The organism is Algoriphagus sp. SE2 (assembly GCF_039563885.1).
Lineage (GTDB): Bacteria > Bacteroidota > Bacteroidia > Cytophagales > Cyclobacteriaceae > Algoriphagus.
Genome location: NZ_JBCLWJ010000012.1, coordinates 1 through 115,343, shown reverse-complemented (window position 1 = coordinate 115,343; position 115,343 = coordinate 1). Strand labels below are relative to the sequence as shown.

97 protein-coding genes and 1 tRNA gene (1 of these 98 running past the window's edge) are annotated in these 115,343 nt (G+C 38.7%); 41 read left to right on the top strand and 57 right to left on the bottom strand.

Features of this window, described 5'->3' with window-relative positions; translation table 11 throughout:
* Positions 1–1,008 carry the 3' portion of an amidohydrolase gene (locus tag AAGF08_RS14595; protein WP_343511990.1) on the top strand. It extends 276 nt beyond the left edge of the window, so only the last 1,008 of its 1,284 coding nucleotides appear in the window; the start codon falls outside the window, past its left edge; its stop codon occupies positions 1,006–1,008.
* Between the two features lie 52 nt (positions 1,009–1,060).
* Here AAGF08_RS14595 and AAGF08_RS14590 read toward each other — a convergent pair whose 3' ends face one another.
* The 4 genes from AAGF08_RS14590 to AAGF08_RS14575 all read right to left on the bottom strand — a co-directional run bounded on the left by AAGF08_RS14590 (position 1,061) and on the right by AAGF08_RS14575 (position 3,628).
* On the bottom strand, positions 1,061–1,795 hold the full coding sequence (locus AAGF08_RS14590) for a DUF4249 family protein (protein WP_343512024.1): 735 nt from the start codon (positions 1,793–1,795) through the stop codon (positions 1,061–1,063).
* Positions 1,796–1,807: 12 nt separating this feature from the next.
* Complete coding sequence (locus AAGF08_RS14585; RefSeq protein ID WP_343511989.1) at positions 1,808–2,371, bottom strand: Plug domain-containing protein; 564 nt, start codon at positions 2,369–2,371, stop codon at positions 1,808–1,810.
* A gap of 8 nt (positions 2,372–2,379) precedes the next feature.
* The gene (locus tag AAGF08_RS14580) at positions 2,380–2,712 is read right to left on the bottom strand and encodes a hypothetical protein (protein ID WP_343511988.1); all 333 of its coding nucleotides are present in this window, start codon (positions 2,710–2,712) and stop codon (positions 2,380–2,382) included.
* Positions 2,713–2,809: 97 nt separating this feature from the next.
* A complete protein-coding gene (locus AAGF08_RS14575; protein ID WP_343511986.1) occupies positions 2,810–3,628 on the bottom strand; it encodes a purine-nucleoside phosphorylase in 819 nt (272 codons plus the stop codon).
* Between the two features lie 95 nt (positions 3,629–3,723).
* Here AAGF08_RS14575 and AAGF08_RS14570 point away from each other — a divergent pair, with 95 nt between their 5' ends.
* Positions 3,724–4,248 carry an NAD(P)H-dependent oxidoreductase gene (locus AAGF08_RS14570; protein WP_343511985.1) on the top strand — a complete coding sequence of 175 codons (525 nt, stop codon included), beginning with the start codon at positions 3,724–3,726 and terminating at the stop codon, positions 4,246–4,248.
* A gap of 3 nt (positions 4,249–4,251) precedes the next feature.
* On the opposite strand, the gene ftsZ is transcribed toward AAGF08_RS14570, so the two are convergent.
* The 16 genes from ftsZ to AAGF08_RS14490 form a co-directional block, all read right to left on the bottom strand.
* Complete coding sequence (gene ftsZ / locus AAGF08_RS14565; protein ID WP_343511984.1) at positions 4,252–5,916, bottom strand: cell division protein FtsZ; 1,665 nt, start codon at positions 5,914–5,916, stop codon at positions 4,252–4,254.
* Positions 5,917–6,011: 95 nt separating this feature from the next.
* Complete coding sequence (ftsA, locus tag AAGF08_RS14560) at positions 6,012–7,322, bottom strand: cell division protein FtsA (protein WP_343512023.1); 1,311 nt, start codon at positions 7,320–7,322, stop codon at positions 6,012–6,014.
* A gap of 10 nt (positions 7,323–7,332) precedes the next feature.
* Entirely contained in the window at positions 7,333–8,091 is a 759-nt protein-coding gene (locus AAGF08_RS14555) for a cell division protein (protein WP_343511983.1), read from the bottom strand.
* The gene (gene murC, locus AAGF08_RS14550) at positions 8,088–9,500 is read right to left on the bottom strand and encodes a UDP-N-acetylmuramate--L-alanine ligase (protein ID WP_343511982.1); all 1,413 of its coding nucleotides are present in this window, start codon (positions 9,498–9,500) and stop codon (positions 8,088–8,090) included. The genes AAGF08_RS14555 and murC overlap by 4 nt, the downstream gene beginning before the upstream one ends.
* The gene (gene murG / locus AAGF08_RS14545; protein WP_343512022.1) at positions 9,497–10,606 is read right to left on the bottom strand and encodes an undecaprenyldiphospho-muramoylpentapeptide beta-N-acetylglucosaminyltransferase; all 1,110 of its coding nucleotides are present in this window, start codon (positions 10,604–10,606) and stop codon (positions 9,497–9,499) included. Before murG ends, murC begins: the two co-directional genes overlap by 4 nt.
* Before the next feature lie 2 nt (positions 10,607–10,608).
* A complete protein-coding gene (locus AAGF08_RS14540) occupies positions 10,609–11,775 on the bottom strand; it encodes an FtsW/RodA/SpoVE family cell cycle protein (RefSeq protein WP_343511980.1) in 1,167 nt (388 codons plus the stop codon).
* Positions 11,772–13,124 carry a UDP-N-acetylmuramoyl-L-alanine--D-glutamate ligase gene (gene murD / locus AAGF08_RS14535; RefSeq protein WP_343511979.1) on the bottom strand — a complete coding sequence of 451 codons (1,353 nt, stop codon included), beginning with the start codon at positions 13,122–13,124 and terminating at the stop codon, positions 11,772–11,774. The genes AAGF08_RS14540 and murD overlap by 4 nt, the downstream gene beginning before the upstream one ends.
* A 7-nt stretch (positions 13,125–13,131) precedes the next feature.
* A complete protein-coding gene (gene mraY / locus AAGF08_RS14530; RefSeq protein WP_343511978.1) occupies positions 13,132–14,343 on the bottom strand; it encodes a phospho-N-acetylmuramoyl-pentapeptide-transferase in 1,212 nt (403 codons plus the stop codon).
* A gap of 2 nt (positions 14,344–14,345) precedes the next feature.
* Positions 14,346–15,809 (bottom strand): UDP-N-acetylmuramoyl-L-alanyl-D-glutamate--2,6-diaminopimelate ligase, encoded by a 1,464-nt coding sequence (locus tag AAGF08_RS14525; RefSeq protein WP_343511977.1) that lies wholly within the window; start codon positions 15,807–15,809, stop codon positions 14,346–14,348.
* Complete coding sequence (locus tag AAGF08_RS14520) at positions 15,810–17,918, bottom strand: penicillin-binding protein (protein ID WP_343511975.1); 2,109 nt, start codon at positions 17,916–17,918, stop codon at positions 15,810–15,812.
* Positions 17,915–18,304: an FtsL-like putative cell division protein gene (locus AAGF08_RS14515; RefSeq protein ID WP_343511973.1), complete on the bottom strand. Its 390-nt coding sequence runs from the start codon at positions 18,302–18,304 to the stop codon at positions 17,915–17,917. The genes AAGF08_RS14520 and AAGF08_RS14515 overlap by 4 nt, the downstream gene beginning before the upstream one ends.
* The gene (gene rsmH, locus AAGF08_RS14510) at positions 18,301–19,212 is read right to left on the bottom strand and encodes a 16S rRNA (cytosine(1402)-N(4))-methyltransferase RsmH (RefSeq protein ID WP_343511972.1); all 912 of its coding nucleotides are present in this window, start codon (positions 19,210–19,212) and stop codon (positions 18,301–18,303) included. The genes AAGF08_RS14515 and rsmH overlap by 4 nt, the downstream gene beginning before the upstream one ends.
* Positions 19,213–19,215: 3 nt before the next feature.
* A complete protein-coding gene (gene mraZ, locus AAGF08_RS14505) occupies positions 19,216–19,650 on the bottom strand; it encodes a division/cell wall cluster transcriptional repressor MraZ (protein WP_343511971.1) in 435 nt (144 codons plus the stop codon).
* A gap of 371 nt (positions 19,651–20,021) precedes the next feature.
* A complete protein-coding gene (locus AAGF08_RS14500; protein ID WP_343511970.1) occupies positions 20,022–21,248 on the bottom strand; it encodes a TCR/Tet family MFS transporter in 1,227 nt (408 codons plus the stop codon).
* A 154-nt stretch (positions 21,249–21,402) separates the two neighbouring features.
* Positions 21,403–23,496 (bottom strand): M56 family metallopeptidase, encoded by a 2,094-nt coding sequence (locus AAGF08_RS14495; protein WP_343511969.1) that lies wholly within the window; start codon positions 23,494–23,496, stop codon positions 21,403–21,405.
* Positions 23,496–23,867, bottom strand: a complete 372-nt coding sequence (locus AAGF08_RS14490; RefSeq protein WP_343511968.1) for a BlaI/MecI/CopY family transcriptional regulator — start codon at positions 23,865–23,867, stop codon at positions 23,496–23,498. The genes AAGF08_RS14495 and AAGF08_RS14490 overlap by 1 nt, the downstream gene beginning before the upstream one ends.
* 231 nt (positions 23,868–24,098) lie before the next feature.
* Between AAGF08_RS14490 and AAGF08_RS14485 the strand changes: the two genes are divergently transcribed.
* The 5 genes from AAGF08_RS14485 (at position 24,099) to AAGF08_RS14465 (ending at position 28,367) form a co-directional block, all read left to right on the top strand.
* On the top strand, positions 24,099–25,208 hold the full coding sequence (locus AAGF08_RS14485) for an alkene reductase (protein WP_343511967.1): 1,110 nt from the start codon (positions 24,099–24,101) through the stop codon (positions 25,206–25,208).
* A gap of 45 nt (positions 25,209–25,253) precedes the next feature.
* Positions 25,254–26,042, top strand: a complete 789-nt coding sequence (locus AAGF08_RS14480; RefSeq protein WP_343511966.1) for an NRDE family protein — start codon at positions 25,254–25,256, stop codon at positions 26,040–26,042.
* Positions 26,023–26,997, top strand: a complete 975-nt coding sequence (locus AAGF08_RS14475; protein WP_343511965.1) for a YpdA family putative bacillithiol disulfide reductase — start codon at positions 26,023–26,025, stop codon at positions 26,995–26,997. Before AAGF08_RS14480 ends, AAGF08_RS14475 begins: the two co-directional genes overlap by 20 nt.
* A 32-nt stretch (positions 26,998–27,029) precedes the next feature.
* On the top strand, positions 27,030–27,764 hold the full coding sequence (locus AAGF08_RS14470) for an RluA family pseudouridine synthase (protein WP_343511964.1): 735 nt from the start codon (positions 27,030–27,032) through the stop codon (positions 27,762–27,764).
* Positions 27,765–27,869: 105 nt separating this feature from the next.
* Positions 27,870–28,367 (top strand): phosphoglycerate mutase family protein, encoded by a 498-nt coding sequence (locus AAGF08_RS14465; protein ID WP_343511963.1) that lies wholly within the window; start codon positions 27,870–27,872, stop codon positions 28,365–28,367.
* On the opposite strand, the gene AAGF08_RS14460 is transcribed toward AAGF08_RS14465, so the two are convergent.
* Complete coding sequence (locus tag AAGF08_RS14460) at positions 28,364–29,125, bottom strand: DeoR/GlpR family DNA-binding transcription regulator (RefSeq protein WP_343511962.1); 762 nt, start codon at positions 29,123–29,125, stop codon at positions 28,364–28,366. The two genes, AAGF08_RS14465 and AAGF08_RS14460, sit on opposite strands and share 4 nt — an antisense overlap.
* A gap of 126 nt (positions 29,126–29,251) precedes the next feature.
* Here AAGF08_RS14460 and AAGF08_RS14455 point away from each other — a divergent pair, with 126 nt between their 5' ends.
* From AAGF08_RS14455 to AAGF08_RS14445, 3 genes are read left to right on the top strand one after another with little or no spacing between them, the layout of a single operon-like run.
* The gene (locus tag AAGF08_RS14455) at positions 29,252–30,817 is read left to right on the top strand and encodes a glycerol-3-phosphate dehydrogenase/oxidase (protein ID WP_343511960.1); all 1,566 of its coding nucleotides are present in this window, start codon (positions 29,252–29,254) and stop codon (positions 30,815–30,817) included.
* A gap of 6 nt (positions 30,818–30,823) precedes the next feature.
* Positions 30,824–32,323, top strand: a complete 1,500-nt coding sequence (gene glpK, locus AAGF08_RS14450) for a glycerol kinase GlpK (RefSeq protein ID WP_343511959.1) — start codon at positions 30,824–30,826, stop codon at positions 32,321–32,323.
* Positions 32,323–33,057 (top strand): MIP/aquaporin family protein, encoded by a 735-nt coding sequence (locus AAGF08_RS14445; RefSeq protein ID WP_343511958.1) that lies wholly within the window; start codon positions 32,323–32,325, stop codon positions 33,055–33,057. Before glpK ends, AAGF08_RS14445 begins: the two co-directional genes overlap by 1 nt.
* Positions 33,058–33,143: 86 nt before the next feature.
* Here the strand turns inward: AAGF08_RS14445 and AAGF08_RS14440 are convergent, their stop codons facing one another.
* The gene (locus tag AAGF08_RS14440; RefSeq protein WP_343511957.1) at positions 33,144–34,283 is read right to left on the bottom strand and encodes an acyl-CoA dehydrogenase family protein; all 1,140 of its coding nucleotides are present in this window, start codon (positions 34,281–34,283) and stop codon (positions 33,144–33,146) included.
* A 378-nt stretch (positions 34,284–34,661) separates the two neighbouring features.
* On the opposite strand from AAGF08_RS14440, the gene AAGF08_RS14435 reads away from it, so the two are divergent.
* The gene (locus AAGF08_RS14435) at positions 34,662–36,053 is read left to right on the top strand and encodes an alpha/beta fold hydrolase (protein ID WP_343511956.1); all 1,392 of its coding nucleotides are present in this window, start codon (positions 34,662–34,664) and stop codon (positions 36,051–36,053) included.
* An 11-nt stretch (positions 36,054–36,064) separates the two neighbouring features.
* Here AAGF08_RS14435 and AAGF08_RS14430 read toward each other — a convergent pair whose 3' ends face one another.
* Both AAGF08_RS14430 and AAGF08_RS14425 read right to left on the bottom strand, forming a co-directional pair.
* Complete coding sequence (locus tag AAGF08_RS14430) at positions 36,065–39,097, bottom strand: glycosyl hydrolase (RefSeq protein ID WP_343511955.1); 3,033 nt, start codon at positions 39,095–39,097, stop codon at positions 36,065–36,067.
* 102 nt (positions 39,098–39,199) lie between these two features.
* Positions 39,200–41,353 carry a beta-L-arabinofuranosidase domain-containing protein gene (locus AAGF08_RS14425; protein ID WP_343511954.1) on the bottom strand — a complete coding sequence of 718 codons (2,154 nt, stop codon included), beginning with the start codon at positions 41,351–41,353 and terminating at the stop codon, positions 39,200–39,202.
* Positions 41,354–41,493: 140 nt separating this feature from the next.
* Between AAGF08_RS14425 and AAGF08_RS14420 the strand changes: the two genes are divergently transcribed.
* The 6 genes from AAGF08_RS14420 (at position 41,494) to AAGF08_RS14395 (ending at position 50,358) form a co-directional block, all read left to right on the top strand.
* Positions 41,494–43,287 carry a heparinase II/III family protein gene (locus tag AAGF08_RS14420; RefSeq protein WP_343511953.1) on the top strand — a complete coding sequence of 598 codons (1,794 nt, stop codon included), beginning with the start codon at positions 41,494–41,496 and terminating at the stop codon, positions 43,285–43,287.
* A gap of 124 nt (positions 43,288–43,411) precedes the next feature.
* Positions 43,412–43,993, top strand: a complete 582-nt coding sequence (locus AAGF08_RS14415) for an RNA polymerase sigma-70 factor (protein ID WP_343511952.1) — start codon at positions 43,412–43,414, stop codon at positions 43,991–43,993.
* Positions 43,990–44,964 carry a FecR domain-containing protein gene (locus AAGF08_RS14410; protein WP_343511951.1) on the top strand — a complete coding sequence of 325 codons (975 nt, stop codon included), beginning with the start codon at positions 43,990–43,992 and terminating at the stop codon, positions 44,962–44,964. The genes AAGF08_RS14415 and AAGF08_RS14410 overlap by 4 nt, the downstream gene beginning before the upstream one ends.
* A gap of 96 nt (positions 44,965–45,060) precedes the next feature.
* Positions 45,061–46,653: a hypothetical protein gene (locus AAGF08_RS14405; RefSeq protein WP_343511950.1), complete on the top strand. Its 1,593-nt coding sequence runs from the start codon at positions 45,061–45,063 to the stop codon at positions 46,651–46,653.
* An 80-nt stretch (positions 46,654–46,733) separates the two neighbouring features.
* A complete protein-coding gene (locus tag AAGF08_RS14400; protein WP_343511949.1) occupies positions 46,734–47,930 on the top strand; it encodes a hypothetical protein in 1,197 nt (398 codons plus the stop codon).
* Positions 47,931–48,009: 79 nt separating this feature from the next.
* Entirely contained in the window at positions 48,010–50,358 is a 2,349-nt protein-coding gene (locus AAGF08_RS14395; protein WP_343511948.1) for a TonB-dependent receptor, read from the top strand.
* A gap of 58 nt (positions 50,359–50,416) precedes the next feature.
* Here the strand turns inward: AAGF08_RS14395 and AAGF08_RS14390 are convergent, their stop codons facing one another.
* From AAGF08_RS14390 to bshA, 5 genes are all read right to left on the bottom strand, one after another.
* Complete coding sequence (locus AAGF08_RS14390; RefSeq protein ID WP_343511947.1) at positions 50,417–51,958, bottom strand: long-chain fatty acid--CoA ligase; 1,542 nt, start codon at positions 51,956–51,958, stop codon at positions 50,417–50,419.
* A 99-nt stretch (positions 51,959–52,057) separates the two neighbouring features.
* The gene (locus AAGF08_RS14385; protein WP_343511946.1) at positions 52,058–54,175 is read right to left on the bottom strand and encodes a PQQ-binding-like beta-propeller repeat protein; all 2,118 of its coding nucleotides are present in this window, start codon (positions 54,173–54,175) and stop codon (positions 52,058–52,060) included.
* Between the two features lie 102 nt (positions 54,176–54,277).
* The gene (locus AAGF08_RS14380) at positions 54,278–55,102 is read right to left on the bottom strand and encodes an epimerase (protein WP_343511945.1); all 825 of its coding nucleotides are present in this window, start codon (positions 55,100–55,102) and stop codon (positions 54,278–54,280) included.
* Between the two features lie 40 nt (positions 55,103–55,142).
* Positions 55,143–55,769, bottom strand: coding sequence for a sterol desaturase family protein (locus AAGF08_RS14375; protein ID WP_343511944.1), 627 nt, complete (start codon positions 55,767–55,769; stop codon positions 55,143–55,145).
* A gap of 116 nt (positions 55,770–55,885) precedes the next feature.
* On the bottom strand, positions 55,886–57,022 hold the full coding sequence (gene bshA, locus AAGF08_RS14370; protein ID WP_343511943.1) for an N-acetyl-alpha-D-glucosaminyl L-malate synthase BshA: 1,137 nt from the start codon (positions 57,020–57,022) through the stop codon (positions 55,886–55,888).
* Between the two features lie 302 nt (positions 57,023–57,324).
* Here bshA and AAGF08_RS14365 point away from each other — a divergent pair, with 302 nt between their 5' ends.
* On the top strand, positions 57,325–58,647 hold the full coding sequence (locus tag AAGF08_RS14365; RefSeq protein WP_343511942.1) for an APC family permease: 1,323 nt from the start codon (positions 57,325–57,327) through the stop codon (positions 58,645–58,647).
* Here the strand turns inward: AAGF08_RS14365 and AAGF08_RS14360 are convergent.
* Entirely contained in the window at positions 58,641–61,601 is a 2,961-nt protein-coding gene (locus AAGF08_RS14360; RefSeq protein WP_343511941.1) for a glycoside hydrolase family 3 N-terminal domain-containing protein, read from the bottom strand. The genes AAGF08_RS14365 and AAGF08_RS14360 overlap by 7 nt on opposite strands.
* A gap of 278 nt (positions 61,602–61,879) precedes the next feature.
* On the opposite strand from AAGF08_RS14360, the gene AAGF08_RS14355 reads away from it, so the two are divergent.
* Genes AAGF08_RS14355 through AAGF08_RS14340 form a run of 4 tightly spaced genes read left to right on the top strand, consistent with a single transcriptional unit; the run spans position 61,880 to position 65,847 of the window.
* Positions 61,880–62,284 carry a hypothetical protein gene (locus AAGF08_RS14355; RefSeq protein ID WP_343511940.1) on the top strand — a complete coding sequence of 135 codons (405 nt, stop codon included), beginning with the start codon at positions 61,880–61,882 and terminating at the stop codon, positions 62,282–62,284.
* The gene (mutL, locus tag AAGF08_RS14350; RefSeq protein WP_343511939.1) at positions 62,277–64,121 is read left to right on the top strand and encodes a DNA mismatch repair endonuclease MutL; all 1,845 of its coding nucleotides are present in this window, start codon (positions 62,277–62,279) and stop codon (positions 64,119–64,121) included. The genes AAGF08_RS14355 and mutL overlap by 8 nt, the downstream gene beginning before the upstream one ends.
* A 1-nt stretch (position 64,122) precedes the next feature.
* On the top strand, positions 64,123–64,914 hold the full coding sequence (locus AAGF08_RS14345; RefSeq protein WP_343511938.1) for a rhomboid family intramembrane serine protease: 792 nt from the start codon (positions 64,123–64,125) through the stop codon (positions 64,912–64,914).
* Positions 64,915–64,917: 3 nt separating this feature from the next.
* Complete coding sequence (locus tag AAGF08_RS14340; RefSeq protein WP_343511937.1) at positions 64,918–65,847, top strand: rhomboid family intramembrane serine protease; 930 nt, start codon at positions 64,918–64,920, stop codon at positions 65,845–65,847.
* A 3-nt stretch (positions 65,848–65,850) separates the two neighbouring features.
* On the opposite strand, the gene AAGF08_RS14335 is transcribed toward AAGF08_RS14340, so the two are convergent.
* Both AAGF08_RS14335 and rlmN read right to left on the bottom strand, forming a co-directional pair.
* Entirely contained in the window at positions 65,851–66,321 is a 471-nt protein-coding gene (locus tag AAGF08_RS14335; protein WP_343511936.1) for an outer membrane beta-barrel protein, read from the bottom strand.
* A 57-nt stretch (positions 66,322–66,378) separates the two neighbouring features.
* Entirely contained in the window at positions 66,379–67,437 is a 1,059-nt protein-coding gene (gene rlmN / locus AAGF08_RS14330; protein ID WP_343511935.1) for a 23S rRNA (adenine(2503)-C(2))-methyltransferase RlmN, read from the bottom strand.
* A gap of 128 nt (positions 67,438–67,565) precedes the next feature.
* Here rlmN and AAGF08_RS14325 point away from each other — a divergent pair, with 128 nt between their 5' ends.
* Positions 67,566–68,489 (top strand): carbon-nitrogen hydrolase family protein, encoded by a 924-nt coding sequence (locus AAGF08_RS14325; protein ID WP_343511934.1) that lies wholly within the window; start codon positions 67,566–67,568, stop codon positions 68,487–68,489.
* Between the two features lie 93 nt (positions 68,490–68,582).
* Here AAGF08_RS14325 and AAGF08_RS14320 read toward each other — a convergent pair whose 3' ends face one another.
* The 6 genes from AAGF08_RS14320 to AAGF08_RS14295 form a co-directional block, all read right to left on the bottom strand.
* The gene (locus AAGF08_RS14320) at positions 68,583–70,160 is read right to left on the bottom strand and encodes a M1 family metallopeptidase (RefSeq protein WP_343511933.1); all 1,578 of its coding nucleotides are present in this window, start codon (positions 70,158–70,160) and stop codon (positions 68,583–68,585) included.
* A gap of 97 nt (positions 70,161–70,257) precedes the next feature.
* Positions 70,258–70,854: a DUF308 domain-containing protein gene (locus tag AAGF08_RS14315; RefSeq protein WP_343511932.1), complete on the bottom strand. Its 597-nt coding sequence runs from the start codon at positions 70,852–70,854 to the stop codon at positions 70,258–70,260.
* Between the two features lie 73 nt (positions 70,855–70,927).
* Positions 70,928–71,422, bottom strand: coding sequence for a GNAT family N-acetyltransferase (locus tag AAGF08_RS14310; protein WP_343511931.1), 495 nt, complete (start codon positions 71,420–71,422; stop codon positions 70,928–70,930).
* 39 nt (positions 71,423–71,461) lie between these two features.
* Positions 71,462–71,899, bottom strand: a complete 438-nt coding sequence (locus tag AAGF08_RS14305; RefSeq protein WP_343511930.1) for a UPF0158 family protein — start codon at positions 71,897–71,899, stop codon at positions 71,462–71,464.
* Positions 71,900–71,998: 99 nt separating this feature from the next.
* Positions 71,999–72,637: an alpha/beta hydrolase gene (locus AAGF08_RS14300; protein WP_343511929.1), complete on the bottom strand. Its 639-nt coding sequence runs from the start codon at positions 72,635–72,637 to the stop codon at positions 71,999–72,001.
* 3 nt (positions 72,638–72,640) lie between these two features.
* Positions 72,641–73,123 carry a cytidine deaminase gene (locus AAGF08_RS14295; protein WP_343511928.1) on the bottom strand — a complete coding sequence of 161 codons (483 nt, stop codon included), beginning with the start codon at positions 73,121–73,123 and terminating at the stop codon, positions 72,641–72,643.
* 116 nt (positions 73,124–73,239) lie between these two features.
* Between AAGF08_RS14295 and AAGF08_RS14290 the strand changes: the two genes are divergently transcribed.
* Complete coding sequence (locus AAGF08_RS14290; RefSeq protein WP_343511927.1) at positions 73,240–74,571, top strand: saccharopine dehydrogenase C-terminal domain-containing protein; 1,332 nt, start codon at positions 73,240–73,242, stop codon at positions 74,569–74,571.
* 6 nt (positions 74,572–74,577) lie between these two features.
* Here AAGF08_RS14290 and AAGF08_RS14285 read toward each other — a convergent pair whose 3' ends face one another.
* The 10 genes from AAGF08_RS14285 to AAGF08_RS14240 form a co-directional block, all read right to left on the bottom strand.
* The gene (locus AAGF08_RS14285; protein WP_343511926.1) at positions 74,578–75,639 is read right to left on the bottom strand and encodes a DUF4249 domain-containing protein; all 1,062 of its coding nucleotides are present in this window, start codon (positions 75,637–75,639) and stop codon (positions 74,578–74,580) included.
* A 4-nt stretch (positions 75,640–75,643) separates the two neighbouring features.
* Positions 75,644–76,708, bottom strand: coding sequence for a DUF4249 domain-containing protein (locus AAGF08_RS14280; RefSeq protein ID WP_343511925.1), 1,065 nt, complete (start codon positions 76,706–76,708; stop codon positions 75,644–75,646).
* 4 nt (positions 76,709–76,712) lie between these two features.
* The gene (locus tag AAGF08_RS14275; protein WP_343511924.1) at positions 76,713–79,115 is read right to left on the bottom strand and encodes a TonB-dependent receptor; all 2,403 of its coding nucleotides are present in this window, start codon (positions 79,113–79,115) and stop codon (positions 76,713–76,715) included.
* A gap of 9 nt (positions 79,116–79,124) precedes the next feature.
* Positions 79,125–80,582 (bottom strand): IPT/TIG domain-containing protein, encoded by a 1,458-nt coding sequence (locus tag AAGF08_RS14270; RefSeq protein ID WP_343511923.1) that lies wholly within the window; start codon positions 80,580–80,582, stop codon positions 79,125–79,127.
* A 243-nt stretch (positions 80,583–80,825) separates the two neighbouring features.
* Positions 80,826–81,536, bottom strand: a complete 711-nt coding sequence (locus AAGF08_RS14265) for a methyltransferase (RefSeq protein ID WP_343511921.1) — start codon at positions 81,534–81,536, stop codon at positions 80,826–80,828.
* On the bottom strand, positions 81,536–82,138 hold the full coding sequence (locus AAGF08_RS14260) for a DUF2179 domain-containing protein (RefSeq protein ID WP_343511920.1): 603 nt from the start codon (positions 82,136–82,138) through the stop codon (positions 81,536–81,538). The genes AAGF08_RS14265 and AAGF08_RS14260 overlap by 1 nt, the downstream gene beginning before the upstream one ends.
* Positions 82,139–82,196: 58 nt before the next feature.
* Complete coding sequence (locus AAGF08_RS14255; RefSeq protein WP_343511919.1) at positions 82,197–83,363, bottom strand: MFS transporter; 1,167 nt, start codon at positions 83,361–83,363, stop codon at positions 82,197–82,199.
* Positions 83,364–83,460: 97 nt separating this feature from the next.
* Positions 83,461–84,489 (bottom strand): ferrochelatase, encoded by a 1,029-nt coding sequence (gene hemH, locus AAGF08_RS14250; RefSeq protein ID WP_343511918.1) that lies wholly within the window; start codon positions 84,487–84,489, stop codon positions 83,461–83,463.
* Positions 84,490–84,588: 99 nt separating this feature from the next.
* On the bottom strand, positions 84,589–85,824 hold the full coding sequence (locus tag AAGF08_RS14245; protein WP_343511917.1) for a cation:proton antiporter: 1,236 nt from the start codon (positions 85,822–85,824) through the stop codon (positions 84,589–84,591).
* A 6-nt stretch (positions 85,825–85,830) separates the two neighbouring features.
* Positions 85,831–86,661, bottom strand: a complete 831-nt coding sequence (locus AAGF08_RS14240) for a universal stress protein (protein WP_343511916.1) — start codon at positions 86,659–86,661, stop codon at positions 85,831–85,833.
* 213 nt (positions 86,662–86,874) lie between these two features.
* On the opposite strand from AAGF08_RS14240, the gene AAGF08_RS14235 reads away from it, so the two are divergent.
* Both AAGF08_RS14235 and AAGF08_RS14230 read left to right on the top strand, forming a co-directional pair.
* Positions 86,875–88,467: a M14 family metallopeptidase gene (locus AAGF08_RS14235; protein ID WP_343511915.1), complete on the top strand. Its 1,593-nt coding sequence runs from the start codon at positions 86,875–86,877 to the stop codon at positions 88,465–88,467.
* Between the two features lie 12 nt (positions 88,468–88,479).
* The gene (locus tag AAGF08_RS14230; protein WP_343511914.1) at positions 88,480–90,216 is read left to right on the top strand and encodes a M14 family metallopeptidase; all 1,737 of its coding nucleotides are present in this window, start codon (positions 88,480–88,482) and stop codon (positions 90,214–90,216) included.
* Positions 90,217–90,366: 150 nt separating this feature from the next.
* On the opposite strand, the gene AAGF08_RS14225 is transcribed toward AAGF08_RS14230, so the two are convergent.
* The 6 genes from AAGF08_RS14225 to AAGF08_RS14200 all read right to left on the bottom strand — a co-directional run bounded on the left by AAGF08_RS14225 (position 90,367) and on the right by AAGF08_RS14200 (position 93,768).
* Positions 90,367–90,933 carry a hypothetical protein gene (locus AAGF08_RS14225; RefSeq protein WP_343511913.1) on the bottom strand — a complete coding sequence of 189 codons (567 nt, stop codon included), beginning with the start codon at positions 90,931–90,933 and terminating at the stop codon, positions 90,367–90,369.
* A 506-nt stretch (positions 90,934–91,439) separates the two neighbouring features.
* Entirely contained in the window at positions 91,440–91,922 is a 483-nt protein-coding gene (locus AAGF08_RS14220) for a DUF4252 domain-containing protein (protein ID WP_343511912.1), read from the bottom strand.
* Between the two features lie 25 nt (positions 91,923–91,947).
* The gene (locus tag AAGF08_RS14215) at positions 91,948–92,496 is read right to left on the bottom strand and encodes a DUF4252 domain-containing protein (protein WP_343511911.1); all 549 of its coding nucleotides are present in this window, start codon (positions 92,494–92,496) and stop codon (positions 91,948–91,950) included.
* A gap of 4 nt (positions 92,497–92,500) precedes the next feature.
* Positions 92,501–92,929, bottom strand: a complete 429-nt coding sequence (locus AAGF08_RS14210) for a hypothetical protein (RefSeq protein ID WP_343511910.1) — start codon at positions 92,927–92,929, stop codon at positions 92,501–92,503.
* A complete protein-coding gene (locus AAGF08_RS14205; RefSeq protein ID WP_343511908.1) occupies positions 92,926–93,417 on the bottom strand; it encodes an RNA polymerase sigma factor in 492 nt (163 codons plus the stop codon). The genes AAGF08_RS14210 and AAGF08_RS14205 overlap by 4 nt, the downstream gene beginning before the upstream one ends.
* A gap of 278 nt (positions 93,418–93,695) precedes the next feature.
* Positions 93,696–93,768, bottom strand: a tRNA-Phe gene (locus AAGF08_RS14200).
* Between the two features lie 103 nt (positions 93,769–93,871).
* Between AAGF08_RS14200 and AAGF08_RS14195 the strand changes: the two genes are divergently transcribed.
* From AAGF08_RS14195 to AAGF08_RS14170, 6 genes are all read left to right on the top strand, one after another.
* Complete coding sequence (locus AAGF08_RS14195; protein ID WP_343511906.1) at positions 93,872–95,206, top strand: 4Fe-4S dicluster domain-containing protein; 1,335 nt, start codon at positions 93,872–93,874, stop codon at positions 95,204–95,206.
* A gap of 93 nt (positions 95,207–95,299) precedes the next feature.
* Positions 95,300–96,091: a (Fe-S)-binding protein gene (locus tag AAGF08_RS14190; RefSeq protein ID WP_343511905.1), complete on the top strand. Its 792-nt coding sequence runs from the start codon at positions 95,300–95,302 to the stop codon at positions 96,089–96,091.
* 77 nt (positions 96,092–96,168) lie between these two features.
* A complete protein-coding gene (locus AAGF08_RS14185) occupies positions 96,169–96,654 on the top strand; it encodes a hypothetical protein (RefSeq protein ID WP_343511904.1) in 486 nt (161 codons plus the stop codon).
* 43 nt (positions 96,655–96,697) lie between these two features.
* The gene (locus AAGF08_RS14180) at positions 96,698–98,629 is read left to right on the top strand and encodes an OmpA family protein (protein ID WP_343511903.1); all 1,932 of its coding nucleotides are present in this window, start codon (positions 96,698–96,700) and stop codon (positions 98,627–98,629) included.
* Between the two features lie 122 nt (positions 98,630–98,751).
* The gene (locus AAGF08_RS14175; protein WP_343511902.1) at positions 98,752–99,915 is read left to right on the top strand and encodes an AIR synthase related protein; all 1,164 of its coding nucleotides are present in this window, start codon (positions 98,752–98,754) and stop codon (positions 99,913–99,915) included.
* A gap of 6 nt (positions 99,916–99,921) precedes the next feature.
* Positions 99,922–101,277, top strand: a complete 1,356-nt coding sequence (locus AAGF08_RS14170) for a neutral/alkaline non-lysosomal ceramidase N-terminal domain-containing protein (protein WP_343511901.1) — start codon at positions 99,922–99,924, stop codon at positions 101,275–101,277.
* Here AAGF08_RS14170 and AAGF08_RS14165 read toward each other — a convergent pair.
* Positions 101,274–101,876, bottom strand: a complete 603-nt coding sequence (locus AAGF08_RS14165) for a methyltransferase domain-containing protein (RefSeq protein WP_343511900.1) — start codon at positions 101,874–101,876, stop codon at positions 101,274–101,276. The two genes, AAGF08_RS14170 and AAGF08_RS14165, sit on opposite strands and share 4 nt — an antisense overlap.
* 130 nt (positions 101,877–102,006) lie before the next feature.
* Here AAGF08_RS14165 and AAGF08_RS14160 point away from each other — a divergent pair, with 130 nt between their 5' ends.
* Positions 102,007–103,365: an acyl-CoA dehydrogenase family protein gene (locus AAGF08_RS14160; RefSeq protein ID WP_343511899.1), complete on the top strand. Its 1,359-nt coding sequence runs from the start codon at positions 102,007–102,009 to the stop codon at positions 103,363–103,365.
* Here the strand turns inward: AAGF08_RS14160 and AAGF08_RS14155 are convergent.
* Positions 103,362–104,201 carry a hypothetical protein gene (locus AAGF08_RS14155; RefSeq protein ID WP_343511898.1) on the bottom strand — a complete coding sequence of 280 codons (840 nt, stop codon included), beginning with the start codon at positions 104,199–104,201 and terminating at the stop codon, positions 103,362–103,364. The genes AAGF08_RS14160 and AAGF08_RS14155 overlap by 4 nt on opposite strands.
* Positions 104,202–104,417: 216 nt before the next feature.
* On the opposite strand from AAGF08_RS14155, the gene AAGF08_RS14150 reads away from it, so the two are divergent.
* From AAGF08_RS14150 to AAGF08_RS14140, 3 genes are all read left to right on the top strand, one after another.
* Positions 104,418–105,056: a GDSL-type esterase/lipase family protein gene (locus AAGF08_RS14150; protein WP_343511897.1), complete on the top strand. Its 639-nt coding sequence runs from the start codon at positions 104,418–104,420 to the stop codon at positions 105,054–105,056.
* Between the two features lie 219 nt (positions 105,057–105,275).
* Positions 105,276–106,427, top strand: a complete 1,152-nt coding sequence (locus AAGF08_RS14145) for a hypothetical protein (RefSeq protein WP_343511896.1) — start codon at positions 105,276–105,278, stop codon at positions 106,425–106,427.
* Between the two features lie 166 nt (positions 106,428–106,593).
* A complete protein-coding gene (locus AAGF08_RS14140; RefSeq protein ID WP_343511895.1) occupies positions 106,594–107,274 on the top strand; it encodes a DUF2971 domain-containing protein in 681 nt (226 codons plus the stop codon).
* A 503-nt stretch (positions 107,275–107,777) separates the two neighbouring features.
* Here the strand turns inward: AAGF08_RS14140 and AAGF08_RS14135 are convergent.
* Positions 107,778–108,257: a hypothetical protein gene (locus AAGF08_RS14135; RefSeq protein ID WP_343511893.1), complete on the bottom strand. Its 480-nt coding sequence runs from the start codon at positions 108,255–108,257 to the stop codon at positions 107,778–107,780.
* A 387-nt stretch (positions 108,258–108,644) separates the two neighbouring features.
* Between AAGF08_RS14135 and AAGF08_RS14130 the strand changes: the two genes are divergently transcribed.
* The 5 genes from AAGF08_RS14130 (at position 108,645) to AAGF08_RS14110 (ending at position 115,248) form a co-directional block, all read left to right on the top strand.
* Positions 108,645–109,289: a hypothetical protein gene (locus AAGF08_RS14130; RefSeq protein ID WP_343511892.1), complete on the top strand. Its 645-nt coding sequence runs from the start codon at positions 108,645–108,647 to the stop codon at positions 109,287–109,289.
* 242 nt (positions 109,290–109,531) lie between these two features.
* The gene (locus tag AAGF08_RS14125; RefSeq protein ID WP_343511891.1) at positions 109,532–110,590 is read left to right on the top strand and encodes a hypothetical protein; all 1,059 of its coding nucleotides are present in this window, start codon (positions 109,532–109,534) and stop codon (positions 110,588–110,590) included.
* Between the two features lie 508 nt (positions 110,591–111,098).
* On the top strand, positions 111,099–112,382 hold the full coding sequence (locus tag AAGF08_RS14120; protein ID WP_343511890.1) for a pectate lyase: 1,284 nt from the start codon (positions 111,099–111,101) through the stop codon (positions 112,380–112,382).
* 586 nt (positions 112,383–112,968) lie between these two features.
* Positions 112,969–113,733, top strand: coding sequence for a DUF6090 family protein (locus AAGF08_RS14115; RefSeq protein ID WP_343511889.1), 765 nt, complete (start codon positions 112,969–112,971; stop codon positions 113,731–113,733).
* A 93-nt stretch (positions 113,734–113,826) separates the two neighbouring features.
* On the top strand, positions 113,827–115,248 hold the full coding sequence (locus tag AAGF08_RS14110; protein ID WP_343511888.1) for a serine hydrolase domain-containing protein: 1,422 nt from the start codon (positions 113,827–113,829) through the stop codon (positions 115,246–115,248).
* Positions 115,249–115,343: the final 95 nt, after the last annotated feature.

The following is a 115,343-nucleotide window of genomic DNA, read 5'->3' as shown; positions in this document are numbered from 1 at the left end:
GTGGGCCTTCGAGCCGATATGGACGCTTTGCCAGTAACAGAAAGAAACGATCTTCCATTTAAATCTGTCAATACCGCTACCTATAACGGTCAGGAGACTGGAGTAATGCATGCCTGCGGTCATGATTCTCATGTAGCAATTTTGATGGGGGTGGCAGAAGTACTGGCAGGGATGAAAGACGATTTAGAAGGTTCGGTTAAATTCATCTTCCAACCTGCAGAAGAAGGAGTCTACGATGTGGATATTGCTGGTGCGGAGCTTATGGTGAAAGAAGGAGTCATGGATGATGTAGATGCCATTTTCGGACTTCATATTTGGGCACAAATCGAGGCAGGAAAAATTGGCTACCGTTCAGGGCCTTTTTTGGCCGCAGTCGACAATTTAGAAATTTCAGTTAAAGGAACTCAAGCTCACGGTGCTGCCCCTTGGTCAAGTGTCGACCCAATTGTCACCTCAGCACAAATTATCACTGGTCTTCAGACTATTCTATCAAGAAATGTAAATATCACGGAAAACCCGGCTGTAGTTACGATTGGCGCAATTCATGGAGGAATTCGCCATAATATTATCCCTGAAAGTGTCGAAATGATCGGTACTGTCCGAACATTTGGTGATGAACAGCAGGCACTAGTTCACAAAAGAATAACTGAGATTGCCACCAATATTGCAGAAAGTGCGGGCGCTGTTGCTGATGTCAGAATTGGAAAACTATATCCATCCACAGTCAATCCTCCTGAACTCACTAGACAAATGACTCCTTCAATGATTGCTTCAGCCGGTGAAGGGAATGTTATCGCAATGCCTCCTGTAACAGGTGCTGAGGACTTTAGCTTTTTTCAGAGAGAAAAGCCTGGATTCTTTATTTTCCTTGGTGGAATGAAAAAAGGAGGGGATCCATTGACAACTCCCTCTCACCACACGCCTGACTTCTATATTGAAGAAAGCGGATTTAAGCTTGGCGTTCGTACTTTGAGCTACTTTGTAGTAGATTATATGGGAATGAAATAATAATTAAACCCATCAAAAAAAGGCCTCGATCCGAAACTGAATCGAGGCCTTTTTATTGGTCAAACCACCATAGCGGAGTATCATTGCTACAGTTTTTAAACTCACTACATCCCAGACAGGTTTTTGGGTAATCATCCAAAGATCTCTCCGGAGAATAAGTACAAACCTCTTGATTGAAAAAAGGCACATCCGCTCTGGTGGTATAGATTCTCGTAAGGTTTACTTTGGCAACTTCAAAATACCCCAATACTACGTCCTCACTATCATTTACATTGTAAACATTTCCATAAACAGGAGCTGGAGGTGTATCAAAAACGGAACCCGTATTATTTACTAATTCCTTTATCCTTCGCCAATATTCAAAAGCATCTTTATCATTACTCACCTGCCTCACATTAAAATAATGACGACTTAAGAACGATTCATCAATTTTTCTTTGGGCCACAATTTGTGTACTTTTTCCTCCGGGATTATTGAATAAATCCCCATCTACCAAAGTAATTCGAGCTGGATCAGGATAACCAAAAACATAACAGTCTGGTGGTGCTCTATTAAATGGATTTGGAAAAAATGTCAAATTCCAATAATAAGCCTCATCAACATCCCATCGCAAATAATAACCTCCAGTTTCCTCTGGCAAAGTTGCGACCGTCTCAATTGTAATAAAAGAAATCTCTGGTTGATCCTCGATAATCCCTCTTGTGAATAAATATGATAATTCATCAGAACCTACGGTTGTAGGCATCTTTTGCGGTATGGTCTGATAACTCCTTCCTTCCACCTCAATTTGAAGATAAATTTAGGTTGCTCTTTCCAAATCCAAGCCAGTGCTCATCTCATATTGTCCAGCTTTTGTTTCTGTATAAAGCACATTGGAACTCGATTCTGGATAATTGATAATTAGTTTAACAATCGCTCCCGAAACCGGCCTCGGCAAATCATTTATTGTATAATATTTCCCTACTCTCATTTGAATATTTAAGGCAGAACCTGCTCTACCTCCAAAATTTGCATGAAGATTGCCTTTATATAAAGTAAAAGTCTCTGTGACATCTGTGTTGAAAGCTGATAAAAACCCAAGGGCATGGTTAGAAATCAATACCATAGCCTCATCCATCAACAATAAATTTTGATCTGTCTTCGCTCCTCTCACGTTTATACCAGAAGTCCCTTCCCCAACAGAACTTACCCCCAGAAGCATTTGAAGTCCCTTAAAAATATCTGCTTCCCCAAGAAAGGCGGGGATAGACTTTAATTCCCGAGAGGTTAGTTTTGTGACGCCGGTTATTGGGTCTCTTACATTTCTGTCCGGTGAATCAGAAAGAACAACTACTCCATAAAGTTCAAAGCTTTTTTCCTCCATTTGGAGATTTAAAACCGCATTTTCATAAATGGTAATTTGTGTAAAAAGCGGGATCTTCGATAAGCTTCTAAATGTGACCCTGTGAACTCTTGTTCTAGATTTACCAGATAGGTGCCAAAACGATCAGAACTTATCCCGGAATAAGTACCATCTATGTGAAACCCAACTCCCTCAATGGGTTCTCTACTTGAATCATCGATAATTTTGCCCGTGAGAATATAGCTAGATGCATTATTCCCGGTGTTTTTTCCAAAAAAATAGCTAAGAGAATCACTTTGACCATAGAAAGGAATTACTCCCAAGAAAAGGAGTAATAAACAAAGCTTAAAAGCACACTTCATAATGGTTAGTTAATTTCAAAAAAACGAAATCTGTAATTTTAAAGTTAAACTAAAAAAATTCTTAGTGCTTCCCAATGAACTAAAACAGGCAAATTCTTCACATTCTCTTAACAAGCTCCGACATTACTTTTGCCATGATGGGTTCCGCCAAAGCTGCCGCCGCTAGAACATCAGCAATAGTGATTTTTTTTATTTTCCCCTCAACTCCCAAATCAGTAATTGCAGAAATGCCAAAAACTTCAATACCCATCTGTCTAGCTACAATGACTTCTGGAATGGTACTCATACCCACAGCATCTGCTCCGATAATTCTCAGATATTTATATTCTGAAGGGGTTTCCAAATTGGGACCTTGAACACCGGCATAAACTCCTGTGTGAAACATAAATTTATTTTCAATGGCAATTTCCTCTGCTAAAAGAATCAGTCTTTCAGAATAAGCATTACTCATATCAGGAAATCTAACTCCAAACTCATCTAGATTTTTCCCACGCAGCGGACTTTCAGGAAACAGATCTATGTGATCTTTGATAATCATTACTTCACCAATATGTTGGGAAGGATTTAAACCCCCACATGCATTCGAAACCAAAAGGTGTTTTACACCCATTAATTTCATCACTCGTACCGGAAAGGTGACTTCTTTCATGGAATACCCTTCATAATAGTGAAATCGCCCTTTCATCGCCACCACTTTTTTACCTCCTATGCTTCCAAAAATCAATTTACCTGAATGGCTTTCTACTGTAGATAATGGGAAATGAGGGATTTCGCTGTAGTCAATTTCAATATCAACTTGGATTTTATCAATCAGCTTGCCGAGTCCAGTTCCAAGAATAATTCCGATATTGACTTCTCCCGAATACAGGTTGCTTATAAATTGAGAAGCTTCTTTGATTTGATCTGTGTAGTTCATAGAAATAAAAATCAGGTGAAGTAAAGATATTAAAATTGACCTTTTTTCGAACTATTACCTTCAACACCTTGTATTAGTTGACAAAATAATCTCGAATGATCAAAATTATTGTTGGAACAAACCGAAAAAATTCAGTTTCTAAAGTCATCGCTGAACTTTACCAATCTATTCTTAAAGAAAAGGGTGCTGAATCTGAAATTTTAGAATTGGAAAACTTACCAATTGATTTTATCGGAACAGCTCTCTATGAAAACAATGGTAAAAATGAAGACTATAACCTATTTCATGATAAGGTGAAGTCTGGGGAAAAGTTTGTCTTTATAGTACCTGAATACAATGGGTCTTTTCCTGGTATTCTGAAAGCTTTTATAGATGGGATGACTTATCCAAATACTTTTCGGAACAAAAAAAGTGCTATCGTAGGTATTTCTTCTGGAATCGGGGGAGGTGGCATCGCTTTGAGCCACCTCACCGATATATTCCATTATTTGGGTATGCATGTCCTCGCTCTCAAGCCTAAGCTTGCTAAAATAGAGCAAAATATGTCAGATAACCTGCTCACCAACAGGCTTTACTTGGACTTATTGCAAACCCAGGCAGAAATGTTGTTAGAGTTTTAAGATCTAATCAACATTATCATGTAAGAATCTATTATTGCCTAGAATCTCATTTTCGTCATTCAAATTGAATTTACTGATATTCTCCTCTGAACTATGTTGAGGTTCATTCAATTTTACATTCTTACGTTGATATGCAGGTACTTCCATTTTCTCTTTCAATTCTTCCGGAGTAGGATTGAGAGTACGATTTCCTCTAAGCTTCTCAAACCGTTCGTGGGCTCTCTGAATAGCTTTCTGCTTCATTTGCTCATAATAGTCATTTGCATATAAAGGAGCAGCAGGTTCAGACTCTTCCTTCTTTGGTTGAGAATCTGATTTTTCTTCTTCTTCGTAAAGATCATGGACAATCTTTTCTTCCTCAGGCTTTACAAATTCAAATTCTGATTTCTCCTCCTGCTTCTGCTTGACCTCAAAATTAAATTCTGGCTCAACCTCCTTAGTCTCTTCTTTAGATTCAGTTTTTTCCTCTTTGCTCTTATCTGCGGAAGGAGCTGCTTTTGGGAAAGAAAAAACAAAAGTAGAATTGTTACCTACAGCATCTTCTTTAACTTTTTCACTCTTTCCAGAATCTAAATTTATCACCGTTTTAACTGCTTCAGGCTCCGGAGCTTTTTCGGTTACACTTGGAGCAATAACGGGAGTTGGGAGGGGAGTTTTCATTGCTGCTCTCTTTACACCTTCCAATCTATCCATTTCAAATCCGGTCGCAATTACTGTCACCCGAATAGCCTTACCCAATTCTGGATCTATACCTTGACCGAAAATAACTTCAGCATTATCACCAGCTTTCTCTTGGATATATTCAGTGATTTCACTCAACTCATCCATTGAAAGTTCCTCGTCTTCTCCCGACATGATAGAAAGTAAAATTTTCTCTGCTCCCTTGATATCCACATTGTTGAGCAATGGGGAGGAAATAGCAGAACCAGCAGCACGGATGGCTCTTCCTTCTCCTTCTTCGGTAGAAGATCCCATTACCGCCGCACCTGCATCTTTCATAACAGTTTTCACATCTTCGAAATCGACGTTTACATCCTGATGAATTGTGATGATTTCAGCGATGGATTTTGCAGCAGTAGTCAAAATATCATCTGCTTTACCAAAAGCAGTTCTGATCGCAAGATTACCATAAATCTCTCTTAGCTTATCGTTCAAAATCACCAACACGGTATCACAATTCTCACGAAGAGCTTCAATACCTTGCTGTGCAACATTCATTTTCTTTCGACCCTCAAACATGAACGGCGCGGTTACGATTCCTACCGTTAAGATGTTTAGTTCTTTTGCGATTTTAGCAATCACTGGTGCAGCACCTGTACCGGTTCCGCCACCCATTCCGGCAGTTATAAATACCATTTTGGTATTATCTGCCAAGAGTTCACGAATCTCGTCCTGAGATTCTATCGCAGCATTTTTCCCTTGCTCAGGATTTGCTCCTGCACCTAAACCTTCTGTGAGGTTTGCTCCCAATTGAAGTCTCAAAGGAACTGGACTAGATTTCAAAGCTTGCGCATCGGTATTGACTACCACAAACTCCACATCTTTAATTCCTTGGCTGAACATATGGTTTACGGCATTAGAACCGCCCCCACCTACGCCAATTACTTTGATAATCGACTTCTGATTTTTTGGAAGATCAAATCTGTAATCTTTCATGTTATCTGACATATTTATTGTTTTGGTGAATTAGTTTCTTTGTTTTTCTAAAAGGTAATCCAGGGAAATAAATGGCAAAGCCATTTATCTCCGCTCAATCATAAGCCCTAGTAGGTAATATCGTCACCGATATCATCGGTAATTATTCCTTTCAGTTTTGCTCCTATGCTTCTGAAAATATCTTTGGTCAAAAATTCTTTATTGCCCGGTTTAACTATTGGGGCTGAATTAGCCAACCTTTTCTTGTATCCTTCTTCCCTTTCATCAAGTGATTTAAAGCCAGCTAAAACCAAACCGACTGAAGTAGCATACATCGGAGATTTTACCTCTTCGACCACTGACTTACCCAAATGTTCGTTTGGATAGCCAATCCGAGTATCGAGGCCAGTCATATATTCAAAGAGTTGGCTGATACACTGCAATTGAGACCCTCCACCTGTCAGGACAATACCGCCGGCAAGCTTCTTATAGTGACCCGATTGCATTATCTCATTTTGGACTATCTCAATGATCTCCTCCATTCTGGCTTCGATGATGGAGGCAAGGTTTCGAATTGAAATCTCTTTTGGAGGTCTATTTCTCAATCCAGGAATCGAGACAATCTCATTTGGATTCGCTTCGTTGGCAATTGCTTTTCCAAATCTGGTTTTTAACAATTCGGCTTGATTTTGCATCACCATGCAACCTTCCTTAATATCCGTTGTGATGATGTTACCTCCCAAAGGAATTACCGCTGTATGTCTAATAATATTCTCATAGAATATGGCGATGTCAGTGGTTCCTCCTCCTATATCTACAAGACAAACACCGGCCTCTTTTTCTTCATCGCTAAGTACAGAAAGTGAACTTGCCAATGGTTCGAGAATTAACTGCTTGGAAGTGAGGTTAGCTCTTCGAACGCATCGGTTGATATTATTGATTGCTGCGGTTTGTGCTGTAATAATGTGAAAGTCGGCCTCAAGACGAGTACCAGACATTCCTACAGGATCTTTGATCCCACCTTCATAGTCTACAGTGTAATCCTGAGGCATCACATGGATAATACTATTCCCTGGAGGCACAACGATATTCTCCATATCACTGGAAAGTCGTCTTACATCTTCTACTGTGATTTCATCTTCAGTTGGGGTTCGCATGATACTCCCATGCACAATTTTACTTTGGATGTGTTGACCGGCAATACCTACAATTACCTCAACAATATCCACGTCAGCCATTTCGGAAGCATCTTCCACAGCCTTTTGGATAGCATGTACGGTCTTGTCAATATTCGTCACCACGCCACGGTTTACGCCGTCTGATACGGCTTTTCCCATTCCGAGCACCTCGAGTTTGCCAAACTCATTTTTTCGGCCGATGATCGCACAGATTTTGGTTGTACCAATATCCAGTCCGACGATTAGTCTGTCATTTTCCATTCCCAAGCTATTATTCACAAACAATTTGATCTTTAAACTTTACACTTACCCGCTCATAAGCATTCCAGCCCTTTCGCGGTAAAATCTCCTTATAGAAGACCTCAATTTTTTTAAACTTCTCAGCAATATCCTGAGCCCCTCCAAAGTCAATTACCTGCTTACCTACCTGCTGCATCATCTGGATATCTGTTTTCGAGTTAATCTCCAATTCAGGTATCTGGGCAGACCAGAAGTCATCATTGACAATGAAATTGATTAAATCCATCAACTCTGGCATCTGCTCATTTACATCTCCCTTTTCCATGATGAGTTCAGCTTCTTTACCTTGCAAAATCAGAACTCGGCTTGTATAGGAAGGAGAGGTAGGAATTACTTTTCCTTCCACTGTGATATATCCATCAGCAGCATAAGAGCGAGCTATTCTGGCAATGGGCTGATGTTGTTCAATCTTTATATGCAAGATTCCCTTTTGGCCCAAAGAGGCTTCAACCGACTTGATAAAAGGATGCCCATTTAACCGCTGCTCTACTTCTTTCAACCTCACTTCTTCAAGCATTAATCCTGCTTTCAACTCAGGGAATGCTGCTTTCAAAATCTCTTGAACCTCCTTTTCTTCCACAAAATAAACTCCGCTAACACCATTGATATCAATTTCAGCACCTTGATAGGTTTTGTAGAGCGTTTGCTTTTCGACAAACCCGATAAAGCCGATCAGTACGATACATAGTACCAGAAAAACAAGCGTCTTTTTGATTCTTATCTTTTTCATACGGCATTCAATTTTTGTCTGGAATTCATCCAGGCAGCGATCCCTGGAACCAAACGATCTATATCTCCAGCTCCCAAAGTCACAAGTACTTCAGGGTTTGATTTTTCCAAGTGGTCCATCAAATCTTCCTTCCTAACCAAAGACTTTTTCTTTGATTGAATCTTCTCTAAAAGCATTTTCGAACTCACTCCTTCTATAGGTAATTCCCTTGCCGGATAGATATCCAGTAAAATCACTTCGTCAGCTAAAGACAGACTTTCTGAAAATCCTTCTGCAAAATCTCGGGTTCTTGAATAGAGATGAGGCTGAAATACCACCGTCAATTTGCTCATAGGGTACATCGCAATGACCGAACTCAAGAAAGCTCGGATTTCCTCAGGATGGTGAGCGTAATCATCAATGTAAACTAGCTTCTCATGATTTACATGAATTTCAAACCTTCTTTTTACCCCCCGGAATGACGCTAATCCCTTTCTGATTTGCTCATCAGAAACGCCATGTTCTATCGCAATAGCAATGGCGGCCAATGCATTTTCCACATTATGAAACCCTGGTATGAATAATTCTAAATGAGGTATTATTTTTTGGTTATCCAGATAGTCAAAAACAAAGGAACCCGGTCTTGCCTGAATATTATTGGCTCGAATTCCCTCCGATCTCAATCCATATAATCTAGTGGTTACTTTAGGCATTCTCTCTTTGCCTAATCGGTCTGCCGCATTGTATTGAATAAATAGCTTTCCCTTTTTGTCGATAAGTTTGACAAATTCTCCAAAGCCATCTAGAATGGTGTTCTCATCTCCGTAGATATCCAAGTGATCAGCATCCGTGCTTGTTACTACTGCTTCATTTGGATGCAGTCTTAAGAAAGATCTATCAAATTCATCTGCTTCAACGACTACCAAAGTCTGTTCCTTGGCCTTCTTATCTCCAAGAATCAAATTGCTCTGGTAATTCTGAGTGATCCCTCCAAGAAATGCAGCTACTGGTTTGCATGCAACTTTCAATAGATGAGCAATCAAAGAAGAGGTAGTTGTCTTTCCATGAGTTCCAGCCACTGCGATAGTATGGAAATTGGCAGTCACGATTCCCAATACTTCAGACCTTTTCTTTAATTCAAAACCATGTTCACGGAAATACGCCAATTGAACACTGTCTTTTGGCATGGCGGGAGTCCACACGATTAAAGTAGAACCCGATGACTTTTTCACTTTCTTAGGTATCGTTTCTAAAGAATCTTCAAAAGTCACCGGCATTCCTTCGGCGATTAATTCCTCTGTCAATGGTGAAGGTGTACGATCATATCCGGATACAGCATATCCCTCATGATGAAACCACCGGGCCAAGGCACTCATGCCTATGCCGCCGATTCCAAGGAAATAAACGTTATGTATACCTTCGAAGCTCATGCTACCAATTGTTCAATTTCTTTTCTAATGGCTACTGCCGCATTCGGTTTTGCCAAACTTTTCATATTTGATCCCAAGGACAATGCTTTGGAGGGATCGGCTATCAGTTCATCCAACTTCAATTTCAATTTTCCTACAGCATCACTATCTTTTAAAATCCATGCGGCATTGTGACTCACATATGCCATGGCATTTTTGGTTTGATGATCCTCAGCTACGTTTGGTGAAGGGATGAAAATCACGGGCTTCCCAACTATTGAAAGTTCAGAAACCGATAAAGCTCCTGCTCTGGAAACGATGACATCAGCTGCAGCATAAGCCAAATCCATTTCTCGAATAAATTCCCGTAAATGAATATTCTCTAAACCAGCAGCATCAGTTTTCTCAAGCATTTCTTTGAAATAGTATTTACCTGACTGCCATAGTACTTGATATCCTGATTTATCGAGTTTTTTCATATCCTTCAAAACAGCCTGATTCAATGTTCTTGCTCCCAAAGAGCCCCCTAGAACCAACACTGTTTTCTTCCCCTCTTTAAGACCAAAATGATGGAACGCTTTTTCTCTCTTACCTTCTAACTCAAGAATATCTTTTCGAACAGGATTACCCGTATAGGCAATCTTATCTACTGGAAAAAACCGCTCCATATTTGGGTAGGCAACACATATCTTGTTTGCTTTTTTTGCCAATATTTTATTGGTTAATCCAGCATATGAATTCTGCTCCTGAACCAGCGTTGGAATCCCTTTGCTCTGAGCAGCATATAGAATTGGACCGCTGGCATATCCTCCCACTCCCACAACTACATCTGGTCGAAACTCCTTCACCATTTTTTTTGCTATCATTAGGCTCTTCAATAGCTTGAAAGGGAATTTCAAGTTTTCTGCTGTCAAACTTCTTTGCAGCCCTGCAACTGGCAACCCTTCAATTCTATATCCTGCCTCAGGAACTTTTTGCATTTCCATTTTCCCTAGAGCTCCTACAAAAAGAATCTCGCTGTCTGGAAATTCATCTTTCCAGGCATTAGCAATGGCAATGGCCGGATAGATATGCCCTCCGGTTCCCCCTCCACTAATCATGATGCGATATGTTCTATTCTTTTCGATAGTTAAGCTGTTCTAAGTCTTGATTTATTTACAGAATTCATACTGCCCATCTCTTCATCTTGATGATCTCCTCTACTTACAGATAGAATAATTCCTAATGAAATTCCAGTAAATACTAAAGAGGTCCCTCCCATACTTAAAAGCGGAAGTGGCAAGCCGGTAATTGGTCCAAGACCAACAGCAACTGCCATATTTACTAAGGCTTGAATTACGAGAGCAAAACTGAGTCCTGCGGACAACAGTCCTCCAAAGGCTTTATTGGAATTTGCGACGATTCTCATGCCTCTATAGAGCAATGCCAGATAGAGAAAGAGTACTGAAACACCACCTACTAAGCCATATTCTTCAATAATAATGGCATAAATGAAATCTGAATAAGGGTGAGGCAAGGAATTTCTCTGCTCGCTATTTCCAGGGCCCTTCCCTGTGACGCCACCCGTTGCTATTGCGATGTAAGATTGTTCTGCCTGAAAAGGCACTTCTTCCTCATCCATAAATGCTTCGATTCTGGAAAAGAAAGTATCTCCTCTTTGGCCCAAGAAAACTGCCGCAGTTAATCCCAGAACCCCAACCATGACAACCATAGCTAGATACTTTACCGGAACCCGTCCTATAAACATGATCAGCAAGCAAGTCAGAAGGAGTAATATTGCCGTTGACATATTTGCCATTGCAATCAATAAGCAAATCACTCCAATGGAGATAATGATAGGGACAAAAGTGTTTTTAAAGTCTTTGATATTATTTTGTTTCCTGGCTAACATGGCAGCCAATGCTGCTATTAAGGCTAGTTTCGCCAAATCTGAAGGTTGAAATGCCTGATTAATCACTGGAATGGTTAGCCATCTGTTTGCCTCATTAATATTTGAGCCAAACATATAGGTTAACATTAATAATGGAATCGATAAGAACATGGCTAACCTGGCGTAAAGAGCATAATTCTTATAAGGAATTTTATGTGCAAACCACATTACTACCAGTGATACTAATACCAAAAAAGAATGCCTAAACAAATACACCTCCGTATTGCCTCCTGCATATTTATAAGCCAAGGATCCTGTCGCAGAATAAACTACCAGAATACTGAAAAGAGACAACAAGATCACAATCCCCCAAATAAGAGGATCTCCTTTAAAGTGCTCATCTATCCATGCCTTAAACTGATTCATGCGATGGTTTCTGGTTTGAGTTCATTAACAGCAGCACGAAATTGTTCGCCGCGATCTTCATAATTCTTAAACAAGTCAAAACTTGCACATGCAGGAGATAGTAAAACAACATCTCCTGGTACTGATATAAGTTGCCCCCATCTTACCGCTTCTTTGATATCCTGTGTTTCCCGGATATCATTCACCGAAGGGTTAAATGCTTTTTTCAACTTTTCATTATCTTTTCCTAGGCAGATTAGACATTTTACTTTCTCTTCTACCAATTCTAAAACTGAGCTATAATCATTGCCCTTGTCTACTCCACCCGCTATCCACACCAAAGGATTTTTATAAGCTCCCAAGGCGTAAGCCGTTGCTTCTATATTCGTTCCTTTACTGTCATTTACGAACTTCACTCCATCAATTTCTCGAACAAGCTCCATTCTATTAGGGGCATTTTTGAAAGTGCTAAAAGCCTTGATCATGGATTCTTCGCTTACTCCTGCAAGCATCGCGGCCATTCCAGCACAAAGTGCATTCATCACATTATGCTCTCCTTGAATAGAAAGTACTTCCAAAGGAATCGAAACTAACTTCTCATCGGCTCTGAATCCTAATGAACCATTGGAAACGAAAGCTCCTTGTTCCACTGGCTTCTCATTTGAAAACCAATAAGTTTCAGGCATGAATTTCACTTTAGTTAAACCCTGTCTAGTCAATGGGTCAACTTCATTCAAAATCGCCTGATTTCTAGGTCCCATATTTTTAAACAATCCAAACTTGGACTGTATGTAGTTCTGAATTTTATATTCGTATCGATCTAAATGGTCTGGAGTAATATTTGTCAGAATTGCTATGGTTGGCTTGAAGGAATAAAAACCATCAATCTGGAAACTGCTACATTCTATTACCCACCAATCATGATCGCCTTCCAATAATTGAGCAGCCCAACTTTTCCCTACATTACCTGCCAAACCAACATCTATTCCTGCTGATTTTAGCAAATGATAAGTCAAAAGCGTTGTGGTCGTCTTTCCATTGGTTCCGGTTATAGCTATTACTTTTCCTTTACTATATCGGAAGGCAAATTCTAATTCATCAATTACCGCAATCCCTTCTTTCAAAGCTTTTTCAACAATGTCAGCGGTGCTTGGAATACCAGGAGATTTTATGATCAAATCAGATCCTAGAATTCTTGATTCTGTATGTATACCTTCTTCAAAAGGAATCTTTTCCTCTTTCAACTTATCTTTCCTGGCTTCACTAATCTTTCCAGAATCTGAAACCCAAACAGCAAAGCCATTCCGTTTTGCGAGCAATGCTGCTCCCAATCCGCTTTCTCCCGCTCCTAGAATGGCTATTCGCTTCATTTTCTTATTATCTCAACTTTAATATTGCCAATGTGATGACCGCCAAAAGAATCCCAATAATCCAGAATCGAGTCACGATTTTGGATTCCGGTATATTTTTCTTTTGGTAGTGATGATGTAATGGTGACATGAGAAATATTCTCCTGCCCTCCCCGTATTTTTTCCTAGTGTATTTGAAATAACTGACCTGAATTATTACGCTGGCATTTTCTATGACAAATACTCCGCACATGATTGGGATCAGTAATTCCTTGCGTAGTGTCAAAGCCAAAACAGCAATGACTCCCCCAAGCATCAAACTTCCGGTATCTCCCATAAAGACTTGGGCCGGATAGGCATTGTACCATAGGAATCCGATACAAGCCCCAATAAATGCCGAAGTGAAAATCACCAATTCCCCTGAATTTGGGATATACATGATATTGAGGTATTGGGAGAAAATGGCATTACCACTGATGTATGCAAAAATCGCAATAGTCAAACCTATGATGGCAGATGTACCTGCTGCCAACCCATCAATTCCATCAGTAATATTCGCTCCATTTGATACCGCTGTAATGATGAAAATCACGACCAAAATATATAGTACAGGAGTCATGGCCTCACCCATAAAATCAAGTAAGGTTTCGTAATTCAACTCATTATTTTTGACAAATGGGATAGTCGTTTTTGCCACATTTACATCTTTAAATGCTGGAGTCTCAACAACACCTTCTTCAATAGATACAGGATTTTGAAATTCCCTAATGACCACTTCCTCATTGAAATAAAGCGTGGCACCAACGATAATTCCAATACCTATCTGTCCAACGATCTTGAATTTCCCTGCGAGACCTTCTTTGTTTTTTCTGAATACCTTGATGTAATCATCTAAAAAGCCAATCCCGCCCAACCAAACTGTAGTAATCAATAAAAGAATGATGTAAACATTATTAAGATCAGCAAAAAGAAGCGTTGGAATTAAAATCGCAGCAATCATCATCAACCCACCCATGGTTGGTGTGCCTTTTTTCTGAGACTGCCCTTCTAGTCCAAGATCACGGACTGTTTCTCCGATTTGCTTTCTCCGAATCCAATTGATGATATTCTTACCAAAAGTGATAGTAATGATCAAAGAAAAAAGCGCAGCCATCCCTGCCCGAAAAGAAATATATCGAAATACTCCTGTTCCAGGAATGTCTAAGACTCGATCTAAATATTCAAAAATCGGATATAACATTCTTAGCTCTGGGTAAATTGCGTTAATAATTCCATTACCACTTCTGCATCATCAAAATGATGTTTCACTCCTTTTATTTCTTGGTAATCCTCATGGCCTTTTCCAGCGATCAGGATAATATCCCCTTTATTAGAAAGCATGCATGCCGTTTTAATTGCCTCTTTTCTGTCTTCAATTGTTAAAACTTTTCTAATTTCTGATGGCCCAATTCCTTCTTGCATGTCTTTCAAAATTTCCAAGGGGTCTTCAAAACGAGGATTATCTGAAGTTAAAATCGCTTTATTACTTTCCTGAACAGCGATTTTTGCCATAATTGGCCTTTTGGTTTTATCTCTATTTCCTCCACATCCAATGACGGTGATCAGTTGTTCTACTCCAGTTCGGACACCATTGATAGTTTTTAGGACATTATCCAATGCATCTGGAGTATGTGCATAGTCTACTATCGCTGTGATTCCTCCGATAGAAATCCGATCAAACCTTCCTTTCGCCCCTTTGATAGCAGACAGCTCACGAAGAACTTCTTCTTCTTCCTCTCCCAACAATACAGCTGTTGCCATCACCGCCAAAAGATTATAAGCATTAAATGATCCAATCATTAAAAACCATATCAACTTACCATTGATGTCCAGCTCCAATCCTTCTAGCGTGTTGGAAATAACTTTAGCTTTGAAATCGGACGGGGATTTAAGCCCGTATGTCTGGTGTGTTGCCTTGCAATTCTGAAGCATAACCATGCCTCGCTTATCATCCTCATTGACTAAAGCAAAAGCATCTTTAGGAAGATCATCAAACAATTTTTTCTTGGCTTTGATATACTCATCAAAGGTTTTGTGATAATCTAAATGGTCGTGAGAAATATTTGTAAAAACAGCTCCTGTCAATTTCAAACCGGCGATTCGCTCCTGCACTATCGCATGTGAACTTGCTTCCATAAAGCAATGCGTGCAACCAGCATCTAGCATTTTGCGAAGCAAAGCCTGAACACTTACCGAATCAGGAGTTGTATGCGTAGCCGGGATAACCTCTTCATTTATCTTATTCTCTACGGTAGAGAGCAATCCGGTACTATATCCCAAAGCCATGTATAGCTGATGAAGCAATGTAACGGTTGTGGTTTTACCATTGGTACCTGTTACTGCTACTACTTTGATTTTTTCGGAAGGATTATCAAAGAAGTTTGCAGCCATGATTCCCATGGCTTTTGCCGAATTCACTACCTGTACGTAAGTGATTCCATCTGTTAGTTCAGAAGGTAACTTCTCGCATATAATTACTTTAGCACCTTTTTCTATAGCAGTTTCTATAAATTCGTGCCCATCCACCTGTGTTCCTGGAATAGCTACAAAAACTGATCGATCAACCACTTTTCGGCTATCAAAGACAATATTCTTAATCCGCAATTCCATATCACCGGTAGTGCTGATCAGAGATACTTTATACAATATGTCTTTTAGTACTTTCATTTAGCCTAAAACAAGGTTAATGGTGGCGTTATTGATTAATTCTGAACCTGGAGAAAGCGATTGATTTTTAACAACTCCCTTTCCTGAATAATTGACTTTTAGCCCTTTGTTTTCTAGAATATATAAGGCGTCTTTCAGTGGTAATCCTGACACGTCGGGAACCAAAGGTTTATCCATTTCATTGTTTTGCCATTGGATATCATCTCCTGTCGAGATGGTTCTTACCCATTCCTCTGCATTTGCTGGACTGGTTTTTACACCTAACTCATCAAAAATCTCATTTAGCTCGCCGCCTCTTCCTGCCTTGATTAATGGTGTCTTTGGATTGGAATTTTCTGCTTGGAAAATCTGACTCTGATTGGATGGATTCAACTCTATATCCAAAGCATAAATTCTGTCTGCTATTTCTTTGAAAACCGGCGCTGAGACATCACCACCATAGGCTGCAAAACCTTTTGGACTATCTATCACCACAATCATGGAATATTTGGGGTTGTCAGCTGGGAAATATCCTGCGAAACTCGTGTAATACTTTTGGGTATATTTCCCGTCAATTAGCTTTTGGGCAGTGCCTGTTTTTCCAGCGATTTTGTAATCAGCATTTGCAATATTTCTTGCTGTTCCTCTTACGACAACGCCTTCTAAAAGCTCTTGCAGTGACTTAATGGTTTTATCAGATGCTATTTGCTTTCGGATAATTTCAGTTTCATACCGCTCTTGAATGGTACTACCCTTCGCGATTGCTTTTACAATAATTGGCTTGACCATGGTTCCCCCATTCGCCACAGCATTATATAAAGCAAGTGTGTGTAGCGGGTTTAATTTGATTTCATAGCCAATAGAAATCCATGGCAAGGATGTTCCATACCAATTTTTGTCTCCTGGTTTTTTAAAATATGGTTTTCCTTCTCCCACCAACTGGAAGCCAACTGGTTCTTTTAAACCGGCCTGATCCACATATGCCATAAATTTGGAAGGACTAGAGCCAAAGTGCTCATCTACCAATTTTGAAATACCGACATTCGATGATTTCTCAAAAGCTTCACGAACTGTTAATGTCCCATAGCCTCCATACTTGGCATCTCTCATAGTGCGGTCATAGAATTTATGGGTACCGTTTCCAGTCTCCACTTTGTCATTCAAACTTATTTTATTCTCCTCGAGAAGAGCCAGCATGGAAAGAAGTTTGAAAGTAGACCCGGGCTCGGTATTCCCTTGATCCCCTATGGCAAAATTGTAATTCTCCCCATAGCCATTACCACTCTTATTTTTTTGAAGATTTGCTATGGCTTTGATTTGCCCTGTTTTAACTTCCATGACGATTACAGATCCAAACTCAGCATCCCGATCTTTTAATTGTTTCAATAATGCCGTTTCAGCAACATCCTGAATATTAACATCCAGTGTAGTAATCACATCAAAACCATTTTCTGGTTTTACATCCTCAGCATCAAACACAGGTTTCCAGCTTCCCCCCGCCAATCTTTGAAACAAGGCTTTTCCGTCTTTTCCTTTTAAATATTCATTGAATGAATACTCTATTCCAGCACCGTAATTATCTTCATTCAAAAAGCCAACTGTTCTACTTGCCAGAGAATTAAAAGGTCTATATCGTTTCTCTACTTTCTCGAATAATACGCCTCCACCTAATCTGCCTCCTCTGAAAATCGGCCACTTTGACATTTGCTGCATATCTTGGTATCCAATCTGCCTTCTGTTTAGCACCAAGTATCGCTTATTGTCCTTTCGGGCATCTGTGATCATCCTTTTATATGCCTTGGCAGATTTATCTTTATAAAAAGCAGAAAGCTTCCCGGAGAGGGAATCAATTTTTCCCTTGAAACGATCATCCTTAACTATAGTGGGATCGATAGCGACTCTATAAAATGGAAGACTAGTAGCCAAGAGACTTCCATCACCCGCATAAACATTCCCCCTTGTGGCTGCAACTTCTCTATATTGAAAATTGATAGTCTCAGCTTTTTCCCTCCATTTATCTCCTTCATCCAATTGCAACTGAGCAATACGATAGGGTATTGCTGCCGCAACCAGCGCAACGAGGATGAAAACCACCCTTACTCGGAGCAATATGGATCGCTTTATATTCACTTATCAATTTCTATTTTTATCGGTGGCTGATTTAATTCTTCTATATCTTGTGAGGCAACTCGCTTAGCAACTTCTGATTGCATACTACTTAGCATGTATTCAGCCTCTAGGGTTGTTACATCCGCTCTTAGATCTTCTACTTCCTGCTGAGCTTTCTCAATTTTCCTCACCATATTTTCGGCACGGTGATTACTCCATATATAGATGAGTGCTAAAAAAACCATGAAGCCTACCGGCGGAACGAGTTGAACTGGGACTCCTTCTCCCAGCAAACCAGTCACATTTAGTTTTTCTTCTATCCAGGTGAAAATGGTTTTCCTTTTCCCATTCCCACTTTTGGGAGTATTCCCTTTTTTTAACCGCTTCTTAAATGTGTTTTCACTCATTTTCCTGTCTTTTTAGCAATTCTCAGCTTGGCACTTCTTGCTCTCGGATTTCTCGCTATTTCCTCTTCATCGGCTACCACTATCCCACGGCTTACCGGTTCAAGAGGCCTTATCAGATTCCCATAAAAATCCTTTTCTACTTCACCCTGAAATTTCCCTTTTTGGATCAGGTTCTTGACCAATCGGTCCTCAAGACTATGATAGCTCATTACTACCAGCCTACCTTCGGGTTTCAGAAGATCTATGGAATCAAGTAACATTTCTTCCAAAGCACCCATTTCATCATTTACTTCGATTCTCAAGGCCTGAAAGACCTGTGCATAATATTTAAAGTCTTTGCCCCTAGGAGCATATTTCTTCAGAAAAGCAGTAAAGCCTTCCGTCGTTTCAAAAGGTTTGGAAGCCCGCTCTGCTACAATGGCTTGCGCCAAAGTTTTGGCATTTTTAACTTCCCCATAAATGCCGAAAATCTTATGAAGTCTCGTCTCTTCATAAGTATTCAAAACTTCTTTGGCAGATAGGTCTGAAGATTGATTCATCCTCATATCCAGCTCGCCGCTAAATCGGGTGGAAAACCCCCTACCTGGTTCATCAATCTGGTGAGAAGAAATTCCTAGATCTGCCAATATTCCATCTACCTTTCTCACCCCATGAAGCCGGAGATATCTCTTCAAATCCCTAAAATTTGCCTGGACGAAAGTAAAGTTTTCACTCGCAGGGACATTCGCGACAGCATCCACATCCTGATCAAATCCATATAGATGCCCTTTGTCCAGATGCTTCAATATTTCCCTGGAATGTCCGCCTCCTCCAAATGTGACATCGACATAAATTCCATTAGGATCAATAGCCAAGCCTTCAGTGCATTGAGCTAGCATCACTGGAATATGGTAAACAGACTCTGTCATGATTTAGGAGAGGTATTTTTCCATCAATGCCGATAAGTCAGCCGGATCAGGGATGACATTCTTGGCATGATTTTCTGGATTCCATATTTCTATTCTTGTCCCGTTTCCGGCGACAACCACTTCTTTTTCAAGTCCTGAATAAGCTTGAAATGTCTTTGGTATCAATAGCCTTCCAGCGCTGTCCAACTCCACATCGACTACTGTATTGAAAAAGGCACGTTGCAATGCACGTTGTTCAGGATTATTGATGTTCAGAGATTTTATCTGATTCTCCAACTTCCTGTACTCAACCATGGGATATAAAGCAAGGCAATGATCCTCGGCCATTCGAAGCATCAAAGTAGTCCCATTAGCCTCTGGAATCGCTGCCTTAATTTTTGCCGGCAGCGCCAGACGACCTTTCGGATCTAGCTTACAATCGTAATGGCTGTTAAACATCGCTTTGTTATATCTAATAAATGTGGTAAAGACAAAAGTAATAAAATGATATACACATTCTACCACTTTGCCCCACTTTTTCCCACTTTATCTTAAAAGTAGCCAAAACTTTGGTCCAACCCAATATTTATCTAAATATTTCGAGGATTTTTTTAAGGGTATTCAAATGATTAACAGGTCTTTATAAATTTCAAAAAGTCTTGATTTTAGCCAGTTTAGAGGGTTTTTTTTTCAGAATAATCCAATTTATCATTTACTTGCGAATTCAACCTCCGAAAAAGTGGTGCATTTTCCCATTTTTTTTGACAGCCTAAAATTCATAAATCAACTCTTAGATTTTTTCTAAATATATAGTTGAAAGAAATTCTCCACTAAACAGCTTTCAAAAACCGAGTTGAAAGTACCCGATATGCGAAAAAGAGGCTGATCACCATAAGCAAAGCCGCTAGATAAAAAGATGCTCCTGGCAAATAAAAAGGAGCTTGATCTGTACTAAAATAAGCAAATATTGAATTCATCATTAACGGTCCGATGATGGAAGTCAAACTAACTAAACTAGTCAATGCCCCTTGTAATTCACCCTGCTGATTAGAAGGGACTTGGCTTGAAATAATACCCTGTAAGGCCGGTCCAGAAATTCCTCCCAGACAATAGGGTATTAAAAAAACAAACATCATCCAACTTACAGAAGCAGCTCCAAAACAAAAAAGTCCTATTGCATTCAATCCTATCCCTACATATACCGAATTGGCTTGTCCCAGTTTTGGGATTGCTATCCGAATCAATCCTCCTTGGACCAGAGCCACTAATAAACCTACCACACCCAGAGAATAGCCCACCATTGCTTCATCCCAATTGAATTTAAACATGGTATAATATGCCCAATTGCTTTGAACGGCATGACCAGCAATATAAATCAAAACCAAAGAGACCACGAGGCCAGATATTACCGGGTATTTTCTTAAGTGCATCAAGGATCCAATAGGATTTGCTCTTCTCCATTCAAAAGTCCTTCTTTCTGATCTTTCAAGGGATTCAGGAAGGACGAAATATCCATACATCACATTCAACAAAGAAAGTGCGGCAGCTACCAAAAATGGAGCCCTTGGGCCAAATTCTGCTCCGGCAATTCCTCCAATAACGGGTCCTATAATAAATCCAAGACCAAATGCTGCTCCGATTAAACCAAAATTTTGAGATCGCTTTTCCGGTGTGCTAATATCAGCGATATAAGCAGTAGCAGTAGTAAAACTAGCTCCAAAAATACCTGCTACTAATCTCCCGACAAACAGCCAAAAAAGTGTAGGGGCTAATGCATGAAACACATAATCTATCCCTAATCCAAGAAGTGAAAGTAGCAGAACAGGGCGCCTTCCATAACGGTCAGAAAGCCCTCCCATAATTGGAGAAAATATGAATTGCATCGCAGCAAATGAAAACAAAAGCCAACCTCCATATTGAGAAGCTTTACTCAAACCTTCCCCAGTTAATTCTTCAATTAGGCTAGGCACGACAGGAATAATCACGCCAAGTCCAATTACATCTACCAAGATTGTAATGAATATAAAGAGAAGGGATCGTTTTGAATTTTGCATCATAAACATATAAAAGATCAAACATAGAATTCTTGTTTGAATTTTTTAAACGCCAGGACCAATCTAAAACAAAAAAACCTGTTCATTAAACAGGCTTTTTTTGAAGCATCAACACACAATTACCTTTTCAGGCATTTATCTTACTTAGAACGGTTAACTAGTTGTTATCGTTTTTATTCTTAATTTCTTCTTGAATTCTATTTTGAAATTCCTGGATTTTGGCTGCGTTCTCTTTTTGCCATATTTCCATCTTTCGTTGATATTCTTCCATTTTTGGCTGCATCTCCTTCTCCCATGCCTTCATCTTTGCTTCAAATTCCTTTAATCTGGGCTCATTTGATTTTTGCCATTCCTGCATCTGCTTTTCAAATTCTTTCATCTTTGGCTCGTAGGCTTTTTGCCACTCTTCCATCTTCTTCTCAAACTCCTTCATCTTAGGCTCATTGGCTTTCTCCCACTCTTTCAATTTCAGCTCATACTCCTTCATTCTAGGCTCATTTTCTTTTTCCCAAGCCTTCATTTTCTCTTCGAATTCTTTCATTTTCGGCTTCATGGTTTTCTCCCATTCAGCTGCTTTTCTCTCCATTTCTTCAGCTCTTAACTCCATATCTTTCTTCCACTTTTCCTTCTCGGCCTTGGTCATTCCCACTGTGTCTTGATGCATCTCCTTCCAATCAGCCCCAAAGTCCCAGAATCCTTCCATTCCTTCAAATTCCATGGGAGGCATTGGTGCCATCTCAAACTCCATTGGTGGCATTGGCGCCATTTCAAATTCAAAGTCAGGCATTGGAGCCATTTCAAAATCCATCTCCGGAGCCATTCCCAATTCAAAATCCATTAACGGAGCCATCGCTTCTCCAGGGAATTCGGGCATCGGAGCCAACTCCAATTCAGGCATATCTTCAAGGTAAATGGTCTTTCCATTATGTTTATAAACGAAAGTTCCTTTCTTGTTTCCTTTCATAATCACCGTATCTCCTTCCCGGATGATTGTATCCCCTTTGATCTGGATACGGTATTCTTTCCGGTCATTCAACTCGATTACTTCATTATTATCATTCACCCAGACTGGATTGCCATCTGTGATAATGATTTTTTCACCCTTTTCAGGCATGGTATCCAAAGATTCATTGAGAATTTTAATTGCCTTTGGAGCAATCACAGAAGCAACTTCTGTCTGATTGATCGGCTGAATTTTTTCGGTTTTTGCAGGAGCATCCTGCTGTGCACTTGCCATCAAGCCAGCGCTAAGTATTAAAGTGATTAACATTGGGATAGAAATTATAGGGTTCTGAGGATATGTCTGAGCTGGGTAGCCCATGATTCTTTTGATTCTTTGTAGGGTTGGATTTCTTTTTTTACCAGCTGCAAGCGCCAACTCAGGTGGATTTTGCTTCGCAAAGTTTAAAACCTCAGCAAGTCCATAAGCCAATTCTTTGGCAGAAACTCCGGCAGTTACTGCAAGATCATCTGATGCATTTTCACGCAATTCTTTAACAGTCTGACTCATCCACCAAAAACAAGGATGATAGAAGAAAACCACTTCCAAGCTAGACTGGACGAGGTTAGCTAGGTAATCATTTCTCTTTACATGTGCTAATTCGTGCGCTATAATGGCTTCCAATTGAGCAGGTGAAAGCTGAAATATTAATCCTGCAGGTATAAGAACGATTGGTTTAAGAAATCCAAAAGTGATGGGTGATTGCCCAAATTCAGTGATCCTTAATTGCACGCTTTTATTGATGCACAGCCTTTTCCCTACTCTAGACATCATTTCATTTAGGTGGGAGTCCAAGTTCAATTTTGAAGACTTTCTTAACAATCGGATTTCAGAAAGACTATTGAAAAGGCGGAACATAAATAATATAGCTCCTACAAACCAAAAATTCACCAAAATCGGGAGCTGAACCTCTATCCAATGAATTAAAAAAGGAACAAAAGATTCAATAGATGTAGTAGATGTTTGATCTGCCTGATCTAAGAGCATGGCGTCAAAAACCACCTTATCAAAAAGGGAGGATGGAGCCTGCCCAATAAGCTGGTAGATGAACGTCCCGGCAGCTATTATAAATGAAAGTCCAAGTGCACCAAGTGCAATTCCATATTTAAAAGAAGGACTTCTTTTAGCAAATAACTTCAGCATTATCCAGAGTGCTACCCCGATAACTACAAGCTGCCAAATAGAATGAACCAATGTCCATCCCAGGGCATACAAAAGATCATCTGGTATCAAATCGTTAATAATTGTCATCAGGATTTTTGTTCTAGTTGGTCTAAAAATTCTCTTATTTCATTCAATTCTTCCTTGGAAGGATTCTCTTGGCCAAGTGCCTGCATCACCAGCTTTTTCGCAGAACCGCCAAAAGCAGTTGTCATCAGATTTTTAATCAAAGACTTCTGAGTTTCTCCTTGATTTGTGGCAGGTTTATAGATATGCGTTCTACTTTTTTCGTCTCTGGTCACCATCCTTTTCGAATGCATAATCTGCATGATTTTCAGCGTGGTGGTATATCCGGTTTCTTTGGTTTTGGAAATCTCCTCGTGAATCTGTCTCACACTGGCTTCTTTCTTTTCCCAAAGCAGGGATAAAATCTCTAATTCAGCTTCTGTAGGTTTGCTCATGACTTTGTTATACGACATCTTTCGTACAAAGTTATACGAAGACAATCGTAATATCAAAATATCTACGAAAATAATCGTATTAAAAAGTGTTAAATCACTAGATATCAATGGAAAAACCCTTCATAAATAATTCTAGAAGAGGATTTCAAGTATCTAACACAACAATGAACTTTCCTGCTCAGACATTAGTTGTATACACATATAATTTTTAATAAAAACCAACTAAATACAATGAGTAAGAATCAAGCACTATTAAAACCAATCACGGTCGGAAATCTTAATTTATCCAATCGAGTCTGGATGGCTCCAATGACTAGGTCTAGAGCAGCAAATCCAGAAAATAAACCATTCGAAATTCACGCAGAATACTATAAACAAAGAGCCTCTTCTGGTCTGATTATTACCGAAGGATCCCAGATTTCTAAAAGAGGTGTAGGATACATTAATACACCTGGAATCTATTCGCAAGAACAAATAGAGGGCTGGAAAGAAGTAACTAAAGCTGTTCATGAAGAAAATGGACATATTTTCATTCAGCTCTGGCATGTAGGTAGAATTTCACATCCTGACTTCCATAATGGTGATTTGCCTTTAGCACCTTCGGCAATCAATCCAAATGTAAAATCTTATACTCCAGAAGGCTTTAAGGAAACTGTCACTCCTAAAGCGATGAGCCTTGAAGAGATCAAGCAGACTATCGAAGATTTCAAAAACGGAGCAAAAAATGCAATGGAAGCAGGTTTTGACGGAATTGAGATCCACTCTTCCAATGGATATTTACTACACCAGTTTTTCAACGGAACAAGTAATGTCCGAACTGACGAATATGGCGGAAGCATTGAAAACAGAGCTAAAATCCTTTTTGAAGTGATCAATGCAATCAAGGAAGTAATGCCTGAAAATAAAATCGGTGTGCGATTGAATCCATCGCTGAATGGTGTTTTTGGAATGAAAGCTGATGAAGAAACTATCCCAACTTTTGATTACATCATTAACAAGTTAAATGAGTACGACTTAGCATATCTACACTTATCAGAGCCATTTACTGATGTTTCAGATAATCCATATTTAGAGTCACATATTGCCAAAAGATATCGACCTATCTATAAAGGCACATTGGTCATCAACAATCAATTTGATCAGGAAAAAGGAAATAAAATCATCGAAGAAGGGCTGGCAGATGCTGTAGCTTTTGGAAAGCTGTATATCTCAAACCCTGATTTACCTGTTCGTTTTGAAAACAATGCGCAATTAGCAGAATGGGATCAGAATACTTTTTATACCCCTGGTGAAAAAGGGTATACAGACTACCCGTTACTCGAAGAATCAATAGTTGGATAATCACCGAATGGGCCGGAAATTCCGGCCTTTTTTTTACATTTAAAAATGTGTCTAGTAGCTATTTCCTGGAAAAACCATCCGCAATATCCACTGATTATTCGAGCTAATCGAGATGAGTTTTTCGATCGGCCCTCCGCAAAAATTCATTTATGGGAATCTGGATTTTTTGGCGGAAAAGATCTGAAAAGTGGTGGAACCTGGATGGGTTTTCACCCAAATGGAAGATGGGCTTTGCTGACAAACTACCGGGATTTTAATAATCCTCGGAAAGCTCAAATCAGCAGGGGAAAATTGGTGCAGGATTTTTTGGAAACTACAGTAGCTCCCAAAGAATATCTGGCTTCTGTAGAAGCTTATCAAGATCAATACGATGGATTTAACCTGCTTGTCTCCGACGGAGAAAAACTATTCTATTCCAGTAATTTTGGAAAAGGCATCATGGAAGTAGCACCGGGAATTCATGGGCTTAGTAACGGACTATTAAATGACCCTTGGCCAAAAGTTGAATTGGCAAAATCCGAATTGAACCAACAGACCTCGGAACATTTTACTGTTGACTCGTTGTTAGATACACTCATTTCCAAGAAAACCTATTCTATCGACCAACTTCCAGACACGGGAGTTCCGGAAGAAATGGAAATTGGACTTTCTGCTCAATTTATCCGATTGGGAGATAATTACGGAACAGTATCTTCTACTGCTTTGACTTTGGATAAAAGTGGAAAAGTATGGATGAAAGAGCGAAGTTTTCAACCTGATTACAGTAAATTCACCGATGAAACTTATTCGTTTTATTGCTCAAACCTAGAAATTGATGACCCAGAAAATATATGATGTCTTGATCGTAGGCGGCGGGCCAATTGGTCTTGCTTGCGGTGTTGAAGCTCAAAAAGCGGATCTTGATTATGTGATTCTTGAAAAAGGAGCTTTGACTAATTCCATTTTCAACTATCCCATCAACATGACATTTTTTTCCACTTCCGATAGGTTGGAGATGGCAAATATTCCTTTTATGTCTATTGGTAATAAGCCTACCCGCACAGAAGCTTTGGAATATTACAGAAGGGTATTCCTCCATTTTAGGCTGAACGTAAAGCTTTACGAAGGTGTAGAAACCTTGACTAAAAAAGGTGAGATTTTCGAAGTCAAAACCTCAAAAGGTATTTACCAAACCAAAAAAATTATCCTGGCAACCGGCTTTTACGATTTACCAAATCTAATGAACGTACCCGGTGAAGACTTGCCAAAAGTTCAACACTATTATAAAGAACCCTGGCCTTATATCGGCCAAAAAGTATTGGTAGTAGGTGGAGCGAATTCTGCTGTTGACGCAGCTTTGGAAACCTGGAGAAAGGGAGCAGATGTCAGCATGGTGCTTTTGGAAGATGAGGTCGACCAAAATGTGAAATATTGGGTTCGCCCGGACATCATGAACCGCATCAAAGAAGGATCAATCAAAGCTTTCACAAAATCCAGAATCAAAGAAATCAGAGAGCATGAAGTTGTGATCAACACTCCAGATGGTGAGGTGACCATTGAAAATGATTTTGTATTGGCGATGACTGGATACAAACCGAATTTTGCCTTGCTCGATCAATTGGGTGTGGAAATGAGCCAAGACGAAAAAAAACAACCCTGCTACGACGAGTTAAATCAGGAATCAAACGTTCCGGGAGTTTATTTGGCAGGAGTTGTTTGTGGGGGTCTGAATACGCGGGAATTCTTTATTGAAAACAGCATCGTTCATGCTGAGACCATCGTAAAGGATATTTTGGAAAAGCTCAGCTAAGAACTGGGAAACCTTTATCTTTGTCACTGATTATGAAAAAGAAACCATTCACCGTTGTCTATGAGGACAACCACCTTTTGATTGTCAATAAAGCTGCTGGAGTACTTGTGCAGGGAGATAAGACAGGCGATAAGACTTTGACGGATTACCTTAAAGATTACATTGCCAAAAAATATGATAAACCGGGAGCTGTTTTTCTTCATCCTATCCACAGACTGGACCGACCAGTAAGCGGTTTGGTGGCATTTGCGAGAACTTCCAAAGGACTTGAGCGCATGATGGAGCTATTCCGCAAGCGAGATATCCATAAAGTATATTGGGCCATTGTCAAAAGAAAGCCTCGTGAAGAACAAGGTAAGTTGACACATTGGCTCACAAAAGACGAGCAGAAAAACTTCGTTACAGCACATGACCGAGAAGTGCCAGGATCCCAAAAAGCAGAACTTAACTACAAGACTTTGGGCTTCATGAATGACCATTGGCTTCTTGAAGTTCGCCCAGTTTCCGGCAGACCTCACCAAATCCGTGTCCAACTCGCATCAATGGGCTGTCCGATCAGGGGAGATATCAAATATGGCTTCGCAAAACCAAATCCTGATGCAAGCATCAACCTACATGCTTTCAATCTGGTTTTCGTTCATCCTGTGAAAAAAGAAAAGCTTTATTTAAGAGCGGCTGTACCGGAAGAAGAATTTTGGGAGCAATTTTTAGAGTTTGAAACTATCAAAACCAAAGACCAGCATTTGGATAATTCCTTCTCGGGATAACAGATTAAATCCACTCGATTTTATAACCTTTAGCTTAAATCATAGATTGCTAAAGGTTATTTTTTTATTGCTTTTCCTTAATATTGATAGACATTTCTAAAAATCATGAAAAATCTACTTCTACTTTTCGCTGTATTAGCATTCTTGGCATCCTGCTCTTCTGAGCCAAAATCCAAGACCATCTATATCGTCCGTCATGCAGAAAAACAGTTGGAAGGAAATGACCCAGAACTGGCACAAGTAGGTGTGATTCGTGCAACGAAACTTTCCCAAATCCTCTCAGATAAAGACATAAAGCATATTTATAGTACTGATTACCGAAGAACCAAACAAACAGCAAAACCAACCGCTGATCAATCTGGCGTCGAAATAGAAGTTTATGACCCTAGAAATAATGACGAATTGGTCGAAAAATTGAAATCCGTAGATGGGAATGTCCTAGTAGTAGGTCATAGCAACACGGTCGGCCAAATAGCTAATTATTTTGTGGGAGATGGAGAGAAATACCAAGACTTGGATGATTCTCAATACAATTTTATCTACGTCGTGACCATTGATAAAAACGGGACTTCTGTGGAAACCAAAACATATAAGGATTTCTAAACCAATACCACTTCGATCCCTTTTTCTTCTAATTTTTGGAAAAATAAATCTGGAATTTTGGTGTCCGTGATGATCACATCCACATCCTCCAGTTCGCAGATTTTTCCAAATCCTTTTTTACCAAATTTCTTAGAATCAGCCAGCACAATTGTTTTTTGGACGTTTCGGATCATCTGCGCATTCAAATGTGCTTCCATCATATTAGAAGTAGTCAATCCATGCTCCAAGCTAATTCCATCTACACTCAAAAAAAGTTTACTGCAGGCAAAATTCTTTAACATTTCCTCAGCATAATGACCAACTGCCGAACTGCTACTTTTTCTGACCACTCCACCTAACTGTACCAATTCAATTTCAGAGGAATCAATTAAAGCCAAGGTCACATTCATTGCTGCAGTCAATACTGTCAGTGGCTTATTTCTCGGAATCGCCTGAGCAAAAGCAACCACTGTTGTTCCTGAGCCAATTAATATCGCCTCATTATCTTCCAAATACTCAAGTGCTTTCTCAGCGATTTTGTTCTTTTCTTCTACTTGTTCTAATTTTTTGATACTAACAGATCTATCAGACACATAAGGTGAAACCTGAGTAGCACTGCCATGAGATCTATATAATAAACCCTTATCTTCCAGTACCTTAAGATCTTTTCGGATCGTAACCATAGTCACCTCCATATTCTTTGCAAGATCTGAAACCGACACAAATCCTGCTCGATTCAGTTCATCTAAGATATACTTATGTCTTTCTGCTATTGTCATAGACTTTCTTTTCTGATCTAAAATTAATCAAAACTATAGGAAAGAATAGAAAACAGTTTAAATTTTACTTTCTTTTTATTTCTTTTAGTTTCTTTTTGTAGTAGTTTTAAGACGTTTTAGAAAGAAATGAATAGAGAAGAAAACATAAGCCAACTAAAAGACTCCAAAAAAGTCTGGGATATTGCAGTCATCGGTGGAGGATCTTCGGGCTTAGGGGTAGCATTGGATGCAATCTCCAGAGGTCTGTCGGTTATTTTATTGGAGAGAGCTGATTTTGCCAAAGGCACATCAAGCAGGAGTACCAAACTCGTCCATGGTGGTGTTCGCTATCTGGCTCAAGGAGATGTCATGCTTGTTTTAGAAGCATTGAAAGAAAGAGGAAAGTTGCTTAAAAATGCCCCTCACCTTGCGCATGACCAGCCTTTTATTATTCCAATCTACACCTGGTTTGATCGAATCCAATATAGCGTCGGTCTCAAATTGTATGATTGGATGTCTGGAAGGTTGAGTTTAGGTAAATCCAAATTCATTTCTAAAAAGGAAACAATCAAAAGACTTCCTGCTGTCCTTCAAAAAGGTTTGATGGGAGGAGTTGTTTATCACGATGGGCAGTTTGATGATGCACGTTTGGCTTTGGACATTGCACAGACTGCGGATGAAGCAGGAGCCTGCATTCTTAACTACACCAAAGTTAGTAGTCTTGAAAAGAACGAATCCGGAAAAATATCCGGTTTAAAAGTTCAAGATGTTTTATCTGGAAAAAAATATGAGCTAAAGGCTAAAATGGTCGTCAATGCCACTGGTGTTTTTGCTGATAAAATTCTTCAAATGGATAATCCTGAAGCAGCTAGAATGATCCAACCAAGCCAAGGAATACATCTTGTAATGGACCTTAAATTCTTAGGAGGTTCAGATGCACTTATGATTCCAAAAACCCGTGATGGCAGAGTTCTTTTCGCTGTTCCATGGCATGGAAAATTGGTGGTTGGAACTACAGATACACTCCGTGAAAAAGCGAAACTTGAGCCTGAGGCATTACAGAAGGAAATAGATTTCGTTTTGGAAACTGCGGGCGGTTACTTGGCCAAAAAACCAACTCGAGAAGATGTCAAAGCTGTTTTTGCTGGACTGAGACCTCTTGCAAGGCCGAAGGAAGGAAGCACAAAAACAAAAGAAATTTCAAGATCTCATAAAGTTATCGTTTCTGATAGCTCGTTGGTTACTTTAACAGGCGGAAAATGGACTACGTTTAGAAAAATGGGAGAAGACACAGTGGATTATTTCCTGCAAATCACCGGAAAAAAACCTGCTCCTAGCAAATCGCTTGATATGAAAATCCATGGATTCACTGAAAACCTTCCGGAAGGACATTGGAGAATATATGGCGATGACGCCAATGCAATCAAAGCCATAGGAAAAGAGAACCAGGAATGGGCAGAAAAACTTCACCCTGAATTCCCAAATATTGCCGCTGAAGTAATTTGGGCAGTAAGAAATGAAATGGCAGTAAAAGTTGAAGATGTCCTATCAAGAAGAATTCGTATTTTGATCCTTGATGCTCAAGCAGCCATAGATACAGCACCGAAAGTTGCGCAACTCATGGCCACTGAACTTCGAAAAAATGAAGAATGGATCTCAAAGGAGTTGGCTGATTTTCAGAAAACTGCTCAGAAGTATTTGATTAAAAAATAACCTAAAATGACCCAAGAAAAACCTTACCTGATGGCACTGGATCAGGGTACCACTAGTTCCAGAGCCATTATTTTTGACAAAAAAGGGCAAATTGTTTCCATTGCCCAAAAAGATTTTAAACAGCATTTCCCTAATTCAGGATGGGTAGAACATGATCCAGCTGAAATCTGGACTAGCCAATCTACCGTAATGGTAGAATCTCTGATCAAAAATGGGATTAGAGCTGACCAAATTGCTGGAATAGGTATAACCAATCAAAGAGAGACCACAATCATTTGGGATAGAAAAACAGGTAAACCCATTTATAATGCTATCGTCTGGCAGGATAGAAGGACAGCAAACTATTGTAATCAACTCAAGGAGCAAGGTCACTCGGAAATGATTGCGGAAAAAACCGGATTGATTATAGACGCTTATTTTTCGGCAACTAAAATCCGGTGGATTCTCGAAAATGTCGAAGGTGCAAGAAAAAAAGCAGATGCAGGAGAATTGGCATTTGGAACGGTAGACTCTTGGTTGATTTGGAATCTTACTGCCGGAAAAACACATGTAACTGACATTACGAATGCCAGTAGAACCATGATCTACAACATCCACTCCCAGGAATGGGATCAAGAACTTTTAGATCTTTTTGACATACCCATTTCATTACTTCCAGAAGTAAAATCATGTAGTGAAGTTTATTGCGAAACTGCAGGTGACGTCTTACGCGTAAAAATTCCAATCGCAGGTATTGCAGGGGACCAACAAGCAGCCTTGTTTGGCCAGCTTTGCACCAAACCTGGGATGGCTAAAACCACTTACGGCACTGGTTGTTTTTTGGTGATGAATACTGGGACTGAAGCTGTAAAGTCAGAAAACAAACTTCTAACTACCGTCGCATGGAAGATTGGAGATGAGATAAATTATGCGTTAGAAGGATCTGTCTTCATTGGCGGAGCAGCAATTCAATGGCTTCGTGATGGCATTTCACTTTTTGGTCATGCAAAAGACTCAGAAAAACTCGCCACAAGCTTAGATGACAATGACGGCGTCTACTTTGTACCAGCACTTACCGGACTAGGTGCCCCTCATTGGGATCAAAATGCAAGAGGAGCATTTTTTGGTATTTCCAGAGGAACAACTATCGCTCACATGACTAGAGCAGCTTTGGAAGCCATTGCTTACCAAGTCCACGATGTACTAAAAGCGATGGAAAAAGATTCAGGTAAACCCACGAAAGAACTTCGAGTGGATGGGGGAGCGACAGCAAATAACTTTTTGATGCAATTCCAGGCTGATTTATTAGGCTGCGAAATTAAACGACCAAAAATCATTGAAACAACTGCAATCGGAGCTGCATTTTTAGCAGGACTTGCAGTAGGGTTTTGGAAAAGTCAGGAGGAGATTCAATCCCTTTGGGAATCAGATCGAAATTTTCATCCAAAAATGGATGCAGAAAAACGTGAAAAAATGCTACATTTTTGGCATAAAGCAGTCGAAAGATCAAAAAACTGGGTAGAATAATGAATCCATACATCGCAGAAATAATAGGAACTGGATTACTTCTTTTATTAGGATCTGGTGTGGTAGCAAACATGTTACTACCACAAACAAAGGGACATGGTGGTGGAATCATGGAAATCAGTACAGCTTGGGCACTGGCAGTTTTCGTTGGGGTAGTTGTCGCAGGACCTTATAGCGGAGCCCATTTAAATCCAGCAGTTACAATTGGTTTAGCCATTGCAGGAAAATTTGATTGGGCAATGGTTCCAGGATATATCGGTGCGGAAGTTTTAGGTGCCATGATAGGAGTTGGAATTGCCTGGCTATTTTATAAAGATCATTATGATGCCTCAGATGATGCCGATCTTAAAGCCGCCCCTTTTGGTACTTCCCCCGCAATAAGAAATCTCCCATTAAACTTCTTTTCGGAACTCGTTGGCACATTTGTATTGATTATCGTTATCCTCTACAATGCGGGAGTGAAAATTGAAGATACAAATCAGACACCCATTGGAATGGGATCTCTCGGAGCCATTCCTGTTGCCTTTTTGGTTTGGGTCATAGGCCTGGCTTTAGGTGGAACGACAGGCTATGCAATCAACCCTGCCCGTGATTTTGGTCCGAGATTGATGCACTCAATCTTACCGATTAAAGGAAAAGGAAGTTCAGACTGGGGCTATGCATGGGTTCCAATTTTGGGGCCTATTGCAGGAGGGGCTATTGCAGCAGGCCTGTATTTGATTGCAGGATCATAAAATTATTACAATACTAAAAAGCCTGAGATTTTATCAAATCTCAGGCTTTTTATAATTCAAATTTGTCCCGTCCTGAAATAACTTTACTACTTCAAAACTTCTCGTGCTATCACCATTTTCTGAATTTCAGAAGTACCTTCACCTATGGTACAAAGCTTGGAGTCACGATAATATTTCTCAACCGGATAGTCCTTTGTAAACCCATAACCTCCGAAAATCTGAACAGCTTCATTTGATACAGATACGCATACTTCAGAAGCATAATATTTAGCTTGTGCCGAAGCTAAGGTCACTTTTTCACCTCTATTCTTAAGGTCTGCGGCTTTCATAATCAATAATTTGGCTGCCTCAACCTGTGTTGCCATATCTGCCAATTTAAAGGAGATTCCCTGAAATTTACTGATAGACTTCCCGAACTGTTCTCTTTCTTTTGAATATTGAATCGATGCTTCTAAGGCTCCTTCAGCTATTCCAAGAGACAAAGCAGCAATTGAAATTCTACCTCCATCTAAAATCTTCATAGACTGGATAAAGCCCTCGCCTATTTTGCCCAATATCTGTGATTCATGAACTCTACAATCTTCAAAAATCATCTCCGCAGTTTCTGAGGCACGCATTCCTAACTTATCTTCCTTTCTTCCTCCTGAAAACCCTTTTGTGCCTCTTTCAACGATAAAAGCTGTCATTCCGTGGGAATCCCCAACTTCACCTGTTCTTGCGATAACCACCGCAACATCACCTGAAACACCATGAGTTATGAAATTTTTTGCTCCATTAATGACCCAATAATCTCCATCTTTCACAGCAACTGTACGCATATTCCCAGCATCCGAACCTGTATTTGGCTCCGTTAATCCCCAAGCTCCCAACATTTCACAAGTAGCTAGCTTAGGTAAATACTTTTTCTTTTGCTCCTCACTCCCAAACATCATGATATGTCCGGTACATAGCGAGTTGTGTGCTGCCATGGAGAGTCCAATAGATGGGTCTAATTTTGACAGTTCAACAATCGCTGTTACATACTCATCGTAACCAAAGCCTGAACCTCCAAACTCAGTGGGAACTAAAACTCCCATCAGTCCCAGTTCTCCAAGTTTTTTGAAAAACTCTTTGGGAAAAAATTGATTATCATCCCACTCTTTCCGGAATGGAGTTATTTCTTTGGCTCCAAAATCCCGGATCATATCAGCAATCATTCGCTGATTTTCACTTTCCTTAAAATTCATATAATTCGCTACTTGGGTTTATATACACTGATTTAACCCTAAGATTCAGATTAAGTTTGATTTAGCCAAATACATTCAAACCATAGAATCTTTTAGTCTTAGGCCAGCTATTCCATATTTCAAATTGCTTAAAAGGTATCACCAAGTTATTTTCTTCTTTACACAGTGAAATTACAATTTTTAATTTCCTTCAAGTTTTTAAATTATTTTCCTTTATTTTCTTAAAAATCAGACTATTATAGCCTATTATTCTCTTATATCTAATAATTCAAAAAATCAAAACCAATCCCCTGTCTAAATTTAAAATTTCGGTAGAAAGCTGATAACTTAGCTAAGATTGGAATTATTAAAACAGAAGTCGAAAAATTAATCATCTCTATGAAAACTATTTTACCTCTATTTTTAATATTCTTGATTTCTGTTTCAATCCAAGCTCAGGAAATTACAGGGGATTGGAACGGGATTTTGAAAGTTCAGGGAGCCCAGTTAAGATTGGTATTCCACATCGAAAAGACGGATACTGGTTTTAGTTCCAAAATGGACAGTCCGGATCAAGGTGCCTTTGGTATACCAGTTACTTCTACGAGCTTTGAGAATAACAGATTAAAAATCTCGATTACCAATGCCAGAATTGAATACGAAGGGACATTAGAGTCAGAAGATAAAATTGTAGGTGTTTTCACTCAAGCAGGACAGTCTTTCCCCATGGCACTTTCTAAAAATGCCTTGGAAAAAGAGGAGTTAAAACGTCCCCAAGAACCCAAAAAACCCTACCCTTACCTTTCAGAAGACGTTTACTTTGAAAACAAAAATGCAGAAGTCACCCTAGCAGGTACCCTAACTTTACCTAAAGAAGGAAATAATTTTGCGGCAGTGATTTTAATAAGTGGAAGTGGTCCACAAAATAGAGACGAAGAATTGATGGGGCATAAACCTTTTTTGGTTTTATCGGACTACTTAACTCGGAATCGTATAGCAGTATTAAGATATGACGATCGAGGGACGGGAGAATCTACCGGAAACTTTAGTGCTGCGACCAGTGCTGACTTAGCAACAGATGCAGAGGCAGCAGTCCAATATTTAAAAACCAGATCGGAAATAGATCAGACTAAAATAGGGTTGGTAGGTCACAGTGAAGGAGGAATTATTGCTCCAATGGTAGCAAACAAATCAGAAGAAATAGCTTTTGTCGTATTAATGGCAGGCACAGGAATCCCCGGGGATCAATTACTTTTACTTCAACAAAGACTCTTGGGAGAAGCATCCGGAATGAACGACAATCAACTTGATGCTAATGATATAATCAGTAAAAATGCTTTTAATATCGTTAAAAACTCCAAGAATCCTGAGAGAGATTTATCTGATCTCATGATCGAAACTTTTCGAAGCCTACCAAAAAATCAAATTCCAAATGGAATGACAGAATCTGACTTTGTAAATGCACAGGTCAATCAAATGACAAGTCCGTGGATGAAATTCTTCATTCAATATGACCCTGCGCCTGCATTGGAAAAGGTAAATTGCCCGGTCTTAGCGATCAATGGAACCATGGACCTTCAGGTACCAGCTAAGAAGAATTTAGAGGCTATAAAAAATGCCTTAGAAAGAGGTGGAAATGAAAATATTACAACAAAGGAACTTCTTGGTTTAAATCATCTCTTTCAGGAAAGTAAAACTGGCTTGGTAAGCGAGTATGCTTCAATTGAACAAACTTTTTCTCCAAAAGCTATGGAAGAAATTCTAAGCTGGATCAAAGAACAAGTAGAGTAAACGGGATGAACTTATTTCATACCCTCAAATTGAGACTTTATTTCGTTGAATTTTTGCTTTAATTCTTCAAATCGCTCGTAAGCGTCTTGCCCGGGCTTTTGATCTGCCCGCCCCAACATTGATCCTAAATACCTGGCCTGGTCTTTCAACATTGGCTGCATATAGGTACCCTCAGGCGTTTCCAACTTATAGTAAATTGAATCCAGCTGACTTTTCCTCACGGCAATATTTTTAGCTGGACTCTCCTTTTCAAGGGATAGTTTCAAATCTTTTTGTTCTTTCTCAATTTGTGCGATCAACTGATCTACTTCATCTCGAAATGCCTGGATCTGAAGTGCTAATTCTTCTTGCTCAGCTACATCAGCATCAGAAACCAATTTTACTCTTGGATCAAGAACAACGTTAAACTCCTTTTCCAATACCTCATCACCTGCTATAAGTCTAGCTTTGTAAGTTCCGGTAGATACCAAAGGACCATTTCCTGTATATGCTTTTTTCGGATCTTTATCCCAACCACCCTTATGTCTCAAATTCCAATTAAAATGGTTCATTCCTGCTTTATTTGGTAATCCTTTAGAGGCTGGAGCTTCTGAAAATTCAGTTGACATATTTCTGGTGGTATCGACTTCGGGTTCTTTTAGCCCATCCGCAACGTAGGTATGCACTACTTGTCCCTTCTCATTAACGATCTCTAATCGAAGGTCTTCCTGTTTTTCTGATAGATAAAAATCTAAATTGGCAGCTGCTCTAGGGTATTCAGGACCATTTGTTTCACTTCTAGCAGACAGGAAATTTCTAATCGCAGGTTTTGTATCAAATAAAACTACTTTTTGACTTCCAATCGAAGTAATCCCTCTCAAGCTGATCAAATTATCCAAAATCCAGAAACCTCTGCCCATGGTGGACATCACTAAATCATCCTGATGAATTTTAATATCAGTGATAGGAGTTACTGGAAGATTACTTTCAAAGGCAGTCCAGGTTTCCCCATCGTTCATGGAAATAAACAATCCAAATTGGGTTCCGGCATAAAGAATTCCCTCTTTTACCGGATCTTCCCTCATCACCAGCGTTGGGTAATCTTCTGGAATACCGTTTGATCCCGATGTTAACAAAGTCCAAGTCTGACCATAATCCTCAGTCTTATAGATATATGGTTTATCATCTCCCAAAAGATATCGTAAAACAGAAACATATGCTTTTGCTGGATCATGGGGAGATGGCTCCACAGCATCAACTCTTCCACCTTCTGGCATAGTTGGAGTGACGTTTTCCCAGGTTTTACCACCATCTTTTGTAACATGAACGGGACCGTCATTTGCACCAACCCAAATCAAACCTTCTTGAATTGGAGATTCCCTAATTGCATAAATCGTACTGTAATATTCTTCTCCAGTAACATCCCTTGTAATTGGAGATCCCGGAACTACTTGCCTTTCTGGATCAAAAGCAGTTAGGTCGGGAGAAATTATTTCCCATGTTTTACCATCATCAGTGGTCTTATGAACATATTGGGAAGTGTGGTAAATCACATCTGGATTATGTAGGGACAAATGGATTGGAGCCACTCGTTGAAATCGAAACTTCAAATCTTTTGGATTGTGCCCGTAGATGTTTGAAGCGCCAACATAATATTGCAGCTCTTGACCAGAGGTCTTGTCAAACACTCCAAACCTTCCTTTGCAATTAGAATAGACAATATTTGGATTTCCTGGCTTTGGGACGGCAGGTCCTGTTTCACAGCCTCCCACATTAATGATGTAAGCATTACTTCCAGACTGAACACTCAACGGTGGCATACTTGGAACAGCAATCGCACTATAATTATCTTGCTGCCCAGCATAAAGCCAATATGGATATTGATCATCAACCTCCACGGTGTAAAGTTCTGCTGTTGGCTGATTAAATTGAGTGGACCAGCTTTTACCTGAATTTAGAGTAATATTGGCTCCACCATCATTCGCCTGAATCCAGACAGTTGTGTCATTGGGATTGATCCAGATATCGTGATTATCTCCATGTGGGGTTGAAATTGATTTCCAGGTTTTACCACCATCAAAAGATCGAAGGAAACGAAGTGAGTTGTTGTAAACTGTATTCGCATCCTTTGGATTTGCGTAAATGTTTGTATAGTAAAAAGGTCTATTAGTCAAGTTAGCATTATCAGAAACAAACTCCCAGTTTTCTCCCCGATCCGCAGACCTGTATAATCCTCCTTGATCGTCAGACGCTTCAATATTTGCATAAACAACCTCAGGGTCAGCTGCGGAGACTGCAAAATCTATCTTTCCAGTTAAGCCGGTAGGTAAGCCATTAGTAAGTTTGTTCCATGTTTCCCCTCCATCTGTTGATTTATAAACTCCTCCTTCTGAAGAACCAGAAGTGATTGTCCAAGGCTTTCTTTCTCCTCGCCAGGCACCTGCATAAATCGTATTCGGGTCATCCGGAGCAAGTTCTAAATCCGAGACCCCAACACTATCAGAATGATAAAAAACTTTATCCCAAGTTTTGCCACCATCTATGGTTTTAAAGACACCTCTTTCTTCATTTTTTCCAAAAGCATTTCCAATTGCTGCAACATAAACTACATCTGGGTTCTCGGGATGAATTTCCACAGAGCCAATCTGTCCCGTTTCTTTTAATCCAATAAATTCCCAAGTCTTTCCCTCATCAGTTGACTTATAGACCCCTTTCCCGGTGATCACATTCGATCTGAGACCATCCGAACCAGTTCCTACATAGATGATCTCGGGTTGTTTTTGATAAACGGAAATCGCGCCAATGGAAGGAGTTGAAAAATAACCATCAGAAATATTCTCCCATGTAATTCCATAATCATCGGTTTTCCAAACGCCTCCTCCTGTGGCACCCATATAAAAAAGTGAAGGTTTAGAAGCAACACCTGCTACGGCTGTCACACGGCCTCCTCTTAGGGGACCTACATTTCGAAATTTGTAACTATTTAAAAGTGCCGTTAGGTCTTGGGAAAAAGCAAGAAAACTTAAGGAAAGTAAAAAGACGGTAGTGAGTAGCTTTTTTAGCATAGAAAATTCAATTTAAGGCAGAATATAAATGTAAATAGCCTTAAAAAACAAGGTATTTATAGGAATGGCCAAAGTTTAAAAAAGCACTGATTCTCATCATCATTATTCATTTTTAGCAATCACTGGAAATTCAGTAATTCTTAACGTAGTACAACCATAGGGAACCAATACTAATTTCTCCTCAGGATATGAATCGGAAATTTTTAAGCCAGCGGGAATTTCAATTAAATTTTTCCATGCAGGTATTCTATTTCCTACTAATGACAACTGAATAGGGGCGTTTTCCAAATTCCAAGGATAATCCCCATCCCAGGGGTTTTCTTGGACAAGAACCGAATTTTCAAGATCTGAAAGTATAGAAGCTTCTATCCCAAAATTCCAAGGGCTAGTAGGAAAGACTTCCAGAAATTCACGGAATCGATCATTTCTATTTTTCGTTTTGGTTTCGCTCTCAATTTTAAGGCTGTATACCAAAGGCCCTCTTTCTATTGCGGCCATTCCTTGGTACCATGTACTGGCTTCAACCTTCATTCCTAATGTGAGGATAATCTGATCCCCATCTTTCCAGGTTCTTTCAATCTTAGCAATGCCATTTTCATTTTTAAACGCTATGGCTTGACCATTAATTTTCATTATGGGATTCACTGCCCAATCTGGAATTCTTACATGAAATGGAAATGTGGATTCTTGAGACAGACTTAAATCAAACTGTACTGTCTCTCTAAAAGGATATCCTGTGGTTTCTTTAATTTGTAATTTCTCCCCGCTTCCAACCAATAATTCCACGGAACTTGGGGCATACAATAAAGCTGCAACGCCTCCATCTGGAGTTGCATAGAAGAGGTTTTGAACAAATTTAGGCCATGATTGGTGCATGTTCGTTGTACAGCATGGATATCCTGTCAGCTCCCCAAAAACAAAATCCGTCCCTCCATGATTTTGAGTTTCGTAAGAATAATCCATATCATCCGATAATTTAACTTGATTGGCAGCCTGAAAATATTGCCTACTTGTGAAATCATCCGATGCTTGGGTCGGAAGAGCATTAAAAGTGATCTTTTCCAAAAGATCCGCATAACTGGCATCTCCGGTTATTTTTAATATAGATTCTAAAGAAAACATCTCTTCAGAAATCGAACAGAATTCAATCCCCTGAACGGGATTATTTCCATGTAGCGGTTCGTCTCCACCATACATCCCTTGAGGTTGCCCATGATATTCCCGTAGCATTTTCAAAGCGTTTTTTACCGAAGCCAAAGCATTGACATCTCCTGACTTCTGAAAATAAATAATGGGCTGTTTCAAGCCCTGGGCAACATTTACGGTGTGCAATCCCGGAACTTGAGCTAAGTTTAAACTTGAAATCTCATCCTGATCAAATGGATACCTTTTACCTTTGTTGTAATGCCAGGTATCCGCAAATTCCTGACCATTGGGAGAATTGGTAAATACCGCTTCCCAGGGGAATGTTTGCTTTTGGATTAACTCTCCCAATTCTATGAGTTTGGGATCAGCAGTAAGGTTATATAGCCAGTAAACTACCGCCAAATTATCCCCAGCCCTTCTATTTGCCCAAAAAGAAAGTTCATCTAATGGATGAGTTGGCAATTGCTCCAACTGATAGTGAAAATAATTAGTCAATACATCAATTACACGGTCATCATTCGTTGCCTGATAATATTGTTGCAAGACTTTTAACATCACCATTTTCGGCCACCAATCCTTTCTTGGACCTTTTTGGATTCCAGCTTCGGGGTCAGGTTCTTCTTCAAATGGAATGGGACCTATATACCCACTTTCTTCCTGATGAGTCAACGTCCACTCAATCCATTTTTGAGCTTTTTCCTTTAAGTTTTCATCATCCAGAATATAGGCCAATGGAACTAAACCATCAATCCAATAAGGACCACGCTCCCAACCATCTCCATCACCTCCAAGCCAACCATTTCTATCTCCAACTACTTCGGGATAGATCAAATCCAAGTTCCCGGTCATACCACTTGCCATATTTTGTAACTGTTTCTCTAGCCAGCCCGAGGGTTTGATGCTACCTAAGGGAAGTTCTAAGTAATGGTTAGGGTGCAAAGGGGCTCGGTTTTCAAGATAATGCGCTTGCATATCTTTCAATTCTTTGCTCTTATCTGATTGACAAGAAACCATCGCCATTAGAAAAAGTAGGAATGAAAGGTTTAAGAAGAATTTATCTGTTTGCATAAAATCAGGATAGCTTATTTCTAATTTCAATTTAAGAGGCATTTTAGGAAACTTTGGAATATTCTACCCAAAGGAATCTATTCGACAAACAAAATACTCATTATCCATTTAATTCATTTGGGAAGGCGCTAAACAAAGTATATTTTAGGTCAATGTTCTAATCCCAAAAAGAAATTACGCTTATGAAAAAGTCTCAGGGAGTCCTTATTTTTTTATTTTTCCTCAGTTTTACATTTTGGCTTCCTGCTTTCGCCCAAAAGACAAAACCCACCATATTTTTAGACAAATCCTCGAAGTCCTCGGATCTTTTTTTAAAAAATATCCAGCTGGCATTTCTGGAAGTCGCAGATCAAATAATCCAATTAACACCTCCTCAAAGAGAAATGACTGGAAGAAGGCTCTTAGGAGTGAGCAGAACCTACCTCAAGCGAATTACTTACCTCGCTTTTGCATTCCAATTGACAGGTAATGAAAAATATCTCAAAGGTACTGAGAAGTATCTATTGGCTGCCTCCGATTTTGAAGACTGGAATCCTTCTCATTTTTTGGACGTGGCTGAGATGACCATGGCGCTTGGGATAGGTTACGATTGGGTTCATTCTGATCTTTCTGAAGAATCAGCCTCAAAAGTTCGGAAAGCAATCTATGAAAAAGGATTGAAGCCCTCTTTGGCAGAAGATCATTGGTGGATTACAACCACTAATAACTGGAATCAAGTTTGTCATTCTTCCATGGCAGTCGGAGCTTGGGCTGTTCAGGAATTTTACCCGGAAATTGCCAAGCAGATTTTAGAAAGATCAAAGGATAAAATTAGGATTCCTGAAGCACAATATAATCCAGATGGTGCATATCCAGAAGGAACTTCCTATTGGGAATATGGCACTACTTTTCATATTCTCTACCTAGATGCCTATTCCAAAAAATATCCAGAAAAACCCCTCCCAGTTTCAGAGGGATTTATGAAAACGGGTAACTATTTCCAGCATGCACATGGCCCTACGGGAAGTTTCAATTATTCGGATAGCAGACAAAATGAAGTAATGTCAGCAGGAATGTATTGGTTTGCATCCAAAACAGAACAACCTGATTTATTGTACAATCAGCTGCCCTTGCTTGAGAATTTTTTGGAGCAAAAAGAACTTCTTAATGTCGAAAATAACTCAAATCGATTTTTCCCTTTCATTTTGATTTGGCTTGCTGAATTAGGTGAAAGAAACGTTTCAGCGCCTGAGCAACTCAGCTGGTATGGAAATGGAGAAAATCCAGTAAGCTTTCAAAGAACCAGTTGGAATAGAGATGCTATCTATCTTGGGACAAAAGCAGGTTCACCTGAGGTAAGTCATGGACACATGGATATTGGAAGTTTTGTCATGGATGCCAAAGGAATTCGCTGGGCAATTGATCTGGGTATGAACGATTACAATGCGCTAGAATCTCAAGGGGTAAATATTTGGGATAATAAGCAAGACGGTGAACGATGGTCTGTTTTTAGATATACGAATTATTCCCATAATACCTTAGTGGTAGACAGTGCTCTCCAAAATATTCATGGCAAAGCTCAACTATTGAAAGTGAAGGATAAAAAGAATTTAAAATCCACGACTTTGGATATTTCGGAAGTTTATAGTAATCAATTGAAAAGTGCAGTCCGCTCCTCCATAATCAAAAATGAAGATGAGGTAAGAATCATTGATAAGATTCAAAATAACCTGGAAACCTCAACTATCCGTTGGGCGATGATGACTTATGATTCAATTGAGATTTTAAGTGGAAATGAAGCAATCATTTCAAAAAATGAGAAAAGGCTAAAATTTGAAATTATCTCTCCAAAGAACAGTTTAATTCAAATTTATCCTGCAAAGCCAACTGCAAAAGGAGAAGAACAAAATGACGGATTGATTTTGATTGGTTTTGAAACAGAAGTATCTCCTGATCAAAAACAAAAATTGGAGGTTAGGTTAATCCCAATTAGATAAACATTAAAATTTTTCATATTAATAAAATATTTCCTGTATCAGATAGGGGTTTCTTTAGGCTGAGTTGTCCTATTTATAAAAACCATTCAAAACCTTAACTTGCAGGAACAGCAATCATGCCTCCATGCAATCAAAAGATCAAATGATTTTTCAGTCGATCAAATCAGGTGATGAAAAAGCACTGGAGATGTTATTTAAAGAATATTATCAGCCCTTATGTCGCTACGCGAATTCCTACTTGGAAGATCCGGATGATGCCGAGGAAGTCGTTCAAAACAGCTTTATAAAACTTTGGGAAAAAAAAGCAAACATCCAGATCCAAAGTTCAGTAAAGTCTTACCTCTATCAGATTATCCGAAACGCATGTCTCAATGAAATCAAGCATCGAAAGGTGAAAAAAAACTATGGTGACATGGTGACTCAGCAAGGAGAAGTTCATTCTGAGGCTTCTGATCAGACTACTTTAAGAGGAGAATTGGAAGAAAAAATTGCGATTGCAATACAATCTCTGCCACAGCAATGTAGGTTGATTTTCACCATGAGTAGATTTGAAGAACTCAAGTATCAGGAAATTGCTGATCAATTAAACTTATCAATCAAAACAGTGGAAAATCAAATGGGAAAAGCATTGAAGCTGATGCGAACACAGCTGCAAGAATACCTCCCATTGATTGCTTTACTGCTACATATTATTTTGGAAAAATGAGCGAGAAGGAAGAATTTTATATCGATAGCCTCATCGCCAAATACATCGTCGGCGAAATTAGCCCTTCCGAAGAAAAAGAGCTGAAGGATTGGTGCGCTCTTTCGCCAGAAAACCAGAAAATGTTGGATGATGAAGTGTTCATCTTTGAAAAAGCAAATCTGGGAAACGGGAAAAATTTCGATCCGGATCTGGCTTGGAATAAAATCCAGCCAAAAATCAAAAATGCTCCTAGAGGAAAAATTATCTCCTTCCCTCTGTGGAAAATTGCCGCCGGATTTATCCTGATTTGTGCAGTATCATTCCTAATCTATCAGCAAATCAACACAACTGATGAGTTTCAATATATGAGCGAAAATCAGGTTGAAACCCAAACGCTACCCGATCAAACAACAATTTCATTAAATAGAGAAACTGAGGTAAGTATAGAATACAATGAGCATAAGAAAACAGGATTGATCAAACTGAGCGGGGAATCTTTGGTATCAATCCCCCCAGATAAAAAAGTGAATTGGAAGGTTCAAGTTGATCAACTTTTAATCGAAGATATCGGAACAGTATTTAATGTAAAAGCTTATCCAGAAAGCCCGATTGTCGAAGTATCTGTCGTTGAAGGGGAAGTCAGAATGTACTTGGAGTCCATGGAAGGAATTCATCTATTGGCAGGAGAAAAAGGTGTTTATGACAAAACCTCAAGCAATTTTTACAAAGAAGAAGCAGAGGCTAATGTCGCTTCTTATTCAACTCGATCATTTTCATATTTCAATCAAGATTTGGCTTCAGTTGTATCTCAGTTAAGTGAGGTTTATCAGACTTCTATCCTACTGGAAGGAAATATTGAAGCCTGTAGATTAACGGTAGAATTTGAAAATGAGGATTTGGACACCATTTTGTCAATTATTTCGGAAACCCTTAACTTAGAAATAACCAATAATGGAAAGGAAATAATTCTTTCAGGAACATCTTGCTATTAATTTTTTCAAATGGAAAAATCCCTTTGTCGGTATCTTATAACCTTTTTTTTAAGCCTTGGCTTTTACTTTTCTTCCTATCCTCAGCAAATTTCTCTTTTGGAAAAAAGAGTTAGCATTAGTGCACAAGAAGAACCCCTAGACCAGTTTCTAAATAGACTTTCCAAAGAAGTTGGTGGGGTCTTCTCTTACAGTCCATCTGCATTGGATATAAGCCGTAACATATCTGGAGAATTTACCGAGCAATCATGCAGAGAAGTACTGGAAGAGGTTTTTGAAGGGGAAGTCAATTACAAACAAAAAGGGGCTTATCTCATATTGACACCGGCTCCTCCTTCAGATAAAGAAATCACCATCAGTGGCTATGTGGTGGACGAGCAATCCGGAGAAAGCATCAAAGATGCAACCGTTTACAATCCGATTACCCTACAATCTTCCACTACAGACGAGTTTGGTTTTTTTGAATTCCAAGTGAAAAACCCTGCAGCTGAAAACTTTCAGTTGGTGATAAACAAAAAGGATTATGTGGATACCTTACTTATTGATAATAGGCAATCCCGATTTCAAAAGATATTTTTAAAATCTGAAGGAGAAAACGCTTCGCCCATTGTCCAAAGCCTGACTGAGCCTATGAAAAATTTCTGGATTTGGACCAAAAATTCAGTAGGGTTTACCAATATGGAAAATGTACAGGATACGATAAACAGGAAATTCCAACTCTCGCTGGTACCTTTTATCGGTACAAATAAGAAAATCTCCGGCTCCGTAAGAAATGATTTTTCCATCAATATTCTGGGAGGATTTTCTGGAGGAACAAACAAAGTCGAACTTGGAGGACTTTTTAATATCAACCGTGGGAATGTGGGGAAATTACAACTCGCTGGCTTATTCAATCAAACAGGGGGAACTGTCAGTGGTTTACAGATGTCAGGTCTTGCCAATGTCAACCTTGACTCGGTGAAAGCAGTACAGCTAGCAGGAATTTCAAATTTTACCACTGGTCCTGTGAGTGGAGTTCAAGGTGCAGGTGTATTAAATATCGCTACCTCAACTGTAAAAGGCGCCCAACTCGCTGGAGTAATTAATTATACACACCGGGATGTTAAAGGTGCCCAACTCTCAACGGTGATGAATATCGCAAGAAATGTCAAAGGTCTGCAACTGGGATTAATCAATTATTCTGATAGCATTTCTGGAGTTCCGATTGGATTGATCAGTTTTGTCCGCAAAGGTTATCACAAGGTGGAAATCGGCACTGATGAAATGCTGCCTTTAAACTTCTCTCTTCGAACTGGAACGCGAGGTTTTTACAACATGCTTTTCGCAGGCATCCGACCTGAAAAAACGGGTTCAATAACCTGGGCATTTGGATACGGAGTCGGCAGTTCGCCCAGGTTGGCCAATAAATTATATCTGAATATAGAATTAAGTTCCCAGCAAATGATCAAAGGCAATGTTGAAGCGCTGAATTTGATTAATCGAGGTTTTTTGGGCTTGGATTATCAGGTTGCCAGGCACTTCGGGATCTATGCCGGACCTAGTATTAACCTTCGGGTTTATGATAATTCTTTCAATAATCACCCAGAACTTTTCACCGGGTCAGGTCCAAAAATAGTTTCCGAAAAAAGCTATTCCAATAATTTCAAAAGTCAATCTTGGTGGGGATTCCGGGCTGGAATCCGCGTTTTCTAAAAAGTTTTCAAAAAAATTGATCGGATTATAGGGGTAAAAAAGTTTTCGTCTGTCATAGATATGAAAACTAAACCAACGCTATGAAAACGTTACATAAATTATTTGGAGCAGCCCTTCTCTTTGCATTCAATCCCCTTTTTGGATTTGCTCAAGAATCATCTGTTAACAAACAAGATCAAGAAATCAAGCATACAAATTTGCAGCTTTCAATTGTTCCTTATTTAGGAACAAACGGTGCCAATTCCGGAAATTACATCAATGATTATTCATTCAATCTATTTGGTGGATATTCTGCAGGAACAAATAAGCTGGAAATTGCTGGCTTATTCAACATCAATCGGTTTGATGCTCAGCATGTACAATTGGCTGGACTTTTCAATCAGGTGGGAGGCAAAATTAATGGGGCACAATTAGCGGGATTAGCCAATGTAACTCTTGATTCAATTCAAGGAGTTCAAGGAGCTGGAATCGTAAACTTTACTTCTGGCCCAGTCGATGGAGTGCAGTTAGCAGGAATTACCAATTTCACCAGTAAGAGTCTAAAAGGATTTCAAGGTGCCGGAATTTTAAACTTTGCAGGACAAGAGGTAACAGGTTTCCAAGGAGCTGGAATAGCCAATTTTGCTGGAAAGGATGTCAAAGGAACCCAAGCAGCAGGGATTCTCAATTTTACCCCAAAAGATGTAAATGGAGCTCAAGTTGCAGGTATTCTCAACTTTGCCAGAAAAGTTAATGGAACCCAGATAGGACTTTTAAATTATGCTGACAGTGTTTCTGGCGCCTCAATAGGCCTAATCAGTATCGTGAAAAGCGGATACCACACCCTAGAAATTGGAGTTGATGAGATTCTTCCATTAAATGTCGCTTTTCGTACTGGAACCAGAAGCTTTTACAACATACTTTCAGCTGGAATTCGACCAGAGATTAGCAATAATATCGTTTGGGCATTTGGATATGGTGTAGGTACCTCTCCAAGGCTTGGCAAAAAAACATTCCTTAACCTGGAGGTGAGTTCTGAGCAACTCAGCAACGGAAATGTGGAAGCATTGAACCTAATCAATAGATTCTATTTAGGGTTCGACTTTAAGGCGGCTAAGAATGTTGGTTTATATGCTGGACCTTCAATCAATTTCCGTGTCTATGACACCTCCTATAGCAATCATCCTGATTTATTTATCGTAGATGGTGCAAGGATCTTTTCTGAAAGAAGCTATGCCTATGAGGATTTAGCCAGCCAATTCTGGTGGGGCTTTAGGGCAGGTATCCGATTCTTCTAATCAACTCAGTTTTTACACTTGAAAATCCCTGAAAAGACTTCAGGCTGGCATTCTATGCTCAAAACAAATCCTAAACAAGATGAAAACTATATCCTACACCACACTTTGTTTTTTCTTTTTCATGTTTGCCATGTCCTCGAAAGGGCAAGTTTTGACACAAACCGTTAGGGGAAAAATACTCGATCAGGTCACTCAAATACCCATGCCTGGAGCCACTGTGATGCTTTTGAATACCGATCCAATTCAAGGAGTAATCAGTGATGAATCAGGCGAGTTTAGATTGACAAACGTTCCGGTTGGTCAACAATCTCTAAGAATTAGTTTTGTGGGTTATAAGGACTTATTGCTACCAAATATTCTGGTCAATTCTGGAAAAGAAATTGTTCTGGAAATAGCCTTGGAAGAGGATATCACACAAATCCAGGAATTTGTGGTCACAGCCACAGATAAAGACAGGACGGTAAATGATATGGTTTTAGTAAGTGGTAGAACATTTTCTGTGGAAGAAACAAGAAAGTTTGCAGCAGCAGTAAATGACCCAGCACGGATGGCAGCATCCTTCTCAGGAGTTGTTAGTACGGATGATGGAAATAACAATATTTCTATTCGAGGAAATAGCCCAAATGGCTTGCTCTGGAGAATGGAAGGCATTGAAATTCCCAACCCAAATCACTTTGTCAATCCGGGTACTTCAGGAGGCGGTATTTCAATTCTGAGTTCGCAACTTTTGGCAAATTCTGATTTTCTAACGGGAGCTTTTTCCGCTGAGTATGGCAATGCTTTATCCGGAGTATTTGATCTAAGTTTAAGAAAGGGGAATAATGAAAATCAGGAATTCACACTCCAAGCAGGTTTATTAGGACTTGATTTAGCAGCAGAGGGTCCTATTGCTACGATTTACCAGGGTTCTTATTTGGTCAATTACCGTTATTCAACACTTTCATTACTTTCAAAATTGGGGATTCCCTTAGGTGATTTTGTGACCAATTTTCAAGATTTGTCATTCAATATTTATCTTCCAACTGGTGCCAAGAGTAGTATTACTTTGTTCGGGTTTGGTGGTTTAAGTGATCAAAATAGCCAAGCTGAATTAGATTCTATCAATTGGCAAGGTGAAGGTGATAGATATAGCTCACAATTCCTTTCCAATACAGGTGCGGTAGGAATAAAGCACGCTTTGTCATTGAACAAATCAAATTTCCTTCAGACCACGATTCTAGCATCCGGAAATACAATTGGAGATAAGGGATCTAGGTTGGATAATGAATACATTGATGAGGAGAGATATGACGAAAAATTCAATAATTCCAAAATCACTCTCAGTACGGTTCTTAATTCTAAACTATCAGCAAGGTCCAGCTTGAGAAGTGGTATTTACCTCAACCAGCTCTATTATAATCTCTATCAAAACAATTTTGATGAAGACCAGCATCAAATGATTACTGAAATTAATTCTAAAGGAAACACCCAAAGTATTCAGGCTTTCACACAATGGAATTTGAAAGCCAATGAAAAACTAACGCTGAACTTTGGCTTGCATTATCTTCAGCTTTTGCTAAACAACTCCAACTCTTTGGAACCAAGGTTTAGCGCAGCCTACGAACTCGATGAAAAACAACGGGTGAGCTTGGGATATGGCTTGCACAGTCAGGTTCAGCCGCTCGGGACTTACTTTGCCGAAAAAGATACAGAAGGTGAAATACCCCTCCCAAATAGAAATTTAGACTTGAGTAAATCCCATCATTTTGTGCTGGGATATGACCGCTCGTTGAATCCTTATTTGAGGATGAAAATAGAAGCTTATTACCAGCATCTTTTTCAAATCCCAATCAAAGAAGGAGGCACTGAAACTTACTCCATCATCAACCAACAATGGTCATTTGCGACAGATCCATTAATCAATGAGGGACTGGGCAAAAATTATGGAGTGGAACTGACTTTAGAACAATTCACGCATAACAACATGTATTTCTTACTTTCCACTTCTCTATATAATTCTCTATACAAAACGCGGGAAAATGTGTGGAGAAATACCCGTTATAACGGAAACTTAAATGTCACATTTACAGGAGGAAAAGAGTTTCTGCTAAATAAAAACCGAGTCTTGGGAGTGAATATCAGGGAAATTTATGGGGGTGGATTAAGGACAACTTCCATCCTTTTGGATGAATCCATTGCTGCAGGTGAAACAGTACTGGATGAGACACATGCATTTGAAAATCAAAACCCGGCATACTTTAGAACAGATCTTCGGGTGAGCCTTAAAAGAAATAAAGAAAAGTCCACTCGAACTTGGGCTCTAGATTTACAGAATGCTACAAATAGGCAAAATATCTATGGAACCTATTATGAGCCAATGGATCAGGAAATCATTACTTATTATCAATCCTCTTTGATCCCAATTCTGAGTTATAGAATTGAATTCTAAAAAAAAGCGATGTCAAATAAATCCTGGCATCGCTTCATTTAAGACTTCTTTTGAAATATCAGCTCAGTTCCTTCTTAAGGATTTTGCCTGTAGCCGACATTGGCAAGGCCTCCATAAACTTAATAATTCTCGGATACTTATAGGAAGCAATATGCTCTTTGGTCCATGCCCTTAAAGTTTCTTCTTCCATTTCAAAACCTTTATTCAAAACCACACAGGCTTTAATTTCTTCTCCGGATTCTTCATTCGGTACACCGATTACAGCCACCATCGAAATTGCCTCATGCTTCATCATCACTTCTTCGATCTCTCTGGGGTAGACATTCAACCCCTTTCTGATGATCATCTCTTTGGTTCTATCCACGATGTAAAAGAACCCATCCTCATCTTTTATGGCAACATCTCCTGAATAAAGCCATCCATCTTTTAAGGTTTTGGCAGTAGCCTCGGGGTTATTATAATACCCTTTCATCACATTATGCCCTCGATAAATCAACTCTCCCTTTTCTCCTACAGGCACTTCATTTCCTTCCTTATCAACAACTTTTACCTCTACTCCCCAGATCGGTACCCCAACCGAACCAGGTTTCTTCCCGAATTCTTTTTGATTGAAAGTCACTACAGGAGAGCCTTCGGACATACCGTAACCTTCAAAAATTGGAACTTTAAATTTCGCCTCAAAATTTTCAAGTACGTTCACCGGTAAGGCCGCGCCTCCTGAGACACAGGTTTTAAGATTCTTGGCAATTCCTTCTAGGTCAATCCCTTCACTTTCATGATTTAAAAGCCCCCAATACATGGTCGGCACTCCTGCAAAAATGCTGACTTTGTGTTTTTCCATCAGCCCCAAAACCTGAGATGCATCAAATCTTGGTAGGAGAACACTAGTTGCCCCCACATACAATCCTGCATTCATGAGCACAGTCATTGCAAAAATATGGAAGAGAGGCAAGACTATAAGCTGTGTATCTTCTTTTTTCAAATCCATAATCTTTTCAGAAAGCATGGCATTTAAAGCCAAATTAGAATGGGAAAGCTCAGCACCTTTTGGTTTTCCTGTTGTCCCGGAAGTATAAATAATGAGAGCCGTATCATCTGCTCCAGTCTGAACTGTATTGTAAACAGGAGAATGCCCGGCCATTAACTTGCCTAGCGTTGAAGTGCCTTCGATTGGGGATGGATCTGTCATTTGGGCTGTGATAACATAGAAAAACTCACAATCACTGACCTTTTGAAATCCTTCATAGCCTTCTTTTGCCATCGGTAGCTCTTTGGTTCCCTCAAAACAGAAGTATGCTTTGGCTCCGGAATTTTGAAGGTGATATTCTATTTCATCATGCTTGAGCAGTACCGATAGTGGAACTACTATAGCGCCTGCTTTCAAAATACCAAAATATACCATGGGGAAATAGGGTAGATTCAGGCAACTTAAGGCAACTCGATCCCCTTTTTGAATTCCTGCAGCATTTAGGCCATTTGCTATTTGATTTGCTGCACCATTGATCTGTGCAAAACTTAGGTGTTTGTCCATAAAAATAAAAGCATCTTTAGAAGGATACTTTCTGGCACTTTCTTCCAGCAAAACGGAGAGATTGATCATGGCATTATTGCTTTGAGTATAATGATAAACAAGAAGGCTAATTTTTTTTACCTATTTCAATCTACAAATTTTTTCACTTTGGAGGGAATTTAATAACAATCAATCCGGTAACGAAAAAGCGACATACGCATCAGAACTTTTGGTTCCTTTACCCCCTCCGCAAGCAATTACTAAATATTGCTTCCCATTCTTTTCGTATACGGCCGGAGTAGCATGTCCTGAAGCTGGAAGATCAGCTTCCCACAAGAGCTCACCAGTTTCTTTGTCAAAAGCTCTGATCTTTTCGTCCTTGGTCGCCGCAATGAACAAAACCCCTCCGGCAGTGGCAACAGGGCCACCATAATTTTCTGTTCCAGTAGGCTCAAACCCCTGAGCACTTAATGAGTCTATCTCACCTAATGTTACCTGCCATTTCTTTTTCCCAGTATTCATATCTATAGCAGTAAGTAAGCCCCAAGGTGGATTAGAACCATATAAGCCTTCTTTAGTCAGCAGTTTTTTATATCCATTCATATAGTAACGGGGACTTAAGGGAGCAAGAGTAGACTCCAGTTCTTTTTTATCTCCCGCGTCAGCTTGTTCATTCAATAGGAAATTTACCAGAATCTTCCTGTTTTCTTCCGAAATATGATCAAAGGCTGGCATGGCTCCCCTTCCTTTTCGAAGCAATTCCGCAAGGGAATCTGATTTATATTTTTCCTTTATTCCTAGAAGTGATGGGATGGCTGGAGGATTGCCTTTTCGCTCCAAACCATGACAATTGCCACAATAGGTCGAATAAATTGACTGGCCTACATTTTCAAATGATGCATTGGGAGTCATTTCGATCAGCCAAGGAATTTGATTTGCATTGACGTAGAGTGTCTGATTGGTCGGATCAAATGCAGCTCCTCCCCATTCACCACCTCCATCCATTCCTGGAAATAAAACTATCCCATTCGATGCACTCGGTGGTGCCCAGGTTTCACCAATTTTGACATTGGAAAGCTGAGTTCTGATATCTGCTTCCCACTCAGGTTTTAAATTAAGAATGTTATGATCCTGAAAAGTCATATTCATAAAAGGCTCTGGCAAGGTAGGAATGGGCTGAGTAGCTGAAGTTTTCTCTCCAGGAAGTTCGCTTTGAGGCATTGCAATTTCTTCTATCGGCCATACAGGTTCCCCTGTTTCTCTATCAAAAACATAAGTCATCCCTTGTTTAGAAATCTGTGCCACAGCTTCGATCCATTTTCCATCTTTCTGGATACGGATCAGGTTAGGGTTTGCTGGAAAATCCCTATCCCAAACATCATGATGAACTGCCTGAAAATGCCAAATTCTTTCTCCTGTGTTTACATTTAGGGCAATTAATGAATTGGCAAATAGGTTATCCCCCTCTCTATACCCACCCCAAAAATCGTACGTCGCAGAACCCGTTGGAACAAACACTATTTCTTTCTCATCATCCACTACCATTCCTGCCCAGTTATTTGCTCCACCAATTTTTTGAATAAATTCTGGATCCCAGGTCTCATATCCAAATTCTCCAGCATGGGGAATTGTATGAAAGATCCACTCCCGTTTTCCTGTTTTTACGTTATAAGCACGAATATGCCCCGGTGCAGCATCCAATCCTTCGGATAGTCTCATTCCAATGATAATCTTATCCTTGAAAATAACCCCCGGAGCATTGGCCACAATTAAAAAATCTTCTCGCTCTGTGTCCAAGTCTTTTCGAAGGTCAACTTTTCCCCCTTCACCAAATGAAGAAATTGGCTGGCCTGATAATGCATCCAATGCCATGAGCCAGTTCCCCGCTCCAAAAAGTATCCTCCTGTCTTCCCCATCTTGCCAATAGGTAACTCCTCGATTTGTACCAGCCCAAGAATTCTCCCCTCCTAAGATCTGAAAGGGATCAAAACGCCAAACTTCTTCCCCCGTGGCGGCATCCACTGCGAAAACATTCAATTTGGGAGTTGTTCCATAAAGTAGCCCATTTACGACAATTGGCTGACATTGAATCTGGGAACGCTCTGTCGCATCGCCGGTATGGTAGGTCCAGGCTATCTCAAGTTTACTTACGTTTTCTTTATTTATCTGATTTAAAGAAGAATACCTCGAACCATCAGCAGGACCTCCATAATGTGACCAGTCTGTATAATCTATTTTCTCAGAAGACTGAGTACATGATAATAATCCTAAAAATATCAGGAACAACTGGGCCTTTAAAATCTTCATAGTCTTGGGATAAAGCTAATTCAGGAAAGAATATCGCTTTTTTTTGAGGGCATTCAAAATCCCTGAACCAAGAAGAATCTAAAAAATAAAATACTCAGAAATTCATGGATTATAGGGAAATTGAAAAGGATCTGGATATTCAAATTTAAAGCCGCGATCTAAAATTTTATTTGAACTTATAAGCCTATCCTGACCTGTTTCTGGGCTTACGTAGCTTAAAGGTGGCTTGATTCCTATATCCTCACTATTCTTTTCATAAATCTCTTTCCTCAACGGGTGGATTGGTGCTACCACGTTGAATATTTCTCCCCAAATCTCATTTTCAAGAATCAATGCGATGGATCCCACAGCATCCTGCTGATGCAAATAGTTGACACGGGTATGGCCAACCACATTTTCTTTTCCTGAAAAATATTTGCCCGGAATTCGGCTTTCACCCATCAATCCTCCAAATCTAAGGATACTCAATTCATAGGCTTTATTTTTAAGCATCATTTGCTCCCCTTCCCAAAGTGTAGGGTTTCCTACCTTCTCTTTGGTCAATGGGAAATCCTCAGAATAAGCTGAATTCATGCCTTCATTTGGATAAATCCCCGTACTTGACACAAAAACAACTTTTTTTGATCCAGATTGATTTATCATGGTTTTAAGATATTTGAGTTGCTCCAAGTAAAAATCAGCACTTTGAACCCGGGACTTTGGTGGAATATTGATAACTAGGTAATCTGCATCAAATAACTTTTGGAAACCCAAACCTTCAGGATGTGGGTTCAACTTAAATTGAACAGCATCAATTCCACTTGATGTTATTTCCTTTCTTTTTTGATCCGAGGTAGTACTACCAAAGACTTCCCATCCCTCTTTTTTTAAATAATGAGCTAATGGCAAACCAGTCCAACCCAATCCTATAATAGAAACAGTCTTCATAAATTGTAATAAAAAAACCTCCGATCAGGAGGTTTAGTTGTTAGCTTTTCTTTGGCATAGTCCCTAACAGGATATCCCAAAGTGGAGTACTTACCCCAAATGCGACATCCGGATCTTTGTAATGGTGAATTGCATGATTTACCCAAAGAACTTTCATGAAGTTTTTTGGCGGAGCCAATGCATGTACCAAATAGTGGAATCCTAAATAGCTAGCATATCCAAACAAGAATCCAGGTAGAAAATAAAGAGCATAATCTCCCATAATTAGGGTAAATACCAAATAAAATATCGCTGCATAAGTTGCGGATACAAAAGGTGGCATCGCCAATCTGTATTTGTCTTTAGGGTAGTCATGGTGAACGCCATGAACTGTATACTGCAATTTGTCTTTAATAGGATTGGTAGGCTCCATGTGGAAAAAATACTTATGCATCATATATTCAACAAAAGTAAATACGACATAACCGACCACAGCAATTCCTAATCCTAATCCAATACTAATGGTAGTCGTCGTTATTGCATAATAAAGCGAAACACCTGCAAAAACGAGAAACATGGTAATAGGAACCAAAATATTTGTTCTTGTCAACCTCTCCAAAATTGGATTGGTGAACATCTGCGCGGTATTAAAATTGTCAGGTTTATCTAGTCTTCCAATCTTTTTCATACGATGCTGAAATCAAAGTTACTTTATTCATTGAGGTATAATCCTCTATTGGATTACAAAGTTAAGCTATTTGAGTTATTACCGGGTTCAAAGTGTTATTTTAATATGATAAATTACTAAATACGTATTAGAGTAGACTCAATTGTCTTTTGATAATACTCCACATACATAGGTAAAATTGCTGAAATATCGAATTCTAAGGCCCTAGCCAATGCGTTCTTCTTAAAAGTAGGTAAATTTTCATCCTTCAATATATAAAGGGCTTTATTTTTCATATCCTCTACGTCTCCTACCTCGCAGCAAAATCCAGTCACTCCATCTAAATTTAATTCAGGGATACCACCTGCTTTAGAAGAAAGAATCGGAACTTCACAAGCCATAGCTTCCAAAGCAGCCAAACCAAAACTTTCTTTTTCTGATGGCATCACAAATAAATCAGCAACCGATAGAACCTCCTCCACGGCATCTAGTTTTCCCAAGAATCTTACATCGTCACAAGTTCCCAATTCCCTACAAAGTCGTTCCATTTTATCTCTCTCAGGACCATCTCCAACCAACAATAATTTTGCTGGAATCTTTTTTCTGATTTCATAAAAAACATGGATCACGTCTTCCACTCTTTTTACTTTCCTGAAGTTAGAAGTATGGACCAGAAGCTTTTCCCCATTCGGACATATGGCCAATTTAAAATGTTCTTTCTTTTGCTTCTTAAATCTTTCTAAATCGATGAAGTTAGGGATCACCTGAATATCCCTTTTAATATCAAAATGGGCGTAGGTTTCTTTTTTTAAATCCTCAGAAACAGCTGTAACCCCATCAGATTGATTAATACTAAATGTCACTACAGGCTCGTAACTAGGATCTTTGCCAACTAATGTAATGTCTGTCCCATGTAATGTAGTCACGACAGGAATCTGTATCCCTTGTTCCTTTAAAATCTGTTTTGCCATATAGGCTGCAGATGCATGAGGAATAGCATAATGTACATGCAATAAGTCAAGTTTTTCATACTTGACAACAGAAACCATTTTACTTGCTAATGCCAACTCATAAGGAGCATGCTCAAATAATGGATAACTTTTTATATCAACTTCATGGTAGTAAAGATTTTCGCTAAAAAAATCTAAGCGACTTGGTTGCCTGTAGGTTATGAAATGAATCTCATGACCAATTTTAGCCAGACCTTTTCCAAGTTCCGTAGCTACTACTCCACTACCTCCAAATGTTGGATAGCAAACGATGCCTATTTTCATATTTCAGATAGTATCGGTTTTAAACCTGATTTTAAACACTATTTGGGTCTATTTTTGTTCAAATTAAATATTTTTAAAATAAAAAGAATCTAAATCTTAAGTTTAAGCCCGTTAGATACGCTTGAATTCCAATACAATACAGCAAATTATAAGTTGATTATTTTTTGAAAAAAATGCAGTCAAAACTTAAAAAAGCATCCATTAAATCCTAAATCTCTAAATTTTAAAATTCTTTGTATGACTTGTTATTTATTTTTCAAAGACAATCCTCTTATCCATTTACCTGAAGTAAGCAAGAGTTTATGAAACAATCCCAAACAGATTTATCTCCAAAAATCAAATTATTAGAAGCTATTTCAATAGGAATAGGTGGGATGGTAGGAGGAGGAATTTTTGCTGTTTTGGGATTAGCAGTTTCTTTGGCAAAAGGAGCTACGCCAATAGCTTTTTCAGTGGCTGGAGCACTGGCTTTGATTACTTCCTATAGCTATGTGAAATTATCACTTGGATTCCCTGATCGAGGTGGTACGGTCAAATTTATTAATCAAAGTTTTGGCAAGACAGTTTTTAGCGGAGGCATCAATAATTTGCTTTGGATCAGCTATATCATTATGCTTTCCCTTTATTCTTCCGCCTTTGGCTCTTATGCTCCCAATCTGTACTCCCTGAGTGGAAATGAAACAATTGACTTTCACATTTACGCCAGCGCAGTAATATTGCTGGCAACAGCAATCAATTACTACAGCATTAAAATTGTAGGAGAAATCGAATCATTTGCAGTTGTCATTAAACTGATTATTCTGATTGGCTTTGTGGGAATTGGCCTGTATGGCTTAGTCGGTAATGAAAACTTATCCCAACTATCACCAAATAAATGGGAAAATACTCTTCAGATTTTGGGCGGAGGAATGGTGATCTTTGTGGCCTATGAAGGTTTTGAGTTAATTGCCAATTCAGTTCCAGATATTGTTCATCCTGAAAAAAATGTTCCCCGAGCTTATTATTTTTCAATCAGTTTTGTCATCCTTTTATACCTTTTAATTGCAATTGTCACCGTTGGATCTTTACCCTTCATAGAAATAGCAAAAGCTGAAGACTATGTTTTAGCAGAAGCCGCTAGGCCTATGTTAGGGAAATTAGGATTTACTATCATTACCGTGGCAGCATTGATCTCTACATTCTCAGCAATTAATGCATCCCTTTACGGGGGAAGTCGTGTCAGCTATGAAATAGCAGAGGATGATGAGTTGCCACATGAATTAACCTCCAAGCTATGGAACCAGCCTGTAGGCCTGATTATAACCTCTGGATTGACACTGATTATGTGTAATGCCTTTGATTTAAAAAGTATATCTACTTCCGGAAGTATTGGTTTTTTGATTGTTTTTGCAATGGTTAATTATGCTGGATTCAAGCTCTCAGATCAGATTCAAGGGAATAAAATCGTTCCCATAACAGGATTCATACTTTGTATTATTGCATCAATTACGCTTGTGGTGCAGCAATATCAATCCAATAAATGGGGGATTTTTATTGCCTTAACTATCGCTTTGGTAAGCTTTCTTATCGAGTTCTTCTATAAGAGGTCAAAAAGTTATAGGAATAGAAAAATATCAGATTACTGATTACTTTTTCCCATTGCCTGGTAAATAATATCATGGATTTCAGTTCGGATTCCTTCTCTTAAGAGTTTCTTATTATTCGCATCTGGATAGACACGGTTTGAAAGAAAGACATATATCAAATCGTTTTCTGGGTCTGCCCATACGGATGTACCAGTAAAACCTGTGTGACCAAATGAGCTTTTGGGTGCCAAGTCCCCCGCAGAACCACCTTTTCCAGGCTCTTGATCCGGTTTATCCCAACCCCAACCCCGGCGACTTTGACTTGACTGCAAGCGGGTGAAAGCATCTATTGTCTGCCCTTTCATTAAAGAAACATCTCCATAATATCCTCTGTTAAGCATTAATTGCATCATTACAGCAAGATCATTTGCTTTACCAAACAGACCAGCATGACCAGCTACTCCCCCATACATGGCGGCTCCTGGATCATGCACATATCCTTGGACCTGCCGTTTTCTAAAAGACACATCATCTTCTGTGGGAGCTATATTTTCAATAGGGATTTTTTCTGTAGGCAAAAATGTAAGTGTATAAAGTCCCAATGGTTCATAAAAATTTTGATCCATAAATTCATTGAGAGGTTGATTCACGATTCTTTCAACAACTGCCTGCATGAAATACATCGTCAAATCAGAATAAACATATTTATACTTACCACCTGATTTTGGTAATAACTTGGACTCAACTGTCCAATTCCAAATGCTATCCCTTAGATCATCTCTACCATACATATCATTGGAAACCGGTCTGGTAAAACCCGGTTCAGGACTCGGTTTATAAAAATCTCCTCGCCAACTTCCATTTTGAACCGTTTTTACATAATAGGGTATGAATGCGATCAAGCCAGATTCGTGCATCATCACATTTTTAAGAACTAGATTTTCCTTGTTCGTCCCCCTGAGCTCTGGGAGATAATCTCCTAACGTTTTATTCATATCTAGATCGCCTCTGCTACTCAAAAACATCACTGCCTGAGTGGTAGCCAAAACTTTTGTGATTGAAGCTAAGTCATAGACTGTCTCTGAAGTTACCTTTGGACTAGACTTATATTCTAATTGTCCATAGGACCGTTCAAAGACGACTTTCCCGTTTTTGACCACTAAAACATTGGCTCCTGGAGTAGCTTGGATTCTTATAGCTTTACCTGCCACCTCATCTATTTTGTCTAGAATTTTACTATCCAAGCCAACACTTTCTGGAGTACCATAGGATAACCTGCTCATTCCCGGAAGAAAACCACCCACTCCTTGAATAAATTGATCGCTAACAGAAACCGGTAAAATCCCTTTCGCAGCTCTTCCTCCAAAAAGTATTTGTGGGGCTAATTCTTGAGTGATATTGTTGTTCTCATAAGCAAAAACAACGTTATCTAAACCTTCCAAATATTGGGAAGCGTACGCATTGCCAAAAAGTACAACTACTACCTTTTGCCTTTTACTTAGATTTTTTAATAATTCCATGTCAGCAGACGCTATCCCAAATTTCCTTCTTGGACTATTGGTAATGCCCATAAGGCCTACAACTACCACATCATAGTCTTCCAACTTCTTCATCGTGTTGTAATGCGTACTTTGATCTGCTGCTTTTTTTATCGAGAAATGCTCAAATTTGGTGTATTTCGATAGATATCTCTGGAATTCCTCTCCGTCATCTCCGATTGACAAACTTGCAAAGCTTTTTAAATCCAATTGTTTAAAAGGAAGTAATCCATCCTTATTGATGGCAACAGTAATAGCATCGGCATAAAGCTCCTCCGTAACAACACTTGTTTTAGGAGTATTCAATCTTTCAACTAAACCTTCCGTATTTATAGGTTTATATTCATTTAGCCCTGCCCAATACTTTGCCTTTAAAACTTTTTTTATTCGCCTATTAATTTCAGACTCTTCTATCATTCCATCTTCAACAGCCCGTTTTATGATTGCCTTTGCTTTTGGTACATCCTGAGAATACAAGAGGATGTCATTTCCCGCAAGTAATGCTTTCAAGTCAACTTCTCCCGGAGCATTTGTTTTAGCAACTCCTCTCATATTCAGTGCGTCTGTAAAAATCAGACCTTGAAAATTCATTTGATTTTGAAGCAAGTCGGTCACTACTTTTTTAGACAAACTGGTAGCCATATTTGTAGTGGGGTCCAAACTTGGGATATTTAGATGAGCGACCATTACTGACATCAGATTTTCCCTGAAAAGCTCTTGGTATGGATACAAATCCACATCCCATATTCTTTGCTCAGGATTTTTTATTACCGGCAATGCGTAATGACTGTCAACCTCTGTATCCCCATGACCTGGAAAATGCTTTGCATTGGCTATGACCCCATGATCCTGAAGCCCCTTCATGTAGGCTATTGCTCGTTGAGCAACTAGTTGCTTATTCTCTCCGAAAGCTCTATATCCAATAACCGGATTATCAGGATTGGAATTTACATCTACTACCGGAGCAAAATTTATATGCATACCAAGTTCTTTGAACTGAGCAGCCATCTGTGAGCCCATTTCGTAAATCAATTCGGAATCCTGGACTGCACCGAGGGTCATTGCTTTTGGGAAATCAGGAACTGAATCCAATCGCATACTGATACCCCACTCCGCATCCATAGCGATAAACAATGGTGTTTTGGCCTGAGCTTGATAATAGTTTGTTAAATGAGCCTGACGAATAGGTCCTCCTTGAAAAAATATTAATCCCCCTAGATTTTCGCTCTTAACCAAATTGGCAATTTCATCAACATGCTTTTGATCCTTGTTGGAATATGCGGCTACCATAAATAGCTGACCAAGTCGTTCCTCAAAACTGAGTGAGTTAAAAACACTATCTACCCAACTTTTCTGATCTAAAGGATCTTTGCTGATCAGCGGATCTTCAACTGCCACCATTTTATCAGATCTCCCAGAACTGAATAAAAGAGCAATAAATCCTACTGTCAAAACCCTCCAAAGCTTCATGCTCATTCCCGTGAAAATTTTTAATCCTTAACTTTTAAAATAAATTTGTGAAAACGGCCATCCGGAAAATTCGTAAGATAAAATTCCGATCCTTTGTTCATGTGCCGTTAACTGATCTTAATCTTTGAACTAAGGATAATTTGAAGATAGGAAAGATCAAGCAAGAATAATCGAATTTTAGGGTTAATTACGCTATAAATTTGATATCTGGTTCTTGATCCAGAACTTTATACCATCATGAACCTTTATAAAAATGTAAAGTTTCATTTTAAACATTTATTGCCATGAAATTTCCCTCCATATTTCGAACTGCTAGTCCCTCGCGTTTTGATATTAAACCTAGATATTATGATCCGGTAAAGGAGGAAATTGAACAAAGAACATCACGAATCAAAAAAGAGATGGAAGCTGAAGGAGTTATTCCAAAAGATGGAAGTAACTCAAATTTCTCTTATCAATCAGGAATCAGAGGAGCTTTTTCCCAAAACAGGGGAATAAAAGAAAGAACCTCAAACCCATTAACCTCCACAGGGATGATCAGGTCTTTTATATTTTTCATCTTACTGGGAGGACTGGGAGGATACATCTATTTGGGGCCTGTTATTTTTGAATACATTTTATATTTCACCGGTATTGTAGCGGGGATTTATTTTTTCTTCAGGCTTAAACCAAAAAGAAAAAATGAGTGACATCATTCAGCTCTTGCCTGATGCTATTGCCAACCAAATAGCAGCTGGTGAAGTAGTCCAAAGACCAGCTTCAGCATTAAAGGAACTATTGGAAAATTCGGTCGATTCAGGAGCTACCCAGATTCAAGTCATAGTGAAAGAAGCCGGAAAACAGCTGATTCAAGTAATTGATAATGGGAAAGGTATGTCAGGAACGGATGCCCGAATGAGCTTCGAAAGACATGCAACCTCGAAAATCAGAACTAGTAATGATCTTTTTTCAATCAGGACCTTTGGATTTAGAGGGGAAGCTTTGGCTTCCATCGCAGCTGTAGCACAGGTAGAACTAAAGACAAAACAGGCAGACTCTGACTTGGGTACTTTGATTCACATTGAAGGCTCAGAAATAAAAAAACAGGAACCAATTGCAGCCCAAAATGGAACGTCTGTTTCAATGAAAAATTTGTTTTTTAATGTACCTGCAAGAAGAAATTTTCTGAAATCCAACCCAGTTGAAATGCGTCATTTGGTGGATGAGTTTCAGAGAGTTGCTCTTTCTTACCCAGAAATTTCATTTTCCCTGTTCCAGCAAGATCTTGAGGTTTTTAATCTAAATCCTGGAAAACTTAGTCAAAGGATCGTCGGCCTTTTTGGAAAAAACTATCAAGGACAGTTGATCCCTTGTGAAGAACTAACTCCGCATATTAATGTAAAAGGATATATAGGAAAGCCAGAAAATGCCAAGAAAACACGAGGTGAACAGTTTTTCTTTGTCAATAATAGATACATAAAAAGCAGTTATTTAAATCATGCTGTTTCGAATGCCTTTGAAGGTCTTATCCAATCTGATCAACACCCTTTTTATGTGCTTTTTCTTGAAATAGACCCTTCACACATCGATATTAATGTCCATCCAACTAAAACTGAAATTAAATTTGATGATGAAAGGACAGTTTATGCGGTGGTACGATCGGCAGTTAAGCAAGCACTTGGTGCGCATCATGTTGTTCCCTCGTTGGACTTTTCATTTGATGTAAATTTCACAGAAAATTGGACCAAGGATTCCACAAAAAAGGATCAAGTAGATAGAGAGTATAGTTATAAAAGCTACAACACACCGGAATTCAAAAAATCAAACGCTTTGGGTTGGGAAAAACTTTTTGAAGGGAATGATCCTCAAAGAAAATCTTTTGATCAACCAAGACAAGAGAATACAGAAGTAATCACTTTTCAGAGCAGAGCATCTCAAGTGGAATCTAGGGAGTTTTTGACCACGAATACTGAAGAAGAAGTTACCGGTACCACATTTCAGGTTGAGTTAAACTATATTGTGGCACAAATGTCCACTGGAATGTTGATTGTGGATCAGCAAATTGCCCATGAAAGAATTCTTTATGAGCGTTATGTGAAACAACTAAACGCTGCGCAAGGACCATCTCAGCAATGTCTTTTCCCACCAACAGTACAATTAAGCCCATCTGATTTTGCATTGGTAATGGATATTTTACCGGAATTACATAGTTTGGGCTTTATGGTTGCTGAATTCGGCAAGGATACTGTGATCATTCAGGGTGTTCCTGCAGATATCCAACCAAAAAGCGAGAAGGAACTATTTGAAGGTCTACTTGAGCAGTACAAGAATTTCAAAAATGAACTTTCTCTTGATAACAGAGAAAACTTGGCAAGATCATTGGCCCGAAAGTCAGCTATAAAAAGAGGTCAGAAACTGAATTCACAGGAAATGGAAACACTGGTAGGGCAATTATTTGCTTGCAAAAATCCAAATTATGGGCTTTCAGGGAACAAAACATTCATAAAATTAGATTTATCCAACATCCACTCCTTCTTCGGAAAATAGTATGTTTAGAAATATTACACCAGTAGTTAAAAATCTTTTACTGATTAATGTGGTTCTTTTCCTGGTTTCAGGTTTTTTATTTCCACAACTCAGTGACTGGTTTGCTTTGTATTATATACACAGTCCCTATTTTAAACCATTTCAGTTTTTGACCTATATGTTTATGCATGCAGGTTTTTGGCACTTGTTCAGCAATATGTTCGGTCTTTTGGTTTTCGGCCCCCTGTTGGAACAGTTTTTAGGGCCAAGAAAATTACTTATACTTTGGATGGTTTGTGGCGTGGGTTCTGGTGTTCTTTATTCGGCTTATTCTTCTTTCAAGATGAATTCGCTCCAAGACAAGGTTGCTGCTTTTCAAATGGATCCTGATCCTGATACCTTCAATAAGTTGGTTTTGGAAAACCGGGGTTATTTTGATCGTGCAATATTTGATTTCGTGGATGATTACAGTAGAAATCCAAATGACCAAGTTAAAATTAGAAGAGCAAGCCAAACTTTGGATGCAATTTTAGAAATTCAGGGAAATGTCCCAATGGTGGGTGCCTCGGGCGCTTTATTTGGTATTCTAATAGCCTTTGCGATGCTGTTCCCTAATACTCAGCTTTTCTTGCTCTTCCCCCCTATGCCAGTAAAGGCAAAATATTTGGTGCTTTTCTATGGACTCTATACGGTTTATAACGTATTGGTAAATAATCCAACAGATAATGTTGCCCATTTTGCCCACCTTGGAGGATTAATAATAGGTGGAATATTAGTTTACTTCTGGAAAAAAGATCGAAATAGCTTTTATTAAATTATGTACGGGAATTTTTGGGAAAATCTTCGAAATGCCTTCCGGCATGACAACAATAGCCTATTTAAGCTGATTGCCATTAATATTTTGGTATTCATGGTTTTACTGGTTTCAAGAGTCATTCTTACCATCACGGGCTTTGGTGATCTTTATTCAGCTGGGGTCTCCAAATTCATGATGCCTGCATCGCTACCCAAATTAATTACTCAGCCCTGGTCCATTTTGTCTTACATGTTTATGCATGAAGGGATTTTTCATATCCTTTTTAATATGCTCTTTTTGTATTGGTTTGGACAACTGGTACATCAGTTTTTGGGAAGTAGAAAACTAGCCAATCTCTATATTTTAGGTGGACTATCTGGAGCTCTCTTTTATGTTTTGATTTATAATCTTGCACCTTATTTCCGTGGATCTATTGATAGTTCGTTAATGTTAGGAGCTAGTGCCGGCGTATTTGCTATTGTCGTTGGAGCGGCAACTTTAAGCCCAAATACTTCCTTTTTCCTCTTACTCTTAGGTCCAGTCAAGATAAAATACATCGCCATTTTCTATGTTGTTTTGTCTTTTGCTAATTCAGCAGGAGCAAATGCAGGAGGAGAATTGGCCCATCTGGGCGGAGCCCTTATAGGTTACCTCTACATTGTCCAACTGAGAAATGGAACAGACTGGGGTGTGCCGATTCAAAAAGTAGGCTTATTCTTTGAGAACTTTTTCCGCAAAAAACAAGGAGTCAATGTCTCTTATAGAAGACCAAAAACTTCAAGTAGTTTCAAGCCATTTTCAAAATCCTCAACTTCCTCAAAACCCGCTGATAAAGGAGCGGTATCTTCTCAAGAGGAAATTGATTTGATTTTAGATAAGATAGCAGAAAAAGGCTACGAGGCACTTTCCAAAGAAGAAAAGCGAAAGCTATTCGAGTTTAGCAAAAAGTAAAAATTACAAAGGGAAAGCAAAACCGAAACGGAAACCTGCTTCTTGAGGATTCTGACTTTGAACTTTAAACTCAGTGCTCAAACCTATCCAGTCTGTCATAGGTATGTATGCACCCACCCCCACATTTGCTCCTTTTACATTTCTGCTGGTTCCTGCACCATCGGGATTCGTGTTTTCCCAATTTTGACTATATCCTGCCATAAAATAGAGTTGAGAACTTCCTACAGAAACATAGTACCGAAGATCTGCACTAAAATTACTTGATTTGCCCACATTTGGAAATATTCGGGTATAACTGGGCATAATCGCAAAATTGTCGACAAAGAAATACTCGACTCCGGCACCTACACCAAAATATTTATATCTCAAACCATAGGATCCTAAAGCATGAATTCTACTATCCCCTTGAGTTTGAGCTGTAGCTATTGATCCAAAAATAAAACATGTTAAAAATAGAAGTATAGTCTTCTTCATCAAGATTTAATTTTTAAAAATTTAGCTGGGATTTTTCAAATTACAAAACAGAATATATTAAAGTGAGGCTACTTCATTTTTATTCGCTAATTGTCCACAAGCCGCATCAATATCCTGTCCTCTTGATTTTCGGACTTTGGCTATGATCCCCTGTCCCTCCAAAACTCGGACATACATATCTACCGCTTCTTGTTTTGCCTGACGGAATTCGCCTTCATCGATTGGATTATATTGGATAATATTCACTTTGGAAGGAATGATTTTACAGAATTTCGCCAGCGCTTTTGCATGTTTCTCATCGTCATTCACTCCTTCCCAAATTACATACTCATAGGTAACTTTTCTACCTGTTTTTTGATACCAATATTTCAATGATTCCCCCAATTCCTCCACAGGATTGGAATCATTGATTGGCATCAGACGGGAACGGGTTTCATTAATTGCAGAGTGTAGTGAAACTGCTAAGTTGAATTTAACCTGATCGTCCGCCATTTTACGGATCATTTTGGTTACCCCAACTGTAGAAAGCGTAATCCTTCTGGCCGCCATTCCCAATCCTTCCGGAGACGTGATTTTATCAATGGCAGAAATGACATTTGCATAATTCAGCAAGGGCTCACCCATCCCCATAAAAACAATATTCGTCAATGGACGCTGGAAATAAGTTTCTGCCTCTTCTTTAATTGCTACTACCTGATCATAGATTTCATCCGGATTCAGATTACGCATTCTCTTCAATCTGGCAGTGGCACAAAAATTACAATCCAGACTACAACCAACCTGTGAAGAAACACAGGCAGTGATTCTTTTGGAAGTTGGTATCAGTACAGATTCTACGATCTTATCATCAAATAATTTAACAGCATTCTTTATGGTTCCATCATCTGAATGCTGCATTAAATCAACTTGAATATGATTAATTAAAAAATGTGATTTCAAAAGTTCTCTGGTGCTCAGAGATATATTGCTCATATCATCAAAATTCTTCAGAGACTTATTCCAAAGCCATTCATAAACTTGCTTTGCACGAAATTTCTTTTCTCCATGCAGCAAAAAAAACTCTTCCAATTCAGGAAGGCTGAGTTTTCGGATGTCTTTTTTCTGAATCTCTTCCATGATGCAATTTAGGGATTAAGGCCGGAAATAAGATGAATGCATTTTCTTGACTTTGAGTTCGCAAAATTAAAAGAACTTACCTTGGCTTTGCCTACGACTTTGTAAATTGATTTTCAAATACAGCAACTATGAAACTAAAAGTTTGCCTTATTCAGGATAATCCAATCTTTTTTGATAAAGAAAAAACATTTGAGAAGATTGAAATGCTTAGTGCTCAATATGCAAAAGAAGGTAACAAGTTGATCGTTTTTCCAGAATCATTTATCCCTGGGTATCCCAGAGGATTTACTTTTGGAGCAAAAATAGGAAGTAGGACTACAAAAGGAAGAGAGCAATATGCAAACTATCATGCCAACAGTTTTGATTTGGAAAGTAGCGATTTGGAAAGACTGGAAACCTTATGCATTGAATTGGAAATTTATCTGGTGATTGGAGTAACTGAAAAATCCAGTACCAATGGAAGTCTCTATTGCTCTATGCTCTACTTCTCTCCAAATGGTTTTTTGGGTGTACATAGAAAAATCAAACCTACGGGTACGGAACGATTGATTTGGGCAGAGGATTCTGGAAAGTCTCTCGTAAGTTTTGATACCAAAATTGGAAAATTAGGTGGATTGATTTGCTGGGAAAACTACATGCCATTGGCAAGAATGGCTATGTATCAGAAAGGCGTCGAAATTTATATTGCTCCTACTGCAGATGCTCGTGAAAATTGGATATCAACCATGAGGCACATCGCTTTAGAAGGAAGATGTTTTGTGCTTGGTTGCAACCAGTTCTTCACCAAATCTATGTACGCTGATGAATTTCAAAAGGAACTGAAAGAAGAACAAGAGATAATCTGTAATGGTGGATCTGTCATTGTTTCTCCATTGGGAGAAGTTCTAGCGGGTCCCTTATTTGGGGAATCAGGGGCAGTTTCAGCCGAGATAGATTTAAATCTAATCATCAAAAGTAAATTAGATTTTGATCCTATCGGTCACTATTCAAGAAATGATATTTTTGAATTGATTATTAAAGACCAACCTCCGATGAAGAAAGAGAAACCCTAAAAACCTTTCAACAAATCTTAAAATATGTTTCCTACATCTGCTATTTATGGATAGCAGGAGGACTTATTATTAAATTTTTTATCCTGTAAAAGATTATCTATTTAACATCAGCCAACCTTTTGGATCGACCTTTATTTCAGAAGTACTTGGAACTAAGACGGGCTTTGAGCCCAAGGTTACTTTCTCTATACCATTAGAAGTTTCTATTTCCACAGGAATACTGAAGTCAATCCCTTTCAGACTTACCATATAACCTGATTTCCCCTTTTTACTGACTTTCAGCTCTGGTAAATCTGTAGTCTTCAAATAGAAATTCAAAAAGTCACTTAGATCTTTATTTGTATAGCTATATACAAAATCAATAAAATTATCAGTAGTAACTTGATTTAGGTAGGTAAAACGATCATCAGAAACAAAGGCCTTAAGCATAGGAAAAAAAACTTCATCTCCCAGAATTCCCCTCACTCCATGGACTACTGCAGCTCCTTTGCTGTAAATCTCTCCATGATAGGCCTCTTCCTCCGTACTATTTGGAGGGGAAACTACTGGCTTTGCATGAGGAATGGTTCTCAATACGGAAGCCGCCTGATCAAAATAGGCTTCCGAACCTCCATGTTCTTCATAAAATAACCAATCCCCATAGGCTGTAAAACCTTCGTGGATCCACATATCAGCCCAATCACCTACGGACATTTTATTACCAAACCATTCATGGCCTAACTCATGATGCAATAACCAATCATATTGAACATCTCCCATAGGAACAAATTGAAAATTATTTCCATAAGCATTGATCGTTTGATGCTCCATCCCTAAATATGGAGTCTCCACGACAGCAATTTTATCTTTTGGAAAAGGAAAAGCACCAAAATACTTTTCGTGTGTTTTAGTACTTATTTTCAAAACTTCTAACAAATCATTTGCCTTTGCCTGATCCTCCTGCAAAACATAGACATGCATTGGAATTACTTCTCCCGAAATGGAATTGAAATCAAGTTTAGCTTCATAGAAAACACCAACCGTAAAATTTATTCCATAATTGTTAATCGGATAGTCAGTCGACCAATGATAGGTTACTTGATTCTCTGTTTCATTTTTACCCAATAATCTCCCATTTGCGGCAGCGAAATAAGGTTTATCAACAGTAATAAAAAGATCAATACCATTCTGGGCTTCACTTGAAGGGTGGTCCAAAGCAGGCATAAAAATCTTAGCTCCTTCTCCCTGAGAAGAAAGCCCCATCCAATGATTATCAAATCTATCCAATTCCCATGTAAATCCTCCTGTCCAAGGTGGATTAAGGGCAATGGGTGTCTTTCCTCCATAAAAGACATCCACAGTATTACAAGTACAGTCTATTGGAATTATATCCAGCAAATCATCTTGATGAGAAAATACTACTTCATCTCCATTCATTACCACTTTCTCGACCTGATATTCATCAATTAGATTTAATCGAAGGGTATCCAATTTCTCTGAAGCTTCAAATATGATACTATTCTTACCTCGAATCGACTTGCTTGCAGGTATTACCTCAAGCTCCAGCTGATAATGAAGCACCTTAAATTTTGCCTGTAGCGGATCAATAGGACCTCCCCAATCCCAGTTTTGTCCAAAACTAAACGAAAAAGAAAAAATGAGAGCTAATACAAATAAACTGGTTTTATGCATGAAATTTATTTCGAGATAAGGATTGGAATCCCTTAATCACAATTGTAAATAATTGTAGCTCAACGGATCATTTTTTCAAACCAAATTCCTGGGACTTCTAGAATTCATCTTCCAATTTTTGTTTCAATTTACCTGGAAGATCGTGGAGCTTTTTAAGTTTCAGTGAAAATAAAACGGCTACTACTCCCAATAACAGAAAAATTAAAGCGGTGATGGTCACCAAAGTCATTCCAATAATCGATGGATTCCAAATCAAAATAAAGGAAAGGATCATTCCAGCGACCCCAAGCCAAAGTAAGGATTGATATTCATCACCATGATCTTTAAGACTTAAAGCAAAACTAATCCCAGCGATAGATTTAAACATCACCCCAAAGCCAACATAAAGAGGTAATGTCACCATGGAAAGTGCCGGATTTGTCAATAACAAAATACCTATCATGGTACTGATAAGTCCTGAGGCCAAGAACCAACCCCAATGATCTAAGGTTTTCCTATTCCCAAAAGCAAACGTGAGTTCACTGAGTCCAGATGCTAAAAATGACACACTGAATAAAGTTGCCAACACTAAATAGGAAGCTAAAGGCGTAGTGAAGACATAAATAGCCAGAAGAATAAACAAAACTCCAATAATGGTCAGGAGATACCAATGTTTCAACGCTTTTTGAATGGTCTTGAATGGTTTTGCTGTCATGCTTTCTCTATTTGTTTTATTAAAAATAAGATTTTCTACTTCAAAGTCTTAAACAATCATTCAAAAATAAAAACTATTCCAAACGGTAAAGAATTTCCAACATGGGAAACCCAAAGTTTGTCGTCATCTCTTCTGAAACTTTGACAAATCCATTCCTTACATATAAACTAATCGCTGGATCAAGTCCCGAAGTAGTATAGAGATATGCCGATTCATACTTTCTTTCATGAAAAAAATCCATCCATTCTTGCATTAATTGTTTTCCAATTCCAAATCCTCTAAACTCTTTCAAAAGAATAAAATATCTCAGTTGAGCCTGATTTCCTGGTCTGTGCATCAAGGACAAAAACCCAATTAATTTTCCTTCATATTCTACAATCCAAACCCGATCCTTTTCAGGATCATATTGGCTATAAAATTCAATGATACTTTGCATTACATAAACTTCAAAGCCTATAGGAAAGCCATATTCTTCTCCATAAACTTTACCATGAAGAGCAACAACGCCGCCTAGATCTCCTGGAGATAACGTGTTTCTTATGGATATTTTGTTCCTATCAATCGTCATTTGGGCAAGAAAAAACCGCCATTTTAAGGCGGTTAAATATTAATCTTCGGAATAATTAAAGCTGTCGACCTGCTCCTTTACCCAATCCTGATATTTCGAAAGACGATACTCCAGCCACTCATTTTTGTACTTGGATTCGTCTATCAAAAATTTAAATCCGGTGGAAGCTTTCGGTTTGCTCAACGCGTTTACCAAATCTTCTGCTAGGTTTTTCTCTTTGATTTTTCTGTCAACAAAATCCTGCATCATTTGATGCTCTTGAGCCGGCTCCATCTTGGTAAACTCGGCAAAGTTATCTGGATTTTCCTCTATTTCGTCCAAAATATCCTCCTCTGCTTCAGTGAGGTCATAGTTGAAATAATCTTCATCATCAGGCATGTGATGTATCTTCTTTTTATCAATTTGATAGAAACATACATTGCCTTTCAGCAATTGGGTGGAAATCAATCCTACCTCTTTTTCAGTAAGCGAAAACATGAATGAGTTACAAAATTTTTGGAAAAATAGTGAATGTCAAAGTTGCATCAAATTGTTTTTGCTCTTGCTACCCAAAAGCAATGAAATATTTTTACTTTTTTAATCAAAAAGGTCTTTTAAAGCCTCAGAATCAATAATATGCCCTCCAGAAAAGTTGATTTTATTTGCTTTCATTCCAAAAGATTTTACAAATTCTTCCTGTTTTTCTATGGTTCCGGGAGTTATAAACTCATCCTGATCTCCTAGCACTATAGTCAACCTAGTTTTTTCAAAATGTTCCCTGCTCTCTTTTATATTCAAATCATGAGCAAACCCACCAGCCCAAAGAATAATTGTCTCAACAATTCCTGACCATCTACTCGCCCACCGGGTTGCGGTAGCAGCTCCCTGAGAAAAACCTAAAACGTTAATTTTGGGCTGCACCTCAAAGCCAGAGAGAAATTCATCGACTAACTTATCCAGATATCGATGGTTATTTTCAATAGCAAGTTCTCGCTCATGACTAGTCATCCAATTGGCTCCAACTCTTCCCCGAAAATCTTTAAGGTATGAATAATTTGTTCCTTCGGGCACTAAAAATATTCTGTCTTCCGAATCAAAGGGTAAAAACTTCCTAATAAAATATTCTGCCAACTGACCATATCCATGAAATAGAATCCAAACCTCCGATTCTGAAAAATTGGGTTCATGCGAAATAGAATAGCTTGCTTCAAATTGAAATTGGATATGTTTTTTCAAAAATTAACCGTTTAAATCTTCAAATTTGAATGGTAGAAGGGATTGGATTCCGGGAACTTTAATCACATTTCCATTCGGCTTTAAAATCAGCAAAATAATTGGCTGATCAAAGCGCATTTCCACCTCACTTATTGTTTGCCTACATAGTCCACATGGCGAAACTGTTGCCCAAACCTTCTCTCCTCTTCTTTTAGCCACAATAGCTAGTTTTTTTACGGGATCCTCAGCATGGTTGGCTCCTGCGTAACCTAACAAAGACCGTTCTGCACAAACCCCAACTGGAAAACTAACATTCTCTTGATTATTGGATTTTAAAACCAAACCTGAATTCAACAGAGCGGCAGCTCCAACTAGAAAATTCGAATAAGGGGCATATGCTGATTCACTGATTTTTTTCGCCTCAGTCAATAATACCTGATCCTCTTCCGAAAGTTCGGCCCAACTCAATTCTTCCAACTCAGCTGTAATTATTATTTTTTTACCCATGATTTTGTTTCGGAGTCTTCCTAACGCCCAAAGTACAGATTTGTTCCAATTTTAAGCAATCTCCTTTTGTGGCTTGAATATATTGCTCAATTTAGACTTACAATACAATGACGTTTATGAAGAACATTTTGATACTTGGAGGAGGAAAATCCTCTATATTTTTGATAGACTACCTCGCTGATTCTTGCTCCCAAAAAGATAGAAAATTGATTTTAGCTGATCTTGACCTTGATCAGGCAAAATCCAAACTCCAAAACAAGCCAAATACAGAGGCTATTGCTTTGAATATTGAAAATGAAAATGAGCGGAGAAAGCTTATTGCTAAAGCAGATATTGTTGTTTCTATGCTTCCTGCAGCGATGCATCCCCTTGTCTCAAAAGACTGCGTGCATTTAGGAAAGCACTTTTTCTCAGCTTCATATGAGTCAGAAAGTATGAAGAGTCTTAAATCGGAAATAGAATCCAAAGGTTTATTATTTCTGAATGAATGTGGTTTAGACCCAGGACTAGATCATATGTCTGCCATGAAAATAATTCATGAAGCAAAATCCAAAGGAGAAAAAATTCTTTCATTCAAATCCTATTGTGGTGGATTGTTGGCCCCAGCCAGCGAGGATAATCCATGGAAATATAAATTCACCTGGAACCCTAGAAATGTTGTATTGGCCGGACAAGGTACTTCTCAATATATTGAAAAGGGAGAATTAAAGTTCGTACCATATCAACAGGTATTCAAAAGAATAGAAAATATTCATTTTGACGGAGTAGGAAATTTCGATGGGTACCCAAACCGGGACTCGTTGAGCTATAGAAAAGTATATGGATTGGAACAAATCCAAACAATGCTCCGGGGAACACTCAGAAGAGCTGGATATTGCAAAGCTTGGGATGTATTTGTTCAATTAGGTTTAACAGATGATTCATTTCAGCTGGAGATGCCTGAAGGAAGCAATCTCAGACAATTTTTAAATGCATTTTTGCCATACAATAAGGATCTATCCGTGGAGGAAAAAATAGCAAAAGCGATTCCTGAAATGGATTTTCCAACTTTTGAAAAAATTCAGTGGTTAGGTTTTTTCGGCAATAGAGAACTTCCAAAAACCAAAGGAAGCCCAGCTGCTATCCTCCAAGCGATCTTAGAAGAAGATTGGGCACTTAATCCGGAGGACGTTGATATGATCGTAATGCAGCATCTCTTTGAAATAAAAACAAATGAAGGTATTAAGGGTATAAGTTCCAGTTTGGTATGTTATGGAGAGGATTCCAACTACACCGCTATGGCAAAAACTGTTGGATTACCTTTAGCAATCGCTATAGATTTATTTCTGGATAAAAAGATCAGCATCAGCGGTTTACATGTTCCGGTAATTCCGGAAATTTATAATCCTGTTTTAGAAAAGCTTGAAGAGTTTGGAATTCGGTTTATTGAAAAAAGCAAAACTAAGTGAATGTGATTATGGGGACCAGTCTGCTGGTGCGTTGAGAGTAGCACCATCTACTACTCTACAATCATCTGTAATCAATCCTGCTGGCTGCCTAAAATCCAAGTCCGCCCCATTGATATAGATTCTCTTTCTGGCCTCTCCTACAGCCATAAAATACCCCAAAACAACCTCATCCGGATTATCCAAACTAATCATATTACCACGGATATTGGCTGGAGGAGGATCAAATACAGACCCACTTACTTCGGATTGTTGTTTGGCTAATCTAAGAAAACGATATGCTTCCTGGGAAATACTATATTGCTCTAAATCAATCCTAAATGTATTCACGAAACGAAGCGCGTTATCAAGAATAAAAGCAGCAGGAAGACGGGTATTTAAACCGTTAAAGTTATCGTCTTTAGCTATAAAAATTGAGGAATTACTGGTTTGTTCTGTTCTAAAACAAACCGCGCAACAGTCTTTTGGATCAGGAGCTCTACTTGGAGGCGGTGCTATATATAGATCAGGCCTGGTTTCCAGAACATGTACCGACTCCCCTTTTCTCCAATAATAAAAATTATTTTCTTCGGCAGGATCTTCCAAGTCTACTATCAGCTGTACTCCTGAAGCATCGTTGATTTCTCCTTCTACAGGAATTCTTTCTACTTGATAAGATATATTTTGAATCTCAGGTACAGGTACTACTTTCTCTGGTAAAGATGTATAAACCTTCCCATCCAAAAGTTGGATTTGTAAAGTGTATGTCCTTCCAATTTCGGCAGAAAAATCGGCTGGAGTTAAATAAAACCCTCTATTCTCAGGATCCTCTGACAAAAAAATGACTTTGCCGGTTTCGTCTCTTACAATAACAGTCGCTCCAGCAACTGGTCTAACTAAACCTTCAAAGACACTTCCATAGGTATCACTTCTAGTCAATTTGATGGTGGTTGGTCCTTGACCACTAGAAATCATTCCATCTATGGTCAAAAGTTGCGGACCATCTTCAATGGAAACTTCATAAGGATCTATGCACGAAAAAAAAATCGGAAAAAAAAAGACTATATAATTTTTCAAAAATCTTGATTTCATGGATTTAAGGGTTCCAATCAAGAGGTGGGTCTAGCTGCGAACCTTCAATCTCTCGGCAGTCATCTGGAATTATTACCACAGGCTGTCTAAAATCAAGTTGATTTCCGTCGATATAAATTCTTTTCCTATTCTCACCAGCAGCAATAAAATATCCCAAAACAATTTCTTCGGGATTATCCAAACTGATCATGTTACCTCTGATGTTTGCAGGAGGAGGATCGAAAACAGAGCCTGAAATCTCTACCTGTTGCTTAACCAATCTTAAAAATCTATAGGCTTCAGGGGATATACTCAATTGTTGCAATTCAGTCCTGTAGGTATCCACAAATCGAATTCCATCATCCTCAATAAAACCTGCAGGAACTCCTGTGCTTAGCCCATTGAAAATATCATCTTTTTCCAAATAGATTCCCTGATTTCCCAATCTCTCAGTTTTATAGCAAATAATGCAACAATCTTTAGGTTGGGGATCACGACTCGGGTTTGTTTCGGATGGTCTCGGAGTAAAAAGATCTGGACGGGTTTTCAAGACAAAAGTGGATTCATCTGTTCTCCAGTAATAGAAGTTATTCTGATCAGCTGGATCATCAAATTCAGCAATTAACTGTACGCCGGAACGTTCTAGGATTTCACCTTCAACTGCGATTTTTACTACTTTCAAATCCACATTTTTTATTTCAGGCACCGATTCCACGCGCTCTGGAAGTGAGGTGTAAACCTTCCCGTCAATTAGTTGAATTTGTAAGGTATAGGATCTTCCTACACTGGCAGAAAAGTTTTCCGGAGTATAATAAACACCTCTATCTTGAGAATCCTCAGTTAAGAAAGTTACTTTTCCCAAATCATCTCTTACAATGACAGTGGCACTACTTACAGGTCGGATCAACCCTTCAAAAACACTTCCATAGGTATCACTTCTAGTCAGTTTTATACTATGCGGACCAGGACCAGTAGATATAAAACCATCCACCGTAAGCAATTGTGAACCACCTTCTACCTCTACAGAATAGGGGTCTATACAAGCGGCCAAAGGTAAAATCAAAAGCAGGTAAAGATATTTTCTCAACATCTGATTAAAATTTGATAGAATAACTGATACTTGGAAGAGGTACTCCCAGAACTGCAAGCCTTAACGCTTGGGGGGGTGCTCCAGATTCATCCACGAAGAATAAGGAGAATGGGTTCTTACGTCCATAAACATTCAATATGGAGAAAGTCCAATCTCCGTCGTAGAATTTACCTTTTCCAGGAAGTTTGAAATTGACAGAAAAATCCAGCCTGTGAAAATCAGGTAACCTTTGTTCATTTCTTCTATTAAAGTAAGCGAGGTTATTTCCCGTATAATCAAATTTTGCCTCAGGGAAAGTGACAGGTCTTCCGGTACTATACCCAAAAGTAGCCGAAATAGAGGTGTTGGTACTGACTTTATAATTCCCAATCAACGTAAAATCATGAGGCTTATCAAAGTTGGAAGCATACCATTCCCCATCATTGATAATCTCCTCTTCAAACGGCGTAATTACCTGTCTCAAACTCCTTGAATAGGTATAAGATGCCCAACCAGTCAACCTTCCTAAATTTTTCTTCACATATAGTTCGATTCCATACGCTCTGCCATTTGCAGGCACAAGTTCTGTCTCCAGATTATTTTGAAGAATTAGATTAGCCCCATCCTTATATTCAATGACATTTTGAATGTCTTTGTAATAAACCTCTATAGAAGTCTCAAATATATTCCCTCTGAAATTATTGTAGAATCCAAGTGAAATTTGATCTACAATTTGAGGTTTTAGGTAGTTATCACTTAGCTTCCATACATCAGTTGGGGCAATAGTAGCTGTATTGGAAATCAAATGGATAAACTGATACATTTTATTGTATCCCAATTTAATTGAACTTGACTTGGAGAAGGAATAACGGAGCGAACCTCTAGGGCCAAAGCCATTATACGTTTGAATTTGATCCCCATCACCATAAGTTGTTTCACTAATTGCAGTTCCATCACTTAAGGGTTGATTTTCGGCATATTCACGAACTACTCGTGGGCCGTAATAGCCATACATGTCATATCTGGCACCGTAAGACATACCAAACTTTTCCCCTATTTCAAATTCATGTTGAAAGTGAATTCCAGACTCTCTTCCATATTCATTTTGAACTTTTTGTGGCAATATACCTGATTCAGTGCCCTGAGAAGGGACTAATTCACCAGGCTGTAATTCGAGATTTTTGAAATCACCCCCTATCGTCACCTTATTTGTATCGCTAAACTTATAGTAAAAATAGGCTTTGATCCCGTAGTCTTTTATACCAGAGTTTAGGTCAAAATCGTTTATTCCCGAACGATTAAATATACTGTAATCGTATTGGGTATAATACCCTAAAGCTTCCAGTCCTATCTTATCATTGATAATACTTTTCCACTGTAAAGAATGGCTATTATTCTTCCAAGAAACAGTCGTATCAGATGCAAAGGCAAAGTCATCGTATGAGGTGTAATAACTATAGGTAAATTCGTTTTTTTCCGAAATTGGGGCAGATATCACCAAATTCCCATCATAAAAATTCGCTGCAGAATTTTTTAAATCAGGATTACTTAAAGCACCCAAAAACCAATTGATGTATGATCCTCTAAAACCACCTCGGATTGAGACTTTGTCTTTCACCAAGGGACCGTTGATACCAACTTTCCCCGAGAAATTACTGACCATCAAATCTCCTCCCCATTTCGCGATTGAACCGGCTTTTGGTTGAATATCCAAAATGGAAGATCCTCTTCCTCCAAACCTTGATGGAATTACAGATTTATATAATGTCACCCCATTTACTGCATCTGCATTGAAAGAGGTAAATAATCCAAATAGGTGGGTAGGGTTATATATAGGAGCTCCAGCAAATTGTATCAGGTTTTGATCAGCTCCTCCACCTCTTACGTTTAGGCCTGCCGCGGCCTCTCCTACCTGACTTACTCCAGGTAGCGTTGCCATGGACCGGATAATATCCACTTCTCCTAAAAATGGAGGCAATTCACGCATGGTATTCATACTCATTGTGATGGCTCCCATATCTGTAGACCGAATATTCTTATCTGGATCACTTCCATAAATTACTACATCATCCAATTGAAAATCTTCTTGAATCATTTTTATTGAGATTCTCCCGTCTCCAACTGCTGTAATTGGATAATTCACTGTTTCATACCCAACATATCTGAATTGTAGATTATATTCAGCCCTATCCAGCGTGAGTTGAAATGATCCATTGTTATCTGTTATCTTATTGATTTTTAACTCAGGTACTGTTACAGTAGCCCCGGCTAATGCCTCCCCCGTGATTTCATCAATGATCCTACCTGAAATTTCAATTCCTTTAAGCTGACCAATATCCCTTCCGATCACCTCGCGCTTTATCTCTCCTGTCTGAGCTAAACCCAGTTGGCTTAGTAGCAAAAAGAAAACAAGTAATAGTTTTTTCATAATTAGCTATTAAAATCCGTTGGGGTCAAACTTGTATAAATTCATGGGGAAACTCCCTGCAATAGTGATGTCCGGCATTCTCATTATATATAAGAACCCATCTTTTTCAAAATGTGCTACGGTTATTTCCTGAGCAAGTCCGGGAATTCTGTTTTTAGATTTCCAAGTCATTGAATTCAAATCCAACTCCCAGATTTCTGAATTTCTCTGATAAAGTCCTACATACGCCTTATCTCCGATTACCTGTCCCATTCCATAGCCTTGCCCCAGACTTCCTGGGTAAGTGGAAACAGTTGCCCAAGTTCCTGTGCTAATTGAATATTCCCAGAGAGTCGATTCGTTATCTATTATAAAGAGTTTGTTTTGATAGACAAAAAAGGCATTTTCGGTGGAGAAAGCTTTTGGACTATCCGGTAATTCAGACCAAGTTTTTGAAGACGTATCAAACTTTCTAAATGCTGAGGTATTTCCCTCTTTGCCTCCTAATACGTAAAGATTACCACCATTTTCAAAAGCTATTGATTCTCTGCTTGCGAAAGGCAAATCGGGTAGCCTTTCAAAGCTATTTCCATTTATTTTATAGAAAGAAAAATTAATATCATAAGGATTAGGAATTAAGTCTGCAGTACCGCCTCCTAGATAATTTTTGGTGCTAATTGCATAAGCGCGAGGCGTCCCGGGAAAATTTATTTCTCTCCATGAATTGGAACCTATCTCATATTGTTGAATTTTAGTATAAAAATTATTCTTAGATATAGTTCCTAAACCAACATTTAATCCGCCCTCATTTTGAAAGAATACATTTCCATATAGTCTAACTGACTCGGGAAACTTATTTATTAATTCATAAGTACCTATTTGATATTCAAATGAAGAAGAAAATTCTAAAGTTTTATCTTGCACAACCACTTTTACCGGTACTTTAACATCTGCAGCTTCCGGAATTATCAAATGCAGTCTTGACTCGAAATCTATAGCTGTAACTGTAGCTTCCGAATCCCCAAAAAACACACGTGTGTCCTCTGTAAAATTTTTTCCTAAAATAACCATCTCACCTCCCACTATCCCGAAAGCAGGCGAAAACGACTCAATAATTGGACTTAAAGTATTTAATTCAATAATATTCCCAAATTGGATTTCTCCACCCAGATCCATATATGCTTTCGCGAAATACGTCTTAGAATTTAATAGCCCATTTGTCTCTCCTATAAACCTACCAGGTCCATCCTTAGCTCCCAAGGAAATAATAATAGGAGAAGAAAAGCCTTCATCTTCCGAAATATAAAAGCCGTGATCATTAACCGTGATCGTTTGATTTGTAATTAAGCGACCGAGAAGTCTAACGTTTTCCCCACTAGCATAAAGAACTTCTTCTGTGACTAGGACGGTGGTTTCAGTTTCATCTTCAGTACAAGCCCATCCCAAAAAGAGCATAAATAATAAGCTCAGAGATAGAAGTTTTCGCATAGGATCGTTTAGGTAATTTAATTTTTAGCCAAAAATATAGAATTAGTATTCACAAACAATATTAATTCAAAATCAATTATGCATAATTCCACCCAACAGGTTAAAATATTGCTACTTTATTAAAGAAAATAATATGTTTTTGAAAATATTGGGGAATAAATGACTGAATATTCAAAATATAATTGATGAAATTTAAAAATTAGATTGTCTCTGAGACTGCTAATCCTTCAGTAATAGATTCAATTAGGTGAATTCAAGCAAAAACCCCTTGACAATATTTTTGTATGAAAAATGGGGAACTCCATTATCGCTTTTAATGAATATTTGCTCTATTACTAGTTCAGTTTTCAGAAAAGAAAAACAAACAATTTCCCGAATTACTTTTTTCCCAGGCTTATCATGAACCAAAAATTTTCTATTCGGAAATAGACCTATTTTAGAGCATATCTCAATTAATTCCATCATCTGCCTCGAAGGTAAAATAACCCAAAAATCACCCTTGGCATTAAGTAGTTTTGAGACTTTTGATACCAAATCCGCAAAAGAAAGAGCATCTGTATGTAAGGCCTTATTCCTTTGTTCATCTTTAGATTTTAAGTGATCTTGGAAATACGGCGGATTGCTGACAATTAAATCAAATTTTTTATTTGGTTCAAAGGACTGAAAGGCTCCTTCCCAAATCATCAATCTATAAGAAAATGGACTCTCAGAAAAATTATTTTTTGCCCGTTTAGCTGCCAATTCATCTAACTCTACTGCATCAATTTGGGATTCCGTAAATCGCTGTGCAAGCATTAAGGCGATTACCCCTGTTCCCGTCCCAATATCAAGGATATTTTGAGGGTTCTTTCCTCCTGCCAGTCCTCCCAATAACACTGCATCTGTGCTGATTTTCATAGCACATCCATCCTGGTTGATTCGAAATTGCTGAAATTGAAACCAGTTGTTCGGCATTAAGCTCTTGCTTTACTGAAAAAACTCAAATTAAAGCGAGGCTTGTCGTCCATAACATTCAGTTCATCTTCAGAAACTCTTTTAACACTCTCAATGGTATAAAAGGCCTTATCATCCAAGCTCTTTACTTTATCTATAAATTTTGTCAAGGAGTCCCTTTTCATGACAGTAAATGTAAGTTGAACTTTTCCAGACCTCCCTTCTGCCCCTACAGTGGTAAACCGGAAATTCTCGGTTTTCATGTATTCCATCAAGTCAGGATTTGGCGTTGGAGTTATAACTCTGACCAAAACTCTTCCCAATGCCAGCTTTTCCTCGAAAAACATTCCAACGTAAGTACCTGCACCAAAACCAGCAGCATAAGCCAGGTAAGACATAGGATTGGACATATTTTGAAAAATTTGCCCTATTGCCAAAAGCCAGATAAGCGCTTCAAAAAAACCTAGTATTGGGGCGATGTTTTTTTTCCCATTCATCATAAACATGATTCGGAGCGTATTGATTGAAACATCTCCTACTCGCGCGAAAAAAATCAGTAAGGGCATGATCAAATAATCGAACAAATTTTCTGATACGCCTAAGGAAAGCATTAAATCTTGCATGATACAATCAATTTTGAAATTGCAGCAAAATTAAGGAATGGGATTGGATTTAGTTCTATTAGATTTTCAGGTCCCTTCCAGCAGCCATCCCAAATCCAGTAAATAAAATGGAGAAAAAAATCAGAAACCATATGAGGATATTCCAGGATCCAAATAAGTCCAAGGAGATTCCAAAAAGTATGGGGCCTAGTGCCGCTAAATAGTATCCTGAAGATTGAACCATTGCTGAGAGCTTTGCCGTAGTCTGATCCTCTGAAGTTCTCAAAGAAATCAAAGTGTAGGCTATACTAAGGCTCGCTCCCATCCCTAATCCAATAATCGTTAAGCTTAGGTAGGTGATCAATTCTGAATCAAAAAATAAGCCTAGGAAACCAATGATATAACCCAAACCAACTGCCATAATAACACCTGATTGCTGCTTAAGTCTGATTAATATGGAAGGTGCAAAATAAGACCCAACCAAGGAGATTAATTGCATAATAGAAGATACGGCACCTGCCTCCACGGGAGACCATCCTCGGGCAACTAACATATCCGGGAGCCAAGCTGTAAGGGTAAAATACATAACTGATTGACATCCCATAAAAATAGTCACTTGCCATGCAAGCTTTGATCTCCAGACATTCTTTGCTTGCCCGACACCTACTTGCATTCCTGCCTTAGGTCTGGTTAACTGGGGGATCCAGAAAAGTAAAGCCAGAACCATAAAAACCGCCCAAAAGGTTAAAGAACCTCTCCATCCTAATCCTAAATCTACTGCAATTGGAACCGAAAATCCTGCTGACACCGCAGCAAAAAGAGACATCATGGTTGCCAGCAAAGCAGTCATCAAACCTAGCTTGTGCGGGAGCCTTACTTTTATAAGAGGAATAATTAGGACGTTAGCAATAACAATTCCTATTCCGGTAAGCGCTGTACCAAAAAGCAATAATTCTATTCCTCCTAACACCCTAATGATTACACCAACTGTCAAAATAGCAATCCCTAAAAATACCGCTCTTCCCATCCCAAGTTTCTTCCCTATGGCGGGAGCAAAAAGTGAGAAGGTAGCAAATGTTAATAAGGGAAGGGTAGTCAAGAAACCAGCCAAGCCATTAGATAGTCCAAGATCCTCTCTGATAAAAGGAATCAAGGGACCAACCGAAGCTATAGAAGTCCTAAGATTGATTGAAATCAATAGGATTCCTGCTATCAAAAGCGATTGAGAGGGGATGGACTTTGACAAATTTTTAATGGGAAATTAAAAAACCAAATCTGAAATAGTTCTCTAAGTACAGCATAATAACTAGAACTTTGATTCTAAAATTGGATTGGCTTCTCTATCAGGATTTTGAATGAACAAGATCAACTAAGCAATCTACCCAGGTATCCCTGGAATTTAAACTGGGCACCAGATCCCAGTGTTCTCCACCTTGTTCTTCAAACTGTTCCTTATATTCCTGTCCAACTTCAACAGTAGTTTCTAGACAATCCGCTACAAATGCTGGAGAGAAAACCAATACTTTTTTAACCCCTTCTGAAGACAGTTTTTTAATCATGTCTTCTGTATACGGTTGAATCCAGGGATCTTTTCCCAAACGGGACTGGAAACATGTTAGTACTTTTTCCTCTGGTAATCCCAGCTGCTCAGTAATAAAGCGAGTGGTCTGGAAGCATTGTGCTCGATAACAAAATTGATTGGAAGGACCATATTTGTTGCAGCAAGCGCCTAATTGGCAATAATTATCAACAGATCCTTTTCTTATCTGGCGTTCTGGTAAGCCATGATAAGAAAATAAATATCGATCGTATTCCTGCTTTTCCATCATCTCCAGTCCCAATTCCTTCCAAGCCTTCAAAAACAAGGGGTGATCAATGAAATTACTAACGAAAGTAATCTCTGGAATTATCTGCCATCCTCTTGCTATCTCCATTACTTTATCGATCACAGAGCCATTTGTGGCAGAAGCATATTGAGGGAATAATGGAATAACAATGATTTTTTTAACCTTAGATTTCATCAACTCTTTCAAAGCTGATTCTATAGAGGGGCTTTGGTATCTCATCCCCATTGCTACTACATACTTACTGGAATCAAGCTTATCAACAATTTTGCCCTTTAGATCTTTGGTATGAAATAATAAGGGTGATCCTCTGTCGGTCCACAGCTTCCTATATTCAGCCGCCGATTTTGGGGATCGGAAAGGCGCAATTATCAAATTTACCAGCAACCATCTCGGGAAGGCGGGAAAGTCAATCACTCGACCATCCATGAGAAATTCACGTAAATATTTTCTAACATCTCCAGTAGCAGTACTGTCAGGAGTTCCCAAATTCACTAGTAATACACCAGTTTTTCCGGTTTTGATCATTTTTTGTTGATTGTGGGTAATGCAAAGGACAACCCAAAATTACATCCGATTGTTAACTTTAACCAATTGAAGTTACAAATGAGTCATTGAGAAAAGTACTCATATTTTCAGCTTTTGAGCCCAATTGATCAAAGGTCCTGACCCAATACTGGATATCAAGGCCAAGATCACCAATCCAATAAATAGTGATTCAGAAACTAAGCCTGTTTCCAATGCGATCAATCCTAAAATAATATCCATGCTGCCTCTGGTGCTCAATCCGAAACCAACTATCATGGATTCTTTTCTGGAAATCCCTGCATATCTACCTCCTATATAAGCCCCAAAATACTTAGCTAACAAGCCTAAAATCACCACCACTCCTGTTACTCCAGGATCAAAAGCCTCCACAAAATTTACTTTCAAACCAATGGATACGAAGAAAATCGGAGCAAAAATATTATTGATAAACTGATGAAGAATTTCCTTTGCCTTTTCCGTCAAATATTCAGAATCTCCCAACGCCACACCTATGATAAATGCCCCAAATATGGCATGAATCCCAATAAATTCGGTAAACGAAGCTGCCAAAAAACAAATCGCAAGAGAGAGAGACAATAAACCTCCAGGCCAAGCCAAATTTTTATTGATCCAAGGCAGAACACGATTGATTAATCCTTTACCCAACGTGAGCATAAATAGGGTAAATAATAAAGTCAGGCCAATAGTCGGCCAAACCCCAATTCCTTCTGCGCCTGATTCTGAAAGCGATAAAATTACTGAAAATACAATCCAGCCCAGAATATCCACAATCATTGCTGCAGCTATGATTAAAAGGCCAGTTTGGGTTTTGAAAATATCCAGATCCATGAGAATCCTAGCCACCACAGCTAACGCAGTAATTGAAATTGCCAATCCAAAGAATGTTGATGCAACTGCCCTATCATTGATATTCACTCCCAAAAATTCAGGAAATGCATAAGCTAGAACGAAGCCTGTGATAATAGGTAAGGCCATGGATGCCGCAGCAATTTTCAGAGCATTTTTACCTTGGTTCCAGACAACTTGAAGTTCTACTTCTAACCCAGCAATAAACAGAAGTAAGACGACAGAGATTTGCACAAAACCGTCTAATGCTACATTTGCCATCTCATGTGAACCAAAAAGATAGTCTTGAGCGCCTGGAAAAAGTGTTCCTAAAATTGTTGGCCCTAAAATGATCCCTGCAATGATTTCACCTATTACAGCAGGAAGTTTAAACTTTCTTGCTAGTTCAGAAAAAACTCTTGCCATAATCAGCATGGCAGCGAGCTGGAGGAGTAAGTTTATAACCTCCTTATGGTTTAGAGTTTCCATATGAGATTATTTTTTTACGATTAAAAGATTACATGGCAAAGTACTCAACAGGTCCTCTAAATCATGTGGGAAAATTCTATCGAAAAAGTTGAGTTTATGCTCATCTCCAACTACCAATAAATCGGCTCCGATTTTTTCACAAAACCTGGCTAATTCTATTGCCCATCTACCTCCGGTTACTTTAATACTTATTTTCAAGTCGCCCTTATCCAATTTTTCAAGAATCCCTTCCACATATTTGATTTCATCTTGGACAAGTTGCCGTCTTGTATGGGCTACTTCTTGCTCAGAATCCTCAGCGGCAGTCCCCATTTGTAATCCATACATTTTTATTTCATTCAAAATAAAAATTTGATCTGCTTGGACTTTTTTAGAAAATCCCATCCCTTGCTCAATAACAAAAGGCGTAATTGGAGTTTGGGTGCCATTAAAAACTACTTGAGAAAATCCGGTTGTTTCTATTTTAGGTTCAATTAGAGTCAGAACAGAACAAGGCGCTTTTCTGATAATTTTTCTACCGACTGATCCTAGATAATAGGTTAGAAAGCTTTCATTTTTCATCGCACCCGCTACTAGCAAATCCACATTCTCCTCACGACATGCATCTAAAATCATCTTTCCGGGTTTCCCTTCTTTCCAGATAATTTTGGTTTTATCCTTTGGCAAATCTGCATCTTTTACCACCTGCTCTAGCTTTCCCTCTAATTCAGTGGTTTTTTTACCTACATGAATTAAAATCAATTCTGAGTCAAAAAGTATTACCAGTCTCTTGGTTTCAGAAATCAATGCCTCGATTCTTGGAGAAAAGGCAAGGGCTAGGGCTATTTTTTGGTACATATTCTTGCAGCAATTTGTTTGAAATAAGCGAAAATTCCCGATCTGTACAACAAGAAATAGGTATCTTCCCCACTTATCCCGAGCAATGTCCATTCAAGAGTGAATTCCGCAATCGGAAAAAGTACTCCCGTTTAATTGAATTAAAATCGTAAAATTTAAAAGAATTTCACGCATTACAACCACCAAAAAATTAGTATTTAACCCAAACAATTTATGAGAAAATCACTACTTATCGGCTTACTGATAGGAAGCTTGGGTTGGTCAGTAGGTGCACAAGCCCAAACTGATTACCCGACTCTCTCCCAGGTAAACCAAAGACTTCAAAACCTAGGGTCCAACAGTTCAGCAGAACTCTCTTCACTGACCAAGACAGAAGGTGGAAAAGATATTTGGGTTCTTAAGGTCGGAACAGGCGAAGTAGATCAAAAACCAGCTATTGCAATAGTTGGTGGTGCGGAAGGATTTCATGTTCTAAGTGTAGAATTAGCATTACAGGTTGCAGAAAAACTAATTAGTGAGCATGCCGATATTCTGGAATCCACTACGTTTTATGTTTTCCCAAATATGTCACCTGATGCATATGAACAATATCATGCTGCTTTGAAGTATGAAAGAAGAGGTAACGCAGTATCAGTTGATCATGATCGGGATGGAATTCCAGGCGATAATGGCTACACAGATTTAGATGGAAATGGAATGATCACTTGGATGCGTGTGGAGGATCCGATGGGGGATTATGTGATTTCTAAAAAGGATGATCGGGTGATGGTGAAAGCTGATCGTTCCAAAGGTGAAGCAGGAAAATATATCGTTTTAAAAGAATCCAAGGACGATGATAAAGACGGGAAATTTGCAGAAGATTTAAAAGAAGGGATTGCATTTAATAAATCCTTGACCTATAAATTCCCAATTTTTGAGCCGCTAGCAGGTGATATAGCAGTTTCGCAAAAGGAATCAAGAGCATTATTGGATTATTTATTTGACCAATGGAACATCTTCGCTTTTGTTACTTTCTCCCCAGCAAATAATCTTTCCTCTCCTTTGAAGTACAATGCCGGTAACGCAAGAAAACGAATTGTTACATCAATTCTTGAAAAAGATCAGGCGATTAATGCGATGGTTTCAGGAGTTTATAATGAAACTATCTCTGAAAAAGCTTTTCAACAAACTAATCAAGGTACAGATGGAGACTTCTTTCAATGGGCTTATTTCCACTTTGGAAGACTAAGTTTTGGTACTCCAGGTTATTGGACTCCTGAGTTTAAAGGCAAAACCAATCCTGAGGAGAACTACCTCGCTTGGGCTGATTCCTTGGGTTGGGAAAATATCTACACGCCTTGGAAAGAAATCCAACATCCGGATTTCCCCGGTAAAAAAGTTGAAGTGGGTGGAATTAATCCATTTGTAATGGTCAATCCTCCTTTTGAAAAAGTAGGAGAAATTGCGGAAGAACACACGGATTTTATTCTAAAGCTTGCTGCTATGCAGCCAAAACTAGAAATGCATAATATTAAGATAGAAGGGATTGGAAATGGTTTAACAAGAGTTTCTGTGGATTTATTTAACAACTCCCCCATCCCAACGCATTCCCAAATGGGAGAGCGTTCCAGATGGTTAAGAAAGGTTAGAGTAGATATGAACATTCCAGCTGAAAGAATTATTTCTGGAAATAAAATCGAATTAATCGATGTAATTGGAGCTTATGAGAAGGTTGAATTAAGCTGGATTGTGAAAGGAAATGGAGATATACCTGTAAAGGCAGGTGCTTCTCATGTAGGTTTTGTGAATGCAAATTTTAAACTCTAACATCTAAAAATCATGAAAACAACAAAATTAATCGTTGGGCTGGCTTTTAGTGCTTTGAGTCTGACCTCTTTAAACACCCACGCACAGGAAAAATTTTTCCAGGCAGTTGGTACTCCATATAATCCAAAAGTGGAAATAGCCTTCAATCGCTATTATACTTATGAAGGGTTGGTGGATAATATGAAAAAAATCGCAGCAGCACATCCGGATATTGCTAAAATCGAATCTATTGGAAAATCCTATCAAGGAAGGGATATGATGACCCTGACAATCACGGATTTTTCGGCTGGTAAGGACACGGACAAGCCTGCCATGTGGATCGATGGAAATATTCACTCCAATGAAATTCAGGGTGGTGAATTTTCTCTTTATGCAGCCTGGTATCTCACTGAGATGCATGCTGATAATGAGTTTATCCAGCAGTTGCTTAAAGACAAAACATTCTATATCACCCCTAGTATCAATCCTGATGCAAGAAATGACTTCTTCAATGAGCCAAATACAGCCAACTCACCTAGATCTGGAATGATGGTTTTGGATAATGACGGAGATGGCTTAAGTGGTGAGGATGGGATGGATGACCTAGACGGAGATGGGCATATTACCATGATGATTCGTAAATCACCTACTGGTCGATATATTAAAGATCCTCAGGATCCACGTAAATTGATCATGGTTGGCGCTGACAAAGTGGGAGAATATGAAATGCTAGGACAAGAAGGTACAGACGGAGACGGAGATGGAAGAGTTAATGACGATGGAGTAGGTTATTATGATCCAAACCGTGACTGGGGATGGAATTGGCAGCCGGATTATATCCAAAGAGGAGCACTGAGATATCCATTTACGCTACCTGAGAATAGAAATATCATGGAGTTTGTCATGAAGCATCCCAACATTGCAGGAGCTCAAAGTTTCCACAATTCAGGTGGGATAATCTTGCGAGGTCCAGGTGCCGATGAGGATATAAGTACTTATAATAGAGAGGATATTCGAATCTATGATGCGATAGCCTCCAAAGGAGAAGAAATGATTCCAGGTTATAGCTATTTGACAGTTTACAAGGATTTGTATTCTGTTTTTGGAGGGGAATTAGATTGGTTTTATGGAACAAGAGGAGTGTTCACTTATTCCAATGAGTTAATGACTTCTTACCTATATTTCCATAAAGAACCTCAAGGACGCAGAAATCAAGATGAAATGTTTGATGTGGATCAGTTATTAACCATGGGAGATGCTTTTGTGATGTGGCATGAATATGAGCACCCGCAATTTGGAACCGTAGAAATCGGTGGGTTTAAGAAAACTTTTGGAAGAGCTCACCCTGGATTTTTATTGGAGCAAGATGCACATAGAAATGCAGCCTTCACCATTTATCACGCTTACCATACACCAAAACTATCAGTAATGGATGTAAAAGAAGAAGATTTGGGAGGTGGATTAAAATCCATCACCGCCACTATTTTCAATGAGCGTTTGATGCCTACCCATGCAAGTCAGGACTTGAAAAATAATATCGAAAGACCGGATTATGTAACAATTTCTGGGGCTAAAGTTGTTGCAGGATTTGTGGTAGAAGATGAAGACTTCAATAAGTTCTCTGAACAAAAAATGAATCCTGAGAAAATCAAAGTGGCAAATATTCCTGGTATGACGGGAGTAAAAGTGAAGTGGATTGTTTCTTCAGGATCAAATTATTCCATTACAGTTGATTCAGCTAAGGGAGGAAAAGCAAGTTGGAAGAAATAATCCCTAGCTCTAAATTCAAAAAAATAGCCTTGAAAAATCAAGGCTATTTTTTTGTCTTCTTTTAGAAAATTAGTGGTTTTTTTTTTCAATATAAATAAAAAAATCCCACTCCTTTCGGGAGTGGGATCCAATCGATAATAGTTGGTTTAATTAATAACGACTTGAAACAAAAGATTCAAATCCACTAGCAGTAGAAACTTTAAATGAGATATTCCCACTAGGCTGTGTAATATCATAAATCTTATGAAGACCTTGAGGGTTGTCGATTCTTTCTGTGTGGATTACATTATCACCATCATAGATTGAAACCAAAACCTCTTTTGCATCTAGGTTACTAACTAGGAGTCTATATTTATTCTCCCCCATCTTAGAAACTCTTGAGAATACAGCTGGTGCCTCTGCTACGAACGTATCAAAGGTTGCTGTTCTCAAAACACCTGATTCATCTAAAACTTCTACTGAATAAGTACCTTCTGGCAGCGCGTTGAGATCATATTTTTTTGCGAAAGCTTCTTCCTTATTGATCTTGTCTCTCATTACTAATCTGTCATCAGCATCAGTAATTTTAACAACTACGGTACCATTTGGAACAGCAGAATAAGATACTGCCACCTTTTTAGCTTCTGTTTGTCTGATTACGACAGTTTTGTCTTGATCAGCTGCGAATGCTCCTGTTGCGATCCCCGCAGCAAAAAGCAAAGTGAATAATTTTTTCATTTTAATAATTGGTTTAATAGGTTTTTGATTCTTTGTGTAACCTCTGGATGGCTGTTCCATCTAGGGGGATATTTTGGGTTACAGGGTCTCCGAGTTCGTGTCCGGACATTGTTTACTCTACAAAGGTACCTAACGGAATCAATTTTGCAAATGTTTCAATAAAAAATGATTTTAATTAATGATTCCGTAATAAATTTAACTTTTTATTAACGAAAACATATTTTTTCCCCGCTATCGATTGCGAAACTCGCTTCATTTCGTCCAAATGGATAATTGCAAAATTTTATTTACTTATTTAATACTATTGCCAAATCATGTAGTGACATGAAATTGGTTTTACCTGATAAAAATTATAGTTATTTGGTATTAAAAAAAATTTTCAATCTCTCATAAAAAAACTGATAAAAACGTAGTTATAGTATTTTTGGGTTTAATAATAGGCTCAGATTCAAAAAAAATACCGACTAATTCAAGTCGGTATCATAATTATTTTGGCAAGCTAATTATCAATGGATTCCTTTACTGGTAGCTCTAGCTACAGTCTCGGAATCAAATTCCCCTTTAAGTTCCACAACCATTAAGTCTCCTTCATCCCCTCCTACAAGTACGACAAGGTCTGAGATGGTTTTTCCTCCTTTAGAATAAACCAAAACTCCTCCTTTACCCTCTGATGCTTCCATTAATAGGTCATAACGTTCTCTTTCTAATCCTTTCTGCAAAGCTTTAAATTCTACGCGATCTCTATCAATATTATCCGGAAGTGTGAAGAAATTCAATTTCTCAACGGATTTGGCAACGGTAGACATGTCATTCTTATCCATGTCAATCTTGAATCCCTCAGCGAAATTCATGAAATTGCCCCCAAGCTCCATGTGAAAGAAGTCATCATCTCCTTTATATTTCTCATAGAGCGCCTTGACGCTTTTACTTTGTGCCTGTACTGCGAAGACCGATCCGATCATTAACAGTGTTAAAATCAATTTTTTCATTTGTAGTAAGGTTTAGTTTTCTTTTTTATTTATTTCCTTTTGAGCTTTTACTCCCTTTATTATAAGAGTCCATACCAGGGATGTCTGTTTTCTCCGCGAGCATATTCAAATCCTCATAGGTGAAATTACCCAACATCGAAAGCAGCGTGAATTCTCCATTGTTATCTCCTGAAAGCATCAATAATTCCCGCACCAAACCTCCTTCTTCACGCACCATAAACTTGAGGTTCGACCCTTTATCCTGAACATCCATTAACTCTTCATATTGATTTTTAGTCAAAGTACTCATGGCTTCTTTATATAAAGTCTGACCATTAACTTCATCAGAACTTAAAATCCTGATCCCTTTAACTTTTTGAATTAAGGTTCCTAAATCTTCGGCATCTTGATCGTCCTCAGAATTACTTTTTAAAAACCCTCCAGCCATTTGCATCATTTTCGGGGAAATGTAAACCCTCGAAAATCTATCATCCTCCATATACTTGGAGAAAAATTTCTGAATGGCATCATCTTGTGCCTGAGCTTTGAAAACCAAAGCCATCAGAATAATAGGTAGTATTACTAGTTTTTTCATGTTTTTATTCTTTAACCGTCCCAAACATTTGGTTGGTAGTATTCAAATATTTGATTTCATTCATCACTTGCATTTGTTCCTGACCTTTAGCCATATTGGATTGGATTAAGGCAAATGCTTGCATCACTTCTTCATAAGCTTGTTGCTCTTGCTGCTTTTGTTCATATGCTCTCCAGCCTACAAATGAAGCTGTGAAAATTGCAACCGAAGCAGCCCAGCTTAGCCACCTGGAATCTAATTTCCTGATCTTAGTTTTAGGAATGAATACTTTTTCAGGTTCTTCCTGACCATAAGATTCAAGTAGACCAAATAGGCTCTTTTCCTCCTGGAATTCAGATTGGCTATTTAATAGAGTCTTCAATTCTTTCTCTTCAAGCAGCGTTGTCTCTCCCTCCCAATATTTTTCAAGTAACTCTTCAATTCTTTCTTTCATCCTCTTTCCTTTAATGCGATCATTTTTTCTCTAATCTTTGTTCGAGCTCGATGTAAGTTAACTTTCACTTGCTCTATACTCACTTCTAAATAATCAGCTATCTCTTCATAAGTCATCCCTTCTACTTCTCTCAACTGGAAAATTTCTTGCTGCTTAAGAGGAAGGTCTTTTAATAGTATCATTACTTTTCTTACAGATTCCTTCACCTCTTCATTCACAGGCTCATCAGCTTGAACTTCCTCTATCCCATCTAAAGCATCCAATTTTTTCGAAGACCTATAGTGCATCAAAACTTCATTTTTCAAACTTTTGACAAGCCATCCTGATAAATTGGGGTGGATTGACAATTCCTTTTCCTTTTGAAAAGATTTTTCGAAAACATTTTGAATCATATCCTCAGCCAATGCCCGATCTCTTACCCAGAGATAAACCAATCGGTAGAGTTTAGATCTCTTTGGCCAAATATGTGTTTCAAAAAATGACTTCATTTTGTTAGGTGATGCATCAAAAGCAAGAATGTTACAGATTGGAAGAAAAAAAATTATTTTTTTTGAAAATCGTGATTTATCGGCTTTAAGACAAAGCTAATTTGAATCTAACCATTGGAAATTCCTCATTAGCCCAAAAACAACTGATTTATTTTTTTGTTGAAATTTAGTATGCATGCAGAGTATTTATTACTTTGCATCAAGTAAAATCAGTAAGAAATGAACAATGCTCCTACACAAAAAGTCATAAAAAAAGCCCTGCTGAATAACAGGGCTTGTGGTGATGAGTGGATTCGAACCACCGACTCACGGATTTTCAGTCCGATGCTCTACCAACTGAGCTACATCACCTTTTCTTAAAGTGATGCAAAGGTAGGTATTTGAATATTTGATGCAAATCATTTCAAGAAAAAAATAAAAGCCAAAACCAAAGAAAATATCTAAACTCATCAATATGAGCTTTTTACCTCAACTAGTATTTCTGATAATTTTAGCCGCTGCTTCCTGGTTCCTAAGCAAAAGGGTGAAATTCCTACGAAGAAACATTCTTTTAGGAAAAAAAATTACCAGAAATGATCAAGCTGAAGCGCGATGGAAGACCATGCTTTTGGTAGCTTTCGGTCAGCAGAAAATGTTTAAAAGAATCATCCCTGCTTTTCTCCACTTATTTATATATGTGGGATTTGTCGTCATTAATCTGGAAGTATTGGAATTCATACTGGATGGAATCTTGGGAACACATCGGCTATTCGCACCTTTTTTGGGTGGAGCCTATGTAGCTGCGATGAACTTTTTTGAATTTCTCGCAGTGGCAGTTCTCGTTTCATGCGTTGTTTTTCTCATAAGAAGAAACATTATCAAAGTGCCCAGATTTACCAAACCTGAAATGAAAGGTTGGCCAGCCTTAGATGGAAATTTGATTCTGATTATTGAAATTATCTTAATGATAGCCATCCTAACCATGAACGCTACTGATCAAATTCTTGCAGAAAGAGGTGTAGAGCATTATTTGGCTTTAGGAGGATTGGCATTTAGTGGAATGATTCGACCTCTATTTGAAGGAATGTCAGATGGATCATTGATTTTTATTGAGCGATTTGCTTGGTGGTTTCACATTGTCGGAATCCTAGCATTTGCTATTTATGTCACCTACTCCAAACACTTGCATATTTTCTTGGCCTTCCCAAACACCTGGTATTCAAATCTTCAACCTAAGGGGGAAATGGTCAATATGCCAGAAGTCACGAATGAAGTAAATATGATGTTGGGGATTCCTACAGATAGCCCAGCCGAACCTCCTGCTGAGATCGGAAGATTTGGTGCAAAAGATATCAATGACCTTTCTTGGGTAAACATTCTCAATGCCTATTCTTGCACGGAATGTGGACGATGTACCTCTGAATGTCCTGCTAATCTCACAGGCAAAAAACTTTCGCCAAGAAAGATTATGATGGACGTAAGAGACAGAGCTGAAGAAGTTGGAAAAAGCTTAGATACCGGAGGTAAAGGATTGGAAGATGGTAAATCACTGTTGGGGGATTATATCACGAAGGAGGAATTAAATGCCTGTACCAGTTGCAATGCCTGTGTGGAAGCTTGTCCTGTAAATATTGATCCGCTTTCAATTATTCTACAGATGAGACGATACGTTGCCATGGAAGAATCAGGCACACCAGCTCAGTGGAATGCCATGTTTCAGAACATGGAAACCAGTTTTTCGCCATGGAAATTCAGTCCCGCTGATCGGTTTAACTGGGCAGAAAAAGTAAAGAATGAAGAATCACAGTAAGTATTTAACAGTATTCAGTAAATCAGTAAAAGCCATCATTATTTTATAAGCTTTTACTCGAAGATCTAATATCATCAATCGAAAATCAGAATTATGTCTACCTATAAAGTACCAACTATGGCCGAGATGGCCGGAAAAGGCGAAACCCCAGAAGTATTATTCTGGGTAGGTTGTGCCGGTTCTTTCGACGAAAGATACAAAGCAGTAACCCAGGCATTTGTGAAAATATTAAATAAGGTTGGGGTGAGTTTTGCAGTACTAGGTCCTGAAGAAGCCTGCACAGGTGATCCCGCAAGAAGAGCTGGAAATGAATTTTTATTTCAGATGCAAGCCGTAGCCAATATACAGGTTTTGAATGGTTACGAGATCAAAAAAGTAGTGACTGCTTGTCCTCACTGCTTCAATACCATTAAAAATGAATATCCCGCTCTTGGAGGAAATTACGAAGTAATTCATCATTCCCAGTTTCTTCAGCAATTGATCAACGAAGGGAAAGTAACCTTAAAAGGAGGTGGTGAATTTAAAGGCAAGAAAATTACTTTTCACGATTCCTGCTATCTAGGCCGTGCCAATAATGTATATGAGGCACCAAGAGAAGTGATCAAAGCCTTGGATGTGGAATTGGTGGAGATGAAACGATGCAAAACCAAGGGGCTCTGTTGTGGAGCTGGGGGTGGTCAAATGTTTAAAGAGCCTGAACCTGGAAAAAAAGACATCAACATAGAGCGAACGGAAGAAGCTTTAGCCACTGGAGCTCATGCGATTGCGGTAGGTTGCCCATTTTGTCTAACGATGATGACAGATGGAGTAAAGAATAAAGAGAAGGAAGAAGAAGTAAAAGTTTATGATCTTGCAGAAATGATTGCCAAAGACATGGGAATTTGATTAAAATAGATTGAATCAATTTCACCCTTTTTGCCGTTAGGTAGAAAGGGTTTTTCTTTGCCTTTAAATAATGAAATATGTACGTTGAATTTGATAAGATGCCCGAACACGCTAGAGTGTGGGTATACCAAGCAGAAAGAACTCTCAGTAAGCATGAGGTAGCTCAGATAGAAAGTCGCTTGACCACATTTTGCGAAGGATGGAATACACATGGCAATTTGATGCCGACCTCTTTTGATATTATTGAGGATCAGATAATACTATTTGCTGTGGATGAAAGTAACTTAGGGGCCAGCGGCTGCTCGATAGATAGTTCCGTTAGATTGCTTCATGAACTCGAAAGACAATTAGGTATTGATTTAACCAATCAGGGTAAAGTCAGTTACAAAAATGAAAATGAAATTAAAGTTTCTCCTGCGTTAGGTATCAAATCAAAGGTCCTTTCAGGAGAAATTTCAACAGATACAGAAGTCATAAACCCATTAATAAAGGAGAAATCTGACCTAAATCAATTATGGATTCCAGCGAAGTCTAGTTGGTTAAACAGATTTTTCCCAAATTAATTAGTAATATTCAGCTTAGATCGATCATCAATAGCCCTTTCAGATGAAAAACCATTTTTTGTGGATCACCTTTATTCTCATAATGAGTCTGAACGCTTGCAAAAGCCTTCAGGAAAAAGCAAATGATCAATTCCTTTCGGGACAGTATCAGTATGCAATTAATTCCTATTCTCAAATATTAGAGGATGATCCAGATAATAAAGAAGCAAATTCTGCAGTTGCAGAAAGTTATAGATTGTCAAACAGAATTGAGGAAGCAGGCCCTTATTATCAAAAATTAGCCGAAGAAGAACCTTCCTTTGACAATCTTTTCAGGCTTGGACAAAGCCTTAAAGCGCAAGGAAAAGATGAGGAAGCTAAAGAAGCTTTCGAAGAAGCTAAGAATTTTACACAAGAAGAAAACTTGCTTGCTGAAACTCAGCGTCAAATAGAAGCAATTAATCTCGCAAACGGCATTGATAATTATTTTCCAAACCATGTCCTGGTCAATTACAAGGAATTAAATACTGCAGGCCCGGATTACGCGCCTGTAACAAGCGAAAACTTTATTTATTTCACCAGTGGAAGGCAAGCATCCGGCTTATATCCAGCTGACGGATCTCCTTACACCAAGTTATTCCGAACAAGGGCTGAAGGAATCCGAGTAGATGTGGGAAATATCCAAGCATTACCGGAATTTCAAAATGAAGAAGGATTGAATCAGGCAGCAATTGCGATTAGCCCCGATGGAAATACGATTATTTACGCAAGGGGTAATTCCACCTCCCCAAAGGATCTCCCCGAAACCGCTCTTTTTGCTTCCTATTTTAGAGGTTCTGGATTTACTCAGCCAATCTGGATGCCTGTTAATGAAGATGAATTTTGGTGGAACTCTACGCCGGCATTCAGCCCAGATGGGGAAGAACTGTACTTTGCTTCCAATAGACCAGGAGGTTATGGTGGAATTGATTTATATAAAGCAACCCGACTAGCAAATAGTGATTTTGGGAATGTCGTAAATCTTGGACCCAATGTAAATACCCCTGGAAATGAGATGTTCCCGAGACCTACGGCCGATGGAAAATTCTTCTTTTCCTCTGATGGTCATCCCGGTTATGGGAAATTAGATTTGTTTGTCGCTGAAAAAGATGAGGCTGGAAATCAGGTAATCAAAAACCTAGGAGAAAACTTCAATTCACCGAATGATGATTTTGGAATATTCTTTACAGACTATCCAAAGGCAGGTTTTATCTCTTCCAATAGAGATGGTGGCGAAGGAGATGACGACATTTATTTCTTTGAAGACAAAACCCCTAAACCAAAAATCGTCAATGTCTTATTGAATGTATACACCAAACAGCGAGTAGCCGGTGAGCCAGATGCAGTTTTAGAACAGGCAAGAGTCGTTCTGTACGACGATGAAAACAAACAAGAAGGAGGGGATTTCTCCAACTCAAATGGCCGTGTGAGATTCACCTTGGAACCAAATGCTGATTTTACGATTATCGCTTCAAAGTCCGGTTATTTCTCTAAATCCATCCCCTATTCCACTGTCGGAAAAACTCCAAATCCAGAAGATTTAATTCAGGAAGTCACCAATATCACCTTAGATACGACGATTGTTTTGGATCAACTGATTTTGGAAAAATCCATCGTATTGGAAAATATCTATTACGATTTGGATAAAGCAGATATCCGTCCGGATGCAGCTGTAGAACTTGATAAATTAGTTCAAATACTGAAAGATAATCCTTCGATTAGAATTGAGTTGAGTTCACATACAGATGATAGATCTTCCGATGAATACAACCTGGATCTATCACAAAGAAGAGCTCAGTCGGCAGTAGACTATATCGTTTCTCAAGGAATAGATCCAAGTCGATTAGTAGCAAAAGGATATGGCGAGAGTCAGTTGATTATTGAAAATGCTACAACTGAAGAAGAGCATCAAAAGAACCGAAGAACTGAATTTAAAGTCATAGAGATCATCCAGTGATTGAAATATTAACATAAGTAAGTGGCCATATTGGAATCAAATTCCAGTTATGGCCACTTTTGTTTTTTCAAGTTTTCCAGAACTTACAACCGAATTGAATTGGAATACTTAAATTTGCAGCTATGAACGAGCGATACATGCAGCGCGGAGTTTCCGCCTCCAAAGAAGATGTACATCAAGCCATTTCCAAACTTGATAAAGGACTCTACCCAAAAGCTTTTTGCAAGATTGTAGAAGACACGCTCGGAAACGATCCTGACTATTGCAACATCATGCATGCAGATGGAGCTGGAACCAAATCCTCTTTAGCCTATTCGTATTGGAAAGAAACAGGAGATTTAAGTGTTTGGAAGGGAATAGCTCAGGATGCAATCATCATGAATACAGATGATTTACTTTGTGTTGGAGCGATCAATAACATTCTCGTTTCATCGACTATAGGAAGAAATAAAAATCTGGTTCCCGGTGAAGTAATTTCAGCGATCATAGAAGGAACGGAAGAAGTACTTCAGATGCTTCGTGACAATGGAGTGAATGCGGTGCTGACAGGAGGAGAGACAGCAGATGTGGGAGACTTGGTACGTACTATTATCGTAGACAGTACCGTCACCTGTAGAATGAAAAGAGAAGAAGTAATCTCCAATGATAAAATCCAAGCCGGAGACGTTATTGTTGGATTGGCGTCATTTGGTCAGGCAAAATATGAAAGCACATACAATGGAGGAATGGGAAGTAACGGTCTTACTTCTGCCCGCCACGATGTATTCAACAAAGTTTTAAAAACAAAATACCCAGAAAGCTTCGACCCTTCTGTCCCAGAAGACTTGGTATATTCCGGAAAATATAATTTGACGGACCCGGCACCCGGCTCACCGGTAAATATCGGCAAGCTCGTGCTTTCTCCAACCCGTACTTACGCACCAATAATGGTAGATGTATTAAATTACATGCGACCGAGAGTTCATGGTTTGGTGCATTGTAGTGGCGGCGCACAAACCAAAGTCCTTCACTTTGTCGAGGATGTTCATGTCATTAAGGATAATTTGTTTGAAACCCCACCCCTATTCAAAATTATCCAAGAAGAAAGCGGAACAGACTGGAAAGAAATGTACAAGGTTTTCAACATGGGGCACAGAATGGAAGTTTACCTTGATGAGCGATATGCAGAAGAGATCATTGACATTGCGGAATCTTATGGTGTAGAAGCTCAAATAATTGGTCGAGTTGAACCGCACCAAGGCAAAAAAGTTACCATCAACAGCCCTTACGGAACATTTGAATATTAATTCTTGATGTCAATAAAAAAGCTGGCGTACAAATTTGGGAAAATCCTCTTTGGGGTTTTCCTTTTTATTTTTTTGCTTGGGTCAATTACATTGACCTCGGTAGATCGATCTCCGATTCAGGATCAAGACTTTTATGTAAAAACCATGAATGCGATCGAGCAGCTACAATTTCAGGGATCAGAAACTGAAATTTGGATGGCAGGCTGGGGAAAAGCAAATATGACCCCCGCTGATCCAGTGGAATTGGTAGGATACGCTCCCCGAGGCAACTATGAATTCGTGCAGGATAGCAGCTATGTCAAAGCACTAACTCTAAGCAACGGTAAAACAACAATTGCCTGGCTTAGCTATGAGCTACTAATCGTCCATCCTCATTTAGCAGCGGAAGTTAAAGCTGCTATCAAAAATCAGAATCTTCCTGTTGATCAGGTGATTTTTACAGCAACCCATACACACGCTGGAATGGGGGGATACATGCCCGGTCCTTTGGGAGAAATAGCATTTGGAGGATATAATGAGGAAACAGTTCGTCTTATTTCTGATAAATCCATTGCAGCCTTATCTCAAGCAATATCATCAAAAGACACGGTAACTATTGCCTATAGGAAAATCGATGCAGGGGAATATGTCTCCAACCGCTTTATTAAAGATGATCCTATTGAGCCTTCAATTCGTCAATTAATTTTTACAAAGAACAATGGAGAGAAAGCTACATTTTTCACCTATTCAGCCCACGCTACTATTTTGAGTTCCAAATTTATGGGGCTTTCTGGCGATTATCCCTATTACTTAATGCAGGATATGGAGGAGGGGGAGTATGATTTCGCCTTATTTGCTGCAGGTACAGTTGGAAGTCACAGACCTCTGGCATCAGGAAATACACCCGAATTGGTGGAGAAGTATGCAAATGACTTGGATTCAGTCATGCAGATAAAAATCACAGATTCTTCCACTATCGATCGTCCCAGAATAGAAATAGGAACATTACCCATAGCATTGCGGGAGCCACATCTGAGGGTTTCAGATAATCTCAGGCTTCGTCCTTGGCTTTTCAATTATCTTTTGGGAGAAACCAATGTACACTTTGATCTTACGCTAGTCGGGAATACACTGATGATTGCATCAAGTGGCGAAATTTCTGGAGTGTTTTTTAAAAAATGGGAAGATCATGCGACTTCATTGGGGTTAAACTTGATCATTACCACATTCAACGGAGGCTATATGGGCTATATCACCCCAGATGAATATTATGACCGGAAGTTCCATGAGGTGCGGGAGATGAATTGGTACGGTCCGGGAAATGGTAAATATTACGATGATATGATTTCTAAAATCATCGAAAAAGCGAAAGCCAGTAACTAATCTATTTTAGCCCATAGTTGGGCCTTCACCCAGCCTTTCAAAAAGCCTTTTCCTTCTATAAAAGTCCAACCATTCTTTTTCAGAATTATTTCATAATCGGGAATATCCTCTCTTTTATGGGAGGCGAAAAGCCTGAAGAATTTAATCATGACCTGGTTTAGGAGTTTTTGTTTAGTAGTAACCGGTTGAAAAAAATCCACGAAGTAAAGCCTGCCTTTATCGGTTAATACAGCTTTAATTTCATTCAACATCCCTTCAATTTCTTCATCGCTCATAGTATCCAATACGAAGTGAAACCAAACCTCATCAAAAAGCATGTCCTCCTTACGCTGAAAATCCCCTAAATAGAAATGCAGCTCACTTTTTTGAAGATTTCCTTTCGCTAACTCTAACATTGAACTGGATAACTCCCAGTATTCTCCGGTCAGGTCTGATTGGATTTCCTGATAATCCAACCCATCTCCACCACCAATTATGAGAATTTTCTTACTTTTTAAAGAAGAAATAAAGCAGGTCTTTGCCTCCCTCAGGTGCTTTCCAAACACCAACTTAGTCAGTAGATTGTAATAAGGGGCAATTAGTTGATAGCTGTCTTTCATCAAAAAGAAAATGTAACTTAGTCAAAACCCAAAATACTTTTTATGAAATCGAGCATGGCAATGAGAAGCTTTGAGAGGATCAAAATACATGCGAGATTCCATATGACCATAAAAAAACAATCATAAGCAGATGAAAAATATATTTAAATCTCTATCAGGTCTTCGACAGATCTTATCCAATGTGGATTTAGACCAGATTTCAAAATTATCCCAAAAAGTAGACCTACCAAAAATGGTAAACCTTGTCTCTAAAATGAGTGAAGAAGATCTTTCAAAAATGATGGGGATGCTGAAGGGAGGAAGTAAACCAAAAACGATTCCACCTGTCAATGGGGATTTTTATGAGCTTGGAAAAAGCCTTCCTCAGCATGAGCGGGAAATCCAGTTGCGGGTACGGGAATTTATGGAACGGGAAATCAAACCCATTGCCAACGACTATTGGAATCGGGGAGAGTTTCCGATGCAGATTATTCCCAAGATGGCTGAGTTGGATATTGCAGGCCTCACCTACCAAGGATATGGATGCCCCGGACATTCCGCTTTGCTGGAAGGATTCATAGCCATGGAAATGTCAAGAATTGACACCTCAACCTCTACTTTTTTTGGTGTACAAAGTGGATTGGCAATGGGTTCTATTTATCTCTGCGGATCAGAAGAACAAAAAAAACAGTGGTTGCCTTCCATGCAAAAGCTGGAGAAAATAGGCGCATTCGGTCTAACAGAACCCGAGGTCGGTTCAGGGGTAGCAGGTGGATTGACCACAACTTGCAAAAGAGAGGGAGATATGTGGGTTTTAAATGGGCAGAAAAAATGGATAGGGAATGCTACTTTTTCGGATATCACCATTATCTGGGCAAGAGATCTAGATGATCAGCAAGTCAAAGGCTTTATTGTAAGGAAAGATAATCCCGGATTCTTGGCCGAAAAACTGGAAGATAAAATGGCCCTACGTACCGTTCAAAATGCGTTAATCACTTTGACAAAATGTGAGGTTCCTGAAGTTGACCGCTTACAGGAAGCGAATTCTTTTAGAGATACGGCAAAAGTCCTAAGAATGACCCGAGCGGGTGTAGCTTGGCAAGCCGTAGGATGTGCCAGGGGAGCCTATGAATTATCTTTGGCATACACCAACGAACGAAAGCAGTTTGGAAGGCCCATCGCATCTTTTCAGCTAGTTCAAGATCTACTGGTCACTATGCTAGGAGATTTGACAGCGATGCAAACCATGGTTTTTAGACTTTCTGAGATGCAGGATTCAGATATTCTAAAAGACGAACATGCCTCTTTGGCAAAGGTCTTTTGCACCCTAAGAATGCGATCCATTGTAGATCATGCACGAGAATTATTTGGAGGAAATGGAATCTTGCTTCGTCATGATATCGCAAGATTCGTAGCAGATGCCGAGGCAGTTTATAGCTATGAAGGAACAAAGGAAATCAACTCATTAATTGTGGGAAGAGCGATTACAGGACACAGTGCTTTTGTCTAAAAAAGTAAGAGCAGGCCAGGAATCATAAAAGCGGCTTCCATTCGCATTCGTTTTTGTGCTGCATTCAAGTTGGAGTTGAAAAAGCTCTGGTAATGCACAAAAACCATCAGTAAGAGGATTGCCGGGAAAATCCGTTCGAGTGAGGGGAAGAAAATAAGGGCAAGAGCTGAAACAAGAAGCAATAAAATCGCCAATTGGTTGATAATTCTTAGATGCTGACCCGGGGATAGCATAGTTGAAATAGATTTAAACCCATACTCCCGATCTTTTTCGGAATCCAGGTTTGAAAGCATCATCAAATTCAGGTAGGCCAATCCCATATAAACAAGTGTCATAGTCACTGCATTCCAACTGTATTCAATAGGTTTTACCTGATACCAAGGAAGCCAGGAAACTCCTACCACATAAAATACCGCCGAACTTAGTTCTTTGAGCCACACGTTTTTCGCAACAAATTTTCGGATCAGCAGCATAATCCCCAAGATCAAAATACCCAATCCGGCACCAAGAAATAACTCCCTGCTTATTCCAAAAAAGCTAATGGCACCATAGAGACCTATAAGGCCGACTATAACCATTGAAATAAGTAGCGCTTTGAAATGATTCCGATGAAATTTATGCCTGTCTTCGGACAAACCGAAGGGAAGCTTTCTGGAATCCAACAGATGATCCGCCGTATAAATACACCAGACGGCTAACCCAAGTAAGACATATGCCTCCCAATAGACACTTACCCGAAGAAGTCTGGCAAAAAACAACATTCCTGCCATGGCTCCCAAAACCACATCCAGAGAAAGCCAGGTAATTCGCTGATAAAATTTTGCTAGAAATTGCACAAATTAAAGATAGGTTGATTAGTCAAAAATCCATAGTTAGTAGGATTAAGAGGATAGATTTTGTCTAGGCAGTAAGCAAACATTTCCCTATTTTACCAGTCAATTTTCAACCCAAGACCTATTCACATGAAATCGAGCATGTCGTAATCGACACACACTGGTATGATTATAATCTGCGAGATTCCATATGGCCATTAAAAAACAAATTTTAAACAGATGAAAAAATTCAATTTATTAATCCTTGCATTTTTAGCGTTTGTATCAATCTCCCTTGCCCAGTCTCCCATCAAGGTTGCCTGCGTAGGCAACAGCATCACCCAAGGTCCGGGGAGAGATAATCCTGACAGCTGGCCGCTACAGATGCAAGCCATTCTTGGCGATGCCTATGAAGTGGGCAATTTCGGTGTCAGTGGAAGAACGCTTTTAAGAAAAGGGGATTATCCCTATTGGAACGAACCCCAGTTTCAGCAAGTGAAGGATTTTGGAGCGGACATTCTGATCATCATGCTAGGCACGAACGATTCCAAACCCCAAAACTGGCAATACGCCTCCGAGTTCAGAAAGGATTATTTGGATATGATTGCCGAGTTTAAGGAAACCATGCCAGCCGATGGCAAAGTCTATGTGATCATGCCCGTTCCTGTCACCCGAGAAAATTTCGGAATCACCCCAGTGGTGATGAATAATCAGCAGCGCATGATGATCATCGATATTGCATTGGACTCAGGCTCTGAACTAATCGACCTGTATACTCCATTTATGGGGCACGAAGACTTACTTCCTGATGGGGTACATCCCAATACCGAAGGATTGGCTATTATGGCCAAGGTGGTGGCGAGGGCGATTCGGTTGTAGGGTGTTTGATGTTGTGGAAGCAAAGTAAAGTTTGTCTGCTGAACGCTAAGGCAAGCTCTCTAGTCGAAAGAACTTCCTGGAAATGTTTAGGAGGAAAAAATGAAGTTAGGCTATGATTCCTAAAGATGAACAAAAGTGTACATATCCAACCAAATCTGGGGAATATGTTTAATAAAGGTGTATAAATAAACAAGTTGTAAGCAATTTAAAACGAAAACATTGAGATTATTTGACGACACATATAGAAGCTATCTCGGTCCTTCTAATCACAATGAAAACCCTTATGACTTTTATAATAGAAGTGCACGTAACGACATTTCAATAATCAGGAATACTTTAGAAGAATGGTTCCAAGAATACCCAAATGACCACCAGAAAGAATTGAAAAATAGCTTCGTGAAAAACTTTGATGATTGCTTTTATGAGTTATTCCTGTATAAATTATTTAAAGAACTTGGCTTCGAAATAGAAATACACCCAACTCTTCCTAAATCAACAAAAAGACCAGATTTTCTTATTCAAAAAAACGAACAAGAAATTTATGTTGAGGCCAAAATTGTAAAGAATAAATCCAATGAACAGGAAGCGTTGGATCGTAAGATCAATGAATTTTATGATAGTCTTAGCAAAATAGATTCAAAAGGATTTCTGTTACAGATAGATACTCTGATCATTAAGGGCAATAACCAACCCAGTACCAAAAAGTTGATACAGTTTGTTGAAAGAGAAATTCAGAAGTTAGACCCTGACGTTATCACGACCCAACTCCAAGATAAGGGAACTGAATCCATTCCAGTCATAGAAGTCAATGATGATCAACTTCATCTTATCATAAAGCCTATGCCTGTTATAGCTGCAGCCAGAAATAAGAAGAAAAGACCTATTGACGTGTATCCTATAGAAACATTTTGGGGAGCGGGAGAAGAATCATTAAAGGAGTCAATATCCAAAAAAGCGAAAAGATATGGAGAGTTAGATAAACCCTTCATAGTATGCGTCAATTCACTTGATATGCGGACTTCGGGTACAATTGACATCGAAAACGCGATTTGGGGTTCTATTGCAATTTCCTGGTCAACAGATCCGAATAACCACGATGAGAAATGGATTCGAAAAAAAGATGGACTATTTTTAGATGAGAAAGGTCCGAGATTGGAAAATTTGAGTGGTACATTTATTTCAAAAGTTGTTCCGCATAATATCCCAAATGCAAATTATTGGTTATTCCAACACCCATTCACGACAAATAACCTTGATTTTGAATCGATTGGACTAAAGTTTAGCTATGTGAAAGATAGTCAAATTAATAGGGTCATTGGGGATGATTTAGATTCAATACTAAGTATCTCAAAAAATTGGTTGAATGAATAAAAACTGCTTACAACAAAGCATATAGCTTATGGCGGGTGAACGGCTGCCAGCAAGGTTTTTACTCCTTAGCCAGCTTTGGTTTCGGTGGACAAGAAAGTGCTTCGAAACCGCCACAAGCCATATGCAAAACGTTAGCGGCAACCTTAAGTAAAAAGATTTCCAACTAATGACAAAGCTTTATAGATACCAGCCAATAAACAAGTACTCGCTTTCAAGCCTGGAGTCAAAAAAATACTGGTCTGCAAAGCCGACAACTTTTAATGATCCATTTGAATTCAAGCTAAGGACGCCTTCGGAAGAAGATATAAATACAATTAAGGGACTTAAGGAAATAAGAGACTTAAATCCTCACTTAAATCAACTGACGGATTTTGAGATGGTTTCGATGGCCAAGCAATGGATTCAAAAAACAATAGAAGCTTTTGGAGTTGTTTGCTTCACTGAAACAAATGACAATCTTTTAATGTGGTCCCATTATTCGAGTTATCATTATGGCATGTGTCTAGGATTTGAAATTGAGGACACGAATAGCGCGGGAATTTATAAGGTTGACTATTCACAAAATTACCCTGACCTAGACTTTGGGAACCTTTGGCATAAAGACGGGATGATGAAAATTCTTTGGACAAAAAGCTTAGAGTGGCAATACGAAAAGGAATGGAGGCTAATTACAATGGAAGGTGATAAACTTGAAGATTACAAGGGGAGACTCACGGAAGTCATTTTCGGTTGTAGGACATCAACCACTGACAAGGACAATATTAGAAATATGTTGAAAGATGATAAAGTTGATTTCCTTAATGCAGTTATTGATAAAAGTGGGTATAAAATAAATGTTGGAATTTAAGGCAGCCGCTAATCGAGTAGACGGCCATGAGCTATAAGCCCACGGTGCGCCTCTCACACCACCGTACGTACGGGTCTCGTATACGGAGGTAGTAAAGCATAGGAATAACGCTCTTTACACCGATGATACCTTTCCGCTACTTTTAAGTATATGTTATCCCGCATGTGCGGGATTCCTATACGAATTTTCTCTTCACAATACGTTCAGTCCTTCACTACCTCTGTGAGACCTCCCCCACTGGGGGTAGAATAAGCGTTGGACTAAGCGTAGATTGCAATACGCTTTTCTATTTTATAGATTTATGGAAGTGGGTAATAGAGCCTTTGTGGTAACAAAGAAACTCTCAAAGACTCAACAGAAAGTGTTCAACACATTAATTAATGTCTCAAAGACTGAAGGGAGAGTACTTAACACTAAACTGAGATAAAAAAAGGAATTGCCGTAACTTTTGGACATCAAAAAGCCGGAACTTTCGTCCCGGCTTTCGAGCGTTAAGCAACTAATCAGGCTGCTGCAGGGTCACCACCCCTACGTTTGGATCGCTTCTCATAGCGAACTCGAAGGTCATCATAGATTGGTTTGGCATTGGGCATATTTGCTTTTACCGCCTGCTGAACAGAAGCATAATAAATATTCCCTTGGTCTAATAGCTCAGCTCCTGCCTCCATCAGCGTATCATCCAAGTTGGAGGTAATCTGACTCATAATATTATACAAAGGACCCAGCTGGTTGATCAATGTCCAATCTTTTTCCATTTCATCTACCTTATTAAAAGGAGAAATCAACTCGGGATTGGTCTCTAGGTAATCCATCACCTTTCCTACAAAAGGTATGGAAGCTTCCCCCATTTTATTGAGCGATCTTCGCTCTTCTACTGTCAGGGAAATAAGATTAGGGTCCAGTTTGGCCACTAAAACGGCAATTGCATCTTTGATTGCTTGGAGATCTGCTTGTGAGATCTCAACGGAAACTTTGTTGTCCATAAAAATTAGGGTTAAAATGAATATTAAAATATAAAACCTACTAAAGATGTAAGAATAAGAATTTTAATTACCAATATTTTAGTTCCAAAATTCATTAATCTTATAGTTAATTTATCCCCTTAAGCGTAGATCACATTTACGCTTTTTCCCCTTCGCGCGCTTAGCGGTTAAAAAAATTGAGATTTCCCGCCTTCGGCAGACAGGCTCTCTAGTCGAAAAGGCTCCCTTTGAATTATAGAAATTGAAAAAAATAAACGTTAACTTATATAAAGTAAACCATGCCAAAAGGGGCATCTAGGTAGCTAATATAGATAAGTAAAGACGCCTATTGTGTATCTATAAATAAAGGGCAGCATAAAATGACAGAATTCCAAAACCAAAGAAAATATGAAAAATGTAATAATGTCAATATTAACTGGCCTAGTAATTTTTCTTCTTATTACCTGTGAAAATAAAACACCAGAAATAGACATTTTTGAAATTCAAGGTCAAAAAGGATTTGCAGGAAAATTGATAGGTATAGACGCCTATGTTGGATTGCTGATAGCAGATGATGAAGCTATCATTTACGTGTGTAATGGGGATATAGAAATTTCAGAATGGCTTAAAGGCCCTATAATCAACCCATATAGCTTTGATCTAAGAAATAGCTCTGGAACCAATGTTCATGTACGCTTTATAGACAATTCCTTGGAAGGAAGTGTGACTTTTAGTAATGAAAATACATTTAAATTCACTGCAAGCCCACTTAGGGAAGAGGGTGCTGGAATTTATCGCGTAGTTGGAGAAATGGCTAAAGAGGATCAAATTGAGGCAGGATGGATTCTTAACTCTGAGGATGATCAGCACGGCTCTTTAACCATTCGTTCATCTTTTCAGAATACCCCAATGTTAAGTACAACAGATAATTCCAATTTTATTCAGCTTGATAAAAAATCATATCCGGTCAATGTTTTTATGATAGGAGCTACTTTAACCAATAAAAAACAACGGAAAATTTTTATCGATACTTATCTTAAAAATGAAAAATAAGGCAAATAAGATGGGACAAAATAATGCTTTATCCATAGCTTACTCTCAATTAGAAAAACTGCTTATAGTTTGCATCATCAAATTAGATTAGTTTATTAACTAATTTAATTTCAGTTGATTAACTACTTTCTTTAGGTGTTTAACTACATTTTTTTGTTTTTTTGAAATTAAAAAAATGCGTAATTTTTATGTAAGTAGATTTTATCTATTCTTTTCAAATCAACTTTTAAACCCAGAACAAAATGAAAAAGCTCCTATTACCTTTTCTCGCAATTTTATTCTTGGCGTCCTGTGAAATGGAAAGCATGAATGACATCCAACCCGATCAGGAAATCGCCTCTGCAGACCTCCTTAGTGAAGGGGGTGGCCCGGATATGTTCAACACAAACATGCGGTTAGCAGCTGCCGGATCCTGTGAAACTGATTGTATTGAACCGGGAAGTGAAATTTACTATCCTGTAACTGACATGGCTACGCTAAACGTTGGTCGAAACACAAAATCGGTAAGCTACTCAGCCTACAACACGGAAACGGATTTTGTGGTGGAAGTGACCTATGCCATCATTGCCGGATCTGCAAAAGCAAAGGCCACAATTGTGGTTGTTATCGATGGCAATGAAGTAGTATACGAAGACGTGAGCTCAGGAAGTACGGTCAGCCATACAGTGCCGCTTGCTGAGGGCTGGGCAGGATGCGACCAAGTTGCCTTTAGCGTGGTACAGAAGGGATTGGGCAAGCCAATCACATTTAGCGAAAACTATGACTTAATACCTGTTTGTGCCGAAGAACCATTGGAAATAGGTGATACATACCAGGGCGGTATTATTGCCTATATTTTACAGGAAGGTGACCCGGGCTATGTGGCAGGTGAAACCCACGGCATAATAGCTGCTCCAAGTGACCAAAGTACAGGTGCACCATGGGGTTGTATGCTAACTTTAATTGGTGGTACAAGTTCAGCAATAGGTGCTGGTGCAGCTAATACCAACGCAATAGTGAACGGTTGTGCAGAAGCAGGCATCGCCGCTAGGATATGTTACGATTTGGATTTAAATGGGTATGACGATTGGTATTTACCCAGCAGAATAGAGTTGTACAAACTTTATGAAAATATTGGACCAGGAAATGCCCTTGGATTAGGAAATGTTGGCGGTTTTGCTGTATACCCTGATTACCCCTATTGGAGTTCCTACGAGGTCAATGAAAGCTACGCTGCGTGGCAGGACTTCACCAATGACACACAAAACTTTCCATTCAGTAAGCTCGACCTACTTAGAGTTCGTGCGGTTCGGTCATTTTAACTAGTTAACTGATATTAAAAAAACTGGCAGGGAGTTACATCCTTGCCAGTTTTTTTATTGAAGAGGCAAATTTTAATAGGATCATCCTATCACTTAAACAGATTAAAATCAGTATCCGTTTTTATTTAAAATCCCCACTAAGTGTAGATTGCATCTGCGCTTTTTTATTTCCTTTGTGTTCCCTTCGCGCGCTTAGCAGTTAAAAAGAATTGAGATTCCCTGCCTTCTGCAGGCAAGCTTCTTGGCCGAAATAACTCCAATCCGTACTGAGATTTTGATCCTTGCAGGGCTTCATTCAAATAAAATGGAAGAATTTGATTTTAAGCTGATTAGGTTTAACTTTTATAAAGTATAACAATACCAAACATGTACATATCCAACCAAATCTGGCGAATATGTTTAATAAAGGTGTATAAATAAACAAGTTGTGCCGCATGCAAACTGAACGTGTTCTAATTATTGTAGAAATAAAAATATGAGAAAATTAATTTTAACTGGAGCGATTACAATGCTTGCTTTGTTTCAAGCAAGGTCTCAACAATTAGCTTTCCCTACAGCCGAAGGATATGGTAAATATACTGTTGGTGGACGTGGTGGAGAAGTATTTGAAGTAACCAATTTAGATAACAGCGGTGAAGGTAGCCTGCGAGAAGCATTAGAAGCTGAAGGCCCCAGAACGGTTGTCTTCCGAATTTCTGGCACAATAGAAGGTAATTTTAGTATTAAAAATGACAGTATAACTATTGCTGGTCAAACAGCACCTGGAGATGGTATATGTATTAAAGGAAACCTTTCAATTGGAGCTGATAATATTATCATTCGGTATATTCGAGTAAGGTTTGACCCAGCTATGGGTGAAAATGACGGAATAGGTGGTAGGTATCATAAGAATATTATTTTTGACCATATTTCGGCAAGTTGGAGTACTGACGAAACCATGACACTTTATCATAATGAAAACACAACTGTTCAATGGTGTATTATTGCGGAAGCATGCCCTAAAGGCACTACAGAGGAACATAGATTTGGAGGTATATGGGGAAATAACTATGGCACTTGGCATCATAATCTTTTTGCACATAACTCTAGTAGAAACCCACGTTGGGCTTCTGGCAGCGGATTTAACGATTACAGAAATAATGTAGTCTATAATTGGGTATATGCAAGTAGCTATGGTGGTGAAGCCCATCAGGTAGGAGATAGACGTAAGCCTCCAATTGAACATTCTACCATTAATATGATAGCGAATTATTACAAGTTAGGACCTGCAACTGAATCAAAAGTGAATAGTATTATAGTTGCTCCTTCTACACGTGATGGTGACGCAGATGCTGGTAAATGGTGGGTTTCCGAAAATTTCGTTGAGGGAAGTCCAAATGTTACTCAAGATAATTTATTGGGTGTAACACAAACAAGTTCAGCGTTCAGACTCAATGAGCCATGGCCAGCGATGAAGATTGAACAAGAAACTGCAAAAGAAGCCTTTCAATCTGTGCTTGACCATGCAGGTTGTTCTTTCCCCAAGCGCGATAAAGTAGATGCAGATATTATCGATGATGTTCTTAATGGAACAGCAAAATATGGCAATAAAGGTATTATTGATAAACCTAGTGATGTTGGTGGCTGGCCCGAGCTGAAAAGCTATCCTGCACCTATTGATACAGACCATGACGGTATGCCAGATGATTGGGAAGATAAGAATGACTTAGATAAATCAAATCCAGAAGATAGAAATAACATTTCGTCAGATGGATATACAATGTTAGAAATATATTTAAATAGCATTAAATAGAAAGCACGCCGGCACAACAATGGCTTCCATGAATAATCAAAAGTTCATTTTCTAGCATTTTTTCTTTGTTTAGCCTGCTTTTTGGCCTGCCTGCTGCAGGCAGGACTGATTGGAAGAAGTCAAGAATGGACAAAGTGTTGCCTTGCGGGTGGCTTGTCCAACTTCGTTCGGAAGGCCCATCCACCCCTCTAGGCATAATGACTTTCTCCCTGATTCCAAGGATTCGAATCTATTTAGCCTGATATAATTCCTCGACAAACTTGACTAAGTGTAGAGTGTATCAGCGATTTTTTCCTTTGCGTTCCATTTGCATCCTAGCTGTTAAAAAAATGCGATTTCCTGCCTTCTGCAGGCAAGCTCTCTGGTCGAAATGACTCCAATCCGTACTGAGATTTTATTCTTGATCCGGCTGCTTTCAAATTAAATGGAAGAATTTGATTTTAAGCTGATTAGGATTAACTTTTATAAAATAAAAAAAACCAAACATGTACATATCCAACCAAATCTGGGGAATATGTTCAATAAAATTGTATAAATAAAAAAGTCATGCTTCATCCCGGTAGCTATCGGGACCAACCAATAACCCATGATAAAATTCTTTAGAAAAATTAGACAAAATTTACTTTCGGAAGGAAAAACCGGAAAGTATTTGAAATACGCCATTGGGGAAATTGTACTTGTTGTCATAGGGATTTTGGTTGCATTGCAAATAAACAACTGGAACCAAACTCGATTAAACAGAAGCTTTGAGGTTACAATGCTAAGAGAAATTAAAAGTTCTTTAGAGCAAGATGTTAATTATTATGATGGTTTTAAATCTAGAGTAGAAAGAAAAAGACAGGGAATTCAAGAGTTACTAGCTATGATAGCTTCAAATAAAACTTATCCTGATACTGTTTTGCTTGAATCATATAATAAAATGACGTGGGGCAATTTATTCGTTTACAACAAAGGGGGTTATGAGGGTATAAAATCAGTTGGCCTTGATAAGATTTCAAATGATTCCTTGCGAAGAAAAATAATTAAAATTTACGAAGTAGATTTTCCAGGTGCTATATCGTATTATGAGATGATGGAAGCAAGGCATTCTAACGAAGACTATAAGTTACAACTTCATAATTCGTTATGGAAACGTGTTCAAATACAATTGCCCGATAATAGCTATAAAATTGTAAGCAGACCAATTAACAATGAATCGTTTTTAAAGCAACCTGAACTTATCGACAGAATTAAAATTGCACAAGACATTTTATCATATACTCAGTTCCAAATGCCAATTTTAGAAAATGCAATAAAGGAAGGTATTGATATTGTGAACAAAGAGATAGATAAATTAGAAAAAAGTGACTGATTAAAATCAAACGAAAGCACAACAACATATATAATCCAAACCCTAAGAATACGGCTCATATAAAAACCGTTGTGCAGTATAAAAAACCTATAAATGAAATCACGAGCGTATTTACTATTTCTAATTTCTTTATTCTATTCTATTTCATCATTTACTCAAGAATTAGACAAAAAAAGGGTTATTGACAAACTTCCAGAAATTGAAAATTATGTTCGGAATGAAATGGAGAAACGGAGGATTCCAGGATTGGTCTATGGGATTTTTGATCGAGATTCGCTTTTAGCAATTGAAGCATTCGGTAAGGCGGATATCCAGAATAATGGACCGGTGGTTCCTGAAACAATATTTGAGCTTGCATCATTAACAAAACAATTTACGGCTTCCGCTATTCTTCTTCTGCAACAAGATGGAAAACTCAATATAGACGATCTATTAAAAACGCACTTCCCTCAATGCCCTGAAGCTTGGTCTTCGATAACATTAAAACATCTTTTAACACACACATCTGGGCTTACAGCATCAGACGATTATGCTGGAATTAATGAAATGACTGGAAAGAGAGTCAGAACAGAATTTGCCGATTGGTCAAAGCAATTTATCATTGATGCTATAGTGGCACAAGAATTAAGTCATGCTCCTGGAGAGGTTTACCAATATGGTGATCCTGCCTATGCACTTCTAGGTATTGTTATAGACAATATTACAGGTAGCTATAGAAAGTTTATGAAAGAACGCATCTTCGATCCTGCTGGCATGTCCTCTACATATATAGTAGACCAAAGAACCATCCATCCGAATGAAGCAAGAGGATATACCTTGAGAGATGGTGAATGGATTAATAATAGGCGCTATCATAATATAGAAATACCGTCTTGGTATGGGATTTTCTCGAATATTCAAGATCTGCAGAAATGGGATGCTGCATTAAATTCAGATAAAATTCTTTCCACTAGTAGTAAAAAATTACTTTGGGATAATTATAAAACCAATGATGGCACAAACATCAATTATGGATTGGGCTGGAACATTACCAAACTAGGAGGATTAAAAATAGCAGATCATACTGGTATTACAGGAACCCATTATTTGAAGGTCCTTGAAAAAAATGTGAGTGTAATAACACTTACCAATCTAGGCTATGCTGGTTGGGACTCTGTACAACCTACAGGAATTGCTAATGGAATAGCATCGATCATTGGCATCAATATTAAAATTGATGCTGACTATGTGACAAATAATGGTTTACATGTTATCCCATGGTCCAAAGAAAAGAGAGAGAATATTATAGGAAATTATACACTTTCGGCTGATTGGGGAGAAGGACCCGTATCAATCTTTGAAGAAAACGGAAAGGTACATATATCATCAATGGGATTGCAGTTTGAACTAGGATTACTAGAAAATGGGAATGTTATATATTTCGACCTAGAATTCGAAGAGATTCTTGTCCCTGACACCTCTGGAAATATGATTTCTGTAAACGGAAAAGACGTCTATACAAAGTCTAAAAATTAACGATAAACACCGCAAAACAATGTATATATCGCATTAAAACTCGCCATATACTAACCGATGTATTTCATCCCGATACCTATCGGGACCAACCGATA

What these genes read in the sequence shown, in the direction of transcription:
- AAGF08_RS14285 (WP_343511926.1), bottom strand. Translation starts at nt 75,639, where the DNA reads ATGAAATCAAGATTTTTGAAAAATTATATAGTCTTTTTTTTTCCGATT.
- AAGF08_RS14175 (WP_343511902.1), top strand. Translation starts at nt 98,752, where the DNA reads ATGAACGAGCGATACATGCAGCGCGGAGTTTCCGCCTCCAAAGAAGAT.
- AAGF08_RS14475 (WP_343511965.1), top strand. Translation starts at nt 26,023, where the DNA reads ATGACCCAGAAAATATATGATGTCTTGATCGTAGGCGGCGGGCCAATT.
- AAGF08_RS14190 (WP_343511905.1), top strand. Translation starts at nt 95,300, where the DNA reads ATGTCTACCTATAAAGTACCAACTATGGCCGAGATGGCCGGAAAAGGC.
- AAGF08_RS14140 (WP_343511895.1), top strand. Translation starts at nt 106,594, where the DNA reads ATGACAAAGCTTTATAGATACCAGCCAATAAACAAGTACTCGCTTTCA.
- AAGF08_RS14235 (WP_343511915.1), top strand. Translation starts at nt 86,875, where the DNA reads ATGAGAAAATCACTACTTATCGGCTTACTGATAGGAAGCTTGGGTTGG.
- AAGF08_RS14180 (WP_343511903.1), top strand. Translation starts at nt 96,698, where the DNA reads ATGAAAAACCATTTTTTGTGGATCACCTTTATTCTCATAATGAGTCTG.
- AAGF08_RS14260 (WP_343511920.1), bottom strand. Translation starts at nt 82,138, where the DNA reads ATGCAAGATTTAATGCTTTCCTTAGGCGTATCAGAAAATTTGTTCGAT.
- AAGF08_RS14390 (WP_343511947.1), bottom strand. Translation starts at nt 51,958, where the DNA reads ATGATCAATCTCTCCGTTTTGCTGGAAGAAAGTGCCAGAAAGTATCCT.
- mraZ (WP_343511971.1), bottom strand. Translation starts at nt 19,650, where the DNA reads ATGTTTAACAGCCATTACGATTGTAAGCTAGATCCGAAAGGTCGTCTG.
- AAGF08_RS14585 (WP_343511989.1), bottom strand. Translation starts at nt 2,371, where the DNA reads ATGGAGGAAAAAAGCTTTGAACTTTATGGAGTAGTTGTTCTTTCTGAT.
- AAGF08_RS14335 (WP_343511936.1), bottom strand. Translation starts at nt 66,321, where the DNA reads ATGAAGAAGACTATACTTCTATTTTTAACATGTTTTATTTTTGGATCA.
- AAGF08_RS14170 (WP_343511901.1), top strand. Translation starts at nt 99,922, where the DNA reads ATGTCAATAAAAAAGCTGGCGTACAAATTTGGGAAAATCCTCTTTGGG.
- AAGF08_RS14160 (WP_343511899.1), top strand. Translation starts at nt 102,007, where the DNA reads ATGAAAAATATATTTAAATCTCTATCAGGTCTTCGACAGATCTTATCC.
- hemH (WP_343511918.1), bottom strand. Translation starts at nt 84,489, where the DNA reads ATGATCAAAACCGGAAAAACTGGTGTATTACTAGTGAATTTGGGAACT.
- AAGF08_RS14290 (WP_343511927.1), top strand. Translation starts at nt 73,240, where the DNA reads ATGAAGAACATTTTGATACTTGGAGGAGGAAAATCCTCTATATTTTTG.
- murC (WP_343511982.1), bottom strand. Translation starts at nt 9,500, where the DNA reads ATGAGCTTCGAAGGTATACATAACGTTTATTTCCTTGGAATCGGCGGC.
- AAGF08_RS14460 (WP_343511962.1), bottom strand. Translation starts at nt 29,125, where the DNA reads ATGACAATAGCAGAAAGACATAAGTATATCTTAGATGAACTGAATCGA.
- AAGF08_RS14425 (WP_343511954.1), bottom strand. Translation starts at nt 41,353, where the DNA reads ATGCCTCTTAAATTGAAATTAGAAATAAGCTATCCTGATTTTATGCAA.
- AAGF08_RS14225 (WP_343511913.1), bottom strand. Translation starts at nt 90,933, where the DNA reads ATGAAAAAATTATTCACTTTGCTTTTTGCTGCGGGGATCGCAACAGGA.
- murD (WP_343511979.1), bottom strand. Translation starts at nt 13,124, where the DNA reads ATGAAGCGAATAGCCATTCTAGGAGCGGGAGAAAGCGGATTGGGAGCA.
- AAGF08_RS14150 (WP_343511897.1), top strand. Translation starts at nt 104,418, where the DNA reads ATGAAAAAATTCAATTTATTAATCCTTGCATTTTTAGCGTTTGTATCA.
- AAGF08_RS14210 (WP_343511910.1), bottom strand. Translation starts at nt 92,929, where the DNA reads ATGAAAGAAAGAATTGAAGAGTTACTTGAAAAATATTGGGAGGGAGAG.
- AAGF08_RS14215 (WP_343511911.1), bottom strand. Translation starts at nt 92,496, where the DNA reads ATGAAAAAACTAGTAATACTACCTATTATTCTGATGGCTTTGGTTTTC.
- AAGF08_RS14375 (WP_343511944.1), bottom strand. Translation starts at nt 55,769, where the DNA reads ATGAAAAAGATTGGAAGACTAGATAAACCTGACAATTTTAATACCGCG.
- AAGF08_RS14320 (WP_343511933.1), bottom strand. Translation starts at nt 70,160, where the DNA reads ATGCATAAAACCAGTTTATTTGTATTAGCTCTCATTTTTTCTTTTTCG.
- AAGF08_RS14380 (WP_343511945.1), bottom strand. Translation starts at nt 55,102, where the DNA reads ATGAAGACTGTTTCTATTATAGGATTGGGTTGGACTGGTTTGCCATTA.
- AAGF08_RS14315 (WP_343511932.1), bottom strand. Translation starts at nt 70,854, where the DNA reads ATGACAGCAAAACCATTCAAGACCATTCAAAAAGCGTTGAAACATTGG.
- AAGF08_RS14120 (WP_343511890.1), top strand. Translation starts at nt 111,099, where the DNA reads ATGCTTGCTTTGTTTCAAGCAAGGTCTCAACAATTAGCTTTCCCTACA.
- AAGF08_RS14540 (WP_343511980.1), bottom strand. Translation starts at nt 11,775, where the DNA reads ATGAATCAGTTTAAGGCATGGATAGATGAGCACTTTAAAGGAGATCCT.
- AAGF08_RS14305 (WP_343511930.1), bottom strand. Translation starts at nt 71,899, where the DNA reads ATGTTTTCGCTTACTGAAAAAGAGGTAGGATTGATTTCCACCCAATTG.
- AAGF08_RS14455 (WP_343511960.1), top strand. Translation starts at nt 29,252, where the DNA reads ATGAATAGAGAAGAAAACATAAGCCAACTAAAAGACTCCAAAAAAGTC.
- mutL (WP_343511939.1), top strand. Translation starts at nt 62,277, where the DNA reads ATGAGTGACATCATTCAGCTCTTGCCTGATGCTATTGCCAACCAAATA.
- AAGF08_RS14345 (WP_343511938.1), top strand. Translation starts at nt 64,123, where the DNA reads ATGTTTAGAAATATTACACCAGTAGTTAAAAATCTTTTACTGATTAAT.
- AAGF08_RS14325 (WP_343511934.1), top strand. Translation starts at nt 67,566, where the DNA reads ATGAAACTAAAAGTTTGCCTTATTCAGGATAATCCAATCTTTTTTGAT.
- AAGF08_RS14135 (WP_343511893.1), bottom strand. Translation starts at nt 108,257, where the DNA reads ATGGACAACAAAGTTTCCGTTGAGATCTCACAAGCAGATCTCCAAGCA.
- AAGF08_RS14195 (WP_343511906.1), top strand. Translation starts at nt 93,872, where the DNA reads ATGAGCTTTTTACCTCAACTAGTATTTCTGATAATTTTAGCCGCTGCT.
- AAGF08_RS14435 (WP_343511956.1), top strand. Translation starts at nt 34,662, where the DNA reads ATGAAAACTATTTTACCTCTATTTTTAATATTCTTGATTTCTGTTTCA.
- AAGF08_RS14185 (WP_343511904.1), top strand. Translation starts at nt 96,169, where the DNA reads ATGTACGTTGAATTTGATAAGATGCCCGAACACGCTAGAGTGTGGGTA.
- AAGF08_RS14245 (WP_343511917.1), bottom strand. Translation starts at nt 85,824, where the DNA reads ATGGAAACTCTAAACCATAAGGAGGTTATAAACTTACTCCTCCAGCTC.
- AAGF08_RS14515 (WP_343511973.1), bottom strand. Translation starts at nt 18,304, where the DNA reads ATGAGTGAAAACACATTTAAGAAGCGGTTAAAAAAAGGGAATACTCCC.
- AAGF08_RS14440 (WP_343511957.1), bottom strand. Translation starts at nt 34,283, where the DNA reads ATGAATTTTAAGGAAAGTGAAAATCAGCGAATGATTGCTGATATGATC.
- AAGF08_RS14575 (WP_343511986.1), bottom strand. Translation starts at nt 3,628, where the DNA reads ATGAACTACACAGATCAAATCAAAGAAGCTTCTCAATTTATAAGCAAC.
- AAGF08_RS14360 (WP_343511941.1), bottom strand. Translation starts at nt 61,601, where the DNA reads ATGAGCATGAAGCTTTGGAGGGTTTTGACAGTAGGATTTATTGCTCTT.
- AAGF08_RS14310 (WP_343511931.1), bottom strand. Translation starts at nt 71,422, where the DNA reads ATGACGATTGATAGGAACAAAATATCCATAAGAAACACGTTATCTCCA.
- AAGF08_RS14205 (WP_343511908.1), bottom strand. Translation starts at nt 93,417, where the DNA reads ATGAAGTCATTTTTTGAAACACATATTTGGCCAAAGAGATCTAAACTC.
- AAGF08_RS14570 (WP_343511985.1), top strand. Translation starts at nt 3,724, where the DNA reads ATGATCAAAATTATTGTTGGAACAAACCGAAAAAATTCAGTTTCTAAA.
- AAGF08_RS14470 (WP_343511964.1), top strand. Translation starts at nt 27,030, where the DNA reads ATGAAAAAGAAACCATTCACCGTTGTCTATGAGGACAACCACCTTTTG.
- glpK (WP_343511959.1), top strand. Translation starts at nt 30,824, where the DNA reads ATGACCCAAGAAAAACCTTACCTGATGGCACTGGATCAGGGTACCACT.
- rsmH (WP_343511972.1), bottom strand. Translation starts at nt 19,212, where the DNA reads ATGACAGAGTCTGTTTACCATATTCCAGTGATGCTAGCTCAATGCACT.
- AAGF08_RS14165 (WP_343511900.1), bottom strand. Translation starts at nt 101,876, where the DNA reads ATGAAAGACAGCTATCAACTAATTGCCCCTTATTACAATCTACTGACT.
- AAGF08_RS14110 (WP_343511888.1), top strand. Translation starts at nt 113,827, where the DNA reads ATGAAATCACGAGCGTATTTACTATTTCTAATTTCTTTATTCTATTCT.
- AAGF08_RS14385 (WP_343511946.1), bottom strand. Translation starts at nt 54,175, where the DNA reads ATGAAGATTTTAAAGGCCCAGTTGTTCCTGATATTTTTAGGATTATTA.
- AAGF08_RS14430 (WP_343511955.1), bottom strand. Translation starts at nt 39,097, where the DNA reads ATGCTAAAAAAGCTACTCACTACCGTCTTTTTACTTTCCTTAAGTTTT.
- AAGF08_RS14230 (WP_343511914.1), top strand. Translation starts at nt 88,480, where the DNA reads ATGAAAACAACAAAATTAATCGTTGGGCTGGCTTTTAGTGCTTTGAGT.
- AAGF08_RS14490 (WP_343511968.1), bottom strand. Translation starts at nt 23,867, where the DNA reads ATGAGCAAACCTACAGAAGCTGAATTAGAGATTTTATCCCTGCTTTGG.
- AAGF08_RS14130 (WP_343511892.1), top strand. Translation starts at nt 108,645, where the DNA reads ATGAAAAATGTAATAATGTCAATATTAACTGGCCTAGTAATTTTTCTT.
- AAGF08_RS14220 (WP_343511912.1), bottom strand. Translation starts at nt 91,922, where the DNA reads ATGAAAAAATTGATTTTAACACTGTTAATGATCGGATCGGTCTTCGCA.
- AAGF08_RS14420 (WP_343511953.1), top strand. Translation starts at nt 41,494, where the DNA reads ATGAAAAAGTCTCAGGGAGTCCTTATTTTTTTATTTTTCCTCAGTTTT.
- AAGF08_RS14265 (WP_343511921.1), bottom strand. Translation starts at nt 81,536, where the DNA reads ATGCCGAACAACTGGTTTCAATTTCAGCAATTTCGAATCAACCAGGAT.
- AAGF08_RS14580 (WP_343511988.1), bottom strand. Translation starts at nt 2,712, where the DNA reads ATGAAGTGTGCTTTTAAGCTTTGTTTATTACTCCTTTTCTTGGGAGTA.
- AAGF08_RS14355 (WP_343511940.1), top strand. Translation starts at nt 61,880, where the DNA reads ATGAAATTTCCCTCCATATTTCGAACTGCTAGTCCCTCGCGTTTTGAT.
- AAGF08_RS14125 (WP_343511891.1), top strand. Translation starts at nt 109,532, where the DNA reads ATGAAAAAGCTCCTATTACCTTTTCTCGCAATTTTATTCTTGGCGTCC.
- AAGF08_RS14365 (WP_343511942.1), top strand. Translation starts at nt 57,325, where the DNA reads ATGAAACAATCCCAAACAGATTTATCTCCAAAAATCAAATTATTAGAA.
- AAGF08_RS14445 (WP_343511958.1), top strand. Translation starts at nt 32,323, where the DNA reads ATGAATCCATACATCGCAGAAATAATAGGAACTGGATTACTTCTTTTA.
- ftsZ (WP_343511984.1), bottom strand. Translation starts at nt 5,916, where the DNA reads ATGTCAGATAACATGAAAGATTACAGATTTGATCTTCCAAAAAATCAG.
- AAGF08_RS14280 (WP_343511925.1), bottom strand. Translation starts at nt 76,708, where the DNA reads ATGTTGAGAAAATATCTTTACCTGCTTTTGATTTTACCTTTGGCCGCT.
- AAGF08_RS14525 (WP_343511977.1), bottom strand. Translation starts at nt 15,809, where the DNA reads ATGAAAGTACTAAAAGACATATTGTATAAAGTATCTCTGATCAGCACT.
- AAGF08_RS14500 (WP_343511970.1), bottom strand. Translation starts at nt 21,248, where the DNA reads ATGATGCAAAATTCAAAACGATCCCTTCTCTTTATATTCATTACAATC.
- AAGF08_RS14115 (WP_343511889.1), top strand. Translation starts at nt 112,969, where the DNA reads ATGATAAAATTCTTTAGAAAAATTAGACAAAATTTACTTTCGGAAGGA.
- AAGF08_RS14295 (WP_343511928.1), bottom strand. Translation starts at nt 73,123, where the DNA reads ATGGGTAAAAAAATAATAATTACAGCTGAGTTGGAAGAATTGAGTTGG.
- AAGF08_RS14480 (WP_343511966.1), top strand. Translation starts at nt 25,254, where the DNA reads ATGTGTCTAGTAGCTATTTCCTGGAAAAACCATCCGCAATATCCACTG.
- ftsA (WP_343512023.1), bottom strand. Translation starts at nt 7,322, where the DNA reads ATGGAAAATGACAGACTAATCGTCGGACTGGATATTGGTACAACCAAA.
- AAGF08_RS14275 (WP_343511924.1), bottom strand. Translation starts at nt 79,115, where the DNA reads ATGAAAAAACTATTACTTGTTTTCTTTTTGCTACTAAGCCAACTGGGT.
- mraY (WP_343511978.1), bottom strand. Translation starts at nt 14,343, where the DNA reads ATGTTATATCCGATTTTTGAATATTTAGATCGAGTCTTAGACATTCCT.
- AAGF08_RS14555 (WP_343511983.1), bottom strand. Translation starts at nt 8,091, where the DNA reads ATGAAAAAGATAAGAATCAAAAAGACGCTTGTTTTTCTGGTACTATGT.
- AAGF08_RS14465 (WP_343511963.1), top strand. Translation starts at nt 27,870, where the DNA reads ATGAAAAATCTACTTCTACTTTTCGCTGTATTAGCATTCTTGGCATCC.
- AAGF08_RS14340 (WP_343511937.1), top strand. Translation starts at nt 64,918, where the DNA reads ATGTACGGGAATTTTTGGGAAAATCTTCGAAATGCCTTCCGGCATGAC.
- AAGF08_RS14410 (WP_343511951.1), top strand. Translation starts at nt 43,990, where the DNA reads ATGAGCGAGAAGGAAGAATTTTATATCGATAGCCTCATCGCCAAATAC.
- AAGF08_RS14415 (WP_343511952.1), top strand. Translation starts at nt 43,412, where the DNA reads ATGCAATCAAAAGATCAAATGATTTTTCAGTCGATCAAATCAGGTGAT.
- AAGF08_RS14485 (WP_343511967.1), top strand. Translation starts at nt 24,099, where the DNA reads ATGAGTAAGAATCAAGCACTATTAAAACCAATCACGGTCGGAAATCTT.
- AAGF08_RS14400 (WP_343511949.1), top strand. Translation starts at nt 46,734, where the DNA reads ATGAAAACGTTACATAAATTATTTGGAGCAGCCCTTCTCTTTGCATTC.
- AAGF08_RS14395 (WP_343511948.1), top strand. Translation starts at nt 48,010, where the DNA reads ATGAAAACTATATCCTACACCACACTTTGTTTTTTCTTTTTCATGTTT.
- bshA (WP_343511943.1), bottom strand. Translation starts at nt 57,022, where the DNA reads ATGAAAATAGGCATCGTTTGCTATCCAACATTTGGAGGTAGTGGAGTA.
- AAGF08_RS14270 (WP_343511923.1), bottom strand. Translation starts at nt 80,582, where the DNA reads ATGCGAAAACTTCTATCTCTGAGCTTATTATTTATGCTCTTTTTGGGA.
- rlmN (WP_343511935.1), bottom strand. Translation starts at nt 67,437, where the DNA reads ATGGAAGAGATTCAGAAAAAAGACATCCGAAAACTCAGCCTTCCTGAA.
- AAGF08_RS14495 (WP_343511969.1), bottom strand. Translation starts at nt 23,496, where the DNA reads ATGACAATTATTAACGATTTGATACCAGATGATCTTTTGTATGCCCTG.
- AAGF08_RS14240 (WP_343511916.1), bottom strand. Translation starts at nt 86,661, where the DNA reads ATGTACCAAAAAATAGCCCTAGCCCTTGCCTTTTCTCCAAGAATCGAG.